The sequence below is a fragment of the Chryseobacterium sp. StRB126 genome, assembly GCF_000829375.1.
Classification (GTDB): Bacteria; Bacteroidota; Bacteroidia; order Flavobacteriales; family Weeksellaceae; genus Chryseobacterium.
This window is the reverse complement of sequence record NZ_AP014624.1, coordinates 4,033,266-4,148,608: the sequence shown is the minus strand read 5'-3', so window position 1 is coordinate 4,148,608 and position 115,343 is coordinate 4,033,266. Positions and strand designations below refer to the sequence as shown.

Below are 115,343 nucleotides of genomic sequence, written 5' to 3'. Positions count from 1 at the left end.
TCTTCGTTTTTTCCTTTAATATATTCCTCATCCCTGTGCTGTGCCAGCAATTGAGGCATTTTTAGGGAATCTGTAGGATCATACTCATAGGAAATGGAGATAGGAACGATCTTTAATGTTTTAAAATACTCAATTAGAGATTGATCTCCGGCTGCCATGGCTAGCATTTTTAAAACCCCTTGCTGAGTAGCATCATTCCCGTCTTTAGCACGGCCTTCCCGCTGGGCAATCCATACGGAGCGATTTTCCTGAAGTAGCTGTTCTTTAATATATTCGGACATCACCTGTGAACTTGTAAGCTGATCACGAAGGGAAAGTCCTCTCTGAACTAAGAAATTGCGGTTTAGTTTGGCCAGTACATTCAGAAAATTTCTTTTGACAAGATTGTCACCAATGGCTGAAGCCGTCATAATATGGCCGCTTTCCAGCAAAACAAGATTAAGGAGTGAAGTATCCAGTACAATATCCCTGTGGTTCGAAATATAAAGGTAAGAAGTGTTTTTATCAAGCTTATCGAAACCTGAAGTGGTTAACCCTTCAGAACTCTTGGCAAGAATCTGGCGAACGGCATAGGCCACAAACTGGTGCTGAAAATCGCTGATGGAATGAACCTCTTTAAACTGTTCCAGCCAAACCTGCTCATCCACACCGGGAAAAGTAAAGGTCATCAGTGCTTTCATCATCGGATCGCGGGCTATGCTCTGCAATCTTTCGTTCACTTCATGATCATGAAAATACCGGATTTCATCAAACTTCGACATGGGCTTATTTAAAAATTAAAACTTTTTGCAAAAGAACGAAAATTTATCTGGGGATAGGGTATAAAGGGTGTTAAAGTATTATGATGGGCGTAGGAATTAGAGAAATCATCTGGTAAGACTATTGAAACGTTATCATTTATTCCGAATAAATTTAATCACAAATCGAATATTTTACAAAGTTAAAAGATACAAAAGATTTTGTTTAATAAAAGGAAGCTTTCATACTCTTACTACAGATCAAATCTTTAGTGTATTATTTTACCTTTTTATGGTTTTCCATATTTAGCAGTAGCCACAAAAGTTGTAAATTGTGCTTTTTAAAATTTTTGAATGAATCACGCTGTACACAACAGACTGGTCTCGTTTATCTGGAGTATTGCAGATGACTGTTTAAGAGACGTTTATGTAAGAGGAAAATATAGAGATGTAATATTGCCAATGGTTGTTCTTAGGAGATTAGATGCTTTACTAGAACCTACCAAGCAGCATGTCCTTGAAGAAGTAGTTTTCCAAAAGGAGACAATGAAGTTTACCGAATGGGATGATAAAGGAATGACAGCTGCTTCTAAATATGTTTTCTATAACACTAGCGAATGGACACTACAAAGTCTGCATTCTTCTGCTACAAATAGTCAACAAATTTTGTTAGGAAATTTTGAAGACTACCTAAATGGTTTTAGTGCTAATGTGCAGGAAATTATTGAGATGTTCAAATTGAGAGCACAAATAAAACATATGGCAAACAAAGATGTTTTGCTGGATGTACTTGAAAAATTCACTTCACCTGATATTAATCTGACTCCTTTTGAAAAACTAGATACTTCCGGAAGAAAAATGCCGGCGCTAACAAATCTTGGAATGGGTTATGTTTTTGAGGAACTAATCAGGAAATTCAATGAAGATAATAATGAAGAGGCTGGTGAACACTATACCCCTCGTGAAGTGATCGACTTGATGACGCATTTGGTTTTTGAGCCCATAAAAGAAAAAATACCTTCAGTAATTACTATCTATGACCCAGCTTGTGGAACGGGTGGAATGCTAACAGAATCTGAACTCTTTATCACAGATGAAGAAGGAGAAATAAAAGCGACAAATACCTCAGTATACATGTTTGGAAAGGAGGTGAATGATGAAACCTACGCTATCTGTAAGTCGGATATGATGATTAAGGGTAAAGATCCTGAACACATTAAAGTAGGTTCTACCTTGTCTACAGATGAGTTTGCCGGAACGAAATTCGATTTCATGCTGTCTAATCCGCCTTACGGAAAAAGCTGGGCAAGTGAACAGAAATACATTAAAGACGGAAAAGATGTTATAGACAACCGATTTCTTATCAAACTAAAAAATTACTGGGGCGAAGAAGAAGTTGTTGATGCTGTACCAAGAAGCAGTGACGGTCAATTGCTTTTCCTGATGGAAATGGTAGATAAAATGAAAGCCGTTACTTCAAAAAATACTATAGGTAGCCGTATTGCTTCAGTCCACAATGGGTCGAGCCTGTTTACAGGAGATGCAGGTGGTGGAGAAAGCAATATTCGAAGATACATTATTGAAAATGATTTGCTGGATGTGATTATTCAGCTTCCCAATAATATTTTTTATAATACAGGAATTACCACTTATGTCTGGATTCTCAGCAACAATAAGCCTGCACAACGTAAAGGTAAGGTTCAGCTGATTGATGCAAGTGAAATGTATCAGAAATTGAGAAAAAATCTTGGTAATAAAAACTGTGAACTTACCAAACAGCATATTCAGGAGATTGTCAAGTGTTATCTTCAACTGGATGAACTTGACAAAAAAGAAACTGGAAATATCGCCAGTAAAGTTTTTGAAAATGCTGACTTTGGATATTATAAAGTCAATATAGAAAGACCCAAACGTTTGAAATCTCAATTTACTTCCGAGAAAATAGAAGCATTGAAGTGGGACAAATCTCAACCCGCATTTTCAAAAGGGCTGTATGATACATATGGAATGGAAGTGTACGAAGGTTTAGAGAAATACAAAAAAGAAGTTGAAAATTACATAGAAAAGCATGACCTGAATATTAATGCTAAGCAACTGGCAGGTTATCTAAAAAAAGAAAGTTGGAACAGACAGGAGCAACTTTATCAAACAGCATTTCGTTTGATGGAAGTATTGGGAACGGAAGTATATACCAATTTTAATGAATTTGTTGCCAAAGTAGATGAAGTTCTGAAGCTGGATAAAACCAAACTTTCTGCTTCTGAAAAGAAACAGATTCTGGATACGGTAAGCTGGTATGATGAAGAAGCTGATAAAGTCATTAAAAAAGTAGAAAAGTTAAACAGTCAAAAACTATCTGATTTACTGGATTATTTAGGTTGTACAGAAAAAGACTTACCTTATTATGGCTACTTCCCAACAACTAAGAAAGGGGAATATACCATATATGAAACCGAAAGCGACCTGCGTGACAGTGAAAGCATTCCTTTAAAAGATAATATACATGGTTATTTTCTGAGAGAAGTAAAACCGTATGCTGAAGAAAGCTGGATTGCATTGGATTCTGTAAAGATCGGTTATGAATTAAGCTTCAATAAATATTTTTATCAACCTGTACCATTACGAAGTTTGGAGGAAGTAACAAAGGATATATTAGCCTTGGAAAAGGAAGGTGATGGATTATTGGCTGAAATCTTAAATTTTTAAGCAATGCAGCAATACGAAAAATATAAAGATAGCGGTGTAGCCTGGATTGGAAAGATTCCTAAACAATGGAATATTTTAAAATTGAAATTTTTGTTTAAAGATGTTTCAATTAAGAATAGACCAGATTTAGATTTACTTTCTGTAACTCAAGATCAAGGAGTTGTACCACGAAGTATGGTTGAAAATAGAATGGTTATGCCAACTGGAAATCTAGAATCTTTCAAAGTTATTTCAAAAGGTGATTTCGCAATTAGCTTAAGATCTTTTGAAGGAGGCTTAGAATATTCTGAATATGAAGGTTTAATAAGTCCTGCTTACACAGTATTAAAATCTCAAAAAGAAATTAATGATAATTATTTTAAGTTTCTTTTTAAAAGTAAGGCATTTATTGCTGAACTTCAATTGAGTATTGTTGGGATTAGAGAAGGTAAAAATATCAGCTATGAAGAATTAAAATATTCTTATACTCCAATTCCTCCACTTATCGAACAACAAGCCGTCGCTACCTTTCTCGATGACAAAACCTCCAAAATAGACCAAACGATTGTCATTAAGCAAAAAGAAATAGAATTGCTGAAAGAACGTCGCCAAATTCTCATCCAAAAAGCCGTTACCAAAGGTTTGGATGATAATGTAAAAATGAAAGACAGTGGTGTGGATTGGATTGGGGAAATTCCTGAGCATTGGGATACTGTAAAATTAAAATTTCTGGGCAATGCAATTATCGGCTTAACTTATTCACCAAATGATTTATGTGACCCAACAGAAGGCAAACTTGTTTTACGATCTTCAAATTTACGTAATGGAAAGTTTGTTTACGGTGAAAAAGAAAATGTTTATGTCAAGGGAAGAATTTCAGATAAATTATTGATAAGAAAGGATGATATTTTAATTTGTTCTCGAAATGGTAGCAGAGACTTAATTGGTAAATGTGCTATTGCAAATACTTATGATATCGGCCATTCTTTTGGAGCTTTTAATACTGTATTTAGATCAAAATATAATAGGTATTTATTCTGCATCTTAAATTCAAATATTTTTAAGTCATTATCTGGTTCGTTTTTAACGTCTACAATAAATCAATTAACAATAGGAAATCTCAATTCCATAAAAGTGCCAATTCCTCCTGAAACTGAAATGGAACAAATTAGATTATATGTTGAAGCCATAGAAGAAAAAATCACCAAAGCTATCTTGCTCAAGCAACAGGAAATAGACAAGCTGAAAGAGTATAAAACGGTGCTGATAGATAATGTGGTGACTGGGAAAGTGAGGGTGAGCTGAAATAAAACAAATAAAAAAAACTAATAACAAGAAAAAACATGACCAATGTATTAGAGCCCAGATCAATAGGCGAATTAACATTAACAAGTAAAAACTATAGGTTTTTTATTCCTTCTTACCAAAGAGGATATCGCTGGGGTAAGGATGAAGTATCAGCTTTATTAAATGATTTATTAGAGTTTTTAATTTTTAGTGAAAATAAAAAGGAAAAATACTGTCTGCAACCGATTGTCGTTAAAGAATTGCCAGACGGCAGATATGAAGTTTTAGATGGACAACAGCGTTTGACCACGCTGTATATTTTGTTATCTTATTTGAGACAATCTGACGATGAAGTGAATTTGTTTAGTCTACAGTATGAAACCAGAACCAACAGTGAGGCTTTTCTTCAAAATTTAACAACAGAAATCAATAGTGATAATCCGGATTACTTCTACATCAGTCAGGCATATGGCATCATATCTAACTGGTTCACCGATAATGGTACGCGAATACCTCGATTAAAAAGAAAAATAACTGATATAGTTCTGGAACAGGTCGACATTATTTGGTATGAGATTAAAGAAGAATCCAATCCAATAGATGTTTTTACACGTATCAATATTGGTAAAATTCCGCTAACCAATTCAGAGTTGGTAAAAGCAATCTTTCTAAGTAAAAACAATTTACAATTAGGCTTGGACGAAGATGATCAAAAGATAGCAGAAACCATTCTTAATAACAAGCAGTCTGTCATTGCTTTGGAATGGGATGCTATGCAAAAACAATTGCAAGACGATAAGTTCTGGGCTTTCATATACAATAAAAAAGAAAATAATTACCAAACCAGAATTGATTATATTTTGGATCTGGTAACTGAGAGTCCAATTAATAAAAAAGATAGTTTAGAATCTTTTAATACTTACTACGACAAAATAAAAGAGGTTAGAAGTAATCCTGAAACGGTAAAAGAATTAGAAATAAGCAATACATCGTTTATTGAAAAAGAATGGTCAGAATTAAAAGCATATTTTGATATTTTGCTGGAATGGTACAATAATAAATGGTACAACCATATTATCGGATTTCTAATTTCCAGAAACGAGAATGTAATTGAATTGTTGAAAAAATACAAAGACCTTAATCGTGATGGTTTTAAATCCAGTTTGCTTAATAAGATAAAAGATAGGTTTCTGGCAAAAAAACTATCGGCACTTAGTTATGAAAGTAATGATAAAAAAACAATAGAGAGTATACTTCTTCTTTATAATGTGGTAAGTTCGCTATTGCAGCCTGATACTTCTATACAATTTCCATTTGATCAAATCAGGACAAATAAATGGTCTTTAGAACACATCTATGCGCAGAATTCTGAGGACTTGAAAGAAAAGGATATTCCACTGTGGATTCATGAGCATCTTCAGTACTTCCAGAGAAATCTGAAAGAAAATGATACTGAGCTTGTTGCAATTATTGAATCTCTTAAAGTACTTTCTCAGTTTGATATAAGTAATGGCTTCTCGGAAGAATACAAAGAACTTTTTACTACTATCTTTAGTGATATTGACCGGTATAATTCTAAAAAAGATGAGCAGGATATGAAAGCAGAAGCATTAATAGAGGAAGCTGATGGTTACCAATGGATAACAGATGATCAGTCTATCGCTAACCTGACACTTCTTGATGTGGGTTCGAATTCATATTTAAGTAATTCAATTTTTGGAGTAAAGAGAGAAAAGATAAAGGAATTAGATAAGATAATGGCATTTATACCAAATGAAACCAGAAAAGTATTCTTCAAGTACTACTCGGATACTGTATGGCACGATGCTTATTGGACACTTGATGACAGAAAGGCTTATGTAAAAGACATAGAAAGCAAAGTATACAATTTGAATAACTTACTAGAAAATTAATAAAATGAAAACTACTTTTTGGAATATTCTTAGTAATACAAGTGAAGCTATATCGGTTCCTAATGGTATCCTGATTCCTAAAATACAGAGGGATTATGCGCAAGGAAGAAAAACGACGAGAGCCATCGAAATTAGAAATGAGTTTCTAAAAAATATTAAAGACGCAGTTATTGAGTTTAAAAATGGATCAAGTAAAGGGCTTGATTTAGATTTTGTTTATGGTACCAGCGAACTGGGTAGTTTTATTCCTTTGGATGGACAACAGAGATTAACGACTTTATTTTTAATACATTGGTATCTGGCATTCAAGGAAAATAAGTTATCAGATTACCTGTCAGTTTTTTCAAAATTTCATTACGAGACAAGACCGTCATCTAACGAGTTTTTGAAATGTTTGTGCAATAAAATAAGTAAGAAAGATTTTGACGATATTTTTAATGAAAATCAGTCCATTGAAGAAGTTATAAAAAATGAAAACTGGTACTATGCAGCTTGGAATTATGACAACACTATTCAAGCAATGATTACAATGCTTGCAAGTATTCATACAGAATTTTCTGGAAATGATATTAGGATCAATGATTTTATATTTTCAGATCAATGTGCAATTACCTTTAACTTTTTGCAGCTAGACACGTTTGGACTATCTGATAGTTTATATATCAAGATGAATGCACGAGGTAAGCAACTAACAAGTTTTGAAAATTTAAAAGCCCAGCTAGCAAAACTAATCAAAGAAAGTGATTTTAACACTCATTACTACTATCATTTAAAAACGCTTACTGGAGCAAGACCTGTGGATGTAGAAACTTACTTTGTGACGCAGGTAGACACAGTATGGTCAGATTATTTTTGGACAAACCGTGATGAAAACAATCATTTTGATGATAAACTGCTCAATCTATTGACTTTTGTTTCTCTAAATGAATTGATCATTAAAGATGTAGCTTTATATAATACTGCAACTAAAAATTTGGAAATAGTTGATTCTATTAGTTATTATGCCTTAAACAAAAATGAATTACTTTTTGAAAATGGACTAATAAGTTACATCAATATATTGGATATTTTATGTTCAAAAGATAAATCAATCATAAAGTTTTTTGAACAAACAAATTTTGTGAAAGATTATGTAAAACCGAGTTTTGACGAAGGTGTAGGAGCTAATTATGAACGTCGTGTAATGTTCTATGGAATATTCAAGTTTTTATTTAAGAATAATGATCATGTAAATTATGACGAATTATTAAGATGGATGAAACTTCTACAAAATCTTACTGTAAATACAATTTATGACAGCTCAGAAGATTTGAAGACAAGTTTAAATGGAATTAATGAATTTTTATATGATTATTCGGGTAATTTATACTCAGATTATATTGGTAAGTCTATGAAAGGCTTTGATTCTGTTCAGACAAAAGAAGAATTTGTAAAATTACAGATGAAACTTAAATCTCCGGAATGGTTTGAGTTAATTGAGTCGATTGAAACTCATGGCTTTTTGAAAGGACAGATTAGCAGCTTGTTAGTTTTTAGCGGCATTATGCAGGTTTCAGATAATATTGGTCTAAGTGCGATTTCGGATGATGAACTGATAAGACTCTATGAAAAATTAAAAGCTACATCAAAAGTGTTTAATTCCATATTTAATGAAGAAGGATTAAAAAGATTTGAACAAGAAGAGTTTAGAAGAGCATTGCTAACATTTGGAGATTATTCAATATACTCAACCAATTGGTTTTTTTATAACGACAGTAATCATCGTGATCTTTCTTGGAGAAGGCTTCTAAAAGAGACAGTAAATTTAGGACAAACCTATAAAACTGGTGCTTCTGCATTAATTAATTTGTTTGATAAATTAATTTCCGAAACTTCAATTAAAGAACAATTACAAGAAGTTATCAAAATTTACTTAAAGAATGAAACTGCAAGAGACTGGAAATATTATTTTATAAAATATCCACTACTTTTCCTTTCCTCAAAAAGGCATTATGTTAAATTTTTTGGAAGCAACGAAGACGAATTTATTTATTGTCTGAATAAAACAAAATACAATTTTGCAGGCGACTATGATTTTATGTCTTTGGTATTGAAGTCTGAATTAAATAAAAAAGGATTTGATACTGCAAGTATTCAATTTGGATTTTCAACAAAATATAATCAATTTGGTATAATTAAAATAAAAGGGAAGTCGATAAAAATTGTTTACAACTCTCCTCTTAGCAGACATAATTTTATTATAAAATCACACGGTACTGAAGAATATCGTGAGAAATCTTTGCAAAAAGTGATCACTTATATTATTGATAATTATTCTTGAATAAATTAATTATGCCATCACAAACTAACGAACTCGCCCTAGAAACTGCCATAGAAAAAGCACTCTGTGGTATTTCAACAGAAGATATAAAAAATGGAATTGTAGCAGATTCAAATGCTCCCTACAACGGTAATGGTTACTATATTGGAAACCCTGGTGACTTCAATGCAAAATATGCTTTGGATGAGGTTCGCTTTTGGGACTTTCTTGAAACCACGCAAAAAGAAGAACTGGAAAAACTAAAACGCCAGTCGGATTGGAAAATCAAAATTCTTGACCGTTTTGATAAGTTGGTAAAAAAGTATGGCATTTTGAGAATGCTTCGTAAAGGTCTGGCAGTTGATGATGCACAGTTTACGTTATTTTATGTAGCACCTTTACAAAATAGTAGTCAATGTATCAAAGACAATTTTGAGAGTAATCAGTTTTCTGTTACCCGACAATTGAGGTACTCAGTTGCCAACCCTCTTGAAGAAATAGATATGGTGATTTTCATTAATGGTATTCCTATTTCTACTATAGAACTTAAAAACCAATGGACAGGCCAGAACGCTAAGGTGCATGGGGTTGATCAGTATAAATATAAGCGTGATACGACACAGCCTTTACTTAATTTTGGAAGATGTATTGTTCACTTTGCTGTAGATACTGATGAGATTTATATGACCACCAAATTGGATGGTGCTAAAACATTTTTTCTTCCTTTCAATCTCGGTAATAATTTTGGAAAAGGAAATCCACCCAATCCTTTTGGTCATAAAACTTCCTATTTCTGGCAGGATGTTTTACGAAGAGAAAGTATTGCCAATATTATCCAGCACTTTGTCAGATTTGACGGTAGTGAAAATGATGCTTTAAATAAAAAGACGTTATTTTTTCCAAGATACCATCAATTGGATGTAGTTAGAAGATTAATGAAAGATACTACCCAAAAAGGAGCTGGAGAAACTTATCTTATTCAGCATAGTGCAGGTTCAGGTAAATCCAACTCTATTACTTGGCTGGCGTACCAACTTATAGAAGCTTATCCTGAAAATGATGTGGTTGCAGGAAACAAAACAATCAATCAGCCCATTTTTGATTCTGTGATTGTGGTAACGGATAGACGGTTGTTAGATAAACAGTTGAGAGATAATATTAAAGAATTTTCTGAAGTTAAAAATATTGTAGCGGCTGCATATAGTTCTGCTGACCTGAAAACAGCTTTGGAAAATGGCAAAAGAATTATAGTTACAACTATACAGAAATTTCCTGTTATTGTAAAAGATATTTCTGACATGAGCAATAAACAATTTGCAGTTATAATTGACGAAGCACATAGCTCACAATCCGGAAGTTCTGCTGATAAATTGAATGAAGCTATTGGAAATAAAGGAGAGGATCAGGACTATGAAGATTATCAGGATAAGATCCTTCAGGCGATGCAGGCTAGGAAAATGACTAAAAATGCCTCTTATTTTGCTTTTACGGCAACACCTAAAAACAATACTTTAGAAAAATTTGGAAAGAAACAGGAGGATGGATCTTTTAAGCCTTTTCATTTGTATTCAATGAAACAGGCCATTGAAGAAGGATTTATTTTAGATGTTTTAGCTAATTATACGACTTACAAAAGTTATTATGAATTAGAAAAATCTATAGAAGACAATCCATTGTTTGATACTTCGAAAGCTCAGAAAAAATTGAAAGCTTATGTGGAAAAGCATAAACAAACCATTGGTACGAAAGCGGAAATAATGCTTGATCATTTTACAAGTTCAGTTGTAAATACGAAAAAGCTTAAGGGAAAGGCAAAAGCAATGGTAGTGACACAAAGTATAGAATCTGCTATTAGATATTATAAGGCACTAGCTGATCTGCTAATGAAGAAAGGAAATCCTTTTAAAATTGTGATCGCATTTTCGGGGGCTAAAACGGTAGATGGTATAGAATACACTGAAGCTCAAATGAATGGCTTTGCAGAAAGTGAAACTAAAGATAAGTTTGATGAAGATGAATACAGAATACTAGTGGTTGCTAATAAATATCTTACAGGATTTGACCAGCCCAAACTTTCTGCTATGTATGTAGATAAAAAACTGCAAGGCGTTTTAGCTGTTCAGACTTTATCAAGATTGAATCGTTCTGCCAATAAATTAGATAAGCGAACAGAAGATCTTTTTGTATTGGATTTCTTTAATTCTGTGGAAGATATTAAAACTTCTTTTGATCCTTTTTATACTTCTACTACATTAAACAGTGCAACTGATATTAATGTATTACACGAATTAAAAGACAGTTTAGATGATTCGGGAATCTATGAACAAGCAGAAGTAGAGGATTTCAATGAAAAATATTTTAATAAAGTTGATGCACAATTTTTAAGTCCTATTATAGATGTGGCGGCTCAAAGATTTATTTCAGATCTGGAATTAGATGATAACCAAAAAGCAGATTATAAAATAAAAGCTAAACAGTTTGTAAAGATTTACGGACAAATTGCAGCTATTCTTCCTTATGAAATGGTTTCTTGGGAAAAACTTTTTTGGTTTTTAAAGTTTCTGATTCCAAAATTAAAAATTGAAGATAAGGAGCAAGATGCTTTAGATCAACTTTTAGAATCTGTAGACTTGTCAACTTATGGTTTGGAAAGAGTAAAATTGAATACTTCTATATCTCTTGACGATTCTGAAACAGAGTTAACTCCTCAGAATCCAAATGTTAGAGGTGCACACGGAGAAGCTGAGAAAGATGAATTAGAAAGTATTATTAATGGGTTTAATGAAAGATGGTTTCAAGGTTGGGAAGCTACTCCTGAAGATCAAAGAGTTAAATTTATTTCTTTAAGCAAATCTGTTCAGGCACATCCTGATTTTAATATGAAAGTTGCCCAAAATACGGATGAACAAAATAGAGATTTGGCATTGAAGAAAATTCTTGATGAAGTAATGTCTCAACAAAGAAAACAAGAACTAGAGCTTTACAAATTATATGCTCAGGATTCTTCTTTTTATCAGGCTTTTTACAATATGATTAAACAGGCAATTAATATTTAATATTCAGAAGTATATAATTAAACTAATAATATGAAAAACAAAATTGATTCACTGAAATTAACAACTGCCAATCCGGGAAAGTTGATTCAAAATTTGTTTGATAAAATAGATCATAAGAAAATTCGTAGTTGGGAATATGACTCTGATGAGCTGCTTTCTCATAAAGGAGGACAATATATTGATCACTTTTATTTCAAATATAGTATAGATCAGAAAAAAGGAGTTCTAATTTTTGATTTATATTCTGATGGAGATAAATTTGCAGAATCCAAAGCCATCCAATTATTAGAAAGAATGCTTAAGGAGCATTTTGGAGATGATTCAGATATAATTTAAAAGGATAATAAAATGTATTTATATAATATAGATCAAAAAAAGCTTAAAAACTTAGCAGAAAAACCATTTAAGCTTGAAAAAGATATTCAAAATGTTTTTGAATCTAATCTCGAAACCTTAACCAATTGGAAATTTATAAAGTCTGAATTTACTATAAAAGCGAACAGAATTGATACTTTAGCTTATGATAGTGAAAACAATTCTTTTGTTATTATAGAATATAAAAGAGATAGACACTTTTCCGTAGTAGACCAAGGAGTTTCGTATTTAAATTTAATGTTGGAATACAAAGCAGATTTCATTGTTGAATATAATGAAAGTCAGAATGAAACCATTAAACGTGCTGATATTGATTGGTCGCAGTCTAAAGTTGTTTTTGTATCTCCCGCTTTTACTTACTTTCAAAAGCAGGCTTCGAACTTTAAAGACTTACCAATAGAGCTTTGGGAAATTAAGCAGTATGAAAATGATATTATACTGATTAATCCTATAAAAAAATCTAAGGCAGCTCCTAATATTAAAGAAGTTAAATCTGAACAAAACTCTGTTATAAGTAAGGTAACTAAACAAGTGACTGTATATACAGAAGAGTTATACCTTTCGGGTAAAAATGATTCTGTAATTGAACTTTACGAAAGTTATAAGCAAGCAATTTTAAACTTATCTTCCGAGTTAGAAGTACATCCAAAAAAATGGTATATCGCATTTAAAACAAAAACAAATGTGATGGATATAGAGGTACAAGCTAATTCATTGAAAATGTGGATTAACCTCAAAAAAGGACAACTTGATGATCCTAAAAATATTATGAGAGATGTTTCTGATCTTAAAGGACATAATGGAAATGGTGACTATGAAATAATTGTTAAGGATACAGAAAACTTAGAATATATTATGAGTCTTGTGAAGCAAGCATTATAATATTGTTGTTGGAAATTAGGTATTTGTTATACTTTGATTTAAGCTTATATTTGAGTAAATATAAAAACTAAATATCATGGAAGAATATGATTACATTATTGTACAAAGTGTATTAACTAATGAAAGAGGCAAGCATGGACCAGTTCACATTAAGCCTCTTCCTGATCAAGATCCCTATTTGGAAACGATGTTTGTACAATGCTCCAAAGTGCTATCTAATGATTTTCCTGTAGGAACAAAATTTAGAATAAAAGCTAAAATAGTTTATCCGGAAGGAAAACGTCCTTTTGCTTCCAGCCATTATACTTGGCCTTTTGAAGTTGTGAAAGATTAAAAAGTTATGAAAGTAAATAAACTCTTCTAATTATTTATCATGAAGAGTTTATTTATTCATATCTAAAGTCATTGTATTTACCCTCCTACACATCCACCTCCTCAGCCTCCACACCGGCAAATACACAAACACTACAGACAAAATTCCAGCCAGTGTTCCCACTACTACAGCCATCGCCGTAGCATCCAGTTTATAATCCTTAGAAAAATTATATTGCCCTAAGAAAAGCATAACTAATACCAAAGAACAGGTAATCACGCCATGCAGGATACTCAGCTTGGTCATTAATTTTTTAATATTCAATTGTTCGTCTACGGTAAACTCAATGGCGCCTTGTCCGGCGGCATCGGTTACTCTTTTGAGGATGTCTATGGTGAGGACAACGGGGAGAAATAAAGCCATGGGTAAGGTAAGGCGGGCCAGGTTCTGCTCACCGGAGAAGAAATGGGTGTAGCCTAATTCTTTGAAGCTGGCATAGGCGATGATGAAATTGAAAAATACATTGGGAAGGACATAATAAATCGTACGCTTGATGAGAAAGCGTTTGAGGGTAGTTTTTTTGAGCTTTTTAGGTGGCTTCGGCTTAAATTTCAATTTCATGAGGCGGTCATTAGCGCTATGGCTTTCTCTTTTATTTTGGCGGCTTCCGCTTTGGGAAGGAAGTCTTCGTTGGACAAAAATATAAAATCCATCTGATGGTTGTACGTGGTAGTCACCAAAGTATTTGAGTTCAGCCATGGGAAGGCTACCGTAGGGCTGAAAATGGTTTCAATGCTGAAGTTTTTATATTCGTTCGGGATGTTGATCCTACCCATATTGGATAGGGTTACATCATGGCCGCCATTGCTTGATTTAAGCATGGAGATCATACGGTCCACAATCGGGTGCATCTGTTCACCCATCCACAGCAGTTCGCGGGCTTCCATTTTTCCTATTTTCTGAGTAAGGTCTTCTTTAATCTGTTTGGCATTGTTCAACAGATCGGAACTTCCTTTTTTAATCGCAAGGTCAACCGTTGGGGCAAAAGCAAATAAATGATCTTCTTTGATCTCCGGAATAAAATGACGCACATCCACCGGACTGATCACTTTTCCTTTGGCTTCTTTCCCTTTTACTTCCTGGAATGCCTGCATGAACGCAGAACAAAGTAAAGCATGTACGGAAATGCCATTGGCTTTACATCTTTCAGTAATTTGAGTCGTGGTTGCCGGATCCAGTTTTTGGTGAAGGACATAGTCTTTTCCAAGGTTTCTCTTTTTACTTTTTTGCTGTAGCATAAAGAAGAACCTGGCAAACGTCAGATAAAGTTTGGCTTTGAATTTCTTACTTTTTACATTAAAGTTAGAGGGTAAAAACTCATCTACAGATTGGAAAGCCTCATAAGGTTCTAATTCCAAAGAAGGATCATCCAAAAGCTGAAGAATTTCCTTCATCAAAGTCACTCCGGTGGTTCCGTCTGAGATGCAATGGGGCATTACCCAAAAGACCTCAGAAACGTTCTGTCCTCTTACCCAAACTAAACGGGCGAGAGGTGTATTTTCTTCCTCAAATAAGATTTTCCATTCTTTCTGGGATTCTGTAAGCCAGTCTTCGTCCGTTTTTCTTTCTACAATGCGGAGTGGGATAGGAGCGATGTCTTTTTTTTCTTTAAAAAAAGGATATTTCTCACTTTTGCTATCTACGACCACTCTCAGCATAGGATGCTTCTGCTGGATTTTTTCCAGAGCAGTTTTAAAATTCTGCTCCGGAATTTCTCCTTTTATTTTAGCTGCAAATACGCAGTTTACGGGCGTTTCGGGATCTACATACATGATCCTCTCCACCATCATTAGTTTTCTTTTGATCATGATACGGCGATATATTCCAGTTGGGTTTTAATGATCTTCATAACTTCATCACGAATCGCCATGGCGTCGGTATAAGGCAGATATCCTTCACTTCCTACAAATGAAAAATCCATTTTCCCACGGTACGTTGAAACTACCATTGTTGTCGTATTCCCTAACGGCCCAATGACCGATGGACTGAAAATAGTATCCACCGAAAATTCTTTATACTCATGCGGGATCTGAATGCGTCCCAGATTGGAAAACATACAGTCGTTAGAGGATTTTCCGTTCTTTAAAAGCTTGGTGAAATTGTTCAGCGCATCATGCCCGGATTCCATCACCATCATGGTGATATAAGGATCGAGCTTAGAGGTTTTACGCTCTACAGAAGCCTGCATGGCATGTAAATTTTCTATAAAGCTCAGCTTTTCATTGGCAGAAACTACGATCATCAATCCAAAAGCAAAAATATGGTCGTTTTTGATCTGGTTAGCAAAACGTCTGATATCTACAGGACAGGATACTTTATTAAAAGCTCCGGTTCCTTTTACTTTTTTGAATGCCTGAAGTAAAGCGGCACTTAAGAACGTGTTCACGGTAGCACCATTGGATTTACAATAGGAAATCAGTTGCTGGCTTACAGTTTCATCCACTTTCCAGTTGATTAAATAATCATTTTGACGATCAATGGATTTTTTACCGGTAGGAATAACCTTAATGGCTGTAGCCGCTAATCTTCCGATGAATTTAGCTTTTAATTTTTGCTTTCGGCTGTTTAAAATATTCGCCGGAACCACATCCTGAATGCCTAAAATAGGACTTTCTATCCCGATATCGGCTTTTGGATTATCCAATACTTTTAAAAATTCATAAAGGAAAGCCATTGCAGAACCACCATCGCATAAACAATGGTGGAACGCAAACAGCATGTCAGAAACGTCTTCCCCCTTGATCCAGACAAACCGGATAAGAGGCAATTTTTTAGGATCGAATAAAGTATTCCATTCCCTTTTGGATTCTTCCTGCCACTGATCTTCTCCTTTTCTGGCGATAATTCGCACCGGAATGGAGATCGGGTTTTCAGGAACATCAAACCACGGGATATTTTGATCATCGTGAGCAATAAGCGCTCTTAACCATGGATGTTTTTGCTGGATCTGAGCCAAAGCCTGCTGGATATCCTTCAGTGTAAAGGTACCTCTGAGCCTGAAAGGGATCACCGCATTGAACGGTTCTGTTCCGTCTCCCAGTAACATTCGCTCACCAAATAATAATCTTCTTTTAATAGGTTGGTTCATAGGCTATACAGACGCTAATGTGGAATGTTCCTGTACAAAGTTTTCTAACAATTCTACCGCTTTATCATTACCTCCGGCAAGATTGAAGGTATTTCGAACTTCCTGAGCGGCAGCTCTGTATTTAGGATTTTCCAGTAATTCAAAAACGGTTTCACGAAGTGCTTCTACACGCAGTCTCTTGTATCGGATGCTGATTCCGCAACCTGCCTGCTCAATTAATTTCGCAATATGGAAATGATCATAAGCAATAGGCGTGATCAACATCGGTAACCCGTTACGGAAAGTATCATTTACGGTATTGAAACCACCGTGGCAGATTACCATATCCATTCTTTGCATTACCGCAGATTGAGGGACAAAGCTGTTGACAATAAAGTTTTCCGGCCATTCTTCAAAGATTTCCGGTGGAGTAGCGGCAATCACCGTTACCGGTTGATCTTTAAATGCTGCAATAATCTTTTCAAAAAATGCTTTTCTGATGTCCACCAATAAAGTTCCCAGCGATACAAAGATCTTTGGAGTGGTGGAAGCATTTAATTTATCCCAGTCAAAAGGAGCGTCGTTCGGACGACCTTTTACAGGGCCTACAAATTTCATGTGAGATGGTACGGTATCAAAACCGGCAAAGGCTTGTGATGTAAATACCATATTCAGTTTATGCGAATGGATATAAATACCTTCTTCATGAATGCCTACTTCTTTTTGCAGGTCTTTGATGAGGTTTTGCTGCCATTCCCAGATTTTAGGGGCACTTTTTTCAGTGTCACCCATAACGTCCGGTGGAACAGGCGTGGTCGTTACACAAGGAATGTTGTGTTTGTGAGCGAAAAGCGCACCGCCAAAAGTAATACAGTCATTTACGATCACATCAGGCATCCAGCTTTCTGTTAATCGGGTTAATCCCGGCATCATCATTTTAGCGAAAGGAACATAGGTTTCTTCCAAAGCAAGTTTCATCACTTCAGGGCCTGAACAAGCCGGACCGTCATCCTGTCTTTTTAAAATGCGGGCGATTTCTTCCTGATACGGAATAAGATCTTCTTCAGGATAAAAATAAGAGCCTCCTTCCGGAATATGTTTGCTGTCTAAAGGCGTAATTCCGAACCATTTTACTTCATGGCCACGGGCAATCAGACTGGCTCCCACACTTAATGTAGGGCTCACATGTCCGAAAAATGGGGGAATAACAAATAAGAATTTAGACGGTTTTTCCGGTTTTGAAGTCTTTGTGATGGCTTCTTCCAATAAATTAGCGGCTGTAGATGCTCCTCCTGCTTCCATAAAAGATTGTCCTACTTTTTGAGCTGCCTCACGATAGCCCGGGTTATTTAATATTTGTTGTACTGCCTCTCTCAGATGATTGGCTTTAAATCTGTTGAAATTAAGTCTTTCACCCGCTTCTGTACGCACAACACGTCCTGCAACGTGCGACTGATCATACGCAATAGGAATTACCACCAAAGGAATTCCGTTGGATAAAGTTTCAGAAACGGTATTGTGACCGCCATGGCAAACCACCCCATCAAGATGAGGTAACAGATCCAACTGAGGAACCTGCTGGTACACCATGAAGTTATCCGGCCATTGCTCGAAAAGTTGTGGGTCAGAAACCACTACAACCGTTAAATCTTCATCTTTAAAAGCATCTACAACCTTTTGGAAGAATGCTTTTTTATGATCGTGATCGAAAGTGGTTCCGATGCTTACTAAAATCTTTTTGTTGGTAGCATTTTTTAATCTTTCCCAATCAAATTCACAAGAGATGCGACGCTCTGTAAGAACTGGTCCCGTGAATTGATATTGAGGAGCTAGATCTTCCATTTCCCCAAAGAAATAATTTGAGGTTAAAACAAGCGTCAACAGGTCTGAAGTTGCCAGAGAACGTTCTTCATGAAAACCAAGCTCTTTCTGTAAATCTAGGATTTGATTCACTTCCCATTCGTGAACTTTAGGCAGTTCATTCATGATTTTAATGGCAGCCGGAGCGGTAACTGAAGTTGCGTAAGGAATACCTAATGCTTTGGCAGCTACCGGAGCAGCAAATAACTGGTGGTCACCGATAATCAAATCGGGTTGGTATGTTTTTAATAAAGCAACAATTCCTTTATAGTAATGTCTGTTCAGTGGAATAAGAACTTCCTCGTAAAGGAACTTCACGCTGTCGATTCCGTAGACCACTTTTTTGGAAATAATATCGAGATACTGTTCGCTTTCTTTCTTTTCTTCGTCGGTCTGATCATATTGGATCAATAATAATTTTCCGCCCTCCGGAAGTTTAGCCCCTAAAGTAGGGTCAAGACTGATCCAGGCTACTTCATGTCCTCTTTCCAACAGCGTAGCACCGATGCTTAGGGTAGGATTGACATGTCCTGTCAAGGGTGGAACTATAAATGCAAATTTAGCCATGGTTCTTCGTTAAGATATTAGATAAAAACTGAGCGATCGTCTCTGCGATCAGCTGAGGTTCCTGGATAGGGATATTGTGATCGCCGGAGATTAATTCAAGTTCGGATGAACCGATTTGAGCCTGCAGCCATTCTCCTGTAGGTCTGCAGTTGGAATCAGCACCGTAAAGCAATAACGTGGAAGCCGTCAATCCATTGAAATCGGCTTCACCAAGGAAATGTTTTTCCTTAATCATATCTGCTTTGATGCTGGTTTGATTAAACAGAAACTCATACATACGATGGTTCTTTTCCATTTGTCTTTTGCCCATCTGCACTTTGGTAGTATCTGTAAAATTGGCTACATAATGCTCAAGGAATTCCTTGCTGTACTCATCAATGATGTTACGGGCTTTTTCGTCCTGAGGATCCGGAGCTTCCATCACCACCAGTTGATTAACGCGTTCAGGGTATTTCAATGCTGTTTTCAAAGCAATAAGACCACCGAAGCTATAGCCTACAAGATGTACTTTTTCCAGTTGAAGGTGATCCATTAAACTCATCAGATCGGATGACATGTTTTCAAGGTCGTACCCATCCAAAAAGCGTTCACTCATCCCGTGACTTTTCAGATCGTACATCACCACATGGAAATGTTTTGCCAGAATAGGGGCAATATTAAAATAATAAATGGACAGGTTACTGAACATCCCGTGGATTAAGACCACGGTTTGTTCGGCACCTTTATTGAGTTCCTGTATATGAACTTGTCTGTTATTGACAGTGATTATTGGCATTCGTAGATATAATTGATGATCATACTAAGGTCAAGATTAATAAGCTGGTCAAGATCCATAGAAGATAACCAACCTGTAAAGTCGATCTGATCGCCAAAATGCGCCTTAATCTTTTCAGAGAAAGAGACAATCTCAATGCTGTCCATTTCAAGATCTTTGGTGAATGAACTTTCCGGAGTAATGTCCATCTCCTCTACAAATTCAGCACCTATCACTTCAGTAATAAAACCTTTTAATAAAGTAAAAAGTTCTTCGTGGTTCATTTTTAATGTTGCGTTTACAGTGTCCATCCGATAATATAATTTTTATGTTTAACAGTTTTGATTTCAATGTTGTTGATCCACAAGTGATCGTCTTTTATTTGTTCTACTTCAAAGGCTTTTGGATTCCCTTTCAGTCCGGTTCCTAAGAATTTTCCGTAGGCTTCCTTCGCTACCCAGAAACGGGTGGTCCATTCTGCCTGATCTTTTCCTTTTAATAAGGCTAATTCATGGTCTGTAAATACCAGATCATAGAATCCTGAGCTGCGTTCTTCCATGAGTTCCATATCGATTCCTACAGATTTGCCATATCTCGCAATCCCCACGGCTTCTTTTCCTTTGTGAGCGAGTGAAATATGAATATCTTCTGTAAAATCACTGATGAGGTAAGGTTTCCCCACTTCATCGGAACGGATCTCAAAGGTGATCGGGAAGCAGGCAAGATTTTTTTCCTGACGAAGAAGGTTTCTCACGGCATCTTTCACCGCCACACGGCTTACCATCCAGTTTTTCTTCTTGTTCGGTAATAATTGTTGATGATGCTGTTTTTCCGTCTGGTTGAAATATCTTTTCAGGATAAAATCCCATGAAGCGACTCTGGTATACGCCTGGTGGAAGAAGAATACTTCAGGAGCAATCTCTTCAGAAAGGCGGTTATGCAATGGTGACATGGAAACATTCCATAAGGCGGCATCAATTTCCAGTCTTCTGTTCTGCCAGCCTGTGATGGCACACCATACTTTTCCGTCTCTTTTAAGAACGATATTAGCAATGGCAAATTCATCATTAAGCTCAGTCTGCATACAGGTACATTCAAAAATACCTTCCTGATCGTGCATGTCTCCGAAGAATTCAATGTCTCTGATCTTCACCGGGAAGGCGATACGGTCTTTCACTAAAGTTAGCTGTAACCAAAGCCCGAATAACTGTCCGGCATTGTCCAGCAGAGACCCTTTTCCGCCATTTCCTTTGATCTTTCCTATAATTCCTTTGGTTCCAACCGCTGAAACTTCAGTAATTCCCTGGTATTTGTCACCATGGAACATGTGCATATCGTAGATTTCTTCAGGGGTTTTTTCAATTGGTAAAAGATCACCAATGGAAAGATTGAAGGTTGGAGTAGGAACAGGACCGGATTTTAAGGTGACTTCTGCATTAGCGAAGTTCTCAATATCCAGATACGCATGATTTTCACCACGCCATTGTCCTTTCACAGTTTTCTCAAAAGGCTGCGCTACGTTCATCCATTGGAATACACTTACGTTCATGATTTTATGAACCTGTGTTCCCGGGATTTCCGCTTCTGCAATTTCTGCCAGCTGCTCAAAGATCATGGTCATCGGGATTACCGGTTCCATATCCGCTACATGAGCCCACCCTTTAGGCTGTCTCAATAAGCTGTGATCGATCAGGTATGGATGACTTTCCAGTGTTACATACAGATCTTTTGAGAAGGTTGTACTTCTTGGTGCTTGTGGAGCAGCGTGCTGTGCTACAGGAGCAACCTGAGCAGGGCGTGGAATCGTAATTTCCGGACGGTTCTGGAATAAAGTCAGGACTTCTTCCTGCATACGGATCATATCATTAACATTGTCCTGGAATGCCTGTACCAGCGGATGCCCACTTTTTGCTGTCATGGCTGAAGCTGAGGCAGTATATTGTTTTGGTGTTTCAAAGGCTTGAGCTAAGGCTTTTACTTCTTTGAAGTTTCGGATAATAGGTGAGCCTAATTCCAGTTTAATGCCTTTTCCTTGTGCTTTTTTTGAATGCTGCTGAACTTCCAGGAAATCAAGAGCAATGGTTTTCCCTTCTACAAATAATGAAGCTACAACACGTTGTAACTGCGCCAATGCGGAACGGGTAGGAACACTGGAAGGAATGGTGCTGAATGCTTTTCCTTTCAAGGTATCATCAATAAATCCGATCAGACCACCGGTACCCACCTGAATGAATACTCTGGCGCCTTCTTCGTATAGTTTATCTGTCAGTTCACGGAAACGAACAGGTTCAACCAAATGCTCAGCACTCAGTTTTCTGATCGCTGCCTGATCTGCAGGATAAGGTTCTAAAGTGGTTGCAGACCATAACGGAATCTTCGTTTTCTGGAACTGTGCTTTTTCCATTCCCGCTAAAATCACATCCAGTTTATCAGCGATAAATGGAGAGTGGAATCCGGATTGGAAAGGCAGTACCTGATGGAAGATCTGTTTTGATTTTAATAAGGGAACCAACTCATCCAATGCAGCATTGCTGCCACAAAGAATGACCTGATTAGGACAGTTATCGTTAGAAATATACAGATCTGAAATTTCAGTGATAAAAGGCTGTACCACATTAATTCCGGCTCCGATGGCAATGAATTTAGAATCTTTTAATTCAAAAGTTTCAGGATTCAGAACATCGATTAAAGCCTTTACTGAATTGGCTTCCGCCAGTTCTGATGAATATCCTGCCAGCCATTCTCCTAAACTGTGTCCTGCATTCATATCCGGGATGATTCCCAGTTTTTTCAATGAATTGTCAAGGATGCTGCAGTTGTTGAAAATATTTAAAGCATCGGTTAAAAGGCCTTCGCCCTCAGTTTCTATAGGCGCTGTTAATCCGAAATAACGGCTAACGCTGTCTACTTCACCTTTTGCCAGACCATCCAAACCAGGGAATACGAAGGCTACTTTTCCGCCATCTTTTAATAATGGGGTAGAAGTGTACCAGATATCCTGCTTGTTTTTCCAGATCAGGTTTTTGGAAACAATTTTAAGGGCTTTTTCTACTCTTGCAGGCGTAGGATCGAATATCGCTATTCTGAAATCTCCTTCTCCTAAAGTGGTATCGTTATTTTGTAATGCAGAAACTAATTCTGCCTGGGTAGGTCTTGCCAATAGCAATACTTTGTCTTTTTTCGGCATGTCATAGCCTTCAAGAACAACGTGAGCATTGATTCCGCCAAATCCGAAAGCATTGACTGCCGCTACTTTGGGCAGTCCTGTTTTTGACCAGTTTTTAGCTTCCTGTACCGGTTCAAATCTTGTATTCTGCATGTCTGCAGTAGGATTCTCACAGTACAATGTTGGTGGTAATGTATCATGGTGTAAGGCAAGACAGGTTTTAATCAATCCTGCGATTCCGGCAGCCGGCATAGCATGTCCGATATTGGACTTTACAGACCCGATTCCTGCTGCCGGAGCAGCTTCTTCTTTTCCGAAGAACTGTGCTAAGGTCTGAAGTTCTGTTTTATCTCCAAGCGGAGTTCCGGTACCATGGGCTTCAAGGTAACCTACTTTATTTTTATCCAGATCAGCATTGATCCAGGCTTGTTCTAAAGCTTTTAACTGACCTTTTACGGATGGGCTCATCACGCTGGTTCCGTTACCATCACTACTTACGCCTACACCTTTAATGACCGCATAGATTTTATCCTGATCGCGAACGGCGTCTTCCAATCGTTTTAACACGACGAAACCACAGCCTTCCCCAATCAGTAATCCATCAGCATCCCTACTGAACGGCTTGATCTGTTCCTGGCGGGACATCGCTCCCAATTGAGCAAAAATACTCCAGAAAGCTGCGTTCTGTCCGGTGTGAACTCCTCCGGCGATCATCATATCGGAACGTCCTCTCTGAAGTTCCTGTACGGCATGGTCTACCGCAATTAAAGCACTGGCACAAGCGGCATCTACCGTAAAAGCAACGCCTCCAAGATCAAAACGGTTGGCTACCAATGAAGCTACCAGGTTAGGAATTAATCCCATGGCAGTATCAGCAGCAAAACGTCCTTTGCGTTCCTGGAAAGCATGTTTTACTTTTTCAATATCAGCGGAAGATACCTGAGGCAGAAGCTCCTGCAATAAGGAAGAAATCTGTTCTCCGGTTCTTACAATTTCAATGGCACGGGTAGCTCCCGGTCCGGTATAATTTCCTTTTCCGATGATAATTCCTGCTTTTTCAAGAGATGTTTTCTTTTGAAATACACCTGCATCTTCTAAAGCTTTCTGAACTAAATCAAGGGTCAGTAAATGATCTGGTTCTGTTCCTTCCACGGCAAGGGGTAAAATCCCAAAGGTGGTAGGGTTAAACTCATAATCAGGAATAAACCCGCCTCGTTTGCAGTAGAAACGATCGACAGGGTTGGTGGCATCGCTAAAATGCACCGGATCTATCCTATCAGCCGGAGCGGATTGGGTAGAGTCTACTTTATTGACAATATTCTGCCAAAAAGTTTGGGCATCCTGCGCCCCGGGAAAGACACAGGATAGTCCAACTACAGCAACATCTGTTTTTTTCATGCTTAGTGTATACAGAGGGTTACCAATTATTTCCTGACATGATAAGCACTTGGCTTTCAGTTCCATATTTTATTTCGTTAAGGAAAATTTCTTTTCCTTCATCCAATGGGATCATAGAAATTCCTCTACGTTCGTATTCTGATTCAAGGGTGGAAGAAACCATTCCTGCTCCTTTCCAAGGTCCCCAGTTGATGGAGATTACTTTTCCTTTTAGTCTTTTATTCAGAGCGTTAGCGTAATCATCCAGTACACTGTTGGCAGCCGCATAATCTGTCTGGCCTTTGTTACCATATACGGATGCAATACTTGAGAATAAAACAACGAACTGACAGTCTGTACGAAGTTGTTCAGCCAATACACGAAGTGGTTTTACTTTGGTATCGAATACACGTCCGAAAGATGAGGTCGTCTTTTGTTTGAATAATTTATCTTCTAAAAGACCTGCTCCGTGGATCACTCCATCTAAGCGGCTGTATTTTTCATAAATACTGCTGATTAGGTTGCTTAATCCTTCTTCGTCACAAAGGTCTAAAGATTGATAAACGATGGTATTTCCAAGCGCTTCCATATCACGGATTGTACGTAGGATCTGATTGTTTTTGTAAACCTTTGTGGTTTCTTTTTCAATCTCAGCAGGGGAAGTGAATTTTCCGGATTTAATCAAATAAGCTCTGATTTCCTCTTTAGTCTTCATTGCTTCCAATTCTTTCGCAGAAACCTCATTTCTTGGGTCTGCCGATCTTCCTACTAAAATATAAGTACATGGATAAGCCTGAGACATGTGTTTTACCAGTTCTGCAGTGATTCCCTGTGCACCTCCCAATACCAATACCACTGATTTCTGATCTAGCTGAATGTGGACTTTATTTAAACTTGTAGACAATGGAGAAGGGATGATATCTACCTTATGTCTTGTTTCGTTTTTATAAATAACTTCAGCAGGTTTATCGTTGGTTAATATTTCCTTTAAAGTGATTTCAGCAATCTGATCTACTTCCTGAGGAGTACTTAAACTGATTAATCTGCAAGTGGTATGATCGAATTCTCTTGCCAAGCTTTTGAAAAGTCCCGGATATCCTTGGTGATGACGTAGAATGCTTGCATCAGAAATATCCTGAAGATGAGCCGGAATATCAGAAATTAAATAGACCCATTTTACTCTATCGAAATCCAGTTTTTTAATTAAATCAACGTGATCGATAATGCTTGGTTTATCAGTTGCTGAGAATAGGTCTAGCATGATTAATCCGTCAACATGTGAAAGGTCTTTGTCTGCATCTACCAATTCTACGATAGCACCATGTTTTTCCAGTTCAGTTTTGATGGCTGAGGTTTGTTGGGTGTCATCCTGAGTAATGGCGAAACGTTTTCCCTGAAGAACTTCTGTATTTTGTATTGAAGAAGCATCTGTAGGCGTGATGTCAAAACGGAGACGAGATAATACATTATTCGTAGCTTCAGGAGTGCTAACTTCCTTTACTTCGTTTTTTATTTCAGTGGTTTCACCGCTCATTTCACTGATCCAGCTTGCCAATCCGCGAAGGGTTTTAATGGCTGCTAATTTTTCCATCACATCATCAGCCTGTTCAAGATTTTCTCCGAAACCGATCTTGTTTTTAAGATCTGCAATGATCTCCATACGCTTGATGGAATCAATACTAAGGTCTGCTTCTAAATCTAAGTCAAGGCCTAGCATTTCTTTCGGATATCCTGTTTTTTCGCTTACGATATTTAAGATAGCATTTTGAAGGTCTTCTAATGATAAAGTAGATTTTGCCTGTGGTTTTGAAACCGCTTCAGCAGTTGTTCCATTTTTTTCAGGAGTTGCTGGAGTGGCATCTGCTCCAGAGAATTCAGTAAGCCATGAAACTAATCCACTTAGAGTTTTGATGGCTGCCAATTGTTCCATTACCATATCTTCGTTGGTATTTCCATTGGCTAATGTTCCCAGCTCGCTGCGAAGTGTTCCGATGATTTCCACTCTTTTAATAGAGTCGATACTTAAATCAGCTTCAAGGTCCATTTCCATGCCCAGCATTTCCTGTGGGTATCCTGTTTTATCGCTTACCACCTGTAGTAATAATGCTTTGATATCTCTTGTTGGAGATGCCTTTACAGCAACGGCAGGAGCAGCCACAGCTCTTTCCTGTTGAACCGGTTGTACCGGAATAGTACGTTCAGGAGCAGGTGCTGGCATTGGAGTATTGTAAGCAGGCATTGGGCTGATCTGAGGATTCTGTCCCATAAAGGAAAGCATCACATCACGTTGTGCCTGTATCATTAGTTTCATACTGTTTAAATATTCCTGCAGCATACGTTCAGCTGTAGATAAGCTTTCCGGAGCAGGAGCTTGCGTATTATGATTGGTAAAATTGTTCATAGGAATAGGGTTTATGATAGGGAGTGCACCATTAGCAGGCAATGAACCTGTTGTCGGATGTGCAGCTTGTCCGTTCACACGCCAGATGGCAGGGCTTTTCTTGTACAATTCAGGCTGATTGATATCCACAAGCTGAACGAAACGGCCATCGAAAAGTTTTTCAATATTGAAGCTGCGCCCTGTTCCTAAATACTGTGCCAACATACAAAGTAAATGAGTGAACTTATTACGGCTGCTGTCTTCAACATATAAAGTCAATTGGTCTTTTTCAAGACATGATTTTGCCAATCCTGTAAGGACTTTTCCTGGTCCTACCTCGATGAAGATTCTTGCTCCATCGTTATACATCGACTGCATCTGCTCTACGAATCTTACGGGCTGTACCAAATGCTCAGTCAGTCTTTCTTTGATGTCTGATGGATTCGATGGGTATACTTCTGCTGTGGTATTAGACCATACAGGGATCTGCATCTCCTGGAAAGGAATGTCTTTTAATACGTCAGCATACAACTCTTTTGATTTTGCCAATAATGGGCTGTGGAATGCACACGCCACTTCTAATTTCTTAGCAGAAATACCTTCCTGTTTAAGGACTTCCAGTAGCTTATTGATGGCTTCCGTACTTCCAGCGATAACACATTGTGTAGGTGCATTGAAATTAACCGGATAACATCCTTCCACTTTCGCAATGATCGGCTGTAAACGTTCATGAGTGGCACTAGCCGCTAACATTGAACCCGGATCTCCGCCTTCTACTGAGTTCAGGATAGACTGTGCTCTCCGGATACTTAAATCAACCAATTGGTCTTCTGCAAATACTCCTGAGAAACATAAAGCCGGTAATTCACCATAGCTGTGGCCAGCCAGCATATCAGGAATAATTCCTAATGATTCTAAGAATTTAGCCAGTGCAAGATCAACAATTCCTAAAAGCGGTTGTGCTAAACGGGTGTCTTTAATGGTTTCTTTCTGTTGCTTTAAATCCGCTTCATTGAATGTTGTAGAAGGAAAAACTACTTTTTCAAGCTCAGGGTAATTGTCGATAATCTTACGCATAGCCGGGAAGACTACGAATAGATCACGAGCCATGTTGATTCTCTGGCTTCCTTGCCCAGGGAATGTAAAGGCTACCTTACCTTCTTTCTTATTAACAGTGAATGTATCTTTAGTTTCAATTCCTAATAATACAAGTTCAAGCTTCATCATTAAGTCCTCAGCGGTATCTGCAACGATACTGAATTGAATTGGTTTTTCTGAAACAATACTTAAACTGTACGCAATATCTTTTAATGGAATTCCATCATTGATATCCAATAAAGCTTTGATCTGACCAGATTGTGCTTTAGCCTCCTCATAATTATCTCCACGGAATACAAATAATTCTGAAGGCCACGACTGCATGGCAATAGAATCATCTTTTTTCGGATGGTTAGCAATTACCGTGTGGAAGTTTGTTCCTCCAAATCCAAAAGCACTGATTCCTGCATAACGATTCTTTTCAGTCCATAATCCTGTTTCTGCATGGAAAGAGAAAGGGCTGGTTTGTGCGTTATAATAAGCATTCGGTTGTTTAAGGTGAAGGGTAGGAGGTTTCACTCCATGATAAACAGAAAGAGAAGCTTTAATTAAACCTGCTAATCCTGCAGCACACTTGGTATGTCCGATTTGGGTCTTCACAGAACCTAAATGCGTCTGTCCCGGTAATGCTCCTGAACGGCTGAATAGATTGGTTAAGGCACTTAATTCTGTTTTGTCTCCAACAACAGTTCCGGTACCGTGAGCTTCTACTAATCCTACAGCTGCAGCACTGATTCCAGCTTGGGTATAAGCACGTTCTAATGCTCTTACCTGACCTACTTTTCTAGGAGCAGTTAAGCCAAGAGCTTTACCATCACTGGATCCGCCCACTCCTTTGATTACAGAGTAGATACGGTCGCCATCGTTGATAGCGTCTTCATATCTTTTCAAAACAAGGATAGCAATTCCTTCTCCTAGGGCGATTCCGTCTGCTTCACTGTCAAATGTAGCACATCTTCCTTTTCTGGAAAGGGCATGAGTACTGGAGAACATCAGGTAATCGTTGATTCCGTTATGTAAATCTGCACCTCCGGCAAGAACCATATCAGATTTTCCTAATACAAGTTCCTGACAAGCTAAATCTAAGGCTGCTAAAGACGAAGCACATGCTGCATCTACGGTAAAGTTTCTTCCTCCTAAATCCAGACGGTTCGTAATCCTACCTGCGATCACATTGGCCAAAATACCCGGGAAAGAATCCTCTGTAGTATGTGGGAAGACCTCTTTTACTTCTTCATGAAGTTCTCCGAAGACCTGCTTATAATATCCTCTGAAACTATAGCTGTTGGCAAGGTCGTTACCACCTTCAGCTCCAATAATGACAGAGATGTTTTCTCTATTAATATGTTTTTCACCATATCCTGCATCTTCCATGGCACGTTTTGCCACCAATAAAGTAAGCAATTGCGTAGGCTCAATAGCGGCTAGAGACTGTGGTGGAATACCAAATGCCAATGGATCAAAATCAATTTTCGGAATGAAGCCTCCCCATTTTGAATGCGATACATCCGCTTCGTCTGAATCCGGTTTGTAATAAAGGTCTTTATTCCATCTTTCGTCCGGAACTTCAGTAACGCTGTCTTTTCCTAAAATGATGTTTCTCCAGAATTCATCCAGATTTTTAGCACCCGGGAAAATACATTCCATTCCAACAATTGCTATATCTAATGGTTTTTCGCTGGATGTAGGTAATTCCGATAATTCTGCTTCCTGGATGTATTCGTAATTCCCAATACTAACGTTTTGGTGAAGCTCTTCAAGGGTAAGGACCTTGTTTTGCATGGTGGCAATCTGTCCGATCATGTACATTCCAAGGTCTAGCTGATCGTCTTTAGGAATATTTACCAATTGGTCTCCCTGGCGTTCAATTCCCTTAGCTGCGATTCTTAAACGGCCTACGTTTAATTTTTCCAATTGCTCCCATACTACTTTTTTGTCTGTTCCGGCTGCCATAAGTTTGGCTTTCTCGGTATTGAAGTGGTTAGCAAATGCTGTATTTAAACAACGGGTTTCATGTCCCGGAGCTGTTTCTAATAAGACTGTATCTTTAGCCTGCATAGCCTGTACCTGGAATTCTTCCTGGATAGCTCCTGTTTGTACAGCTTCCTGAGTGTACAGATAAGCGGTTCCCATCAAAACACCCACTTTCACACCTCTGGCAGCTAATGGAGCAGCCATAATGGAAACGAATGCTGTTGAGAAATCATTATGGACTCCACCCGCGAAAAATACACTGATATTTTCCGGATGGTCTTCTTTTAATATACGTTCGATTTGTTTTTCCCAAAGCACCATACTTGATAGTGGACCAACGTGTCCACCGCATTCACGGCCTTCAAAAATAAAACTCTTAGCTCCTTCTTTAAGGAAAATATCCAATAGGGCAGGAGACGGAACGTGCAGGAATGTCTTTATTCCTGCTTTTTCAAATACTTTAGCCTGTGCGGGTCTTCCGCCTGCAATTAAAACTACAGGCGGCTGGGCTTCTAGGATGTAAGAAGTCTGTTCATCTCTTAGTTCCTGAGGGGCAAAACCTAAAATACCTACTCCCCATGTTTTGTTACCTGCTAGTTCTTTTGTATCCATTACCAAAGACTTCGCTGATTTACCTGTAAGTAATGATAAAGCTACAAAAGGTAAAGCTCCGGCTTCTGCTACTGCATTGGCAAATCCGGGAACATCGCTTACACGGGTCATTGGACCTTGTGCAATTGGATATTTTAAACCAAGTTCCTGTGCTAATGCATTGTTTTGATTGATAACCTGAAGTGCTTTTGCTTGCTTCAGATGACCATGCATAGCTTCTTTAAGTCCGAAAGCCATTTTTTTCAGGGTTCTGAACTCTTCGTACAGATCAGTTGCCAGCGAAATATCCTGGCCCATAGGGATGTAGCTCTTGCTGATATCAAGATCTGTAAAATATTGTTTAAGATCTTCAGCATTGATGTCATCCGGTAATGCAGGAGAATTAGGTCTTACCAATACTCTGTGATTGGCAATGATTTTAGTTTCAGTTCCGTTAAGTTTTGAACATAAATCTTTTATGTCTTTTGGTACAGAACTTTCAGGGAATAAAGCAAGTTGGCTATCCAGAACAACTCCTGTTGCTCCTAAGGCTTTCACAGCTGAGGCAGTATGGAGTCCTATTCCCCCCTGTACCCAAACCGGAATGCTTTTGATTTCATTGATAATTCTTTGGAATAATACAAAGGTAGATTCGTAGCCAATTTGGCCTCCTGCTTCGTTTCCTTTGATGATAATTCCTTTTGCTCCTGATTGTTCAGCTTGTTTAGCTTCTTCCAAACTGGTTACCTGATAAATGATATCCAGATTTGAATTTTGAGAAACTGTCATTCCGAATGGTAAGATCGCAAATCTTACATTTTCGGGAAGTTGAATTGCTGATAGTTTTTCATTGGAAACATAAATACCATAAGAAGGTAAGTTTGTTTCTTCAAGTTGACTAATTGCTGCCTGGGCGGTCGTTAACTCTTGGCCTAAGCTGAGGACAGGAAATATACCCGCCTGATGCAATTTAGGCATAAGGTTGACATCCGGCTTTTCAAAAGGCGTTAGTCCAATAATGGTTACGTTTTTCATGGCGTGATATGTTAGTAAGGATTTTGTAAAAAGGGCATAAATCTTTGAAATAAAGAGATATGGCTTATTACAAAATCATAAAATTGGTTTCTATTAGATTTTTAATGGTAAAGTTTGTTTGTTGATGACTTTTCAACAGCATGTGATTAGCTCTAAAGTAATTAGAGTTAAAGGTTGTGTCCGGCTTTTCAAAAGGCATTAGCCTAATAATGGTCAAGTTTTTCATTGCATTTAGTATTAAAATAATAATATGCGATTTTGCATTTAAACATCAATCTAATGGGGATAAAGATCGATTGTTTATTATGCGTGAATAAAAATAATAAATTTATGATATATTTTCAATCATAAATGAAATTCGATAATAATTTTTCAACAAACATTTGTTAATTATTCAAATGTTATTAAAGTATTCGGTTTATTTTCTTATTCGCTACAAACAAGCCGGCACAATCTGGGTAACCATAAATATAAATAATTATAGTTAAAGAAATGTTAAGCAAAGATAGGAATAAAAAATAAAATATTTCAAAAAGAAGAGATTTGTTTTTGTTATATTACAAAAAGATAACATATGAATTTGGCTGTAAAATAGACAAAATACGGGCTTGAAAATATCGTGAAATTTTAGACTCATTCCTCATGGAACTGAATTGGAATACTATAGAGGAGAAATGATAATCGGGATTTTGTGAATTATTCGTAAAAAATGTTAAAGAAATATTAATTATGTTATTAATAAAATTAATATAACTGTTTTATAGTTTCAATCGTTCCTGTTTTTAATTCAATGAATAGGTAGATAAATCCATCATCCTGAAACAGATCACATTTTTTGATTTCAATTTGTCCTAGAAAGAATAATGGAGAATTGTTTTGAATAGGCCATTCGGGATTTTGTATCCATTTGGGTGGCTTGGTCTGGTATCTGAAAAGTTCAGCATACCGTTGTTTGATGTGTTGTTTTTGTTCCGCTTTTGAAAGGTTTTTATCTTCCGGTAAAATATGTTTTTCTATAAAACCTAAATCTGCATCTATATATTTAGGGCTAGTACTTAGAATCCAATTATAATCATTGGAATATTGAGAGGTTGCAGTCGTCTTTATTCCTATTTTATCTAAAAATAGCTGAACGGTTTGTTGTGCATTTAACCTTCCATTTGGATTTGTATAATTTTGTTCTGCAAGATATAAGAATGGAGTAGTGTCCTGCAGGTAGGTTTTCTGCCAGCTGACGGAAGAGTCTGAAAGTAATTTTTCTAGTTCCGGATTGGTATAAAGCTGTTGTTCGAATTCTTTGCAGGAAATTTTTCCTTGAACAAAGTCCTTTAAAAACTGTATGGCATCTTTCATGAGCTATAGCGGCTTATTGTGGTTTATACCAAGATTAAATATATCATCCAATGACTTTCAGACTCTCTTTAGTGTATTAAAAAATACTTAAGTTATATTGTTTTGCAAGATCTAAAATAATGTGATATCCGGCTAATGAATTTCCATGCTGATCCAAGGCGGGGCTGAATACTCCGATACCCATTTTTCCCGGAACACTTACTGTAATTCCGCCACCTACTCCGGATTTGCTCGGTAATCCTACGGTTCTGGAGTATTCTCCACTGAATTCATACATCCCGGCAGTCAACATTTGAGATTCTATCAGCTTGGCAATATCTCCATTTTTATATTGAGAGTCACCATCAAAACGCACACATTGGTTCGCAAAGAAGTATCCGATTTTGGCAAGATCTTCAGCCCTAAGCTCAATAGAGCATTGTTTGAAATAATTATCCAGCTGATCCTCATCTCCGGAAATCAATCCACTGTTTTTCATGATGTAGAACATTCCGCGGTTACGGTGTCCGGTAGATTTTTCAGACTCGTATACGGATTTGCTGTAATCAATACTCGAATTTTTGGTAATATAGCGAACCATATCCAACACTTTAAGGAATGGTTTCTCTCCGTCACCTGAAATTAAAGATGTGGTAAGGATAGCACCGGCATTCATCATTGGATTAAGCGGTTTTCCTGTTGTTTCAAGATTGGAAAAATGATTAAAGGGTCTGTCTGATCCGAAATAACCCATTTTATCAAAAACGTTCGCTTCACCTCTTTCATTTACAGCCACCATCAAAGCGATGATCTTGGAAATACTCTGCATGGTGAATTTCTTTTGAACATCACCGATGCTGAATACTTTACCGTTTTTATCTACTACAGAAAAGGCAATTGCTTTAGCATCCATTTTACCCAGTTCCGGAATGTAATCAGCTACCTTACCTTGTGTGTAATAATTTCTGTTCTTTTCCAAAATGCTGCTTAAGGTTTTTTCCGAAATGGTAGAAAGATCTGCTGTTTTCTGAGCATACATCACCGTATTTAAGGATAAAAATCCTGCAATAAGAATTCCTTTGGCGGAAAATAAAAAGCTATTTTTTGTCATGAAGAATATTTCGAATAAAAAGTTTATAATGATCCTCGAAAAAACAAAGATAAGATATTTCATTTTTTGTGCAAGGCTGGGTAGGAATGTGAGTAGGAAAGGATGCTTGATCCCCCCGGCAAATCGAAGATTTGCCGGGGGGATTGTTGCTCTTTCGATGGTAATATTGGGTAAAGAAGGAGTGTTTTATACTTTTCTCCTTGTGCGATAGGAATTTATCTCAGTTTTAGTTTTAAAATCATCTTATGAGTTCAAAATCTTCATAAAGGAATGTTCCATATTGATCCAGTATATGGGTTTTGCTGTTTTCTGTCTTTCCATTTTCGGTATTGGAATAGTAGAGTAGGTATTTTTTATTAATAATGTCTTCCCGGTCTTTTGGACTAAGATATTTAACGATTTTTATATTGCTGTTTTTATGAAAGTTTCCAATCAGTGAAACCTGTTCGGAATAATTGCCCACATGGAAAATGGCAGGCTGATTTCCTGAATGTATTTTGATTTCCCGGACGAGCTCGTTGCAATATTTTAGTTGTTGATCTTCATAATTTTCATTAACGAATACTCCTCCCGTAATCCTGATTTTTTTTGTATTTACATGAATTAAAAAAGGAGAGAGAAGTAGTATAAATAATATAGATTTCATCAATTTTTCATTCAAAATATATTGCAGAAGAATAAGAACAAAAGGAACGGAGGGGATTAAATAACCTGCTTCCAATGGATATCTAATAAAGAATATAAGATTGGAAACAATCATTAAAATACTGAATATAGCAAAATGATTTTTGGATAAGTTTTTTACTTTTTGATAACCTCCTCTAAAGAACTGAATGATTAAACCTAATATAATAGCCAGTATTCCTAAAGCTCCATATACGTATAATGTGCTCAGGCTTAGTATACTGCCGAGACTGACTTTTGAGTCACCATAACTCTGCAGAAAGGTAGTGCCATATTTAAAAATAACAGGCGAAAAGAAAATGCATATGGAAAGAAAGGCTAAAACTGAAAATTGTAAAACTTTTTTGAGATCCTTTTCAGAGTAAATGTACAAAAAGAAGGCAAAGGCAGGAAGAAAAATAATATTGTTAAACCTTGTACTTACCATAAGCCCGAATAGTAAAACGGAAAGCCAAAGATTTTTATTGAGGAGATAATAAACACTTCCCAGTAAAAAGAACAAAGACCAGTTGTATTCCATAGCTACCGTACTGTTGAGATAGATGACCGGTACAAATGGAAATACTATGGCGATAAGAAAAGAAAGTTTTATTGCAAGAAAGTTTAGAATCTTGAAGAGATATAAGCAACAACCTATTGTAAATAAAACCGATAGTAAATTGATTGCCCAATAAGGATAATGATACACTAAAGAGTATATAAATTCCGGAAATGGATATCCTGGAAAACGGGAAACATTATAAATATGATCTTCATGTATTATTTTTCCTGTGTATACTTCTCTCCAGGTATCTAAATCAATACCTAGACTGTTAAAAATAAAAGGTAACCGTGATAATAATACAATGATTACTATCATTATTTCCTTAAAGTATTTTTTCATGTTAATTACCCATTGTTTTATGGTGCAAAATAAGTGCTTTTTAGTTAATAAATAAAGGGCTCTTAATTTTTCCATAGAGGAATGGTAAATGCTGTCTTTATTGATACTGTAACAATAAAGTGTTATAAGAGTTTTTTCTGTGTATTTTTTTATCCTATTGTATGGGTTTTTATAATGTATTCTTATTGTTTGTGTCAAAAAAATTAATGTAAGTTTGATTTTTGGTTAATTTTATTCTAAATATTAACGTTTGAATAAGTTAAAATTCATTAGTTTTTGTTTTAAAATGAAGATAAATTGATTTTTTTATAAATAACCATTAAGTGTATAAATTGAGATATAATCAGTGATTGAAGTATATTGTTGATGTTTAAGATGTAGAAATGTTATTTTTTTCACTGATAAATGACTTTAGTATTGAATTTTTCATTAAATTCCGAATGAAAATTAATACATTTTTATTAACCATGAAAAACACTACTTACTTTAGTAGGCAGCACATCTTCAGATGGCTCCTGCTATGTTGGCTCCTTGTACCTTGGGGGCTGCAAGCACAATCATTAACTCATATTACCTGGGATTCCCAGGTCGGATGTCAGATTTATCGGGGTGAAAAGGGAGATAACAATGCGACCGCTGCCTCAGAAGTTGATTCCGGCCAGTGTGTCCGTGTCTGTGAGGGCAGTACTGTAAAGTATACGGCTCACGGATCAAATATCTCTTTTGTCTCCTGGGCACCTACCGGAGGCACCGTACAGGGGACTTCAGGGGGAACTAATCTTGAAGCAACCATTGTATGGGGAAATGCAGGGGCAGGTTCTTTACAGGCAACGGTAACGTTTACTAATGGAACGACTGAAGTTCAAAACATCTGTATTGAGAAAATAAATAAACCTTCTGCATCATTTGAATTGGTGAATCTGAAGGATAGAGCATGTAAAAATACTGAGATTCACTTTAAGAATCTTTCTCATGCAAACGGAGGAACTGATATTGTTAACTATTTCTGGGATTTTGGGGATGGGACAACATCTACAGCTTTTGAACCCTCTCATACCTATACTCAGGCTGGTGGGTTTTCTATTGCTCTTACCGTAACCAATAAATGTGGTTGTTCAGAAACTACATACCATAAAATAGAAATTACAGAAGCACCACCAATCCAGATTAGCTGTGCTTCAGTTGTATGTGAGGGAAGTCTTGCAAAATACAGCGTGAAGAATGGCTGCAAAGGAGAATGGAAAGTGATTGGGGGAACATGGCAAAATACTTCCGAAAACGAAATTGAAGTAAAATGGGATAATGTAGATCCTGAAGATGGTTTCGGATATGTAATGTACAGATCTGAATGTGGCTGTCCAGAGTGGACAACTGTTAAGATTCCTGTGATTTTAAAATTAGCAAAAATTAAAGGAGAACCGGTAGTATGTTTAGGAAAACAATACAATTATTCGATTCCAAAATGGCCGACTACGAATGTAGACAAATGGGATGTAACAGGCCCGGGAGCTGGTCTTCTGACGTACAACCAACAGAGAAATGAAGTTCTTTTCACAGGAACAGCGCCTGGAACTTATACACTGACTGCTGAATACACCAATACTTTATTGGGATGTAAAGGATTTGCAGAGAAAACGATTGTTGTGGAAGAACCTGTAACCATCTCTGGTGGTGCAGAAGAAATCTGTGTAGGAGCTCCTCAGACATTTACCGCTTCTCCTAATGTTCCTGTTATTTGGAATATTACTTTAAACGGAGGGTTAGTATATACTTCGCCACAGCCAACAACGGTACCTCTTAGTTATCCTTTCTTAACAGCAGGAAACTATGGAATCACAGCAATTAAGGCAGGGGGAGCTTGTGAAAGTAATGCTATATTTATTAAGGTATTACCACCTCCAAAACCTCCAAAAAGTATTAGCGGAGAATCGTTAATATGTCCTGGAAAACCTTATGTGTACTCTTTATTGTCAACACTGCCAGGGGTAGTTCCTGTATGGAGTGTTACAAATGGTACGATCCAGGGAAGTAATTCAGGAAACTCTATAACGGTTGTATTTAATCCGGGAGCTTCTTCGTACACCGTATCGGTTGTCAATAAACTGGAAAGCCCGGCAGGATGTGTATCTAAAGCTGTTATAAAGACTGTAAAACCAATAGATCTCAATGTGATTTCTATCAATGCGAACCCTGGACCTTTCTGTCCAAGCAGTAACCAGATGTTTTCAGCAGATTTAGGAGGTATTGTTCCGGATTCTATGGAATGGAGCTTTGAGAACCCTAATTTCGGAAGTTTTATATCCGGACAGGGTAGTCATATCATTAACGTAAATATTAACGAAGTTGCTTCTAATATCAACACAACAAATCTTAAATTAAAGGTTGTAGTATGTGGACAGGAGAAGACAATCAGTATACCGGTAAGTAAGCTAGCTCTTCCGGTAGTAAACTTTACCAATGTTGGAAAGATCTGTTTAGGTTCAAATCTTACTTTCTCTATCAATCAGGGAATAATTACTTCTGCAACAGGTGTTACATTTACTTTTGCAAATGGACAGACTCATAATGCAACATTTGATCAGTATGGAAATTATAGTTTTCCAAATAATGGATATATTCAGAATAATACAGGAGGAAATGTTTCTCAGATAGTTACGGTAACGTATAACGGGACTAATGGGTGTGCTTACAAACCTACAGCAAGTGCAAGTTTCATTATCCTTCCTGAGACTATTATTACTATTTCACCGGTATACAATCTTGAAGTTTGTGGAGATTATCCTATGCAGCCTTATACCCTTACTGCAAATAGTTCTACAGGACTTACGAACACTACAGGCTGGCAGTGGTTCAAAGATGGAGTAGCACAGAACGGATATACAACCAATTCGTATACTTTATCAGGAATGGGGGTTGCCGGTACTTATCAGGTAAGAGCAACTGATCAGAATGGGTGTATTGTATATTCACAGGAGATCCATGTAACGAATGCGTGCCCACCATCAGGAAATTGCCCTGCACCTCCTGCGTTTTCTTTCGTTCCGAAATGGACAGGCTGTAACACAATCAGTGTAAGTAATGTGAATTTTACCACTACACCAGATGAGATTCAATGGGTGTCAAACAGTGTGCTTACCTTAGTGAGCCCTCAGGGACAGCCTTCAGCTACATTCCAGACTAATCTTGCAGGAGCACATATTGTTTCTCTTCGTGTTAGATATGGTACGTGTTGGTATTCTGCAAGTGTAGAAGTTAAAAAACATTATGAGCCTAAGTTTAATGTTGGTCAGACTTGTAATGGTAATGGGTATAATGTTACTTTATACAATACATCTACGGTATTTGATCTTGGATCTAATGCAAATGCTGTTGAATATAGGTTCAGTTTGCCAGGACAGCCAGATCAGGTTGGGCAGACAGCTACTTATAACAATCTAGCGCCAGGTACATATACCTTTACGATGAAGGTATCAGCACCTACATTAGGATATCCTGAATGTACCATCACAAAAACAGTTACATTAGCTCCTGTTCCTAATGTGACTTTTGCCCTTCCAGCGGCGGCATGTAAAGGGGAAATGATTAACCTTTCGCCTGGATCATATACAGCCGGAAATATCTATACATGGTATTTTGACGGAACCTCTTTTGTAACTACACAATCAGCTACTGCTGTTACATTTAATACTGCCGGAATAAAGAATGTGAGTTTCAAAGTGAAAACTCCGCAAGGATGTGAGTATTTCTCTGCTGTTCGTACAATTACGATAAAAGAGGCTGATCTTAAAGGAAATCTTTCACCTCTTAATGCTATTGTATGTGAAGGTGGTTCACCAGTAATTTCATTTACTGCAATTGGAACTGCTCCTTCTGGTTATATTTGGATGAATGGAGCTCAGGAAGTTATAGGAGCGCCAAATTCAATGAACTTTATCCCAACAGAATCTGGGAATTATTGGCCGATACTGGTTTCTGCAGATGGTTGTAAAACTAGTATTATGAGTGTTAAATCGGTAGGAGTAGCATTTAAAAAACCTCCTTATGTGAATATATCAGGACAGTCAAATGCTTGTGCTAATAACCCGATAAGACTTAGAGGAATTGTAGGTGATAATACTTTGGAATACAGATGGCTGAGAAATGGTGTTCCATTGACAACAGGTTGGTCTGCAACCCATCCAATTGTTTACAATACCAGTGGATTACCGGCAGGTACTTATACTTTTAGGTTAGAAGTTCGTGTACCGGGAACTACAGATTGTATAGGCTCTAAAGATTATGTTGTTACCGTAAGTAATCCTCCTGCATCACCTGTAGTGACAGCTACTCAGATAAGCTGCCAGCCATATAGAGTAAAGCTGACTGCATCAGGACCTGCTAATGGAGAATACAACTGGAGTAATGGTATGAGCGGACAATCAATTACTGTAGAAGAAGGAGGTATGTATAAAGTAATCTATACTGCTCCAAGCGGCTGTAAAGTATATAGTCAGAAAGATGTACCATTGAGTATTGAAAGTCTGATGTGGGTATTCCCTACAGGCTGCTATGATTATTGTAGAGATAAAGGCCGTTATATCTTAGGGCCAAAAGGTAATTTTGATTATCATCAATGGGAACTATTTGGGGCCAGTATACAAAATGGAACCAATACTTTCATCAATCAGCTTGATCTTATTTACTCACCGGGAACTTATAGATTAAGAATTGATCAGAATGCTCCAGGACTTCACTGTGAATATTATTCAGGAACAATGAATTACTATCCGGGTAAAAATTGCGGAATAGAAACGCAATGTAACTTTGATGTTAAGATTGAATCCTTCAAATGGGACGGAGATCATTATAATGTTCACGGAACCATATATAACGCAGGAAGCCTACCGGTAATGCTTGATATTTCAAGTCTTAACGGATATGGAACTTACTTCCCATCTATGATTACCATTCCGGCAGGAGGAACATATGATATGAATGTCAATCCATTGATGTTCTATCCAAATGCTAACTTCCCTGGAGGAACGGATGCCATCTTATTCTTTGGACAAGATGATTGTAAGTTTGTAGCTGAACCACAGGTTATAGGTAAGTCTATTTCAGGTAAAACAGGAAGTACGCCAAGTCTTACTACAGCTTCTTCGCTGAAGTTGATGCCGAATCCTGCAAAGGAAATAGTGAAAGTTTCCTATAATACAGGCAATGAGAAATTATTGGCAACACATATCAAGGTTTTTGATACTATGGGTAATATCAAATTCCAGAAAGAACTTAAAGCAGCTTCAGGAGAGGTTAATGTAGATATCTCAAACTGGTTGCAGAGTACTTATATTGTTATTGTACAGGCTGGAGAAAAGTCATTACAAGGCAAGTTGATTAAAAATTAATCCACACTTCATTTTAATAAGCAGTGTTCTCTTCGGAGAACACTGTTTTTTTATATCATAATAATGAGTATGATTTAATAGAATCTGTCGGTGTTAATGATGACAAGGTTTTTAATATTTGAAGAAACGGTAAATTAATACATATCCTCACTGTAGACTTGTTTTCCAAGATAGAAAAGCTCATGTTTTTTTAAATTCATATTATCCTCAAAAATATCATGAACAAAACGGACTAGTTCATTTACTTTTTCCTTTTGGGTAATTCTTATACGAGACTCAAAATTGGAGGTAAATCCGCTCTTTGTGTAGTTCAGTGATCCAAGATAGGCTACTTTTCTATCGATTATGTAAATCTTGGAGTGCAGAAACTTATTGTCATAGCGGTTATTTCTGATGTATTTAAAATTCAAATTTTCAGAGTAGTGATAGGTGTAAATCTCCATTTTTTCAACTTCTGTTTTCTTTTCCCAGCATCTGAAAAATCCATACAGAGAGGCGATAGCAATTAAAAGAGCAACTAAATTATTGGAATTGGTAAGATCATCAACAAGATGAATCCCGAAATAAATGAGGGCAAAAATTCCCAGGCAAAACAGAATAATAGAAGATAAAAAGAAAAGATTTTTCAGACTTTCCCTTTTCTCTTTTTTCTTTACATCGGTGACCCGGTTCTGATGAATCAGTTTTCGTAATATACTTCCGTATTGCTCAGGTCGCAGGTCACTGAATGCCAATCTCACATTGATATTTCTGTTCTTCAGCATCAGAAGATCATCCAGCTTTACTTCATCAATATAGGGGGAAATGATGAGAACTTCTGCCTGCGCATTCAGAATGTCGTTATTCAGTTGATTGCCTGCATTTTGTCCAATAAATACTTCAACTCCTTCACTGTTTTCAGTATCAATTTTAAAATAATATTTTTGCCTTTCCTTATAATACACGTTTGATGTTCTTAGATAATATTGAAAATTATAATGTTTCCTGGGATATCCGTTTCTTTAAAATCAAGATTTGGAATAAACCGGAACTTCCTTAAGTTTGTAATTTAGGCGCCAAATTTACGGTTCTTTTTATTGTTTGTTTTATGGGAAAGCATAAAAAATAATATATTTTCATACTAAATATTCCAGATGTCTTAAGTACTCTTCCGGATGAATAATTTATTCCATAGGCTCAAAAATGACAACCTTTTATGAAAAACAATGAATATCTAAAGCTGTATTTATCCTCTCCATTATCCTTATTTTCCTCATATGAATTAAACCTGTTTTTTATATAATGTCTTACTGACATACCCTTGTCAATTCCATTGATTACCTTTACAATAACAATGGAAATAGACTGTGATGGAAACAACAAATAAAAGAAAAGAAATCCATATAGAAACAAGAATAGAATGGAGGGAATGGTTAGAGAAATTTCATCAGGATGAGCAATCAGTCTGGGTAATTTGCAATACCCAAAAATCCGGCTTACCTGTAGTGGGTTGGAGTGACCTGGTGGATGAGGCTCTTTGCTTCGGTTGGATAGACAGCACAAGAAAGACTATTGATGAAGGTTCTTTCAAACAATTATTCAGCAGACGTAAACCCAATAGTACATGGTCAAGAATCAATAAAGAAAAAGTAGAGAGGCTGATCAATGATGAACTGATGAAAGAAGCAGGCCATGAATGTATAAGAATTGCCAAGGAAAATGGTTCCTGGGTGATCCTTGATAGTGTGGAAGATCTTACAGTACCGGAAGATCTAAGCGAAGCTTTTAAGGCCTATACAGGTTCAGAAGAGTATTTCCAAAGCTTAAGCAAATCCATGAAAAAGATGATGCTTCAGTGGATTGTTCTTGCAAAACGTCCGGAAACCCGGAAGAAACGTATTGATGAAATCGTGGAACATGCTGCGCAGGCAAAGAAACCAAAACATTTTTTGTAATGACTTTGACGCATTTGGAGATTCTGCTTTCTGGATGATGAAGGTAAATAAATGTGATTTCTTATTTTTGCAGAGAATAAATGACCAAGCAGTTTATTCTAAAATATGAACAAGACATTTTCCGATAACCATCAAGTAGAAATAGTTTCTGTATTTTCTGAACTTATACATACCGATTTTCAGGGAGATATAAATGCTATGTGCTGGTACAGGAATTTAGACGGAGATTTTAAAGAAATTGTTTCCAAGCTTCAATTGAAAGAAAGTATTACCGAAATTTCTACTGAAGATCTTCTAGCATTGCGGCTGTCGGAAGAAGGAAATATTGCCAGAGAAATAATTTTAAATGATTTACAATTATTAACGGATTTCGGAGCTTCACCATCGCTCAATCTGCTTAAAAACTATGATCGGGACGAAGAGTTTGATTTTATTTCAACCGATGTCTATTCGTACCATGTAGATCGTTCACCCATTGGAACAGATACTTTTTTATGTACCTATTACGGTGCTGCAAGTGATATATTGCCCAATGACCAGGCTGTACAAAAAATACAGGTTCCTGAGATCCGGGAAAAACTTAAAGAATTACATGACGGACCTGAAGATGAGTTTGAAGATTTCTTGAAAGATTGTTTCTTCGATCTGCATTATCAGGCTAAACCCAATGCAGTGCCTACCAATCTGGGATTAGGACATCTTTGGAGACTGGCAGTAGATCATCCGGCACAAAAAGTTTTGCCTTGTGTGCATAGAGCTCCTGTTGAAAATGAAGGCGAATATCGTCTGCTTTTGATTTGTTAAGTGGTTTTGAATGGTATTGCAGTTTGACTTTTCATTCAAAAGTAGTACCTTTAAAAGAAATTATCCCTATTTTAGGGTCTGTTGACCTGTAAATTGATGCTGTAAACTGTATTGAATTTTGATGACTAATGATTAGATCAATTGTAATTTTAATTTTCTTTTTAAGTGGTTTTTTCTTTTTAAATGCACAGGAAAAGAAAGATTCACTTTATTATAAAATAGAAGAGTTTTCAGATAAAAGAAAAGTCACTAAATTTCTTCATCGTTTCATATTCCGTAGGGAAGCAGATTCAACCTCTGTTAAATCCAGAACAGAAAAACTACCACAGGAAGCTTATAATAAAAGATATATCCGAAATATCAGGATCGAAACTATTGACCCTTTCGGATATGGCTCCAAAGATGAGAAAGAAAAATCAAAATGGTACGATTGGTTTGCAGACCATCTTCATTCCACCACAAGAGCCTCTACCGTTAATAATTACTTACTTTTTAAAGAAGGAGAAGAATATAATGCTCAGAAACTCTATGAGTCTGAACGTCTGATGAGGGCAATGCCTTTTATAAACAGAGTGAATATCAGCGTTTCTGATGATACTTCCAGCAAAGATTCTATTGACGTGGTGGTAAAAGTTCTTGATTCCTGGAGCCTGAAGCCTAGAGTCAGTTATTCAGGCAGTAAAATTGGACTGGGAGTTACCGAAGAGAATGTATTGGGCTTAGGCCACACATTAGATTTCCTTTACAGAAATGATTCCAAAGAAAAACAGGACTATGTTTTAGGAAGTTATACCACCTATAATCTTTTTGGGTCTTATATCAGTGCCCAAATCCTTGGAGAAAGGGACTTTTTGAGAAATGAAAGAATCAATTTTAACGTGAGAAGAGATTTTTTCTCTCCTTTAACCAAATGGGCAGGTGGTTTCACTTTTGAATATTTTATGCGAAATGTTTTATTGCCGGTGGAAACAGATACTGCATTTCCCGAGGTTCAGATTAAAGTATACAGCCAGGATCTATGGGGTGGTTATCAGATCCCGGTTTCGTCAGATCCCGGTGAAAAAGTGACCAGCAATATTGCAGTTATAGGGAGATTTCAGAATTATCAGTATAAAGACAGTCCGGGAATCGATCAATACAAGTATTTCAGTTCTTACAATAGTTTTCTGGTGTCTGTGGGGCTTATTAACAGACGTTTTTCCGTTCAGAAGAATATTTTCCAATATGACTTGCCGGAGGATATTGCTTACGGAAACTCCATAAACCTTATTGCGGGTGGATTATCAAGAAACAAAGAAACGAATCCTTATTTGGGAGTTTCTGCATCTTATGGCAGTTTTACAAAGTTGGGATATTTCACTCTAAAAGCCCAGTTTGGAAGATTTTTTAATGAAGACAGCCAAAATAGGGAGTCTTTTCGTATAGACGGAACGTATTTTACGAATCTTATGGATTGGAAATTTGCCAAAGTAAGACACTTTTTTTCTCCTACTTTAGCATTGGGAAATCCTCAGCATAATTATTCGTATAAAGATAGAATTAACCTTTCTTCGCCGGATGAGTTTCCTGTTTATAATGCAGATTATATTGGAACTAAAAAAATGGTGCTAAGATATCAGCTTCAGATGTTCATCAATAAAACATGGAAGAATTTCCACTTCAGTCCCTATTTAACAATGGCAGTAGGATGGTTAGGTATGCCGGATGAAAAGCTGTTGAATACCCGTGCAAATACTAAAATAGGAGTGGGGGTTCTCATTAATAACCCGTTCCTGGTGTTCAACAGGATTCAGATTTCCTTTACCTATTATCCTCGTGTTCCGTTTGATTATAATTCAGTGTTTGATTTTAACAGTAACCGAAATAACCTTCTGCCAATGAATAGCTTTGCGACGGAAGTGCCTCACTTTGTGAATTTTGGAAATTGATGAGTGAGATTCCTTTATCTTCATGACTTCTCAGGATATAAAAAATTCTGATCATATCAATGTAATTTCTATATTTGTGCGACCTGGAATTTAAATCTAAAAATACCATTTGGATTCCAATAAAAGCTTAAAAATAAAATAACCATAAACAAAGAAGAGTAAAGAATGGATAAAATTAATGTATTAATTATTGTAAATACAACCTCTTTATTCATTTCATTGTTTCTGGCATTTTTTCTGATTACACTCAAAACAAAGCACAAAATAAGTAATGCTCTGTTTGCTGTTTTTCTGGTGTTAAATGCAATAGATATTAGTGAGCCTTTGTTTAATATGATGGTTGATGGCTCATCCAGCCTGGGAATGTTTAGGTCTACCTTTGCTTTCTTGCAAATTCCTGTTTTTTATTTCTATATAATATCAGTGTGCTACTCTGATTTTAAGTTAAAGCCCAAATATTTACTGCATCTGCTCCCATTTTTAATTGTTAATTTGGTTTTACTGCCCCGCTTTTATACTGTAGATGCAGCATCGAAAATGAGTTTTATTCAGAACCGCCAAAATATGATAGAGTTCCAGTTCATTCATATTTTAATACATCTTCAGATTATTAGCTACATTATTGCTGTTTTTAGAGTACTGAGAAAATCTAAGAAACTATATCTTGAAAACTATGCAGGGAAAAGCATCAGTTCCTATCATTGGTTATTCCAGTTTACGGTTGTACTGACTATTTTATATGCGGTAGCTCTTTTAAAAAACATTTTTAAATTTTCAGATTATCCCCATATTTCTGAGGGGTTAAAGATTAGTCTTTGGGTTTCCTCTCTTTTTATTTTTTGCTGGTATTTATTCAAAGCATTAAACAACCCGGATCTTTTCAGAAATGTTGATTCAAAATTAAAACTCGTTTCTGAGATTATTGCAGAAGAAAAGAGCAGTGAGCAGCCCACAATAGATGAAAGAGAATATAATGAAGAGCTTATCAAGTTAAAGAAGTATATGATTGAAGAAAAACCTTTTCTAAATTCTTCGTTAACCATTCAGGATATTTCCAATAACATAGGAATTCCGGTTCGGGATTTGTCACTTCTCATCAACCATCAATTAGGACAGCATTTTTATGATTTTGTAAATACATACCGTATAGAGAATGCTATGGATATTTTAAAAGATACAACAAAAAGTAAGGTAACGATCCTTGAAATTCTATACGAAGTTGGTTTTAATTCAAAATCTTCTTTTAATACAGCCTTTAAAAAACATACAGGCAATACACCAACTAGTTATCGTAAAAATTTATAAATCAGTGATTTGTAATTAATCGTACTCTTTTTTGTAGAGATTCGTACTTATTTTTTACACAAATGAGGCTGAATACTTTTATTCGGTCGCCTAATTCTTCTTTCTCCCACATCTTTGTATCGAAATAATTTTTAAACATAAAAAAAACGATACAATGAAAACTTCATCAAAATTTTTAGCAGTACTATTATTCGCAAGCAGTTTTTCTTTTGGACAAAACATTACCCAAAAAATTGATTCTATCATCAGCGATAATTATAAGAAAAATCCTGAGGTAGGAATTAGTGTTGGCTTTATCAATAACAATGAAGAATACTATACAGCCTATGGTAAGCTGAATGCAGAAAGTCAAACGAAAATTGATAAAAATTCCATCTTCGAAATTGCATCCATCACTAAAATACTGACTTCAAACTTAATTGCCCAGGCAGTTTTGGAGAAGAAAATAAAGTTAGATGATTATATAGACGCATTACTTCCCAAAGAATATGTACTACAGCCGAATCTTAGAAACAAAATTAAAATTTCAGATTTGGCATCACATCAGTCTGGATTACCTGATTTAGATTTTCCAAAATTGATGGAACTGAACCCGCAACAGCCTGTAAGCAGTGTGACCATAGAAACATTAGCGGGAATAATCAATACCTGCAGTGAGCTAAAAGACTATGGTCAATTTCGTTATTCTACCATAGGATATACTTTAATGGGGCAAATACTAGAGAAAGTGTATGGTAAGAGCTATGATGAAATTATCAGAGCTAAAATCATAAAGCCTTTACACATGAACAGTACATTAACTAAGGACTTTAATGTGAAAAATATAACGACGGCTCACAATCCGGACGGAGGCATTCAGGAATTTTTCAAGTGGAATATTACCGCATCTGCAGGATTGGTAAAATCTAATGCTTCTGATATGGTTACCTATTTAAAAGCAGTTTTAAATAATGAAATAACAGTTGGAAAAGCTGCTGTCATTACGGAAAAAATAGTGTATAAAGATGAAAAAAGATACATGGGATTGGGGCTGAACATGATGACGGATGATAAAAATACCATTTATTCGAAATCAGGAGATTCTATGGGACAGTCTTCCATCATCTGCTACAACAGGAATAAAAAATGGGGAATTATCATTCTTCTTGACTATAGAAACTCAAAAATGAGACAGGATCTGTTGAATAAAATCTACGATACAGTCTTGAAATAGATTAAAAACGGTTCGTTAAAGGATAAAAATTGCTACCCTAAAAGAAAATAATACCATGAAAAATACCTTTTATTTACTAGTTGCTGCACTCATTATGTTGAGCTGTCAAACAAGGGATAATGCAGCAACTTCAAAAAGAGATTACAGCTTTCTTACTGACAGTTTGTATATTGATAAGCAATTAGAAAAGTACAAGCTTCCGGGATTTAGTCTTGTTGTTTTTGAAAATTATAAGATTGTTTACTCAAACCAGGTAGGAGTTAAATCAATGGATTCTAAAGCAAAATTAGATGTAAACACTGCTTTTTCTACAGCATCAATCACAAAGCCAATCACAGCACTTCTTTGCCATATCCTTGATGAAAAAAGGTTAATTAACCTGGATGAGCCCATTGATAAATACTTAAAACGCTGGCGTTTACCAAAAAGTAAGTTTACGGAGAATAATAGCCCAACCTGGAAACAGTTTTTAAATCATACGGCTGGCACAAGTCAGGGTGAATTTGAAGACCATTACGAAGGAGATGTTATTCCAACTATAAAACAAAGTCTTTTAGGGCAGCCCCCGAAGATATGCTCAACTTGAAAAAGCAATTGAAAACAAGAGCAAAATATCAGGTAGTCGGCGAAAAATTGGTAGAAATTTTACAAGACCGATTTTATAATCTAAAAATGTCTTAATATAGCATTGGATTATTTTAAAAAATAAGTTCATTTAAAAGCCTACGATTAAATAATGAAAATAGGGTAAGTGGTTATTTTTTTAGATGACTTTATTGTAGGTTCGATTAGAAAAATGCTATGTTCAAAACCCGATAAGTATGAAAAACTCAAAATTAATATTTCTTTTAGGAGTCAGCTTGCTTCCTTTCAAAGGCTTTTCACAAAATAAAGTAATTGAAGGAAATGTAACCACAATGAAGAATAGGACCAGCCTTTCTGATAAGTTGTCACAATATATGAAGGCCCAGGTAGATGTGAATGGATTTAGCGGTACTGTACTGATTGCCAGAAAAGGTTCTGTGCTTCTTCGGGAGGCTTATGGTTATGCAAATTATGAATGGAAAATAAAAACAACTCCCAATACAAAATACAGTTTGGCTTCTGTAAGCAAGCAGTTTACTGCTGCAGCTATTCTTCAACTGGCGGAACGTAAACTTTTATCAGTGGACGATAAGCTGAATACATATTTTCCAGACATTCCAAAAGGAGACCAGATCACCCTTCATATGATGCTCTCTCATATGTCCGGACTTTCGATGGATTTTGATGAACTCTATCTGAATCAGGTTTCCTTAACCCAGAATGACGTATTAAATCATATTGTACAAAAAAAACCCTTATTTACCCCCGGAGAGCAGACGGCATATAGTAATATTGGGTATTATTTGCTGGCTCGTATTATAGAAAAGGTAAGTGGTAAAAGCTATTCGGAGTATTTAAGAGAAAACATTTTTGTTCCATTGAAAATGAATGAAACTGGAGTGATGACCAATGATGAAGTAGTCGTCAATATGGCTGACAGATATACCAGAAAAGAAAAAAATTATAATAAAAATCCTTACATCAACTGGGCATTCAATATTGGGCATGATGGTATCTATTCAACAGCAGATGACCTTTTAAAATGGGATAGAGCTTTATATGGCACAACCGTTTTAAGTGAAAAGATGAAACAACTGATGTTTACCTCTTATAACGATCAAAATTTTGGATATGGCTTTGTGGTCAATCCTTTCTATAATCAGGGGCATCAATTAATTGCTCATGATGGAGGTTTCTTTGGGGCAATGACTTCCTTAAACCGCTATGTAAATGATGATTTGTTCATTGTTATTCTTTCTAATAACCAGTCTCCGGCATATATGTTGGCATATGGATTGGCTGCAATATGTTTTGATAAAGATGTAGAACTTCCTTATCATCATCAGAAGGTTAAAAACAATGGAGGACTTTACCCACTTTTTACAGGAAATTATGAGGGTATTAATATTCTTGAAAATAATGGAAAGCTCTATTATAAAGATCTTGATATTGAGCTGTTTCCGGAATCTGGTACTAAATTTTTTAGGTCAGATGATGATAACAGAACAGTGGAATTTATTAAAGATCCTAAGGGGGAATATTCAACGATTAAGCTGACTAAGGCAGGAGTAGGGGAGATACGAAAGAAAAAAGATTAAGAGTGGTCAGTGAACGGGATTAGCTTAGGTTACGCCCGGCACCTTTACCACCATCAACATTAATGATTAAACCCGTAATAAAGCTGCTTTTTGCAACTGTGTACACCATTTCTGCAATGTCATCAATTTCCCCGACTCTGTTCAGTAAGTGTAAACCGGTACTCTGAATGAATAGAATATAGATAATTTATATTCACAAATTACCACTACATTAGTGCTTTAAAAAAGCAACTCATTATTTTGAAAAAAAATAATGAAACTGTTTTCTGGTATGTATAAGTAAACGTAACATAAACTTCCCAGTTTCTCAAATAAACTAACAATAACTAATGAAACCATTTTTGAATTTCATCATTCTATTTCTGGCATTTTTCACCGTTTCAGCACAACAAACTCGAAAAATAAAGTTAGAGGATTTAAAAAGCATCTATAACATCCAGGATAGTGTTTTAGTAAAAACGAGAGACGGAGCAACATTATCTTTAATGATTGTGAGAAAAAAGGGAGATGAGAATCCTAAACCTGTAATCCTTCAATCCACTATTTATGTTAGAGATAAAGGCAGAGATATGATATCATTAAAGAGATCCGTAGACAATGGCTACGTGGGTGTTATTGCTTATGCAAGAGGAAAGAGATTTAGCCCTGACGAGATATTTCCATATGAAAATGACGGCAATGATACTTACGATGTTATCGACTGGATCAGCAAGCAAAAGTGGTGTAATGGAAGTGTTGGTATGTATGGTGGAAGTTATAATGGCTTTACTCAATGGGCAGCATGTAAAACCCTGCATCCAGCCCTTAAAACAATTGTACCATCAGTTGCTGCACGACCAGGTCAGGGGTTACCTGTAGAAAATAATATTTTCGTCAACCCAAATTACGAATGGTCATTTTATGTTGGAAATAATAAATATCTGGATACTATAGCCGGAAATGACAGAAAACGTTTTCGTGAAATGCAGAATAAATGGTGGGAAACTGGAGTTGCCTATAAAAAATTAGACAGTATAGATGGTGTTCCTAATAAATGGTTTCAACGATGGATAAGTCACCCATCTTTTGATAGTTATTGGCAAAAAATGACACCTTATAAAGAAGATTTTGCACAAATAAAAATTCCGGTTTTAGCTTTTGATGGATATTACAATGATGGACAAAGCTCCGGATTGTATTATCTGAGAGAATTTCAAAAATATAGCCCGCAAACACCTGCATATCTTATCATCGGACCTTACGGGCATTTTGGTACACAGAGCGGCGGAGAAAGTGTTCTGTACGAATACAAGGTTGATCCCGTTGCATTGTTTGACATTAATAAAATTACTTATCAATGGTTTGATTACATTTTAAAAAATGGAACTAAACCGGAAATTCTAAAGGATAAAATTAACTATGAGGTAATGGGTGCCAATGAATGGCGGAGCGCCCCATCAATTGATAAAATGTATAATGGTTTTTTAACACTTTACTTAACCCATGACAAGGCTGGTAAGTATTATGCTTTGAACTCAAAGAAACCTGTTAAAAGTAGTTTTTTATCGCAAGAGGTTGATTTTGCTGATAGAGGAAAAACAAATAATGATTATTATCCGGAACCCCTTATTCGGAAAGAAATAGATACAGCCAATGGATTTAATTTTATGAGTGAACCTTTAAAAGAATCCATATTAATAAATGGTTCATTTCTAGGAGCTATCAAGGCAAGCATCAACAAGCTGGATATGGATATTGGTGTAACATTATATGAAGTAATGCCCAATGGAGAGTATTTTCACCTATCTTATTTTATAGGACGGGCCAGTTATGCAAATGATATCACCCACAGAAAGTTATTAAAACCAAATGTTATTGAAACCATTCCATTCTCTAATACACACTTAGTAAGCAAACGACTAAGCAAAGGAAGCAGATTATTAGTGTATCTCAATGTAAATAAGAATCCATTTTCTGAATTAAATTACGGAACAGGCAAAACAGTAACGGAAGAAACCATTAAAGATGCCAAAGAACCATTAAAAGTGAAATGGTACAACGATAGTTTTGTTAAAATTCCCATATTAAAAGACTAATTTGGAACGAGATTTTATGGAAAGGAATTCATTACTGTGCTAATATTTAGCTGAATATGTATACATTTACTACTGGAGACTGTGGTTTTTCTTTTAGAAAGAAATCACTTTATTTAACTAACCTTTTGGACAGTAATGAAGACCTATCAATTCCATTTTAATAATAACAAGAAGACCGCAGCTATTCTGCTTTGGTTTTTTTCGACATTACTGACTATTACGCTAACAACAACCATCTTAGTAGTACCTGTGGAAGACTATTTTCCGAACTGGCTCTTGCTGTTCACCTTTCCTTTAATGTTACTATCCATTTATAAGCTGTATAAAGTAGCATCCAGAAGACAGTCGATAGAGATCATTACGGTAAATAAAGAAGGGTTTACCAGTTCCTGTTTCGGAGCTGTTTTATTTTCTGAAATAACCTCTATCAAAATTCCTGCCCGGGAAATATCATTGCTGGGTGGAGTAAACTATGATTATTATAAACGAACTGAAGCGGATATTCCTCATCTCGTCACTTCAATTACGGCTAACGATGGCAAAACGTTATGTTGGGTTCTGGACGAGTGGGGTGGACTTTATAACTCAAAGGAAGATTTTTCTGTTTTCTTTGACTTTCTTACAGCGCTAACCGATCAGATGTATCCACTGTACCATGATAACGAAACTGCTTCCACTTATTTAAAAATTCTCGATGAAACTGGTTCCTGGGAAAAGAGTCGAGAGCAGAATCTAATAGGGTGAATTCATAGTTGATAACATGATTTTAAAAATTAGTAAGCTCCCGATTTGAGCAAATTATTTCGATACTAAAATCTAAATCAAATCCAAATTCTTAGAGTTTTCCTAATGCAAAAATGAAAGCCTTTATTATTAAGCATTTTTTACTTGAATACTATTCGTCATAGTATATACATCTCTGATTTTATATAACCACATTTGTATGGCCTCAGGAGTTGCACGGTCTGCCTTATCAAAAAAGAAATGTTCTTTAATCTGGAAACCACAATAGGTATAGATCCCTTTATCAGAAGTCAGTAATAATGCTTTATCCATGCCGATAGCTGAATATTCTTCATGAGATTTTCCATGAGTGTTAAGAATTATAGCCTGTTTCCCCGTTAATAATCCCTTTTGTATTCCCTGGTCATAACGATAGGCAAATCCATAACTAAATACCCTGTCAATGTATCCTTTCATGATTGCAGGCATACCAGTCCACCAGATTGGATAGATAAAAGTTACTACATCTGCCCACGAAATATATTCTTGTTCTTTTTTGACGAGTTCATTAACGATACCTTTTCGTTGTTGTGCCATATCATCCAGAGACAGTACAGGATCAAACCCAAGACTGTAAAGATCTCTGATGATTACTTCCTGTTCCTGCTGTTCTAAAATTTTTTCAATAGATTGTTTAATCTGACCATTCAGGCTCTCCTGATTTGGATGTGCATAGATAATAAGGTGTTTCATATTGTTACTTTTAATTGATTGAACAGTACAAAAGTAAAATAGGGGACACTGGAAAAATTGTAAGAAAACGAAATTGGTTATTCGCTGGTTGCTTGGCAGATATCCTGTTGGAACTTTAGATAATTTTTAGGAGATAAATTGAGGAAATGCTTAAAATCATGAATAAGTTGGCTTTGATCGTAATAGCCACACTGATTAATAATGTCAAACCAGTTTACTTTTTCTTTAGTAAAATCTATCTGTTGAATCAATTCAATAGCTTTTAAAAAGCGATGATACCTGTTGATTTCTTTTGCACTGAAGCCAAAGTGTTTTTTATGTATCAGTTGAATGTTTCTTTCACTTTGCTTAACTTGTTCAGCAATGGATTTGATTGGATTCATCGTATCCGATTTAAAATTAGCCAATAGGCTGGAGGTGGTATCTTGCTGGTTGAGGTATGGCTTACAGAAATTGAGAATATGATTTACTTTTTCTTCTGCTGTATCAATATTATTTAACTGCAATGCTAAGCGGTTAAAACAATTCTCTTCCATCGCTTCGTCGGGGTGGATTGGAAAATGATCAGATAGAATTGCCTTTCCAAAAAAACGGTAAAATGCATCATTCTTGAAATTAGCAACCAATATGCTGGAGTTGGGAGGGTGACAATATTCAAATGAAGACTTAATAGGCCCCAAAACAATACATTTACCAACTTCGATTTTCGTTTTTTGTTTGGAAATCAAGAAGGCATGAGCCCCAAAATTAAAAACCATGATGGTTTGGAAGGAAGGGAGCAGGGTTTTGGTGACTGCTATTTCAGAATTATTTTCAGCAAAATAGAAATGAGAGAATGCCGCTTCAAACTCCTCTGGGACAGGAATTCTGTAACTATCATATATTAATTTGTTTTGTCTCATTTTATAGTCTGTAATTTAGGAAAAAACAAATGGATTTATTGATGATATTTTACTCAAAACATAGATGTGGCTTGTTAAGATCTATTGAAAATAAAAACCCCTTAAACATTAAATTTAAAGGGTTGTATTATTGTAATCTATATACAATCTAAAAAACGGTCTATTTCCTGATACAAGTATCTGAATTTTCTTTTATTGTCCCGTCCTGAAATAGCGATACAGAATTAACGGGTCAATTTGAACGGATTACTATGGAGCAGGTTTTCCAGATTCTACAGTCAAATTATAGTTTTCTTCAATCGCTACTAATTTTCTGTTTGTCTTTTCTATGTCTTTTCCTTCTTTAGTCCACAAAAATGGCACAAATGAATACACTTGATTTCCGTTTGCTTTTTTTATGTCATTTTGCCAATTTTTCCATCTGAAAATCTCATAAAACGTATCGATATCGCCAGCCAGAGCCCAATAAAGAAATTCAGAATAGTTGATGTCTAAACATTCCCATTCAAGGGTGTCTTGTGGTAGATAATAAACTTTCCCCATTTCGCTTCCAATTCCGCCAGCATTTAGGGCAAAATATCCACCGATTATATCGTCTGCAATTAAAAAATGTGAAGGTTGATCACCATAATTTTTAAAAGTTTTTCCTTTATTCCATTCAGCCAAACCTCTGTCAAGTTTTTCACTTCCTGAGCCTAAAATTCTTAGCCAGCCATTGTCAATTAATATACCTCCCGTTTCATAGATTACAGCACCCATTGGCGATCGTGTTGTGACTTGAGCATTCACAAGTTCTTTTTCCGCTCTTCTCTCGTCTTTTGGTAAAATTTCATATTCATTTTTGGCTTCATTTAACCATTCTGTTACTAATTCCCAGCCTGGTTCTTCCAAGTTTATGAGTTCTTCAAGTTTCTTCATATTTTGTTAATTTTTGTTGGTGTAGGGTGAAGTTTGCAACTAACGGCTTGGTTCTTTTTACGAGCGGGATTTCAAAGCCAGAACGTTCTACTAAAGTACAGATTTTTTCAGTAAGTCTATTTTTTAGCTTATTCAAAGTCATCTTGAAAAATAAATATAAGGGGTAAAGTCAAATGATATGATTACATTAAGTTGTTTGGAAAACAAAGAAGTTTACCATATGCTTAAAGATCGAATTGTATCCCCAGACTTGCCGTTGTTCCTGATCCTTTGATATAATAGCGACCTTCATTGGTTGCACCTCTTACTTCAGCATGAATAGGATAATAATCAGCATTGAATAGATTATTAATGGAGAATGAAAAAGTAAATTGCTGATATTTGTATTTCGTTTGTAAATCTACAAGATTATAACCTGAAATCGGATATTTCCCATAGTTGTATTCTTCAGGAGAAAACACATTTCTTCCTCCTAAATGAAGGTATTGTAGGTATACATTCCATTGCTGGGATAACTTAACATCAACATTCAAATTAATTTTGAAAGGTGAGATAATGGAATTGTCCAGCTTGTCCTTGAAAGTCCCCTCATTTTTCAAATCCTGACGGCCATCCATATAACCCAGCACAGTTCCAACGGTCAACCATTGAACAGGTTTTACATTGGCAACAAATTCTACTCCATAAATACGTTGCGGTACCTGACTCAGTTCGTAATTACCCGGTACAGAAGTTTCAGCGAAAGTAGTTCCTTTCTTAGAGGTACTATAATAGCCTATCAACTGGTAATCCCAGAAATCTATCTTACCATTTACTCCTAATTCGAAGTTATTAACGACAACAGGCTTAGGATCAATCTTGCTTAATGGGACTCCGTTGCGTAGGATAAGCCCCACATCACCAATAGAATATCCTTGTGAAAAGGAAGCAAAAGGCTGTAGGTAGCTATATTTATTATACCGTGTTGCCAGATTAAATACAAAAGCATCCGAATGATTATTTTCACCAGCGGTCAGTTTACCATTTTTGATCAGATCGCCAACCTTAAAACGAATATTTTCATAACGTATTCCCCCTTTTAAAATCCAGTTGTTACCTATATTTACTTTACCCTGTGCATAAAAGGCGAGATTATTCATGTTCATATCCGGTGTCACCAATTCGTCTTTCAAAGTTTTCTGCACCGTATGATCCTTCAGGAGGTCCATACCGTAAATAAGGGAGATTTTGGAAGTGGCACCAAGTTGAAATGGAGTATTGAAATTAAGTCTGGCTCCTTTATGATCTGAATAGTTTTGATTGTAAGTTTCAAAGACTGTATTCATATCTTCATAATACAGGCTCAGATTGGCCTCAGTTTTTCCATACTGACCAGCATATTTTAAATGTAAGGCCTTGTTATAGGGGGTACCACCATTAATAATCACATCAGCAGGAATACCAACTGCCGGGGATTCACCAAACCTGCCGGTCGTACCTGCATATTTACTATCCTGTAAGCTGCGATAGTAGTTTCCCATTACTTCTACATGATGATTGGGAGCAATCTGATAACCGATTTTAGCAAGTGTATTATAAGAATTAGTCTCCCCTAATCCATAAAAAGGGCTTACTACTGTGCCATCGGAACTTCGGACAACACCAGTACGACCCATTTTGCCTTGAAGGACATAATCCCATTTACCAATCTGTCCGGAAAAAACTTGTGCAATATTGTAGCCATAGGTTTCGTTTGGTCTTACCAAACTTAGCGAATTATTGAGATAAGTAGATGAACTCAGTTTTTTACCTTTTTTGGGCTTTTTAGTAATGTAGTTTATCACACCGCCAGCGGCTCCGTTACCATACATTGCCGTTGCACCATTGATCACTTCGATATGATCTATTGCACTGGCATCAATAGTACGTAGATCACGTCCACCATTACGCAAAGGTGTGGATTGTGGGATGCCATCAATCAGCACCAGGAAATTACGTCCACGGATCTTGGCAATAAAGTTATTTTGGCTTTCTTCGCTGGGCGATATACTGGGAACCTTTTGCATTAAGATAGATGGCAGATTATCGTTGATCTGTCGCTGTTGGTCCAGTGTTTTACCTCCAATATAGGTTATCGATGACGGAACCTCATCAATGTGTTCGGCTAATCTGCTCGCAGTAACAACAATCTCATCCAAATTATGTCGTGCAACCTGCATAACAAGTGGCTCGACAAATTGATGATTCTCTTCGTTCACTTCAATAGTTTGGGTGATATTTTCATAACCTTCTAAGCTAATTATCAGCTCATACTTCCCATCCATCACCCCTTCAAATTTGAAATAACCTCCTTTGTCAGATAAAGTATTCCCCACTCCGATTAATTGAACATGCACATTGGCTAAAGGTTTGCCCTCTGCGTTAACTATACGGCCACTTACATTGCCTCCTTTTTGTTGTGTATGCAGCGAATAGACCTGCAAAGGACTTTTGGCAATAAAGGGGATTTCTGCATAGACTTTCGGAGATAAAGAATAAGAAAAGTATAAAAGTGCGGCTGTAATTTTAGCCGTTTTGTATTGGTTAACTTTCATTGCTAGTAATGCTAGAGTAGAAGATTCTTGACTATATATTTATTAAAATAGGATAGGTGCAAAGATATATTATTTTGATTTATTCTAAATAATAAGAATTTGATTTTTTATTATTTAGAATATCCTATGTCACATACGACCTTTATCTGCCATTACTGTAGCTGTGACTAATCATGAAGATAATAAATTTGAAAGTAGCTCAGAGCCTTCCTTGGATTGGAGAGTTTGCATCGAAAAAACCTCATATTGACAGCAAAACCACCTAGCTGATAGCTTTGTCACTAACCTTATTTTGTTAAATTGATCTTTATTTTGACTAACTGCATAGTCAGTTATCTCTAGTCCATACTATATTTTCACAAAAGTTTTTAAATCACAAGTATTTCATTACTGATTTATAACTATTTTAATCAATATTCTGGAAATGAAATGTTAACTAGAAAAAAATAGACTAAATTTATCATATGATTTTTAAAAAGCTAGCATCAAATATTGATGTGGATGATGATACCTTTAATAAATTATATCCTTATCACATAAAAGAACTATCTGCGCGCCATTGGACTCCCGTTGATGTTGCCAAGATGGCTGCGGATTATCTGGTTGAGAAGCCGGATAGCAAAGTATTGGATATTGGTTCTGGGGTCGGAAAGTTCTGTTTAGTGGGGGCAGCTTCTACAAAGGGTCGATTTTACGGTGTTGAACAAAGGGAATCTCTCACAAAACTATCAAAAAAAATAGCAGATAGGTATAAAATTGAGAATGTGGAATTTATAAATTCTAATATTGATGAAATTTCTTTTTTGAATTATGAAGCATTCTATTTTTTTAATTCTTTTTATGAGAATATTGATACTTCATGTTCAATAGATGATACCATGTTTCCAGATAAGGACCTGTACTATGCCTATTCAGAGTATGTAAAAAAACAGCTTGACAAAACTCCTGTTGGGACACGACTGGTTACCTATTGGAGTAATTGGGATGAAATTCCATGTAATTTTGATTTAATTGATACCGCTTGTAATGGATTTTTGAATTTTTGGAGAAAGATGTCTTAGTTTATTAGCAAAGGAGCTCCAATGATATAAGGCTGTTCTGGTTACCAATTCTGGCATGGTCAATTTCAATGGAGGGCAAGACTGGTCATTATTTTATTTGCTTAACCATATATAAAATTAGGATCTGCTTCTAATGAATCAAAAATCTGAATGATACGATCTTATTCAAAAGAACTACAAGAGATTTGAAGTCGATTCACCATGGACTTATAGCCGTTTTTATGTTTATGAAACTGACACAATTCTGCCGTATTCCTTGTATAGACATGCTTAAATCGATTATCACGGAAGGCTTGAACGCATTGACAGCTACAACAAAAAGAATGATGTTTTCGTAACACTTCAAATTCTTCCGAGAAGAACTTGGGGCAGCGAAGCTCAGGAGATTTTTGGTTTTAACCAATTTCTAAAGAGTAGGAGAGATGAATCAAAGAGTCAGGTTCTTAAACTAGAAAGATAATTATAACATCGTTAAAGGGAAGATTCTACAGGATGAAGACCTGACTCTTATTTGTTGTCGATACTTTTCTGTAAATCACTCCACGCACCGCCGTTGTAAACTTTTTTGAAGCCTTTTTCCTTTAATATTAATTCGGCTTTTACACTGCGCAGTCCGTGGGAGCAAACGGTAATATAGGTTTTTGTAGGATCGAGTTCAGTATATCGTTCCCTGATTGTTCCCAAGGAAATATTCTGAGAGTCCGGAATATGTCCTGTGGCAAATTCTTTCTCGGTTCGTACATCAAGTATAATGGCTCCTTTTTCAATTACTGTACTGAGTCCATCGTCCAAAGTTTGATATTTGTAAACTCTGTAAATGACATAAATGAATATAATTACTCCTATACAAATAAAAATGTTTTTCATAGTTTGCTCAGTATTTTTTTATCAACGTAAAATGTGCCGAAAGGAATAATGCAGGCCAGTAAAACTTTCCATGTAGTCTCTTTGAATTTCCAATTCTGTTCGACTCCCACACTCAGTGTGTTGAAGAGAAATAGAAGAAACAATGATCCGTGAATGGGTCCCATCATTTTAACCAGCGAAGGGTTATCAAATCCATACTTCAAAGGTACCGCAATGAATACAAGTGTTAGCAATGAAATTCCTTCAAGAATAGCAATAATTCTCAAACGTCCGACTTTTGTTTTTAATAGATTTATCATAATTATCTTAAATAGGGTCTGTTGGCAAAGGGTGAAAATGGCCATGGTATAGCCGAGAAAATAATGATTAATGCAATAACGTAGTAAATCAATAGGGTTTTAAACTTATCGCGATCTGTTGTTTTTCGTTTTGAAATTGAGGATCCGATTGTAATTAAAATGATTGCAAGAAGCATTAAGGAGATGTGGATCATTCCGAAAAATACTACATCAAATGATTCTTTAGCTTCATCGAAATTGTTCCAGAAGTATTTAATAATTGGACTTTGAGAGTACAGAATGATTCCGAAAACCAACTGAATATGAGCAATTGTGGCTGTCCAGTGTCTTGCCGCATTATCTACTTTTAAAAACTCTCCGGAAGAAAAGTAACCTTTATAAGCTCTGAAAACTGAGTAGAATAAACTCAATAAAACCAACCATCGAAAGATGGAGTGTAGAAATGTAAGCGTTTGATACATTGTTTAAAATTTCAATGACGCAAAGATAAAATAAAAACATACTAATTAGAATGTTTTTGAGGAAAAAAATTATTTTAGAGTGAGAAAATATGTTTTAACGGCATTCAAAAAGGTAATGTACACTGATTTTGAGTTCTTCACCTTTCCAAGATTTCTCACTCCCCAGTACCCGGAAAGGACAAAAACGGCAACCTCGTTTCCTTTGACTGATTGATTGATGTACCCTTTTTCCTTCCCTTTTTCGATGGAATTGACAATTGTTTTTTCCCACTGCGAGGAAAGCTGATTTAAAGCTTTTGTAAATTCAACATTCCATGGAGCCATTTCCTGTGTGAAATTTGACGCCGGGCAACCGTATTCGACCTTTAGCTCAGTACTTTCCATCAAAAGATAATGCAGTAAATTGTAAATGGTATCCAGCGGATTTTCGTCTCTATTAAAAGGATCGAGAAAAGTTTTTTTAAAACCCGGAATCATCAATTCATTAACAATCGCAAGTCCCATTTCGTCCTTTGTTTTGAAATGATAGTAAAAAGCTCCTTTGGTAACCTGTGTTGTCGCTATAATTTCATCCACACTCGTTGTTTGATAACCGTGCATGTAGATGAGGTCAAATGCTTTTTGAAGAATATTGTGACGGGTTGCTTCTGATTTTTTCATATAAAAAGTCGTACAGCAAAGGAACAAATTTTTTGTAATTTTTACAATGCTTTAAATTGATAATCATTTTTAATATTTTTATTTGACAGGAGGCTGAAAAAGATTTGATGAAAAAAGGAAAGAATAATCTGTAACATAAACAATATCTATCAAGAGAAAATTCCTTGAATAATTATTCTACATGCAGCATTTCGGATGGAGAATAGCGATCTCCGAGATTTTAGGAAGTCTATTCCGCACGGATAAAGTAACCGGTTTGGTGATTGTATTTCTATGATTGATGTTTTCGATGTGCCTCAGCATTGACAATCATTAAAGCAAATCGCCATCTAGATATTCTAAATGACGATTTTTGAAAATGAATGTATGTATTTTTGAGCAGTATTGTAAATAATACTGTACTGCTGAGCAATGATTAGATATTTATTGTAAAATTCAATTAACACCTCCTCCCAAACTCCTGTAAAGTTCGGATATTGCGATAAGTTCCGATCTTCGTATCAAAGCCAATTCCAGTTCGCTTTGCAGCACATTGCCCTGTGCAATAATAACTTCCAGATATGTGGCCATCCCATTGTTGAACAAATCATTGGCTCTCGTTGTTGATTGTTTGAGTTTATTTACTCGTTTTTCGGCTAATGTTTCCTGTGTTTTTAATTTTTCAATTTTGACCAGTGCATCTGAAACTTCACCTACGGCATTCACCACAGATTGCCTGAATTTCAATACTGACTTTTCACGCTCGACCAAATCAACTTTATATTGAGTGCTCAATTCTTTATGTTGCAAAAGAGGTTGTACAACGCTTGCACCGACGATACCGAAAAGCGCAGAAGGAATATTGAACCAGTCGCTCGCCTTGAGAGAGTTTACACCTCCGCTTGCTGTAATTCTTAATGAAGGGTACATGTCAGCTTTGCTTACACCTACTTTGGCATTGGACAATGCCAGTTCGAATTCCTTTCTCTTGATGTCGGGTCTCAGTCTCAGTAATGTCGAAGGCAGTCCCGCGGAAATTGTTTCCGGAAGTATTACTTGTTCTGACAAAAAGCTACGGTTAATGCTTGCGGGCAGATCACCGCTCAAAACACGCAGTGCATTTTCCTGCTGAATGGTAGCCTGTTCCAATTCCGGAATTAATTTTTGTGTTGCCAGAAGCTGGGCCTGAGCCTGTTCGACCGCAAGTGAAGTAACCTGACCTGATTCATATTGTATTGTCATCATCCTTACAGTACTCTCATTCAATGCGATGTTTCTTTGCGCGATTTTCAATTGTTCGTCAAGCATTATCAAATTATAATAGCCTTCAGTTACATTTGCAATCAATTCAGTCTGTATTGCTTTCCGTGCTTCATTGGTTAATAAATAAGAAGTAAGAGCAATTTTATTTTTGCTGCGGATCTTGCCCCAAATATCTGCTTCCCAAGACAAACTTACATTTGTTGTATAATCTTCCAGGTGATTGGTTCCAAGAAACTGCGAAGTTGACATTCCATTTAGGCTGTTGTTCGAAGGATTGTTTGTTGAAGAAGCAATATTTAGTCCTACAATCGGTACATTGTTCCATTGTGACTGTTTCAATCTTAACCGGGATTCTTCAACATTTTTCAGTGCGATTTGCATATCAAAATTCCTGATAATGGAACTGTCAATCAACTTCTGAAGCATAGTATCTCTGTAAAATTCTTTCCACGGAAGAGAAGCGATCGACATCGTATCCTCAGTCACCACATTACGAAATGTCGAAGGCAGTTCGGGTGCAGGTGTCTTGAAGTCTTTGGAGACTGTGCAACCGATAATGATGAAAAGGATATTTGCTGTGACAGTTATTTTAAAGTATTTTTTCATTTCTTAAAGATGAATTTTGTTAAAAGGTTCTATCTGTTATTGTAAAACAGGCTCCGGAGTAGTATTTGCTGGTTTTCCTGATACTTTCTCATGCAGCGCCTGAAACACGATAAACAAAACAGGTATAAAAAACAGTCCCAGAACAACGCCGCCAATCATTCCTCCGGCCGCACCAATACTGATGGAGTGATTGCCCATTGCAGAAGGTCCTGTTGCTCTCATCATCGGCGCAATTCCGGCAACAAATGCAATCGACGTCATAATAATTGGACGTATTCTCAGTTTGGCAGCTTCCAGTGCGGATTCTACCAGTGAGTGTCCGGCATTTCTTCGTTGAGATGCAAATTCCACGATCAGAATTGCATTTTTAGCAAGTAATCCAATCAGCATAATCAAAGCAACCTGAATGTAAATATTGTTATCGATTCCTGCCAGACGTATTGCCACGAATACTCCGATAATACCGGTAGGTACTGACAGAACGACGGCCAAAGGAAGGATGTAACTGTTGTATTGAGCACATAACAAGAAATATACAAACAGAAGGGACAGTATAAATATTAATACAGATTGTCCACCGGATAAAATTTCTTCCCTTGTCATTCCTGAAAATTCAAATGAATAACCTGTAGGCAATTCTTTTTCCGCAACTTCGCGAATGGCCTGAATTGCATCGCCTGTACTGTAACCAGGTTTGGGTAAAGCATTAACTCCGATGGAGTTGTAAAGATTGTATCTGGTTATCACTTCAGGACCAAATACCCTTTTCAGACTTACTATAGTGTTAACGGGTACCATGCTTCCCATTTTGTTTTTGACATAAATTTCATTCATTGAAGCAAGATCGGCGCGTTCTTCTTTTTCCGCCTGAATCATCACCCGATAATATTTACCGAACCGGTTGAAATCCGATACCTGAGCACTTCCAAAATATGCCTGCATACTGTTTAAGACATCTTTTTCATCAATACCGAGCTGTTCGATTTTTTCATGATCCAATATCATCTCAAACTGTGGGTAATCCGCACGAAATGTCGTAAAGGCCACTGCGATCTCAGGTCTTTTCATCAGTTCCGCAATAAAACGATTTGCAATACCTCCAAATTTATCAAGTTTTCCGCCTGCCTTATCTTCAAGAACTATATCCAGTGCATCTACATTACTGAATCCCGGTACTGTCGGGAATGAAAAGACAAAAAATTGCGCACCTTTTATCGTGTTCATACGTTTCTGAAGTTCTGCAATATTTGCGGATACGTCGTTCATATCACCGCGTTCTCCGTCTTTCTTCATCCTGAAAAATGCAACACCGGAAGATGGACTTGTAGAACTTGTCAATATGTTAAATCCCGCTACCTGGTTGAAAGCGAACTTTGCAGGCATATCTCTAACTTTGTCAGCAGCTTCATCAAGAATTGCCTGCGTTCTCTTCATCGATGAACCGGGAGGAAGATTAACTGAGATGGCAATAAAGCCCAAATCCTCGGAAGGAATAAATCCTGTAGGAGTTTTTCGTATTAATATTCCTGTTACAAGCATGATTACTACAAGTGCTCCAAGGCTTATCCATTTAAATTTTATCATTTTCTTTACGCTCCCAACATATCGTGAGGTTACATTTTCAAAACCTTTGTTAAATGCGAAGAAAAATCTTTGTTTTAAATTTTTCGGCTTTTCGTGGTGGTCATGATTGACATCTTTCAAAAGCAAAGCGCACAAAGCGGGGCTTAAGGTCAATGCATTTACAGCCGAAATAGAAATAGCGATTGCCAGAGTAAAGGCAAATTGGCGATAAAAGACCCCGGCTGAACCGTCCATAAATCCAACAGGTAGAAAAACCGCAGCCATTACCAGAGTAATGGAGATGATTGCGCCGGTTATTTCGTGCATAGCGGACATGGTAGCTTTTCTCGGTGTGATGTTTTTATGTTCCAGTTTTGAATGAACAGCTTCCACAACAACAATTGCATCATCCACAACGATTCCGATAGCAAGAACAAGTGCAAATAAGGTTAGAAGATTTATTGAAAATCCGAAAATCGACATGAAAAAGAATGTTCCGATAATTGCTACGGGTACAGCAATGGCGGGAATCAATGTGGATCTGAAATCCTGTAAGAATATGTAAACAACAATAAATACAAGGATAAAGGCTTCCAGTAAAGTTTGTTGAACCTGTTCAATGGATTGATCCAACATATCTTTGGTGTTGTACAGAATTTGCTGCTTGATTCCGGGAGGGAAATCTTTCTCAGCTTTTTTCAGATATTCACCTACTTTGGTTTGTATTTCCCTTGAATTTGACCCCGGCAGTTGAACTACCTCAAACAAAATACTTTGTTTGTCATGTACTGTGTTCAAAGAATTGTACGTATAACTTCCCAATTCAACTTTAGCAACATCTCTCAATTTCAAGATAGTTCCATCTGAGTTAGATCTAATGATTATGTTTCCATATTCTTCAGGTTTGGTATATTTTCCTGAATACTTAAGAACATACTCAAAAGATCGGTTACTTGATTGTCCTAATCTTCCGGGTGCCGCCTCTTGGTTCTTACTTTTGACAGCTGCCATGACCTCGTTAGGAGTAATACTATATGCGGTCATCTGTGCCGGATTTAGCCAAATACGCATGGAGTAATCTTTATTGCTTCCTAAAAATCTTACCTGCCCAACTCCTTGTATACGCTTCAGCTCAGGTATTACGTTTATTTGAGCATAATTTGTTAAATATGTTGCATCATATAGTTTTGGATTTTCACTCATTAGATTGATTGCCATGACCAGTGAGTTTTGAACTTTTTGCGTGGTTATACCTGCCTGAACCACTTCGGTCGGCAACAATCCTGTTGCAGATGAAACACGATTTTGAACATTCACCGCAGCCTGATCGGGGTCTGTACCTAATTTAAAATAGACCGATATGGTGAGGGTTCCGTCATTGCTCGATGTCGAACTCATGTAAGTCATGTTTTCAACTCCATTGATTGATTCTTCGAGAGCGGGTGCAACGGCACGAACCATTGTTTCGGCATTGGCACCGGGATAGTTTGCGGAAACCTGAACGACAGGAGGTGCAATGTCCGGAAATTGTTGAATGGGAAGATCCATGAGACCTACGGCTCCCAAAATTACCAGCATGATGGAAACTACTGTCGCAATAACCGGTTTGTCTATAAAAACTTTTAACATAATCTTTAGTTGATATTTATTTTAGCTATTTTTTCTGTTGACTTTTCAGGTTTCACCACAATGCCTTCTTTTAAAGATTCCATCCCTTTTAATACAAGTTGATCACCTGCTTTCAGTCCTTCAGATATATAGTAGGTTGTGTCCGATGTTCCTGATATAGTTAAGGCTACCTGTCGGACTTTGTTATTTCGATCGACCACAAAAGCGAATAGTTTATCCTGCATTTCAAAAGTTGCGGATTGTGGAATTCCGATAACGTTCGATTGCTGCAGTCCCAATTTTATTCGCCCTGAATTTCCGGAACGCAGTAAGCCTTGCTCATTGGGAAATGTTGCACGTAAGGTTATTGCTCCTGTTGTTTTGTCGAAAATAGCATCGACCATATCCAGTTTGCCGGCCTGAGGATATATTTGTCCTCCTGAAAGAATGATACTCACTGCAGGAGCATTTTTTATTTTCTCTGCAATTGATGCCCCTTGGAGTCCATCCTTAAAGGTTACAAAATCTGATTCAGATATCGAAAAATAGGCGTGAATTTCTCTGTTATCAGATAAGTAAGACAGGGGCTGAACATCAGAAGGGGAGATGATACTGCCGGTTTTCTTAAACAATCTCCCGACGAAACCGCTAACCGGCGCTTTAACGGTAGCGAAACCCAATGTTATTTTGGCATTGCCCGCTTTCGCTTTTGCCTGTTTGAGTCTTGCCAGTGATGCCTGATAGGAGGCTTGAGCAGTCTTTAACTGGTAGGGTGAAACAACTTTGTTTTGAACTAAAGGTGTAAGTTTATCAACTTCCAACTTTGCTGTCATGAGATCTGCCTTTGCAACAAGCAACTCACCTTGAGCAAAATTGGAATCTTCTGTGAAAGGTCTGTGATCAATTTGAAACAGAGGTGTCCCTTTTTTTACGTAAGATCCCTCCGTGATATAGATTTTTTCGAGAATTCCAGACACTTGAGCTCGTAATTCAACATCAGTTTGTCCCTCCATTTTGGCAGGATATTCCAGATAGACCATTGCATTGCCTGGATTAACGGTTGCGACCGGAACCGAGGGTATATTTGCTGACTCTGTTTTGTCATCACTGGATTTACAACCTATTAATACAGCGTAGGCGAATAAGCCATATATTACAGTTTTTTTCATGAAATTATTTATTAGAATATTTGAAATTGTATAAATTTTTGACAATTAAAATCTGATTTATGGTTCATAATCGACATTTGTAATTGTTATTTTTGAGTTGTATATAATTTTTTCTGTTGTGGTTTGAACACCCATATTGAATACCCATTATTTTGAATTAGACAGTATCTAAAAAAGATTACTTCGTTAAAATCAAACATACTAATTGGTATGTTTTTGTTGCAAAAAAAATCTTTATGTTGGAGTATTAATTTTTCGATCTAAGAAAATGTTTAGGAATGAAGAAATCTTGTGCATAATTATAAATTTAGTCTAATGAATCTATATAAATTTTAAACTCTTTGAGAAATGTATAATAGTACTTCTTTCCCAATATCTTTCCCATATTTCTTACACCATGATATTGAGTCAGAATATGAATTGCAATCTTTTTTGCATCATGATCCAAACGTAGCTGACCGGCCGTTTGACATCTTATTATCTCGTCTTCAATTGCCTTTCGCCATTTATTTAATGACTTTAGGAGAGCCTTGTGAAATGCATCCGACAGAGGTGCCATTTCCTGAATTAGATTAACGGTCGGACATCCATTTGCGGCATTCATGAATGGATGTTCTAATAGTAAACTATGCATCATCTGATACATGTTTTTCTTAAAGTCCGTTCCTTTGGAAAGTGATTTTTCTATGAAAGGTAATATCTCATTGTTTAAGGCCTCACTGATAAGTGCCATACCCATTTCATTTTTGTTACGAAAATGATAATAGAAAGCGCCTTTGGTAACTTGAGTTTTTTCCAAGATCTCATCGATGCTTGTTGCTTGATACCCCTGCCTGTAGGTGAGCATCAAAGCACTCTTTAAAATATTAGATCTCGTAATTTCTGCTCTGGTCATAAAACATACTAGTTAGTATGTTGCAAAGATATATACCTTTGTTTGGATACGCAAACAAAAGTGCACAAAAAATTATGACGTTAGCCTTATACGTTAAATGATAACTTAAAGATTCTTACAATATGGCCAATCTATGATGGCTCAATAAATTAAATACACTGAAAAAATATTTTTATGGATGATATCGCTGCAAATTGACAACACCCGAATAAAATGAATTACTTTTTAAATATTATTTAAAAATTGTCTAAATTTCGATATCTAATTGAGGTATTATCTCAGCTGCTTCTTTCATTTTCTGATCAACGATTTTAGCATAAATGGCAGTGGTTCTGATCTCTCTATGACCAAGTCTTTTAGAAACAGTATATATATCCGCTCCGTTCTCCAATAGCAATTCAGCATTGGTATGTCTAGCACTGTGAAAAGTGATATGTTTAGATATTTCTGCTCTATTGCACCATCGGACGATTTCATTGTTAAATACAACACCATATTTTAATCCTTTAAAAACTCGTTCCTGTGGTGACTTTCTCTCACCTAAGATTTGCCTTGCCTGCTTAGAGATGTAAAGATATTCAACTCTGTCCGTCTTCTTTTGGTGAAAGTTGATTCTGCTCACACCATCTTCATCACGAATTTCAGACCATACCAGCATATTGATATCAGACCATCTCAAGCCGTTGAGGCATGAAAAAATAAAGGCTTTTTTCAAAACTTCATATTTGCAAACAGTATTTGCAAGTTTTTGTAATTCGCTATGTGTAAGATACTCGCGCTGACTTTCCGACTGTTCAAAGGATTTTATTGTGGCTGCTTTTGGATAAATAACCTTCATCAAATGCCCTTCTTAAAGATGCCTTGAATTTATTGAAATAAGAATATTTGAGTTAAGAGATAATGGTAGATCGCTTTTAGTTTTGGCTTCATTATCAATATAGTTCTTTACTTTTTTAATAAAGTTTTCGTCAATTTCTTCAAAAAGTAAATTTTGAGGAATTACCTTTTTTAGATGTACTAGGGTAGAAGTCCAGTTCCCATAATTATTCACAGAATTTACTTTTTCTTATGTTTTTTCAGAAAAGTAATCCAAAAATTTTTTCTTGTCTTTAGCAGCATTCCTAATTTTAAATTTACCTTGAACAAATTCAGCTTTCCGAATTGCTAAAATGTTTTACGCCAGTTTTTGGTTTTCTTTATTCTCTTTTTTTTCGACGGGAGTTTTAGGGTTTTGATGAAGATATATTTTTAAATACTCAAAGTCTCTTACATGAAGACGTTTTCCATTATCATCAATATTAGAACCTTTGTAATATTCTACATAAAGGCTTAATCTTCCGTTACTCAATTTTCTCTGCTTTAGCGTAATTAACATATCGGTTTATTTAGTAGTTGTATACCTTGCCTCTTTTGAGGTGTACAAAGGTGTATAAATATAGAAAATAGAGCTTAATAAGAAAAAAACAAAATTTACGTAAGTTGCTGTAAATCAAATAAAAGAATGAATATGAAAGTAAAAGAAAGTGTATTTATTTCCCTGTGAAAAATAACTCTAAAATTTAGTTTTTTAGCTCATCCGGATGAAATTGGAAGTTTTTAAATTGATTACAATTTTTAAAAATAGTCAAGCGATGGAGTTTATAAAACAATAATTTCTCCAAATTAAGGGTATATAGAATCCACTAGTCCTCTTTAAGGATCACTTAATAACCATTGGATTATTTTAGGGCAAGGAATTCTATAGCCATTCCATTTTCTTTTGCTCAAATTTTGTGCTTTAATGTCAAAGGGACAAGAAAAGGGACAAAAATTTGAGCATTAAAAACTCCAAAATCACATAAGTTGCATTAAATCAATACGTTATATAAATAACGTTAAAATATGCAACTTGTTGTTTATCAGGTTTTTGTGTATTCTATTTGCCGATACAAAACTTAGAGAAAATATTCCCCAGCACTTCATCATTCGTAACCTCACCGGAAATCTCACCAAGGTGCTCTAACGCATTTCTTAACTCATAAGCCAGTAATTCTGTAGAAATCTGGATAGAAATAGCTTCTTTTACCTTGTTTACGGCATCTAAAGATTTTTGTAAAGCTTCGAAATGACGTTGATTGGTGATAACCACGTTATTTTCTTCCGATTTTAATTGCTCTACATAAGAAGATAATTCATTCTTAAGATCCTGGATATTCTGGTTTTCAACAGCAGAAATTTTGATGAAATCAAATTCGTGCGAAATAGCCTTTCTGAAAATATTTTCTACCGTTTCGTATTTTGTAGGAGTAACCTCGTCAATTTTAGTAGCACATATAATTAATTTCAAATCTGCTCTTAGCAAAGACTGAATCATTTCAATGTCCTCAGAGAAATCTTCAGTAGCAGCATCAGCCAGATAGACTAAAATATTGGCATTTTCTACCTTTTCCTTAGCTTTTTTCACCCCAATGGCCTCAATTTCATCTACTGTTTCACGCAAACCGGCAGTATCAATCAGACGGAAAGCATGTCCTTTAATATGAAGGATTTCCTCAATAGTGTCCCTTGTTGTTCCGGCAATATTACTTACAATAGCTCTTTCCTCTTTCAATAAAGCATTAAGAAGCGTAGATTTTCCTGCATTAGGTTTCCCGATGATCGCAACAGCAGTACCATTTTTAATGGCATTTCCATATTGAAAACTCTCAATAAGAGACTTTAATTTTACATCGATCTTATCCAATAGCCCACTTAAAGCAGTTCTGTCAGCAAATTCTACATCTTCCTCTGCGAAATCCAATTCTAATTCAATAAGAGAAACAAAATTCAAAAGATCAGTTCTTAATAACGATATTTCATTAGTAATTCCACCTTTTAATTGGTTAATGGCTACTTTTCTGGAAGCTTCATTTTCAGATGCAATTACATCAGCAATAGCTTCTGCCTGCGAAAGGTCAATTCTTCCATTGATAAAAGCACGAAGGGTAAATTCTCCAGCTTTAGCCATTCTTGCTCCGTTTTTAATAAGCGTTTCAAGAATGCGTTTTCCGATATGTGGTGAACCGTGAAAAGCAATTTCAACAGAATTTTCTGTAGTGAAACTTTTTGGTGCAAGGAAAATGGAAAGCATGATTTCATCAATAGCTTCTTCACCATCCATAAAATAACCGTAGTGGATGGTATGTGATTTTTGTTTTTCAAGCTTTTTTGCCGGAAAACTTTTCTGAACTATGGGTAAAACATCATTTCCGGAAACCCGGATAATGCCTAAAGCACCTATTCCATTGGCTGTAGCCAGCGCACAAATAGTATCGTTATTCATGGTGCAAATTTACGCTTTTTAATACAAATTGTATAGAGCAGACTATATGTATTGTCTATACTTCTTATCAGGAAAGGCTGTTCAGAATTATTTTTCCAATGAAATGATCTTTTGAATAGGCAAAGGGATTTAAAACCATCAATATTCTTTAGGATTTTTCCCGTGGATCAACACTATTGTTAAATGTATTTAATTTATTTAAACAAATGGTTATCAATGAATTGTTTTTTTTTTTTGTTACGAAATCTAATGCTGTAATAAAAAAAGTAACAAAAATGAATTTCGGTACAGTACTATATTGTTGTTTAAAAGAGTAGTGAAGTTTGGTATATTAATTGTAGGGTAGGGGGTTCGATGATGCGAAAAAAATACATATTTATCATTAAAATATGAATAATTCGTTAATTAAGCTTAAATATATATGAATAATTTAAATTTTTTCAATTTTAATAAAAAGATATTTTTTTTGTTAATGATTGCTTTTTATGGTGTTGCCCATGCCCAGACATGTACCCCCTACACGGGGCAGCCGATGATAAGTGGAATAACCTATTGTCTTAATGGGAATCTTGCTGTAGGGACTAATATTAACATTCCAAATGGTGCAATACTCATTATTCAGTCTGGTCAATTACAATCCGTCAGTATTCAGGTTAATGGTATTCTGGAGATTGGTGATGGTGCAAGTGTAAAATCTACAGGTACTGTTACAGTAGGAGCATTTAATTCTCAAAAGGATTCAAAAATTAAATTAGGAACTAAATCATTTTTGTCTCTTGTAGGTTCGGTGGTTCAGGAAGATCCTACTTTTTTTGGTGCCTTCCCAGGGTCAACTTCTACCATAGAAATGGGAACCAACAGTGTTGTAGAAATTTGTGGAACATTTACCCAACAGTCTACAACGTATCCATCTGTCAAATATATCGGGATTCCTACCGGCAAAGCTTATTGTATTGCGAAAGCTGATGTAAGTGGTGGAGGTGGTGTAATCGGTAATGACAGCCAAATTGTAGCTATTGCTATGGGAAATGTGTTAGGACTTGGTATGGGAAATACAAGTTTCTGTGGTCCTAATGCAACATCTGCAACATGTCCATCTCTTTGGCCAAATGGATTGTCTGATGATAAATTAACCTGTGGTAATGCACCAACAATTATTGATAATGTAGATTCATTCTGTACAAAGCCAGGGGCTACAGGAACTCCTAACGGATTTACCAAATTCGGAATTACCATTCAGCAGAAAAATAACACTTGGCCTGAAAATGTTCCAAACGGTTTCGTTACTCTGGAAGCTAAAGATAAGGGTTTTGTAGTTACAAGAGTTCAGCACGTAAGCCAGACTCCCCAGCCAGGAGATGCAATTGCTAACCCAAAAGAAGGAATGCTCTTGTATGATCTTCAGGATAGATGTGTGAAGCTTTACAACGGTATTGAGTGGAAGTGTGTAGAGAGAAGCTGTAATGATTAATCTAAAAATTAATAAAAGGATGAAAAATATAAAAAATATAGGCATAGCCGTTGCCTTAGTTATTTTTAACTTTTCTATTGCGCAGGTAGCAATTGGTAAACAAACGGTAGATGGTAACAGTACAGTTCTGGATTTTAATAATGTATCAGGAAATACAAAAGGATTAATCCTTCCTGCAACCTTTGGTGTTCCAACCGGCTCTCTGGTGAACGGAACATTTGTTTTTGATGTAACTGACAATAAAATAAAAGTGTACGAGAATGATGCATGGAGGCTTTTATCTGATACCGGCAGCTCAAGCGCTATTATTACGAACAATTCTGCAGTACAAGGTAAAGGAGTAGTTATCGGTGCATCATCCAGTACTGCAGATGGAGTATTGGTATTGGAATCTCCGGATAAGGCAATGATTCTTCCTCAGATTGCAACACCTCATCTCAATGTAAAGAATCCCTATCCTGGAATGATGTGTTATGATACAACTAGTAAAGCATTAGCAGTATTTGATGGATCAGTCTGGAGTTACTGGAAATAACCTAGAATGAAATAATTTCCGGGAAACCGGTGTATATAAGTTTATAATGTGTGTTGAAACAGTAGTATATGAATATGTACTGCTGTTTTTTATAGTTATTATTATAAAAAGAGAGATTACAACTTCTCAAATGTAATCTCTCAGTTAAACAAATAATATAAATTGTAATATTCTCAGTTTTCTATGAAAAGATGTATTATGATAATTCTGAGATTATTTTTCATCGTAGAATGTTGTGTTAAATAGGCCTCTTTTTTATTTGTGTTTTTAGTTAATATTATTTGTTTAGTTTGTAAAATAAATCTCACCCCTTCTGGATTTTTCATCATTTGTGTTCTTAATACCTTTGTTAGATTATAATTAAATTAGTTGCAAAGGGGGAGATTGTATATATATGTTTTTTGGTGGTGTTTTTAATATTGTAAGGAGTTTATCTTTTTAACATTACAAACATATTCAATAATGATAAGTATCTCCAAAAAACAACATACGACATAGCTACACTACAGCTACGACTTTTTATGTATTTAATTGATTTTCATTGTATTATGTTTTGTTTTTGTGGAAATGTAAAAACTATTTTTGCAAAATAAAAATTGAAAACCCTTCAATGAAGGATCACTTTTTTATCTTAATATCAGTTTTTTTTTTTTATAAAAAAATTCTTACAGAGTTAACATCATGTAATGGATATTATTAATAGGATAAAGTTTTAATGAATTATCAACCTTTTTAAGGGTTAGTTAGGTTGGTAAAATTTCAAAAAAGCTAGAGGGAAGTTAAAAAGCTGTACAGATCCGTTTCTGAAGAAATATTAAGTTTTTTTCTGAGTCGGCCTTTTTTGGTTTGTACAGATCTGTGCTGTATAAAAGTAAAGTCAGCAATATCTTTCGATGAAAAACCAATCCAGATCATCGCACATAAAGCCAACTCAGATTTTGTTAGCTGCGGATTGATTTTTAAAATATTCTGAAATAAACTGGGATTAATCTCTTCAAATCTCTTAATGAACTTAAGATCATTACTCTTGGCAAGCTCTAATAACTCTGTGAAATCTTCCTTAGAGATCCTTTCTTTTGAAGGAAAAGTTGCAGTATTCGGTTTTCTAGAGTTTTTGTCTTCTTTTTTATATTTTCTGGTTCTGATAATTAAAAATAAAACAGCTCCAACAATGAGAACAAAGACTCCAATGAAAATGAAAATAAGGTTAATATTATCCTTGTTTTTTTGTTCAATGATTTCACTCAGGGAAAGATCAATGGCTTCATTTCCTGATACTTTTAGTTTCTGATCCAATTCCTCGGACTTGGAAGTATAGGTGGCTTCCATTTTCTCGTTGTTGAGACTTTCGTAAACAAAAGCTATCCGTCTGTAAAGATCTGGTAATTTGTTGATCCTTTTTGTTTTAACTAAAATATCTGCTGCTTTTTTATAAAAATCCAATGCTTTTTCAAACTCCTTTTTTTCAGAAAGAAGGTCAGCATAAAAATAGTAAATGATGCCTTGTCTTACCGTTCCATATTCAGTATCTTTAAGAAGTAATAGTGCTTTATTATTGTAGAAAGTGGCGGAATCAAGATTTTTGGTTTGTTGTAAATGATAATTCCCGATCAAAGAAGCATTGATGGCAGAAGGGTCCAGACTGAATCCTCTGTGACAGTAAATTAATGCAGAGTCTTTATAAGTAGAAGAAATAAAATCAGCTCTCTGCTCATACATATTGCCCAATAACCATCCTTTTTCATCCAGTTTTTTTCCATAACGAATGGCTTTTGCATTGTAACTTAATGCTGTATTAACGAGTCCTGTAACATAATTGACTTGGCCATATTCATGATAAAGCTTAGCGTAAAGAAAATTATCATTAAGCCGGATGACGATTTTTTCTGCCGATTTCAGATATTCATGGCTGGTTTTATACTTTCCCATCATACCATAAGTATTGGCAAGATTGATGTATCCTAAGGCTTCTCCTCTTGAATATCCTCCTTCTTTTGACTGTCTGATGATTTCGGTATTCAAAGCGATGAGCTCTGTCTCTTTTCCTTCCAGCCTTAGCTTTTCATTTTTTGTAAGTAAGGCATTATCGATTTTCCGGATATCGATTTTTTTCTCACAATTACTTAAGGAAATTGCAATAAATAGATATATAAATATTCTGTGATTTTTTAAAAAGATATCCCTGATGAAGTTCATGAGTTCTATAATTTTATATCATTTATATAATGACGAAAATAGTCTCGATACTGTTGTCTGAAAAAAAGACATAGCCAACTCTTGAGAAGTTTGTCGTTTTCAGTTTTAATGGAGGATAAAACTGTACAGGATTTCTTTATTTTAAGGAGTCCTGATTGGTAATGCAGTACAGGACAGCTTATTATGGTTGTCTGGATTAATAAATTTAGCGCTCATCATCTTTTTTGTTTAGTGAAATCTGCCTATTCCAAAAGCAGATTTAAGTTACTAAGTTAGTGAAAAATAAATACAGATCCAATACCTGCTTGGTTTAAAGAAAATTGTAGGGTTGAAATGTAAATATTTACCTGATTGACTTATATGTATTTGATTTTGTTTATACAATTTGAGCACTTTCTTTAATACTGCTCATCACAAAAATACTTTTGGTTTGGCCAATTCCTTCAATTTCCGATAATTTATTGATGAAAAACTCATGAAACTCATCCATATTGGGAGCCAGAATCTTGAGCATAAAATCAAAATCACCACTAATATTGTAAAACTCAACCACTTCTTTCAATCTGCTCACTTCTTCAATGAATTTTCCTGCAGTTTTCTTATTGTGAACATTCAGAGCGATCATACAGATAACCATCATGCCTTTATTCACTTTCTTGCGGTCTACTACAGCGGTATATTCTTTAATGATTCCCTGTTTTTCCATACGCTTAATACGTTCATGGGTAGGTGTGGGGCTCAGATTAATTCTTGCCGAAATATCACGGACACTCATTTTTGCATCTTTCTGAAGAAGTCTCAGGATAGAAAGATCTTTTTCGTCTGGAGTATAATTTTCTGTTGGCATTTGTTCTGTTTTTATAGGGTTAATTTTGATGTTTCAGTTAATTTGTTCTTTTTATTATGTTTATTTAGTTTTATTGTTCCAAATTTAATGTAAAATTTTTACTTACGTTCTGTTAATTTTAATTTTGCAGGAAATTTGAATATATGGATACAAGGAAGAATTTAATATTAATTTTAGCATCGGTAGGAACTTTTGTAGAGGCTTTGGATATTGCCATTATTAATTTAACCATTCCTTCTATTCAGGAGCAGTTTCATATTGGAGCGGGAACCGTGCAGTGGTTGCAGACACTTTATGTATTGTTCTTTGGTGGTTTCCTAATTATTGGTGGAAAGCTTTCCGATCAGATCGGAAGAAAGAAAATGTTCTTGTTAGGAGCTCTGATTTTTATGTTGACATCATTAGGAGCTGGGCTTTCTGAAAGTTTCAATATGCTGGCCATATTCCGTGCTTTGCAAGGATTGGGAGCAGCGTTTGTAATGCCGGCAGCCTTATCTATTGTAACCAATACTTTCAGAGAAGAACAGGAAAGAAACCGTGCAATTGGAATTTTTAGTTCTTTTGCCGCTATTGGTTCGGGAAGTGGACTTTCTGTAGGAGGAATTATCAGTACATATCTAAGCTGGCACTGGGTTTTTCTTATTAATGTTCCGATACTTTTAATCACATTAATTTTATCTTATTATTATTTACCAACAGATGAGAAAAATGGAAAGGCACAAAAAACAGATGTTATTTCAGGAATATTAATGGTAGTTGGGCTTTTAAGTTTAACCTATGGAACCCACGAATTGGTTCATATTAAAGAGCAGCCTTTTCTGGTAATAGGTTCATTGGTCGTAGCTGTATTGCTTTTAATGATGGTATTCTTTAGATTGAGAACTGTTGCAGAGCCATTATTTGATCTAAAATTATTCAGATATGGTTCATTAGTAATTTCTAACGCTGCTTTCTTTACTTTGGGAGCATTTTTCATCGGGTTCTTATTCCTGATCTCCTTAATGCTTCAGAAAGATATGGGCTATAATGCTGCTGCTTCAGGATTAATGCTTGTTCCATTCAGTGTACTGTCTGCTTTAACGGCTAAATTTATCTTACCTCACATTTCAAAACGATTGAGCTCTTCTCAAATGGGGGTATTAGGCTGGTCTTTTATGCTGGCGGGAGGGGTGTTATTGTTAATCTCAGTATTTACGGGCCATCCGTTAGCAGTGGTTTTATTAGGAGCTGCATGTATCTCCGGAATAGGAATGACTTTCTGCTTTACGGCACTTTCCGTGATGGGAATTCAGGATGTTGAGCCTTCCAATTACGGATTGGCATCAAGTTTGAGTTCTACAAGTTACTTCCTGGGAGCGGGGATTGGATTGTCATTCATGACATTAATGAGCCAGGTTTTTCCTTCAGAATTTGCAGTCGGAAGCTTGAATTTAATCGTTTTGATTAGCTATGCTCTTTTAGCTCTTGGAATGTTATTCTATTTTATATTGAAAAGCTTAAAAGTGAAGCAGGCAGAAGTTGCTGTTTCCTAATAAGCGGCCTTAAAATTACACAAACTATATGAGCAGGGAATCGGTGTTTAGACATCGGTTTCTTTTTTTATTTTCATTCGTCTTCATTACTTTTGCAGCATGAGAATACAAATCATTAGTGATCTTCATCAGGAATTTGGACGAACTGAATTATGTTTTGATAATGCGGACGTTGTTGTTTTGGCTGGTGATATCAATTTGGGAACCAAAGGAATTGAATGGATTAAAGAAGCAATTTGGGATAAGCCCGTCATTTATGTGCTGGGAAATCATGAATATTATAAAGGCTCTTATCCGAAGACATTACATAAAATTAAAAATGCTGCTGAAGATTCCAATGTTTTTGTACTCGAAAATTCTTTCATAGATATTGAAGGTGTGCGTTTTCATGGAACTACTTTATGGACTGATTTTTCAATTTTTGGAAACCCTGTGAAATATGGAATGATATGCCAACCCAAGATAAATGATTATAAAAAGATCACCCGTGATCCTTCTTATTCTAAATTGAGAACAATAGATACTTTTAAGATTCATCAGCTTTCAAAAGTATGGCTGGAGGAGAGTCTTGAAGTTTCGAAAGGATTTAAAAATATAGTGGTTACCCATCATGCCCCCAGTATTCAATCCGTACCGGAACATTATAAAGAAGATCCGTTGACTTCAGCGTACGTCTCCAATTTGGAGGATATGATTCTGGAGCACCAGCCCATGTATTGGGTTCATGGTCATATTCATACCCCATCCAGATATAAAATTGGAAAAACTGAGGTCATTTGTAATCCTCATGGTTATATTGATGAAAAATATAATGGATATGAAAGGGAATTGATTGTTGAAGTATAAAACTTGAAAAAGTAAAAAAAGAATAGAAAATAGATGCTGTTACCTAAAAGTAGTCACTATTATTAATAACACAAGACTTCAGTCATTCCCCTTCGCTGGAGGGGTGGCGAAAATGCAAAGAATTTTTGACAGGGTGGTTATGTATATTCTACCTTTTTTGAACTGCTTCACAATGGTTCCCTTCTTTTCACAATTTCGCCTTTTTCACTACCTTCGTACCTCATACCCCATTTCCCATGGCTAAAAAATCCCGCAAAGAACTCCCCAAAGAACCTGATTTTGTTTCACGGCTGGCTTTTGATGAAGTTTTGCAGCAAGTAGGATTCGATCTTAGAATCAAGGAGTTTGTGGTAATGGATATCGATAGGGAAAACTATATCATCAAGCCGAACATACCTTACCGTTCGGATTATTTCTGTATTTTCCTCGTGCAGGAAGGAAGCGTTGGTTTTAAGCTTGATGACAAAAGCTATGAAGTTTTTAAAGGAGATGCGGTTTTCGGCCCTATGTCGGAAACCTTTTGGGTGGAAAATATTGCAGAAGATTATAAGGCTACTTATATTTTCTTTTCTGTTGATTTTATTTCTCAGGCTGGTTTTAATTATAAATCCAATAATGTCCTGAAGAGCCTTTCATCAGATCCTACCCATATTATCAGGAATGAACCGGATTTGTTCAGAAAGCTTAATTTTCACCTTGATGAATTGAAACAGTTGAATAACAAGGAGAAAGATAACTACTATTTTAATGAAATGATCTGGCATCACTTCTCGCTGGTGATTTATGAAATAGACAATTACTTCAAGAAAATTGAAAAACCTCATGTGGTTACCCATCGTGAAGACGAGCTTACCACAAGTTTTTTTAAATTGGTTCAGGAACATTTCAAAGAAGAGCATAATGTTCAGTTCTACGCAGACAAGCTGTTTATCAGTCGGAAATATCTTACAAAGGTTATTAATAAAACCATGTTTAAAACGCCAAGAGATATTATCCATCATATATTGGCGGTAGAAGCAAGATTGCTGCTTAAAAACCCTAATCTAAATGTGAATGAGGTGGCAGTACAGCTTAAATTCTCTGATCAGGCCTCCTTCAGTAAATTTTTTAAAAAACACACCGGTAGAGCTCCTTTAGAATACAGAAAAGATGATTTGTATTGATAATGAGCGAGTTGTATTCATGGTGTCTTTTTGATAAAACTAACGCTTATTTTTGATTTAAAATTTAGAAATATCTCATTTAAATTATCTATGAATGATATTTCTCATGTTTTTAAAAATAAGGAGTCTTTTTGACAAAACAAGGGGTTTTTTGAATAATTCGATTGAATTTTTTTCGTTCGATTTTTGTACGGAAAATTTAAATGACTAGAGTTATGCAAAGATTTTTTGTTCAAAAATCAACCCTATTTTTTCTTTCGCTCATTGCTTTAACGGGGTGTAAGAAAAATAATCAAAATCAAGCTTATCAACAACAGGCACCAGAACTTCCTGTAGAAATAGTAAAACAAGGAGACGCTTCTGTTTCCCGAGAGTATGCAGCATCTATTGAGGGGATTTCCAATGTCGAAATCAGACCTCAGGTAACCGGATATCTAAGCAAAATTTTTGTGGATGAAGGAGATTATGTAAAAGCCGGGCAGCCACTTTTTAAAATTGAAGACAGGATATTTGCTGAGCAGTTAAAAAGTGCGCAGGCGGCACTCATTACAGCACAGGCTAATCTTTCCACTTCAAAAATTGATCTGGAAAGGAAAAAGGAGCTTTTCAGAAATAAAATGGTTTCCGAAATTCAGGTGAAAGAAGCTGAAGCAGCTTATAATGCAGCAAGGGGAGCCGTAAGCCAGTCCACATCTTCTATTGAATCCGCAAAAATTAATCTTAATTTTTCAACCATTAAAGCTCCGGTAAGTGGATTTATCGGGAGATTCAACTACCGTTTGGGAAGTTTGATGACACCGGGTAATCAGGAGCCGATTACCCTGTTGTCAGATATTCATCAGGTATATACCTATTTCAGCTTAAGTGAAAATGACTTTAATAATTTCCAGAAGCAGTATGTAGGAAGCAGCATTGATGAGGTTATTAAAAACACTCCGGCTGTATCTCTATTGCTTTCAGGAGGTGAAAAGTATGCTGAAACGGGAAGAATTGATGCTGTTGAAGGTCAGTTTAACAAAACTACAGGTTCTATTACTTTAAGAGCAAAATTCAACAATCCCAATAATGTTCTTAGAAGTGGAAACACTGGGAAAATCTTATTAGACCAGTTCTACAGCAATGTGGTTTTACTTCCGATAGCATCTACCAGAACCATTCAGGACAAAGTTTTTGTATTTACCATCAAAAATGGAAAAGCAGAAATGCTTCCTGTAGAAGTAAATGGAAAAGCTGGGGATAATTTCATTGTTTCCAAAGGGCTTAGAGCTGGAGATCAGTATATCGTTTCCGGTTTCGACAGACTACAGCCGGGAACTCCCGTAGTAGCACAAAAGAAAAATGCTCAACAGAAAAAATTGTAAGAAGAAATCATGTTAAAGAAAATTATAAAAAGACCCGTACTGGCAACGGTTATTTCCGTATTGCTTGTCATTCTCGGGATTGTCGGTATGGTCAGCCTGCCGATTACAAAATTCCCGGATATTGCACCGCCTACTGTTATGGTAACTGCTGCTTATCCCGGAGCAAATGCTGAAACGATTGCAAGATCTGTGGCTCCGCCGTTGGAAAATGCCATCAATGGAGTGGAAAATATGGATTACATTACTTCTACAGCGAGTAATGACGGTACTTTGAGTATCACGGTAATCTTTAAATTGGGAACAGATCCGGATCAGGCAGCCATTAACGTTCAGAACAGGGTAGCGCAGGTAACCAACCAGCTTCCTGCTGAGGTTATTCAGGCGGGGATTACCACTGTAAAGAGACAGAACAGTATGATTGCGATGGTTTCTCTAACCAGTAAAGATGGTTCAATGAGTGATCTTTTCCTTGAGAACTACGCAAAAATCAATATTGTACCTGAATTAAAAAGAGTAAAAGGAGTAGGAGATGCGATGGTGTATGGTAACAAAGATTACTCTATGCGTGTATGGCTTGATCCGAACAAGTTGGCTTCTTACAATCTTACGCCATCAGAGGTTTCCCGTGCGATTCAGACCCAAAACCTGGAGGCGGCACCTGGAAGGCTAGGGGAAAGAAGTAAGGAAGTGATGGAATATGTCCTTAGATACAAAGGAAAATTCACGGAGCCTGAGCAGTATGAAAATATTACGATTAAAGCATTGAGTGATGGTTCTGTTTTAAAGTTGAAAGATGTTGCGAAGGTTGAATTCGGAGCGTACAGTTATACAGTTTCGTCCAACTTTAATAAGAAGGCTTCAGTAACAATGGCGATTTTTCAGATGGCAGGATCCAATGCCAATGAAGTGCAGATTGCTCTTCAGAACAGAATGAAGGAGTTAGAGAAATCTTTCCCGGCAGGAATGGATTATGAAATACCGTACGCCACTAAAGAAGCATTAGATCAGTCTATTGAACAGGTAATTCATACTCTGATTGAAGCATTTATCCTTGTATTCATTGTGGTGTATATATTCTTACAGGATTTCAGATCAACGTTAATTCCGGCAATTGCAGTTCCGGTTTCGATTGTGGGAACGTTCTTCTTCATGAAAGTTTTTGGTTTCTCCATCAATATTTTGACGTTGTTTGCTTTGGTGCTCGCCATTGGGATTGTAGTGGATGATGCCATTGTAGTGGTGGAAGCGGTTCATGCTAAAATGGAACATAAAAAACTGAATCCAAGAGCGGCAACCATGTCTGCGATGAGTGAGATTACAGGAGCTATTGTGTCTATTACCTTAATTATGTCTGCGGTTTTCGTTCCGGTGGCATTTATGAGTGGCTCCACGGGATTATTCTATCAGCAGTTTGCTTTAACATTGGCGATTGCAATTGTGATTTCAGCCATCAATGCATTGACGCTGAGTCCTGCTTTATGTGCTTTATTCCTTAAACAACATCATGGAGGAGCTCATGAAAAAATGAATTTTAAAGACCGCTTCTTTGCCGGATTTAATGCAAGTTTCAATAAACTGACGTTCCGTTATGGAAAAGCTGTATTATTCCTTTTGAAGAAAAAATGGATTGCATTGGCGATCATTGTAGCATTCGGAGGATTGTTTGCCTGGATGTCTATGACGACTCCAAAAGGATTTATTCCGGATGAAGATCAGAGTTTTATCATCGTAACAGCTAATCTGGCTCCGGGAGCATCTAAAGACAGAACATCCAAAGTAGTTTCTGATACGGAAGATCTTTTGATGAAAAATCCGGCAGTAGACAAGGTAATTTCAGTAGATGGACTAAACTTATTCAGTGGATCCATGTCTTCTTCTGCAGCCTCTATCTTCGTGAAATTAAAAAATGGTGGCAAAAGAGGGCCTGTCAATAATATCAATGCGATTATTGGTCAGGTACAGGGGGCTCTTTCACAGGATAAAAGAGCTAATTTCCTTGTGTTGAATACACCAACAGTGGACGGTTTCGGGAATACGAGCGGGATGGAGCTTGTGCTTCAGGACCGTACGAATGGAGAACTTCAGAACCTTGGGAATATTTCCTATGGAATGATGGGTGCTTTGATGCAGAGACCTGAAGTAGCGGTGGCATTTACCACATTTGATGTTACCTATCCGCAGTTTGAAGTGTTGGTAGATGAAGTGAAATCGGCCCAGCTTGGAGTGAATGTTTCTGATGTTTTAGGCGTTATGCAAGGATATTACGGAAGTATTCAGGCTTCGGATTTCAACAGATTTGGAAAATATTATAGAGTTTTGGTACAGTCCACTCCGGAAACAAGACAGGATAAAGAATCCCTGAATGGGCTTTTTGTTAAGAATAATCTGGGACAAATGGTTCCTATCACTACTTTGGTAAGTTTAAAACAGACCACCGGCGCGGAAGTGGTAGACCGTTTCAATCTTTTCAATTCATCCAATTTAACAGTAATGGCTGCGCCGGGTTACAGTACTGGTCAGGCAATGGCTGCTGTAGAAGAAGTAAGCAAGCAGGTGCTTCCTCCGGGATATACTTATGATTATAAAGGGATGAGCCGTGAAGAAGCCGGCTCCAGTTCACAATCAGTGATGATTTTCGGATTGTGTATTGTATTTGTATTCTTCCTGTTATCGGCGCAATATGAAAGTTATATCCTTCCATTTGCGGTATTGATTGCTATTCCGGTAGGGTTGTCAGGCGTTTTTGTGGGAATTACTTTCGCAGAATTATCCAATAATATTTATGTTCAGATTGCTCTGGTCATGTTGATCGGGCTTCTGGCGAAGAATGGTATTTTGATTGTGGAATTTGCTATTCAGAGACGAAGAGCCGGAAAAAGTCTTATTGCTTCAGCGGTGGAAGGAGCTAAAGCTCGTTTACGCCCTATTTTGATGACCTCTCTGGCATTTATTACCGGATTGCTTCCATTGATTTTTGTGGTAGGTCCGTCTGCAATGGGGAACCATTCTATTGGATATGCCGCAATTTCAGGGATGCTTTTCGGGACCATCTTAGGAATTTTTGTAGTTCCGGTACTTTTTGTGATGTTCCAGGCTCTGCATGAGAAAATCAACGGAAAAGTAGTAACGGATGCGGATTGGGAATATTAATTCAAATGATTATAACAATGAAAATTAAGAATATAGCATATATCGCATTCATGTCGGGAACAGCTGTTTCGTGTGGCGTTCAGAAATATGAACAGCCTGAAGTGAAGATGCCTGAAACTTTCAGAAGTGACAGTATTGTGGTGGAGCAGAATGAAAATATCGCGAAGATCGGTTACAAAGACTTTTTCAAAGATCCGGTTTTGGTAGGATTAATTGATAAGGCGATGGTGCAGAATAATGATCTGCAAGTCGCTTTAAAACAAATCGAATTTGCTTCACTGGCTTATACTCAAAGTAAATGGGGAAATGTTCCCACTATCAATGCTACTGCAAATGCTAATATCAGCCGACCTTCTGACAACAGTATGAACGGAATGATGGCAGGAAAAAGATATACGGAATCCTATACAGCAGCACTCAATTTTTCATGGGAAGCTGACATCTGGGGAAAGATTAAAGGAAGAAAGGAGCAGGCATTAGCAGACTATCTTAAAACCCAGGAAGCAGCAAAGGCGGTAAAGACCCAATTGGTGGCTGCTGTAGTTCAGGGGTATTATAATCTTTTGATGCTGGATACTCAGTTGGAGATTACAAAATCCAATCTGACGTATGCTGATAATACCCTTAAATTTTTAGTGAAGCAACAGGAGCTGGGATTAACAACAGCTTTGGCGGTGCAGCAACAGGAAATTGTAAAAGATCAGATCCTGAAAACGATTCCTGCCATTGAAAGTTCTGTCGCTACGCAGGAAAATGCTTTAAGCTTGTTAACCGGTTCCATGCCGGGGAAAATTGAAAGAAAGGCAAGCCTGAATACTATTCAGTCTCCGGATCATATTTCAGCAGGAGTTCCGTCAGAGTTATTAAGTTACAGACCTGATGTGAAAACGGCTGAGCTAGAGGTGAGAAAAAGCGCTGCAGCAATCCATGTTGCTAAAATGAGTATGTATCCATCATTGAATATTACAGCTCAGGGTGGGGTAAATGCTTTCCAGATCAGCAAATGGTTCAGTATTCCGGGATCCCTTTTTGGAATGGCTGCCGGAGCTATTGCTCAACCTATTTTGAATGGAAAACAACTGAAAACTCAGTATGAACAGTCTAAAGTATTGGCCGATCAGGCTGAAATAGGATTTAAGCAATCTGTTTTAAAAGCGGTAGGAGAAGTTTCTGATGCGTTGGTGCAGATCCAGAAGCTGGAAGAGCAGCAGAAAATTGCTGAAGGATTGGTAGTGAAATCCGGTGAAGCGGTGAAGAAAGCAGATCTGTTGTTTAAATATAACTCAGCAACATATGTAGAGGTTATCATGGCTCAAACCAATAAGCTTAATGCTGAATTGGAGCTGGCTTCTCTGAAAGCTCAACGATTGAATGCAATAACTGCACTGTACCGTTCTGTAGGTGGCGGATGGCAATAAAGTAAAATTAAACCTGCTTCGTCTTTAGGTGCAGCAGGTTTTTAATCCAAAATCATTATGAAGAATACAGATATACAAGAGGGAATCATTTTAATTCCGGATTTCAGCGGATTTACCGAATTTGTGTTCAATACCAAACTTTATACGGGAGAATATATTGTAAGACAACTATTATCTACGCTGATTGATGTGAACGATCAGTATTTTGAGATTTCTGAAATTGAAGGTGATGCTATTTTATTTTATCGCTATGATGAAAATCCTTCCTATCAGAATATTTCAGGAATGCTTTGGAAAATGCGTAACGCATTCAACAGAAAAATAAAAGAATTGAGTAAAAGTTTAAGCACCACTATAGATTTGTCTCTGAAGTTTATCGTTCATTATGGAGCATTTTCGCAATATAATATCGGAAGCTTCAGAAAACTGTATGGGAAAACGATTGTTGAGGCGCATCAGCTTTTGAAAAATGGCTTGGCACAGCAGCCTTCGTATGCTTTATTCAGTAATTCTTTTTTAGAAAATACAAATAATCAGGAAGCTGATTTCAATATAGATCAGCATCACCTACCTGAAGTGGGCATGATCCATTATTTTGAAAATGTATACTAGCATATTCTTTATTTTTTAATCCTTGTAAATTTGCTATTGCTAGCGGCCCGGGTGAGATCCGGGCTTTTTTTACGGGTAAAATGAAAATAGATATGTTAAAGTTTGGTTAATGGAAATTATTGCTGTTATTAATTTATTGTATATGTAGTAGAAATAAGAATGTTTAGTTGTTTATCATGTCTTAATAAATGTTATTTCTTTGAATTATTCCTAAATTTTAAATTTGTAAACTGTTAAAACATAGAGGTTTATTTCCATTCTTTAATTTTTTTGATGTAACAAATATTAGGGCATAGTGGTCTTATAGATAAAACTAAGATTTCACATGAAAGTAATATTATTTCCTATCGCCTTATTAACGGGCTCTCTGACCCTGGCGCAGACGCAGACTCCGATTGCTAAGGATACCGTAAAGAGCAATGCAAAGGAGATTGAGGCAGTAACCATTGTAGCAAGAAAACCTACAGTAGAGTCTAAAGTAGACCGAACTGTTTTTAATGTGGCCAACAGCGCCATTGTAGCTGGAAATACAACATGGGATGTTCTGAGAATGACTCCTCTGGTAAGCATTGATAACAGTGATGCTATAAAGGCGGAAGGACAGTCGGTAACCGTATATATCAATGACAGAAAATCAGTTTTTACAGGAAAAGAACTAAAGGAATATCTTAAAACAATTCCGGCAGATAATCTTTTAAAAATTGAAGTTATTACAAGTCCGTCTTCAAGATATGAAGCTACCGGTTCCGTTATTAATATTGTTTTGAAGAAACGCGATGATGAAGGATTAAAAGGAAGTATTTCGCTAAGCAACAGACACAGTACAAAAAATACACAGTATTCTAACTTTAACCTGAATTATCATAAGAAGAAATTTACCCAGACGCTGGTTGGAAGTTATGCCAATAATAATTACGTACAAAAAGGTTCCAGTAACCTTATGTTTTATGCTGACAATACGCTGAACAGGGATTTAAGTTATGAAACCATTTCCAAAAGCGAAACCCCATCACTTTCCTCAACTTCTGAATTTGAGCTTAATGACAAAAATAATATCGGGTTTGTTTTGGAATATTATCAAAGCCGAAATTTATCATGGTCAAATACTGATGGAAGAGAATACGATGATGATAAAAAAGACTTTATAGATTACCATCAGGCTCAAACTGCTAATGGCTTTTATCGTAATCTGGGTACCAATGCTTTTTATAAGTATTATGATAAAGAAAAAAACAGAATTCTGGATATTAATCTAGGTACCAATTATTCTGGAAATGATAATAATGACCTCATCAATAAAACAATAGTAAACGATCCTAAGGTTAAGGAAATAGGATCCATAAACAATGGCCAGATGCGTAATTATTATCTGAAAGTGGATTATACTCAGCCATTAGGTGCATCGTGGGGAACTATTGAAGTAGGAGCGAAAACAGAACTCAACAACCATGTTATTCCCAATAATCTGTATGGATACAGTCTGGGAACTTCCGAGTATGCAGGCCTTTCTACAAGGGATAAGTTCCATTATGAGGATAATCTAACTTCTGTATATGCCAACTATAGTAAAACGTTTTTTAAAAAGCTGGAGACCCGTATTGGTCTTCGATATGAATATATTGATTTTAAGGTAAGACAGGATGTAGCAGGAACTGAAAGAAAAAATGGTTATGGTACTTTTCTCCCTAACTTATTGATAAAATATAGTTTTTCAGATAAATATGATCTGAGCCTTACTTACGACCGCAAAATCTGGAGACCCTGGTATTCGGAATTCAATCCTTTTTTAACGCCCTCCATTGACGGAACGTATTCCAGAGGAAATATGAACCTGAATCCCAACCCTAATGACAGGCTTTACCTGAAGTTTGGAATCCTGAAAAAGTATTTTATTTCTGCAAGATACATGTATACCAATCAGGATTACTGGACCACTTACTCCAGTGAAGGGGGAAGAAATGTGTCTTATCCCGGAAACTTTAATGGAAGAGTTGAGAAATATTACCTTTTTGCCAATACCAACCAGAATTTTCTTAAAAATAAACTGAATGTGAATGTTGGGTTTGGTTGGTACTATATTGATAATCATGATTTCAATTTAAAGAATGATATTGGAGGAAAAGCTTATATCAACTATTGGAGCGGTTCAGCTAATCTTTCTTATACGAATCTTTTCAATAAGAATATCAACCTGAGTGCCTGGATGGAAATTTCCAATCAGAACAATGGAAATACACAAGCTAATAACACCAATGTTTTTCATAATATTTCGATCACCAAAATATTTCCTAAAACACAAATGGAAGCCAGTATTCAGCTGATGAATATCTTTAAACGACCTTATTCTGATGACATCACTTACAATCAGGGCGGAACAGTGAGAAGATATGAATTGTGGGATTGGTATGGAGTGAATGTTACTTTTGTAAAACGTTTCGGAAACCAGAAAGTGAAAGAAAATACCAAAACGGATGTTGAAAAAAATCCTGGAGGGGCAAAATAAAAAAGTTAGTTCAATATAAAAGCAGATTTTGGTTTGAAATCTGCTTTTTATTTATTACAGAGTATGATTTTTCTTGGCTATATGATTACATATACTTAAGTTTGTAAAAAATAACCATGAAAAAAACAACATTAAGCTTTATTGTTGCGGCTGGATTAATTTTAGGGACAGCTGCTCTATTTGGTCAGAAACCATCTGACGTAATTACAGAAAACTCCATTCATTTGACTGAAAATAATACAGGTAGCGGTATTGAAGGTACTTGGAAAATCCATAAAATAGATGGTCAGATAGTTGAGAATGATTTAACAAAGACATTTGCTCCTGGTGGTGTAATGATTAGCAAACAAGGGCGTGCTTCTAAAAAAACGAAATGGAAAATGGAAAACGGAAAACTTTGTGTGAATGAAGTAGGAGACGATTTTTCTTGTTGTGAATATAAAGTCACAAAAACTACTTTGACTTATAAGATTATGGGGAGTGAATTAAGTTTTATCCGTAAATAGTTTCAAGCAAATACATTAAAATTTGATATAAAAAATGCCCGAGTTTAGTCGGGCATTCGATTTAGAAATATATAAGTAAGGTTACTTCAACGTAAACTTCACCTTCGTTTTAATAGCATCAGAAGAATTTCCTATTTGAGCTTCAAAATCTCCAGGTTCAGCTACCCAGTCATGCTTCTGAGCATCAAAGAAACTTAAAGCAGATTTGTCAATAGTGAAAGTCACTTCTTTTTGTTCGCCAGGATTTAAATATACTTTTTCGAAACCTTTTAACTCTTTAGCTGGACGTGGAACTGATGATTTTAAATCGCTGATATAAAGCTGGGCAACTTCGGCTCCTGCTTTCTTTCCTGTATTTTTAACCGTTACCGTAAAAGTTATAGTATCGTTTGGTGATAAGGCGGTTTTATCTGCTTTTGCTTTTCCGAACTCAAAAGTCGTATAGCTTAATCCATGTCCGAAGCTGAAAAGAGGTTTGATATTTTTGGTATCATGCCAACGGTATCCTACAAATACCCCTTCATTATAAGTTATATTAATAGGATTTTTCTGATCTTTTCCTTTTCCGGCAGCCAATTCATCTTTCTGACCAGGGTATTCTCCAAGCTGATGCGCTGAATTGTCTTCAAGCTTTACAGGAAATGTAAAAGGAAGTTTTCCTGATGGGTTAGCATCACCTGCTAAAACAGAAGCGATAGAATTTCCAGCTTCAGAACCCAGATACCATGACTGTAAAACGGTTGGAACTTCTTTAATCCAAGGCATAGCTACAGCATTTCCTGAAACTAATACTACCGCTAAGTTTTTGTTGGCCTTGGCAAGTGCTGTAATAACATTATCCTGATTGTATGGCAATCCATAGCTTTTTCTGTCATTTCCTTCACTGTCCTGGAAGTCTGCTTTATTCAATCCGCCAACAAAAATTACGTAGTCAGATTTTTTGGCTAATTCAACGGCTTCGTTTAATAATTCAATTTCAGAACGGGTATCTTTTAAATCCTGTCCAGATTTTACCCCATTATATTCTCCACCAATGTCTCCTACATAGCCTCTGGCATATTGAACCTCTGATTGTTTGCCAAATCTGGATTTAATTCCATCCAAAGGAAGAGTCTCATATTTTACTTTTAATGATGAAGAACCTCCACCCACAGTCATAATCTTAATGGCATTTTCACCAATAACAGCAATTTTTTTAGCCTTATTAATATCAATAGGAAGAATATTTCCTTGGTTTTTTAGCAGAACAATTCCTTCTTCTCCGATTTCTTTAGCGATAGCTTTGTGTTCTTCAGAAGCGATATTCCCGAAAGGTTTGTTTCTGTTCATGGTGGTTTTATAAGCAAGGCGAAGAAGTCTGGTTACTTTGTCATCAAGTTCTTCGGTACCTACTTTTCCTGCTTTAACCAGATCAAGATAAGGCTTTGCCAGATAGTAATTGTCGTAAGCATTTTTAGTTCCGGCAGAAAGACCGTTAGTCCATGAACCAAATTCAAGATCCAGTCCATTATGAATTGCCTGTTCAGTATTGTTTACTGCCCCCCAGTCAGATACAACTACCCCTTTGTAATTCCATTCTTTTTTTAGAATATCGTTCAAAAGGTATTGATTTTGGCTGGCATATTGACCTTTATACATGTCATAAGCTCCCATGATTGTCCAGGAATCTCCTTCTGTAACAGCCGCTTTAAAAGGTGGTAAGTAAATTTCATACAATGTTCTGTCATCCACATTCACATTACTGGTATGACGGAACATTTCCTGATTGTTCAGGGCAAAATGTTTCACAGAAGTGGCTACTCCGTTAGATTGTACTCCCTTGATATAAGGTACCACCATTTTTGAGGTCAGATAAGGATCTTCACCCATGTATTCAAAATTTCTTCCATTCAATGGAGTTCTGTAGATATTCACTCCTGGTCCTAAAAGAATATCTTTTTTTCTGTATCGGGCTTCTTCTCCTAATGCTTTACCGTAGTTCCATGACATTTTTTTATTCCAGGTTGCCGATAGAGCGGTTAGGGCAGGGTAGGCGATAATAGAATCGTTGGTCCATCCGGCCTGATCCCATTCGTCCCACATTACTTCAGGGCGTACCCCGTGAGGTCCGTCGGTTGTCCAGAATTCAGGAATTCCCAATCTTGGAACACCAGGTGAGCTAAATTTCGACTGTGCATGAAGCATAGCCACTTTTTCTTCCAGCGTCATTTTAGAAAGAGCATCCTTGATACGTTCTTCTACAGGTTTTGATTCATCTAAATAAACGGGAGTATTAGTCTGAGCCATATAAGAAACAGAAATAAAGGTGAATAAACTTACAATGGCGGTTTTCTTTAACATATTGCCTTTTTATTGGATTGAAACAAAAATAAGCAAAATTTTTATATTATCTCAAATTGAGAAAATAAATTTTTAACCCTAAAAAAGCTGTCTGCAAAATTGCTGACAGCTTGTTATTTATCATAAGGTAAAAATGTGATGGGTGAGATAGAGAGGTAAAGAGAACAGCCGAAGAGATAATAGACTGAGAAACGTGAGACAGGAGATATTGAACCCTATATATCAATAGTCAATTTTGCTTCACAAGCGAATTGCCAATGGTTGCTGAAGGAATAATAGCCTTGCCCCTCGTATCCCATACCTCGAAACCCTCAAACACCTAATCCCATCCTTTCACTGCCCCTCCTTTAAACACTTCCAGAGCTTTCTTTTCCACTTCATCAGATTGATAAGCTTTCACAAAGTTTTTTACTTTTTGGCTGTTTTTATTATCCTGTCTTGTCACAACAAGGTTAACATAAGGGGAGTCTTTATCTTCTTTAAATATTCCCTGCTTTTCTGAATCTAATCCGGCTTGTGCAGCAAAGTTATTATTGATAATTCCTACCACAACATCTCTGTCATCCAAAACCCTTGGGATTTGTGCCCCTTCAATTTCCATAATATTCAGTTGTTTTGGATTTTCTGTAATATCTGTGACTTTTGGGAGCAATCCGACTCCTGCTTTTAATTTCAATAAACCGTTTTTCTGTAACAGAAGTAAAGAACGCCCGCCATTGGTAGGGTCGTTGGGAATAACAATCGTGCTCCCATTTTGCAGCTCACTAAGGTTTTTAATCTTTTTAGAATACGCAACGATAGGGTAGACAAAGGTATTTCCCACAATAGCAAGATTATATCCTCTTTGTTTTGATTGCTCGGTTAAATAAGGAGCATGCTGAAAAGCGTTAGCATCAATATCTCCATTTACTAGAGCTTCATTGGGAACTACATAATCGTTGAAAGGGATTAACTCCACTTCAAGATTATACTTTTCCTTCGCTACCTTTTTAGCTACTTCAGCCACTTCCTGCTCCGGTCCGTAAGTAATTCCGACCCTGATAAAATTCGGATCATCTTTTCTTCCTGAACAGGCACTGAAAAGCAGTACGCCAGCAGCGATTAAACCTAAAATATTTATTTTTTTCATTCTATTCTTTTTAATATATATAAGCGGGTGAAGGAATTTAAAAAGTAAGAATATTTAGAAAATTCGTTCACCCACATCTCTCAAACGCTCAAGCTCTCCAACAAGAATCCCGTGCCCCGAAACTCGTTAACCCCCAAACTCACCTATGGTCAAACTTCTTAGACAATCGATCTCCCATAAACTGGATGATAAATACCAGAAGAACAAGCAATATGAGAACGGTGTTCATGATCACAATATCATAGCCGATATATCCATACTGATATCCAACCTGTCCCAATCCGCCGGCACCTACGGCACCTCCCATAGCGGAATATCCTACTAAAGTGATTAAAGTAATGGTAGCGTTATTAATTAAGGAAGGAAGTGCTTCCGGAAGTAGAACTTTTCTGATAATTTGGAAAGGCGATGCTCCCAGTGCTCTTGCGGTTTCCATTAATCCGTGGGGGACTTCAATAAGGCTGTTTTCCACCAATCTTGCAATAAAAGGAGCTGCTCCTACACTTAATGGAACCAATGCAGCATTCACTCCAATAGATGTTCCTGCCAAAATCCTTGTGAAAGGAATCATCCACACAATTAAAATAATGAAAGGGATAGCACGGAATACATTCACGATAATGGATAATGCTCTGTAATAGGCAACATTTTCCAACAGTTGTCCTTTTCTTGTTAAAAATAACAGAATTCCAACCGGAAGGCCTAGTACAAATCCAAAAAATCCGGACACAAATGTCATATAAACCGTTTCCCAGGTTCCTTTTGCCAAAAGGGCAAGTACTGCATCACTAAGCATATCCTTTTACTGTATTTTGAATTTTATTTTGATTAAAATAATAGATGGCTTTTTGGTTTTCTTCAGCTTCACCTTGAAGTTGCAAAAGTAGTTTACCAAAATTAGAATTCCCAAAATATTCTACATCTGCTTTCAAAAGTTGGTATGGGATTTTATGTTCATTATATAACGCTGAAAGAATTTGCTCAACGCTTATTTTTTCGCTAAGTTCTATTTCGACCAATGGAAATAAACCATCCTGTGGCTCTTTCTGTAGTCTGATATTGAGTTCCTGTGGCAGGGTCATGACGTCTGAATTTATAAATTGTTGGATCACCGGATTTTCCCGGTTTGAAATGATCTCACTTAAAGTTCCTTTGGCTAATAGTTTTCCTTTGTCGATTACAGCAACATGGTTACAAACAGATTTGATAACTTCCATTTCATGGGTAATCAGAAGAATGGTAATCCCTAATCTCAGGTTAATATCCCTTAAAAGTTGTAAAATAGATTGAGTGGTCACCGGATCCAGGGCACTGGTAGCTTCATCACAAAGCAGGAGATGAGGATCATTGGCTAACGCTCTTGCAATGGCTACTCTTTGTTTCTGACCACCTGAAAGACTCTTGGGATAATCATTGGCTTTATCTTCAAGGCCTACAATTTTTAGTAGTTCGTTGACCTTTTTATGGATCTGATCCTTGCTGTTATGATCCAGCTCCAAAGGAAGGGCTACATTGTCAAAAACAGTTCTCGAAGAAAGTAGGTTAAAGTGCTGGAAGATCATTCCTATTTTTTTACGTTCTTCAGCAAGCTGCTTTGAACTCAATTGAGTGAAATCTTTTCCATTAATAATGATCTGTCCTTCATCCGGTCTTTCCAACAGATTAACGGTACGGATCAAGGTGCTTTTTCCTGCACCGGAAAATCCAATAATTCCTACGATATCTCCTTTATCTATATTGAGACTCACCTGATCCAATGCCTTAAAGGCTTGTTTCTTTTGATGGAATGTTTTTGATATGTTTTTGATTTCTATCATTCTGATGTTTTATACTGTTTAAATAGGCTGATATCTTTTGCCTGCCTTGTTAAAAAATCTTCTAACTCTTCTGATTTTGACCTTAGACCGTTTTGAAAGCTTGAAATACTTGGTGACATTGGTCAGCAATACTCCCAGCAATATGATTGCCAAACCATATAACTGGCCCCCATTGATACTTTGATTGGCCACAATCCAACCTGCAATAACCGTAACAATAGGGTTAATGTAAGTATGGGTGCTCACTAATGCAGCGGGTTTCACGGACAACAGCCAAATGTACGACAAATAAGCGACTATCGATCCAAAGAAGATCAAAAACAGAACGCCTGCCCAGGCTGAGACCGGTACTGTAGACACCGAAAAATCAGTCCATTCCCCTCTGAATAAGGCAATAAGAAAAGCGGCTGTTCCTGCCACAATAAGCTGTTGGGCTATATTCATAAAAGTAGACTGCGAAGCCGGATTTTTCTTAGAATATAAAGAGCCCAAAACCCATGCAATAGAACTGAGTCCCAATACCACAAAAGCAGTAATGCGGAGCTGAGGGTCTGCAGAAGCGTGGGCCGCAGTTGAATTTACACTTCCTTTTAAGAAAAAGACCAACCCTACAAAACCAATCGCTAATCCTATCGGAATAAACTTATCCGAAAAATAATATTTCCAGTTTTTTCTATCAATAGCAATGAACCAGAATGGCCCGGTTGCTATGGAGATCGCCGCCTCAGAAGCGGTTACATATTGCTCGCCCCAGGCTACAAGTCCTGTTCCCCCGGTAAGAATAAGAACTCCGGTAATTGCGTTTTTCTTCCAGTTGATGAGAGAATTTGCTTTTTCCCCTTTAGCCATGAGATATCCAATCATCAGAATTCCTGCTACCAAAAATCTTAATCCCGAAAGAATGAACGGTGGAAAGCCTTTCAAGCCAAATGAAATAGCTAAAAACGTAATCCCCCATATTACATAAATGTTTGTAAATGCCAATGGAACCAGCCATTTATTTTTAGAATTTTTCATTGTTATTTTTTTAATGTTTTGGTTTAAATAAAAAAGGCCCTACAACTCGGTAGGGCCTTTAAAAAGTATGTCATATTAAAAGTAAGGTCACCCACAGTATTCTTGATGCACAGGCATACAGATATCCTTCATCATGTTTTTTATGATGTGTTTTATGGTTGCGTTATTCTTTGTTTCTGTGCTCATTTTGTTTTATTTCCTGAATACGTTTGCAAATATATAATATAATTTTTATTAGTCCACTAAAAAAGTAGGGTTTTTAAATATTAAATTATTATTAATAACTTATACTTTTGTTTATCAGTTATTTAATTGTTTTGTTTTTTTCTGTTTTAATGTCTTTAAAATGTGTTTTTTCATTTTTTAATTCATTTTCAATTCAAACGATAGGTTTTTGATGTTGTGAAAAAGGTAAAATAATTTGAAAATTTTGAGGATTGTGTAATAGGTGTTTTAATGCTTTTTTAATACTTTAAAGAAATCTTTTTCAGGTTGTATTTATTAAACTAGTTAAATGTGCAGGATTCTCAGACGGTGTAATTTAGCATTAAAATTAAAGACATGGACAATAGAATATTAGGGCTGCATCATATCACTGCCATTGCAGACAACGCGAAAAGAAATTTAGATTTTTATACTCAGGTTTTAGGAGTAAGAATGGTAAAGAAAACCGTTAATTTTGATGATCCGGGAACCTATCATTTCTATTTTGGAAACGAAACCGGAACTCCGGGAACTATTCTTACTTTCTTCCCTTGGGAAGGAATAGGGCGGGGTACTAACGGAAGCGGAATGGCTACTCACATAGGGTATTCAGTGCCTAAAGGAAGCCTGGAATTCTGGAGAAACCGTTTAAAAAACTTCAATGTGAATGTAGAGGAAGGTGAGCTCTTTGGCGAGAAAATGATTTCTTTTAAAGATCCGGACGGGCTTCAGTTACAATTTATAGAACCATCCGGAGATGATAACCGAAGAGTATGGACAACCGATGATATCAAGGATGAATATGCCTTAAAAGGATTCCATAATGTCACTTTAACCTTAAAAAGAGCAGAACCTACCATCAAAGTTTTAACGGATCTTCTGGGATATGATCTTCAAAAACAGGAAGGTGAAAGATACAGGTTTGCTACAGATGCAATTGATACAGCGAATCTTATTGATATTATTGAGAATGATGCAATTCCAAGTGGAAGAAATGCTGCCGGAACCAATCATCACATTGCTTTCAGAGTGAAAGATGATACTATTTTGATGGAATACCGTGAGAAAGCTTTATCTGCAGGATTAAGTATTACGCCTAAAATCAACAGAGATTATTTCTATTCACTGTATTTCCGTGAACCCGGAGGTGTTTTGTTTGAAATTGCAACAGATAATCCCGGATTTACAATAGATGAACCTTTGGATGAATTAGGGAAAAACTTAAAACTTCCTGCTCAGTATGAAGGAATGCGTAGTAAAATAGAAGGGGTATTACCGAAGTTATCATAGATCATCATCTGCCTTGTATAAAGGAATTAACTTTGAATAAAAATAAAAGACATGGAAAGAACAGAAATAGTTTTGGAAGGAAGAAAAGGAGAAATCCAGCTTTTCTCAGACGACAAGAAAGCCGGTAAAATGGATATTTCAGTTATTGGAAAGAAACTGACCGTATACCATACCGAAGTTGATCCTCAATTTGAAGGAAAAGGTTTTGCCAAAATTTTATTGGAAAGACTGGTTTCCTATGCAAGAGAAAATGATTTGAAAATACTACCGCTATGTCCGTTTGTACATGCACAGTTCAAGCGCCATCCGGAAGAATATAATGATGTTTGGTTAAAGGAAGAAGCGTAAAAGCTCATAGAGTTTGTGTGGAAAAACAGATCATTGTATTCCCACTTTTACCTTCCCTTTCTTCTTAGTCAATTAGAACAACCCATTAACAACAACCCACATTATGAACCTTATCACAGGATTGCACCACGTAACAGCAATTACGGGTAATGCACAAGAAAATATAGACTTTTATACCGGAGTTTTAGGGCTTCGTCTGGTTAAAAAAACAGTAAACTTTGATTATTCAGATGTATATCACTTTTATTTTGGGGACGAATACGGAACTCCGGGAACCATTATGACTACCTTTCCCTATGGTAAAGATCTGATTAATGGAAGACATGGTAAAGGAATGCTGAATACCACTGCTTTTTCAGTGTCTCTGGATGCATTGGATTATTGGATGAACCGTTTGGATCAGTTTAATATTGCTTATAAACAGCCGCAGCAAAGACTGTCTGGTGAAGTTTTTATTTATCTTGAAGATTTTGACGGGTTAGGACTTGAGTTGGTTTTTAATGATAAAGATGAAAGAAAAGGATATTACAATGGATATATTCCTAAAGACTATACCTTAAAAGGAATTCACCATGTTGAAATCTGGCAGGATGCTTATGAAAGAACAGCCGCTCTGTTAACTACTCAGATGGATCATAAAATTATTTCAGAAAGCCCTGACCGATTGAGATTAGGTACAGAAGATCTTCCGGGAAAATATGTAGACCTTCTTTCTACTCCTAATGCATTAAAAGGATTAGCGGGAAGAGGTACCGTTCACCATGTGGCTTTTGCAACTCCGGATGCGCAGACTCAGCTTGAAATGGTTGAAAGACTCAATGCTTTCGGACTGGAACATACTGAAGTAAAAGACAGAAAATACTTCACATCAGTTTATTTTAAAGAACCGGGAGGTGTGTTGTTTGAAATTGCCACTTCAGGTCCGGGATTCGATGTTGATGAGGAAGCAGCATCTTTGGGAGAAGATTTGCAGTTACCCCAACAGTTTGAAAAAAGAAGAGGACGCTTGCTGGATGTTCTTCCTACAATCAATTATCCAACAGAAAAATTCAGATAGAAAAATAATGAGTCATATTTTAAATATAAAAACAGCAGGAATACCATTAAGACAAGCCAAAAAAGCTTTGATCATGGTACATGGAAGAGGCGGAAGTGCTCAGGATATTCTGAGCCTTTCACAACATTTGAATGTAAAAGAGTATGCTATATTGGCTCCCCAAGCTCTGAATCACACGTGGTACCCATTGTCATTTATGGCACCTGTAGATCAGAATGAACCATGGCTTTCATCAGCTTTGGAAATGGTTGAAGAAACAGTACAGGCGGTTACAGATGCAGGCATTGCCCCTGAAAATATTTACTTTTTCGGGTTTTCTCAGGGAGCGTGTCTCACATTAGAATTTTTAGCCAGAAATGCCCAGAAGTTTGGTGGTGCAGTTGCTATTATTGGCGGAGTGATTGGTGATAAGATCAATCGTGAAAATTACAAAGGTGATTTTGCAGGAACCCCAGTTGTACTGGGAACCAGCAATCCGGATTTTCATGTTCCGGTAGAAAGAGTATATGCTACAGCCAATATTTTAAGAGAAATGAATGCTGAGGTAACGGAAAAAATATATGCTAATTTCGGACACTCTATTAATCAGGAGGAAATTGAACTGGCCAATTCAATCATTTTTAAATAGTTAAATTTATTAGGGTTCTATATTAGCTTTATGATTATTTTATTCAAGGGTGTCATTCTGAATACAGACTGAAGGTCTGCGAAAGTAGTCCGAACGTGTAATGAAGAACCTCAGTAATAAATCTCTCGTAGGTTTCACAGATAACGCAGATCTTTATGCATAATCATCTGTGAAAATCTGTGTTATCTGTGGGAAAAAATCTGCGAGATATAAGAAAAATACGCAGTCTATTTGATGAATATTAATCTTTACAATAAAAACAATGAATATCACAAGAATCTTCAGCAATGAAAAAGGAGAAACTCATTTTTGAAAACATCGGAATTCCTCTTGTTGATCAGGGAAATATCGGTTTTCTTTCTGAAACGCTAGAGGTTAAAAAATTACAGTTTAGACAGGTTTCTGCAGACTATGATTACGATTTTCATTGTGCCCCGCAAAAACAATATATCGTACTTTTGGATGGCGGAGTGGAAATAGAAACATCACTGGGCGAAAAAAGGAAATTTCAGACAGGTGAAATTCTTCTGGTAGAAGATGTTACCGGAAAAGGACATAAAACGAAAAATTTGGAGTCTAAAGTCAGAAAATCATTGTTTCTTTATATTTAAACTTAGAACTTTAAACTTGGTTATGAAAACATTACATTTTTTAGTCATAGGAAAGAATCAGGAAATTCTGGATGTATTAAAAAGAATTATTGAAAATAATGAAGGCTGGACCACCGAAATTCAAAGTGATGAAACCTTCTGTTATGAGTATATCAGGGAAAATCATGTGGATATTGTATTATTGAGCTCGGGATTAGAAGACCAGTTTGAAAAAGATATTAAAGTATTTTGTGCTGATTTAGAAAAAGATGTGAAGATAATAGATCATTACGGAGGCGGAAGTGGGCTTTTAAAGAATGAAGTTTACAGTCTTTTTCCTAATTTGCAGGAGTAAACCTTACTCCATGTTTGAAAACATCATCAAAAACATTACAAGATTCATCACGCTCACACCGGAAGAAGAGATAATTTTTACAGATTTACTGGTGTGTCAGAAATTTCCCAAGAAGACCATTTTACTAAGAGAAGGAGAAATCTGTCAGTTTGAAGGCTATATTCACAAAGGCTGCCTGCGGATGTACTGCTTGGATGATAGTGGAACTGAAGTCACATTGCTGTTTGCTATTGAAGACTGGTGGATCAGTGACATTGCCTCATTTCAGGAGCAGAAACCTTCCAAAGTTTATATTGAAACGCTGGAGGATTCAGAAATTTATATGCTGAATCCGGCAACAAAAGAAAGACTGTTAAACAAAGTTCCTAAGTTTGAAAGGGTTTTCAGAATGTTGGTACAAAGAAATCTCACAACACTTCAAAGCCGCCTTGTAGACACGATTTCAAAATCTGCCTCAGACCGATATATTGAATTCGTTAAAGTATATCCTTCCATTCCGCAGAGAGTCGCACAATATTATATCGCTTCTTATCTCGGGGTTTCAAAAGAATTTGTAAGTACCATCAGAAAACGTCTGGCTTCAAAAGAAAAGTAGAAATGCTAACCCTTGTTCAGGTTTTAAACCTGGACAAGGGTTAGACCTTATTTATTTTTATTCAGCCAGTCCAGCCTTCTCTGATCAGGAAGATGTTTGATCTGAAAGTGTTCGAATTTTGCATTGAAACCGTTTCCATCCGGACAGGCGGCCATTAAGCCTACCATAACGGGAGTATTGTCCTGCAGATGAGCATTTCTCATCATAATATAATTCTTGTCATCAAAAGAATAGAAGATTTCAACTGCATCCAAACGTCTGATTGCTTTAATCCATACAGCCTGTGGCTTTTCTTTAAGTTCTATTACGCTCCAGTCACTTGTGGTGTGGGTAACTACAGTACTTAAGTTATATTTTCCATCTACATATTCAATTCCAAATTTGATATAATTTTGATGATCTGTACGAAGCATCAGACCCATCTGATCAAACCGGGCTTTATAATCACCTGTAATTTTGACTTTAACTTCAAATTCCCCACCATAGGTAGAATAATAAAACGGAGCATCATCCACTGTAAATCCATAATGAGAAATCCGCCAATAGTCACTTTGCGGAGTAACGAACATCGATAATGAATTGTCTTTTATTTCCCATTTTTCAGGCTCATTGAACCAATTCATTTTTTCTAAACGCTGTGCTCTGACATAGTGCAGGAACCCTGTCATGAAAGACAGAGAGGCCGCTAGTAATAATTTTTTCATTAAAAAAGTATAATAAAGTTTAGTATAAAACAGAAGGTTATTGCTTGAAAGTGATATCCTGTTTCATTGAATGACCATTAAAAAATCTATATTTACAAAGGTAATTTCCCCAAAGGCAGAATTCAATAGTTAGAAATAACCATACCATGAATATTAAAGCTAAGCTTGATAAAGCGTTATTAAACCAGTCTTTTGAAAATGAAGAGGTCTCCGGAATCTGGTTAAAGTACCGGTCCATTGCAAAAATGTATTCTGAAATTGAAAAGGCAATCTGTGTTTTGACAGACCTTAAAACCAGAAGAAGTGTGATTCACTATGGCGGTATGAGTTCGATGATCGGGGATGATCGTAGTGGGGAAGAAACAGAGATCTCTTCTATCTGGGAGGATGAGATCCTTAATAAAGTACACCCTGAAGATGTCAGAAAAAAGCTGGTTCTGGAACATTATTTTTTTCATTTTTTGAAAGAGATTCCAATGGCTGAATGGATGGATTATTATATGGTTGTTAACCTCAGGATGCGCAGCCATTCAGCGGAATATCTCACGGTATTGCACAGGATGTTCTATGCTGTAGAGGAAGATAATGCGAGACTGGCACTTTGTATTTATAGTATATCCGGAAACAATGTGAATGCCCTGCTTCACGAGAATGGGGTCATTGTTAATTCTATGAATGGTACTACGCTGTATTACAATGAATTTAAATATAGAGATGTATTATCGGCGAGGGAGAAGGAGGTGTTGTTGCTGATCGCCCATGGAAAAATGAGTAAAGAAATCGCAGAGTCACTTGAAATCAGCTTAAACACGGTCAACAGACATCGGCAAAATATTCTTCAGAAGCTGCAGGTAAAGAATTCAATTGAAGCGTACAGACTGGCCAAAGCAATGGAATTGGTTTAAATAAAAATAGAATGGCATCAGGAAAAATATTTTTTTTCAGGTCATTTATTAAACTAGTTAAATGTATAGCTCCTTTCATTGATCTAAATTTGTCATACCAAAACAAACAAATAACAGTTGAGATATGGACAGAAAAGATTTTTTAAAAAAAGGGTTACTTGGAACAGGAATGTTTGTGGCATCTGCTTCTCTGGGAAATACGATGGAAAACGAAATTGATGAGATTGAGCCTCTGGAGCCCATAGGATATAATCATCTACCCAATACAGATTCAAAAATTAAAGAAAATTCTGTCATTCATAAAGCAGATTCACGAGGAAAGGCAGATCACGGCTGGCTATTGAGCCAACATACTTTCAGTTTTGCTAATTACTATAATCCGGAAAGAATGCATTTCGGGGTATTAAGAGTTTTGAATGATGACAGAGTAGAAGCAGGGCGAGGTTTCGGAACCCATCCGCATGATAATATGGAAATCATCAGTATTCCTTTAGAAGGTGATTTGGAGCATAAAGACAGTATGGGAAATACGGCCATCATCAAAAGTGGAGATATCCAGGTGATGAGTGCCGGAACAGGAATCATGCATAGCGAGTTCAATAAAAACAGTGATCAACTGGTGAAGTTTCTTCAGATCTGGGTATATCCGAAAAAAAGAAATGTGACCCCAAGATATGATCAGATTACTTTAGATAAAGCAAAAAGCCATAATACATTTCAGCAGATCCTTTCACCTAATGCAGATGATGAAGGAGTGTGGATTAATCAGGATGCATGGTTTCATCTGGGAACTTTTAATCAAGGGAAGGAAGTGAATTATCAGATCCGAAAAAAAGGAAATGGGATTTATGCTTTCATCATAAAAGGAAGTGCTGAAATTGAAGGCCAGAAAGTAGAAGAAAGAGATGGTTTCGGAGTATGGGATATCAATAATCTGAATATAAAAACGATACAAGAAAATACTGAAATTCTTCTTATGGATGTCCCTATGACGATGTAAAATAACAATACTATGAAAAATACCGTAAACAAATTGATAATAGCTGTCGTATTAGTGTTTTCAAACCTGATATTTGCGCAGACAGTTGCCATAGGAACATCCAAAAACTGGGGTTCTGTAGATGGAATTTCCATGATAGGATTGGTACAAGGCCCTTCTTCAGCGGATACCCAGCTTCAGGTAGCCTGTGTTTTTGAATATAAAGAGAATGATATCTTCAGTGCTCCGGCTTTACCAGCTAATCTGAATGGATTGGTACATTTAGATGAAGCTTTAAAAGGAGAATTGACCAATATCAGAAAATCAGGGCAGTTTTTGGGGCATTCTTTGGAGACGATCTTAATTACATCTCCCAAAGGTTCTATGCCTGCAAAAAAACTCTTATTGATAGGTTTAGGCGATCGTACTAAATTTACCCCTGAGCTGATGATATCAGTAGGAGAGGTTGCTGCCCGTGAAGCCATGAGGCTAGGTGTTTCAAATTTTGCTTTTGCCAGCGATTTAAAAGACGCCGGAATAGACTCCCCAACAGCTTTAGTTGCCGGAAATGTAGTGAGAGGCATTGTACAGGCCAACCGTTCCGAGAATTATCTGAAAGAGCATAATCTTTCCACAACAAAAAAATTAGAAAAAGTATATCTGTTGGCTGGTCCTTCCTTCTTTGAAACAGCTGGAGGAGGAATTTCTGAAGCCATTACAGAAGCTCAAAAGAAATAATGAACTAGTTTCATTAATATTGTTGATTCGGCCCCCTTTTTTTAAGGGGGTTTTTACATGAAAACATCTTAGGAATGATGAAAATAGGGAAAAATAGTTACTATTTATGAACTTCATAACTTTCTTCTTTCATCTTCCGGCTTTAAACTAAATTAGCTAAATCCAAAAAAAATCCCGATTTTTGCACTCCTTCATTAAACCCGAGTTCATGAAATTATGTATTGCCGAAAAACCAAGTGTTGCCAGAGATATCGCCAAAGTATTAGGTGCTACCACATCTAAACAGGGCTATATGGAAGGGAACGGCTATTGCGTAACATGGACGTTCGGACATCTTTGTACCCTAAAGGAACCTCACGATTACAGCCCACAATTCAAATCCTGGAATTTATTTTCGTTACCCATTATTCCCAGCAGTTTTGGTATCAAGCTGATTCCGAATAAAGGGGTTGAAAATCAGTTTAAAGTGATTGAAAGATTAGTAGAAGAATGTGATGAGGTCATTAACTGTGGGGATGCCGGGCAAGAGGGAGAACTAATCCAGCGTTGGGTACTACAGAAAGCAAAATGCAATAAACCCGTTCAGCGTTTATGGATTTCCTCATTAACGGAAGATGCCATCAAAGAAGGTTTTGAAAGCCTTAAACCAGCCGAAGATTATAAAAATCTATATCTGGCCGGAAATGCCAGAGCCATTGGGGATTGGCTATTGGGAATTAATGCCACAAGGCTTTTTACCAAGAAATTTGGAGGAAATAAAGCCGTTCTTTCCATTGGAAGGGTACAGACTCCTACATTGGCTATGCTGGTACAGCGTCAGAAAGAAATTGATGCCTTTACCACAGAAGAATATTGGGAGCTGAAAACCAAATACCGTGATGTAATTTTCAATGCTGCGATTGATCGCCTGAAAACGTTAGAAAGAGCAGAAAAAGGACTGGAATACCTTAAAGTAAATCCATTCGAAATCGTTTCTTTCGAAATTAAAGAAGGAAAAGAAAAGAACCCAAGACTTTTCGATTTGACCGGATTACAGGTAGAAGCCAATAAAAAATACGGATATTCGGCAGAAAATACACTGAATTACGTGCAAAGTCTTTATGAAAAGAAGCACGTAACCTATCCGCGTGTTGATACCACCTACTTATCAGACAGTTTATATCCGAAAATAGAAGGGATTCTGAAAAAAATGTATCCGTATCAGGAATTAATTGCTCCTTTACTGGAAGCTCCGATTCCAAAATCAAAAGCAGTATTTGATGATACCAAAGTAACCGATCACCATGCGATCATTCCTACGGAAATTCCACCTTCTCAAAATCTGAGCAGGGAAGAAAAACTGATCTATGATCTGATTGCCAAACGTTTCATTGCTGTTTTTTATCCTGAATGTAAAATTTCAAATACTTTGGTGGAAGGTAAAGTAGGAACCATTCCTTTCAAAACCAGCGGTAGACAAGTCCTGGAACCAGGATGGAGAGCTGTTTATGCCAAAGAACCTAAGGATGAAACCACAGATAAAGATAAGGAGAAAGAAAAAGAGGAGGAACAAACCATTCCTGAATTTATTGTAGGAGAAACCGGACCACACGATCCAATGATTCATCAGGGGAAAACCACTCCGCCAAAACCTTACACAGAAGCAACCTTACTGAGAGCAATGGAAACGGCCGGAAAACAGGTTGAAGATGAAGAATTACGCGAAATGCTGAAAAATAACGGGATTGGAAGACCATCTACCCGTGCGAATATCATCGAAACCCTTTTCAAAAGAAAATATATTGAGAAGAAGCGGAAAAACCTGATTGCTACCCAAACAGGAATTCAGCTTATTGATACCATTGAAGACGAACTTCTGAAAAGCCCAGAACTGACCGGTGAATGGGAATCTAAACTTCGTAAAATTGAAAAAGGCGAATATGAAGCCAACCTTTTCAAAGAAGAACTAATTCAAATGGTCACAGAGCTTACCGATAAAGTAGTGTATGGAAAAGGAAAAGTGATTACCCTGCAGGGCGAAGAGAAAGAAGAAGTAAAGGAAAAGAAAAAAAGAGAACCGGCACAGAAAAAAGAACTTCAGTCCTGGGAAGAAACAAAATGCCCGAAATGCAACGAACACAACCTCATCAAAGGAAAAACTGCTGTCGGATGCTCTGATTTTAAAAACTGTGGATTTAAAATTACTTTTGAAATCTTCGGAAAAAAATTGTCTGATAAACAGCTTTTAGATCTTGTTTTAAAAGGAAAAACATCAAAGCTGAAAGGATTTAGCGCTCATCCGGAAGGGTTAACAGAAGGAATACTTTCTTTAACGGAAGATTTCCAGGTTCAGCTTGCCTAATCATTCAGAAAATTCAAAAGAGCTTTAATATTGACGGGCTATTACATGTTTCTATTTTACTGATTATAATAGTAGGTATGATATTGCTATTTGTTTGGGCTAATTCAAAAAACAAAATAAATGCATCTATAACGACTACGCTAAAAGATAATCAACTGTCATACAGCCAAAGGGAGGCAAGATTAAAGAAACTTTGATTGAATCAGCAAAACGGACTTTAGTTTTAGATTTAAGAGAAATGGAAATTAAAGGAATTTTAGATGATCGGGAGATAGCTACTAATACTTTATTAAGAGTTTATGAAGAAATTTCTTTGGATCAAATAGATGACCATTCCAAATTAAGTAATATTCTCAAAACTGAAGTAGAAAAAATCATAAAAAATATTTATCAAATATTAAGAGCTCAATACTGTAGGATATAAACATCATACGTTGTAAAGTTATATCTTAATTTTATTCCCCCTTTATCTGATCGTAGTTCTACTACAATTTTTAAAATCATGTCAAATAATATATAGTTTGGCATTGTTTTTATCTACATTTCGTGATATAATTAAAAACACACATACACGAATGAAAAAAAATATCTCAAATTCAGAGAAGATTTCCGAGAACCATATTTCGGGGATCAATCGAGTAATTAAACTTGATATAATAGCTGGTGGAAAACTCATTAATCATTTTAAACATTTCCGTTTACAGCAGAGTGCTAAAACACATCATCGTTTTGAGCTTATCCTTGCTCATGATTCTTTGAATGAAATCCAAAACTACAATGTTGAACAGGCACAACAGTTTATGGGAAAACGATTGACTGTAACCTTCAAATACAAAGATCCGGAGCATGAAAATCCAGAGAGAACATTCGTAGGAATTATTACAAATGTATCATTCAGCAAGGAAAAAATGAGTTTGGGAAATATTGTACTTAAAGGTTACAGTCCAACCATTCTGATGGATTCTGCACCACATACTCAAAGTTTTGGAGGAGATCAATCTGTAAATACTTCCATTATTGCAGATAGGATTATAAAGGAAGCATTGGGGACGAATGATTTTGATTTCAGGGTAGATGCTCAAAATAACAGTTATATCAATTACAGTGCACAATATTGTGAGACCCATTATAACTACCTTGCAAGAATTGCAGAAGCTTACGGAGAACAATTTTATTATGATGGAGAAGTGCTACATTTTGGAAAACTTCCACCTAATGAAAAATCTATTAAACTTATTGATGGGAGTAACGTAAATGATGTTACTATTGAACTGAAAGCAGTCCACACAAAACCTGAATATTTTGGTTACAATAGTAGTAGCCATACAAAAATGTTGGGTGTTGACAATCGTATTAAGCATTTAGGAGAGTTATCATCCAAAGCTTATGAATTGAATGATACTATCTTTAAAACCCGTTCATTAACCCCTACTCCCATTAATGCCAATATGTTTCGTGATGTAGATGATTCCCAAAAGAGTGCAAGAGGGAGTAAAGCAGTAGATGTTTTTACAGTTTCAGGAGAAACAACAGTTCCTTTTCTTTATATTGGTTGTGTAGCTGATTTAGCCATGAGAAAGCCAGACAGCAATAAAACCTCCCATTTTACTACTTTAATGATTACAGAAGTAAGTCATGAAGTTGATGCAAGAGGATATTATACAGGAAGCTTTGAAGCGATTGCCGAAGGAACAGGTTTTATGCCGAAGCCTAATTTTGAAATGCCTAAAGCTGAACCACAAGTAGCAACCGTTATCTCCAATGTTGATCCTTTAAACCAAGGAAGAATACAAGTACAATTTGATTGGCAATTGAATGATACAACAAGCTTTATCAGGATGATGAGTCCTGATGCAGGAGGAACAGATGCAATAAGTCAGAACAGAGGATTTGTAGCAATTCCTGAAATTGGAGATCAAGTGATGGTAGGTTTTGAATATCACAATCCAGATTTCCCTTTTGCCATGGGCGGAATGTTCCATGGAAATGTTGCATTAGGAGGTGGAGTCAATAATCACCTTAAATCTATTCAAACCAGAAGCGGAATCCGTATTTTGATGAATGATGCTGAAGGTAGTGTAAATATTATTGATCCAAGTGGTAATACTTATTTTATGGATGGGCAGGGAAATATTTCAGTGACTGCACCTAAGAATATGACTTTTAATGCTGGAGAAAATGTAAGCATTAATGCAGGACAAAACGTAAGTGTAATAGCAGGTACTAATATTATGACCTCTGCCACATTGAACTATACTCAAACAGTAGGCATCAATTATACAAGCTCGATAGCAGGAAATGCAAGCCATTTCATAACAGGCAAATTGATGGAAATGATTGATGGAGATGTAATATCTGAATCAAAAAAAGACAGAAAGGAATACAGTACTCAAGATATGGAAGTTCAGTCAGAAGGTAATATTAAAAAGTATTCTCAAAAGACAGTATATAATAATGGAGGTGAAAAATCTAATTCCCATTAAACATGAGCAGGATAAGAATTGTAAAGGGAAAATATACCAAGATAACAGGTGGAGACCATCTGATGTTTTCTGATGGTAATATTATTTCGTCTGCAGGTGAAAAGTACCAAGAATTGGGTGAAGAAGGAGGAATTGTTTTTGATGATCCCAAAGTCTACGAACCATGGAAATCTCACCCTAGGTATGATTGGTATCATTGTGTATTTGCACATACAACCAATAAAAAAATGCCAATTACTGATTTAGGTGTTAGTAATTTCAATGTAGAAATGTGTCTTACAGGAATCACCTCTATCATTCGTTTTGAAGCCTATGACTTAAATTCCACGGATGAGTATAAGTTTCATAATTGGGTGTATTTGCTGAATATTTACATTAATAATCGTGGAGAACTTGTAGAGGGAGGAATGGATCTAATAACTTATAAAACGGATAGAAAGATTGGTTCTCAGGAAAGGAATATTGAAAAATCTGGCAATAGTGACAAGGCTATATTTCAGAGAACCCGATATGATTTGAAATCAAAAGGGAAAGACCTTCATGATGAAATTATTTTGGATCATAAATTAATATTTTCCAATGGAATGGAGAGAAATATCAACTTTGGAACTAAGACAACAGAGTCACACATGTTTTATGATATTTTAGGAGATTTTGTAAAAGAAGCGAGTCGTCTCAATCGTCGAGCTGATATTTCCTACGTATTTGCAGGAACAGAAAGCGCAGAAAGTTTCCTAAGCAAAATAAATGAAACAGCTGATAAAATTGCACTTGAAGTCGACAGCCCTCTTCTAGCTAACTCTTTTGATAAATACAGAGGTACATCTATTTTTAAGGAGATATTCGGAGTGGTAAGTTATTTAACGGGTGTTATTGATGATGGACAGGTATTAGCAGATAGAGTACGAAAAATCAGAGGGCCAATACAGCTTACAAATGTACAATGTGCCAGAATGAATGAAAGCAAAGAATTTGTAAAATTTACAGATGATAAAATCTATTTTGTAACCAGCGAATTTGAGTTATTAGGGGAAACACTGCAAAAGACAAGAAAGAAAAAAACACAAGGCGATGAGTAGTAAAATATATTTACCTGAAAAATTGGTTTTAGGACAAGAAGAAAAAGATTTATATCCTTATCATAGAAGGGTTAGCAATTCATTTTGTGTTGCTTTTACATTAAATGAATCTATTCAAATGTATACCGGGAACAAGTATACAGATAGTTTAGACGCTTGTCTTACAGCGGTAAGTTGGGTGGAAGATAATTATTGTATTTATGATAGAATAGGCATTGGAATTAATGAACCCAATCATGATCGCATAGTTAAAACTTGTACAATATATATGGACAGAGGTGGGTATATTGTTTCTGGGCATTTTCAGGAAATGAAATACAATTCTCATTCAGTTGATAGTTCGCCCAAGAAAATTATATTGAAACATAATTTTAATCGCAAATTTATTAGTGGTACTAAGGATAATTTGTTACATAAAGAGATATTTATAAATAAGGTGCTCAATATAGAAAGCTTTTCGGAATTTAAAATTAATCCCGAATCTGAGTTTTTTAAGCTCTTACAGAAAGTTTCTATCTACAACCGAAGTATGGAGATGTCATTTGTTTACTCTGTTGCTCAAGAGAAAAAAATACAGTTAGATAATTTTAAAAAAATTGTAGGATTTGTATCAATTCCAATTACAATTGAAGCATACGCATGGGTTAAAGCATTACAAGGTGGTATCTCACTAATTAATTATCTTTGTACAACAGATGATGTAATGAAGCTATCTGATAAGTTATTTGAATTTAGAGGCCCCATTGTTATTTCGGATGTTTTTATTGACAATTATATTAATAAGGGTTTTGATCCTATACAGAATATTATTACTAAACCTGAAAAAGAGGATATGGGTACAGATTTGCGAAATGATATTATAAAAAAACAAGGAGCGTTAAATGATTTTCTAGAAATACAAACGTTGCTTGGTACACAAATAAAAAATATAAAAGAGCCAAATACTGAAATAAAATGAAAACAAGAATTGTAGTTTTTTTATTTTTATGCTTATTAATTATATCTTGTAAAACTAATACTAATATTGGACAAGATTCGATTGTAGAAATAAAACCTTTTTTTGAGAAAAATTATTATAAATATACAAGTAAATCAGATTACCATATAGCTAATGATAGCTTTAAGGTTGTTTTACTTTCAAATGTAAAACCTTTAGACGAAAATAAAGAAAGTCCACAAAAAATATTTACATTCCAAAGCTATTATAAAAATAGTAAAACTTATTTTTATAAGGAACTTAATGGGAAAAGCATTTCATATTTAAAAAAAAATAATAAAATAATTTACAGACACTATTTTCAGGACTACAAAGATGTTAATTCAAATGAAAGTACTCCAAAAAATAAAGAGGATGTTATAAAATATTTGGATAAAAATAAAATACAATATACTTTAATTAAGTCTTATAAAGAATCTGGTTCAGATGTTTTGGACTTTAAAATAGATAATAAGTTTTTAAAAATTGTTGCAACTCCTAATTTTTGTGAAAGCTATATGTGCTATGATTTAAAAGACTCAATTAATGTTGAAAACTATCGAACAATAGTGGCTAATTTTTATAGATAAAGCATTTAAAATATAATAATTCCTATCACAAAATAGATTAATGAGAAAAGCTTCAATTTGTACATTATTACTATTACTAACAATTTTATCTTGTGAGTCAAAAAATAAAATACTAGTTAGTGAAGGGATTATTGCTCCAATCAAATTTGAAAAGGCTAAATATTATAAATATCCTTATAATTATAGCATTCCTTATATTGATAGCATTCATAATAAAAACTCTATCAAACCAACAGTATATTCTAATGTAAAATCGTTAGACTCTAACAATAACATTCCACAGAAAATTTATGCTTTTGATAAAGAGACTTGGAAAAAATCAATTGAATACTTTGATACATCTTTAAATAAAAAAAGTGTTACATATCTTTTAGATGGAGATCAAAAAATCTTTAGAGATTATTATCAGGCATATAATGGATCTGATTTCTATAAATACGACATTAATAAACCTCGAAACAAAGCGGATCTAATCAATTATCTGAATGTGAACAAATTAAAATATAAAGTTGTTAAATTCTATAAATCTGAAAATGCAGATGTTTTAGATATTTTGGTAAATAATGACCAATATAAAATTGTATTAGATTCTATGTTTTGTAAAAGCTATTTGTTTTACAATAAGAGAGATACTATAAATCTAATAAATCTCTCAAATGTTTCTTCAGTTATTTACAGATAGATGAAAAATAAAACTGTCTTTACATTCATATTCTGTCTTTTGATTCTTTTTTCGTGTAAAACGAATAGAAAGGTAGTAAATGAGGAAATATTGGCTAGTAATTCATTTGATAAAACTAATTATTACCAATACATTAGTAATGATATTTTTCATTATACCAATAGTAAGCAACAAGTTAAAAGCTTCAAGCCAATTTTATTTACCAATGTTAAACCCGTAGGTAACTCTCAGAATATTCCTGAAAAAATTTTCGCTGTAAGATTAAATAACGATTCTAAACGAGCTAGAAATTATTTTTATAATGATTTAAATGGAAGAGCTGTTTCGTACATAAAAAACAATAATGAACTTATATTCAGAGATTATTACCAAGATTATACAGCAGACAATACATCTGAAAAAAACATTAATAAGCCTAGAAATATTGCTGAATTGATAGACTATTTTAAATCAAAAAATTTAAAATATAGAGTAGTTAGAAACGTTGATCCATTAGCAAATATTCCCGATAGTATTGATGACCAGAAAAAAGCATTAATAAAATCCACAATAACATCAAAAACCTATGATGTTTTGATAAATGAAAAGCAACTGTATAGGATTACTTTAGATTTAAATTTTTGCAAAAGCCAACTTTATTATAGACAAAGTGATACTATAAATGACTTATCTCGAATTGTCACAGGTTTTTTCAGATAGAAAATGTTATTGAACCTTATAGCATAATCGACTCAAAACTTTCCAGAATAACTTTTTAACTTACACAGTTAGTGAAACACTACCCTTTTTTTTGTTAAACTTCTTAAGAGCAATTATCATAAAAGCAAGATAATTAAATCCTATCCAACTGCTGAGAGTGTAATCTTTGCTAACACTCTTGTTTTGAATCCTTCAAAGGTTTTTACATAATTCCTTCTTATCATAAATTGGTCACATAGCTGAGAAAATAATGTTTCAATTCTTTTTCTGTGCTTTTTAAACAAGTAAAACTGTGGTTTGAAGGCTTTTTGGTTGATTATTTTCGGAGTTTCCAAGGTAATATTAGCGTAATTAAACAAATCTACCTGTACCTCTGATGAGAGATCACCTTTATCACCAAGCAAAATACAATCAGCAACTGTTCTTTAGGGGACATATAGTCCAAGCTGCCCGTCATTATCATAAATATCAATTTCAACAGGATTGATGCTTCCTTTATTTTCTATGCTGGATATAGTATATCGATTTTAATTGAAATCAACATACCTTAAATCTATTATTTTGAGAGGATGTAAGTTTGTGTTGATAAGATTACAAATGTATCTTTGCAAAAAATTAAGAAAACAAATTTCTATGTCCCAACCATAATACTGTAATCCCTGATTATAACTAGTATATTTTTTATTACAATAAAGAAGGTTCCTGCAATAAATCTCAAAATATTATTGGGAGATAGTAAAAAAGGTTAAAAATACCTGACTAATTAAGTTCTGTTTATATAAGTAGAAAACCTATTCAAAGAAAGTTTATACTATAAAATAAACAAGGGTCCATAATGTATTACAAAAGCATATATATCAGGGAGAATTTAATTATTAATGTGCTTTTTCAATTGGGCAAATGACATTTATTTTGTTTTTTGTCATTATTAAGATAATTATTTATGAACTTTTACTTTTATTTCAATAGACTATTTTCTTTTTTATTTTTCATATTCTTTTCATACTCATTTGCACAAGTAGGGAATAAAATAGGTTTTATTGACAGTATGCAGTTAAAAGAATATGCAAGATTGCAGGACATTGGGGACTATAAAAGTATTATTTTAAATGAACAAAAGCTTATTAAAGAATCAGAAGAACTGGATTATACTAAGGGAATAATTATGGGCTACTTAAATATAGTAAATTCATTATTTGTTCTCAACAAAAATAAGGAAAGTTTGCATTTTCTTGATATTGCAAAGCGAAAATTAGAAAACGATAAAGATCCGGCATTGAATGCAAGATTATATTTTTTCTATGCTAGAAATTATTCAGTATTAGGTTTATATGATCAATCAAATAAAAATCTTAATAAAGCACTGCATTTTTCTGGTAACATGTCCAATATAGAGGAAAGAAAAAAGCGTGAGTATCTTATTTATACCTGGAAAAGAAAGAACTTTATGCAATTGCAATTAATAGATTCTGTTTTTAAGATGGAACGTAAAAGTCTTGCTTTAGGGGCTGAAGTTGAACTGTATGTAGCAATTGCAGAGAGGAATTTAGATAGTAAAAAAATAGATTCAACAGAATATTACCTTAATAAAGCATTACAATTATATCAAAAAAGTACTGCAAGACAGCAGGCCGTTGTTTTAAGATCTTTTGGGAAAATGTATGTAGAAAAAAAGGATAATAAAAAAGGGTTGGACTATTTTTTTCGATCATTAGAAATTTCTCAGAAACTAGGTTTAAAAAAA

Annotated in this window: 87 protein-coding genes and 1 pseudogene (2 of these 88 cut by a window edge); 49 read left to right on the top strand and 39 right to left on the bottom strand. The window is 36.0% G+C overall.

The window, feature by feature from the left end:
- Window positions 1-761: the 5' portion of a 1-acyl-sn-glycerol-3-phosphate acyltransferase gene (locus tag CHSO_RS18665; RefSeq protein ID WP_045499342.1), read on the bottom strand. The gene continues 373 nt to the left of window position 1, outside the view; only the first 761 of its 1,134 coding nucleotides appear in the window; it begins with the start codon at window positions 759-761; its stop codon lies off the left edge, out of view.
- A 330-nt stretch (window positions 762-1,091) separates the two neighbouring features.
- Here CHSO_RS18665 and CHSO_RS18660 point away from each other — a divergent pair, with 330 nt between their 5' ends.
- The 8 genes from CHSO_RS18660 (at window position 1,092) to CHSO_RS18625 (ending at window position 13,568) form a co-directional block, all read left to right on the top strand.
- Entirely contained in the window at window positions 1,092-3,443 is a 2,352-nt protein-coding gene (locus CHSO_RS18660; protein WP_045499339.1) for a class I SAM-dependent DNA methyltransferase, read from the top strand.
- Window positions 3,444-3,446: 3 nt separating this feature from the next.
- Window positions 3,447-4,727: a restriction endonuclease subunit S gene (locus tag CHSO_RS18655; protein ID WP_045499336.1), complete on the top strand. Its 1,281-nt coding sequence runs from the start codon at window positions 3,447-3,449 to the stop codon at window positions 4,725-4,727.
- A gap of 38 nt (window positions 4,728-4,765) precedes the next feature.
- Entirely contained in the window at window positions 4,766-6,622 is a 1,857-nt protein-coding gene (locus tag CHSO_RS18650) for a DUF262 domain-containing protein (protein WP_045499333.1), read from the top strand.
- Between the two features lie 4 nt (window positions 6,623-6,626).
- Complete coding sequence (locus CHSO_RS18645; protein ID WP_045499330.1) at window positions 6,627-8,942, top strand: DUF262 domain-containing protein; 2,316 nt, start codon at window positions 6,627-6,629, stop codon at window positions 8,940-8,942.
- 11 nt (window positions 8,943-8,953) lie between these two features.
- Complete coding sequence (locus CHSO_RS18640) at window positions 8,954-11,977, top strand: type I restriction endonuclease subunit R (protein ID WP_045502953.1); 3,024 nt, start codon at window positions 8,954-8,956, stop codon at window positions 11,975-11,977.
- A gap of 30 nt (window positions 11,978-12,007) precedes the next feature.
- Window positions 12,008-12,313 carry a hypothetical protein gene (locus CHSO_RS18635; protein ID WP_045499325.1) on the top strand — a complete coding sequence of 102 codons (306 nt, stop codon included), beginning with the start codon at window positions 12,008-12,010 and terminating at the stop codon, window positions 12,311-12,313.
- 12 nt (window positions 12,314-12,325) lie between these two features.
- Window positions 12,326-13,234, top strand: a complete 909-nt coding sequence (locus tag CHSO_RS18630) for a DUF5655 domain-containing protein (RefSeq protein WP_045499322.1) — start codon at window positions 12,326-12,328, stop codon at window positions 13,232-13,234.
- A gap of 76 nt (window positions 13,235-13,310) precedes the next feature.
- Window positions 13,311-13,568 carry a hypothetical protein gene (locus tag CHSO_RS18625; protein ID WP_045499319.1) on the top strand — a complete coding sequence of 86 codons (258 nt, stop codon included), beginning with the start codon at window positions 13,311-13,313 and terminating at the stop codon, window positions 13,566-13,568.
- A 48-nt stretch (window positions 13,569-13,616) separates the two neighbouring features.
- On the opposite strand, the gene CHSO_RS18620 is transcribed toward CHSO_RS18625, so the two are convergent.
- The 11 genes from CHSO_RS18620 to CHSO_RS18565 form a co-directional block, all read right to left on the bottom strand.
- Window positions 13,617-14,168, bottom strand: a complete 552-nt coding sequence (locus CHSO_RS18620) for a hypothetical protein (protein ID WP_045499316.1) — start codon at window positions 14,166-14,168, stop codon at window positions 13,617-13,619.
- Window positions 14,165-15,415, bottom strand: a complete 1,251-nt coding sequence (locus CHSO_RS18615; RefSeq protein ID WP_045499313.1) for a condensation domain-containing protein — start codon at window positions 15,413-15,415, stop codon at window positions 14,165-14,167. Before CHSO_RS18615 ends, CHSO_RS18620 begins: the two co-directional genes overlap by 4 nt.
- On the bottom strand, window positions 15,412-16,695 hold the full coding sequence (locus CHSO_RS18610) for a condensation domain-containing protein (RefSeq protein ID WP_045499310.1): 1,284 nt from the start codon (window positions 16,693-16,695) through the stop codon (window positions 15,412-15,414). The genes CHSO_RS18615 and CHSO_RS18610 overlap by 4 nt, the downstream gene beginning before the upstream one ends.
- 3 nt (window positions 16,696-16,698) lie before the next feature.
- On the bottom strand, window positions 16,699-19,101 hold the full coding sequence (locus CHSO_RS18605; RefSeq protein WP_045499307.1) for a glycosyltransferase: 2,403 nt from the start codon (window positions 19,099-19,101) through the stop codon (window positions 16,699-16,701).
- Window positions 19,094-19,876 (bottom strand): alpha/beta fold hydrolase, encoded by a 783-nt coding sequence (locus CHSO_RS18600; protein WP_045499304.1) that lies wholly within the window; start codon window positions 19,874-19,876, stop codon window positions 19,094-19,096. Before CHSO_RS18600 ends, CHSO_RS18605 begins: the two co-directional genes overlap by 8 nt.
- Window positions 19,867-20,166, bottom strand: a complete 300-nt coding sequence (locus CHSO_RS18595; RefSeq protein ID WP_002977699.1) for an acyl carrier protein — start codon at window positions 20,164-20,166, stop codon at window positions 19,867-19,869. The genes CHSO_RS18600 and CHSO_RS18595 overlap by 10 nt, the downstream gene beginning before the upstream one ends.
- A complete protein-coding gene (locus tag CHSO_RS18590; protein WP_045502950.1) occupies window positions 20,154-24,419 on the bottom strand; it encodes a type I polyketide synthase in 4,266 nt (1,421 codons plus the stop codon). The genes CHSO_RS18595 and CHSO_RS18590 overlap by 13 nt, the downstream gene beginning before the upstream one ends.
- 19 nt (window positions 24,420-24,438) lie before the next feature.
- Window positions 24,439-31,476 (bottom strand): type I polyketide synthase, encoded by a 7,038-nt coding sequence (locus tag CHSO_RS18585; protein WP_045499301.1) that lies wholly within the window; start codon window positions 31,474-31,476, stop codon window positions 24,439-24,441.
- Between the two features lie 744 nt (window positions 31,477-32,220).
- Window positions 32,221-32,829, bottom strand: a complete 609-nt coding sequence (locus CHSO_RS18580; RefSeq protein WP_045499298.1) for a hypothetical protein — start codon at window positions 32,827-32,829, stop codon at window positions 32,221-32,223.
- 76 nt (window positions 32,830-32,905) lie between these two features.
- The gene (gene glsA / locus CHSO_RS18575; RefSeq protein WP_045499295.1) at window positions 32,906-33,919 is read right to left on the bottom strand and encodes a glutaminase A; all 1,014 of its coding nucleotides are present in this window, start codon (window positions 33,917-33,919) and stop codon (window positions 32,906-32,908) included.
- A gap of 238 nt (window positions 33,920-34,157) precedes the next feature.
- Window positions 34,158-35,486 carry an ArnT family glycosyltransferase gene (locus CHSO_RS18565; RefSeq protein ID WP_045499289.1) on the bottom strand — a complete coding sequence of 443 codons (1,329 nt, stop codon included), beginning with the start codon at window positions 35,484-35,486 and terminating at the stop codon, window positions 34,158-34,160.
- Between the two features lie 440 nt (window positions 35,487-35,926).
- On the opposite strand from CHSO_RS18565, the gene CHSO_RS18560 reads away from it, so the two are divergent.
- Window positions 35,927-40,870, top strand: a complete 4,944-nt coding sequence (locus CHSO_RS18560; RefSeq protein WP_045499286.1) for a PKD domain-containing protein — start codon at window positions 35,927-35,929, stop codon at window positions 40,868-40,870.
- A gap of 134 nt (window positions 40,871-41,004) precedes the next feature.
- Here the strand turns inward: CHSO_RS18560 and CHSO_RS25470 are convergent, their stop codons facing one another.
- A complete protein-coding gene (locus CHSO_RS25470; protein ID WP_144428980.1) occupies window positions 41,005-41,814 on the bottom strand; it encodes a phospholipase D-like domain-containing protein in 810 nt (269 codons plus the stop codon).
- Between the two features lie 405 nt (window positions 41,815-42,219).
- Here CHSO_RS25470 and CHSO_RS18545 point away from each other — a divergent pair, with 405 nt between their 5' ends.
- The 9 genes from CHSO_RS18545 (at window position 42,220) to CHSO_RS18505 (ending at window position 53,056) form a co-directional block, all read left to right on the top strand.
- Window positions 42,220-42,804 (top strand): YdeI/OmpD-associated family protein, encoded by a 585-nt coding sequence (locus CHSO_RS18545; RefSeq protein WP_045499283.1) that lies wholly within the window; start codon window positions 42,220-42,222, stop codon window positions 42,802-42,804.
- 105 nt (window positions 42,805-42,909) lie between these two features.
- Window positions 42,910-43,608, top strand: a complete 699-nt coding sequence (locus CHSO_RS18540) for a hypothetical protein (protein WP_045499279.1) — start codon at window positions 42,910-42,912, stop codon at window positions 43,606-43,608.
- A gap of 128 nt (window positions 43,609-43,736) precedes the next feature.
- The gene (locus tag CHSO_RS18535) at window positions 43,737-45,536 is read left to right on the top strand and encodes a hypothetical protein (protein ID WP_045499276.1); all 1,800 of its coding nucleotides are present in this window, start codon (window positions 43,737-43,739) and stop codon (window positions 45,534-45,536) included.
- A gap of 165 nt (window positions 45,537-45,701) precedes the next feature.
- Entirely contained in the window at window positions 45,702-46,841 is a 1,140-nt protein-coding gene (locus CHSO_RS18530; RefSeq protein ID WP_045499272.1) for a helix-turn-helix domain-containing protein, read from the top strand.
- Between the two features lie 154 nt (window positions 46,842-46,995).
- Window positions 46,996-48,054 (top strand): serine hydrolase domain-containing protein, encoded by a 1,059-nt coding sequence (locus tag CHSO_RS18525; protein WP_045499269.1) that lies wholly within the window; start codon window positions 46,996-46,998, stop codon window positions 48,052-48,054.
- Between the two features lie 55 nt (window positions 48,055-48,109).
- Window positions 48,110-48,640: a serine hydrolase domain-containing protein gene (locus CHSO_RS18520; RefSeq protein WP_045499266.1), complete on the top strand. Its 531-nt coding sequence runs from the start codon at window positions 48,110-48,112 to the stop codon at window positions 48,638-48,640.
- Between the two features lie 235 nt (window positions 48,641-48,875).
- On the top strand, window positions 48,876-50,237 hold the full coding sequence (locus tag CHSO_RS18515) for a serine hydrolase domain-containing protein (protein WP_084221029.1): 1,362 nt from the start codon (window positions 48,876-48,878) through the stop codon (window positions 50,235-50,237).
- Between the two features lie 329 nt (window positions 50,238-50,566).
- Window positions 50,567-52,312: a CocE/NonD family hydrolase gene (locus tag CHSO_RS18510; protein WP_045499263.1), complete on the top strand. Its 1,746-nt coding sequence runs from the start codon at window positions 50,567-50,569 to the stop codon at window positions 52,310-52,312.
- A gap of 135 nt (window positions 52,313-52,447) precedes the next feature.
- Window positions 52,448-53,056, top strand: a complete 609-nt coding sequence (locus tag CHSO_RS18505; protein WP_045499259.1) for a hypothetical protein — start codon at window positions 52,448-52,450, stop codon at window positions 53,054-53,056.
- 129 nt (window positions 53,057-53,185) lie between these two features.
- Here the strand turns inward: CHSO_RS18505 and CHSO_RS18500 are convergent, their stop codons facing one another.
- From CHSO_RS18500 to CHSO_RS26450, 4 genes are all read right to left on the bottom strand, one after another.
- Window positions 53,186-53,788: an NAD(P)H-dependent oxidoreductase gene (locus CHSO_RS18500; RefSeq protein WP_045499256.1), complete on the bottom strand. Its 603-nt coding sequence runs from the start codon at window positions 53,786-53,788 to the stop codon at window positions 53,186-53,188.
- Between the two features lie 77 nt (window positions 53,789-53,865).
- The gene (locus CHSO_RS18495) at window positions 53,866-54,690 is read right to left on the bottom strand and encodes a helix-turn-helix domain-containing protein (RefSeq protein ID WP_045499254.1); all 825 of its coding nucleotides are present in this window, start codon (window positions 54,688-54,690) and stop codon (window positions 53,866-53,868) included.
- Between the two features lie 249 nt (window positions 54,691-54,939).
- Window positions 54,940-55,608: a DUF2625 domain-containing protein gene (locus CHSO_RS18490; protein ID WP_045499251.1), complete on the bottom strand. Its 669-nt coding sequence runs from the start codon at window positions 55,606-55,608 to the stop codon at window positions 54,940-54,942.
- A 224-nt stretch (window positions 55,609-55,832) separates the two neighbouring features.
- A complete protein-coding gene (locus tag CHSO_RS26450) occupies window positions 55,833-58,181 on the bottom strand; it encodes a TonB-dependent receptor (protein ID WP_045499248.1) in 2,349 nt (782 codons plus the stop codon).
- Window positions 58,182-58,645: 464 nt separating this feature from the next.
- On the opposite strand from CHSO_RS26450, the gene CHSO_RS18480 reads away from it, so the two are divergent.
- A complete protein-coding gene (locus CHSO_RS18480; RefSeq protein ID WP_045499245.1) occupies window positions 58,646-59,242 on the top strand; it encodes a class I SAM-dependent methyltransferase in 597 nt (198 codons plus the stop codon).
- A gap of 507 nt (window positions 59,243-59,749) precedes the next feature.
- Here CHSO_RS18480 and CHSO_RS18475 read toward each other — a convergent pair.
- The 12 genes from CHSO_RS18475 to mnmE form a co-directional block, all read right to left on the bottom strand.
- Window positions 59,750-60,109, bottom strand: a complete 360-nt coding sequence (locus CHSO_RS18475; RefSeq protein WP_045499242.1) for a rhodanese-like domain-containing protein — start codon at window positions 60,107-60,109, stop codon at window positions 59,750-59,752.
- The gene (locus tag CHSO_RS18470) at window positions 60,106-60,408 is read right to left on the bottom strand and encodes a DUF3817 domain-containing protein (protein WP_045499238.1); all 303 of its coding nucleotides are present in this window, start codon (window positions 60,406-60,408) and stop codon (window positions 60,106-60,108) included. The genes CHSO_RS18475 and CHSO_RS18470 overlap by 4 nt, the downstream gene beginning before the upstream one ends.
- Before the next feature lie 2 nt (window positions 60,409-60,410).
- Entirely contained in the window at window positions 60,411-60,869 is a 459-nt protein-coding gene (locus tag CHSO_RS18465; protein ID WP_045499236.1) for a hypothetical protein, read from the bottom strand.
- Between the two features lie 69 nt (window positions 60,870-60,938).
- Window positions 60,939-61,529, bottom strand: a complete 591-nt coding sequence (locus CHSO_RS18460; RefSeq protein ID WP_045499233.1) for a TetR/AcrR family transcriptional regulator — start codon at window positions 61,527-61,529, stop codon at window positions 60,939-60,941.
- Window positions 61,530-61,964: 435 nt separating this feature from the next.
- The gene (locus tag CHSO_RS18455; protein ID WP_045499231.1) at window positions 61,965-63,377 is read right to left on the bottom strand and encodes a TolC family protein; all 1,413 of its coding nucleotides are present in this window, start codon (window positions 63,375-63,377) and stop codon (window positions 61,965-61,967) included.
- Between the two features lie 36 nt (window positions 63,378-63,413).
- Window positions 63,414-66,569, bottom strand: a complete 3,156-nt coding sequence (locus tag CHSO_RS18450; protein WP_045499228.1) for an efflux RND transporter permease subunit — start codon at window positions 66,567-66,569, stop codon at window positions 63,414-63,416.
- Window positions 66,570-66,574: 5 nt separating this feature from the next.
- Window positions 66,575-67,717, bottom strand: a complete 1,143-nt coding sequence (locus CHSO_RS18445; RefSeq protein WP_045499226.1) for an efflux RND transporter periplasmic adaptor subunit — start codon at window positions 67,715-67,717, stop codon at window positions 66,575-66,577.
- Between the two features lie 307 nt (window positions 67,718-68,024).
- Window positions 68,025-68,612, bottom strand: coding sequence for a TetR/AcrR family transcriptional regulator (locus CHSO_RS18440; protein WP_045499223.1), 588 nt, complete (start codon window positions 68,610-68,612; stop codon window positions 68,025-68,027).
- Window positions 68,613-68,859: 247 nt separating this feature from the next.
- A complete protein-coding gene (locus tag CHSO_RS26340; RefSeq protein ID WP_262483779.1) occupies window positions 68,860-69,450 on the bottom strand; it encodes a site-specific integrase in 591 nt (196 codons plus the stop codon).
- Window positions 69,451-69,462: 12 nt separating this feature from the next.
- Window positions 69,463-69,663, bottom strand: a complete 201-nt coding sequence (locus CHSO_RS26335; RefSeq protein ID WP_232509096.1) for a phage integrase SAM-like domain-containing protein — start codon at window positions 69,661-69,663, stop codon at window positions 69,463-69,465.
- Window positions 69,664-69,786: 123 nt separating this feature from the next.
- Entirely contained in the window at window positions 69,787-69,987 is a 201-nt protein-coding gene (locus tag CHSO_RS26330) for a hypothetical protein (protein ID WP_232509095.1), read from the bottom strand.
- A gap of 540 nt (window positions 69,988-70,527) precedes the next feature.
- Entirely contained in the window at window positions 70,528-71,913 is a 1,386-nt protein-coding gene (gene mnmE / locus CHSO_RS18430; RefSeq protein ID WP_045499220.1) for a tRNA uridine-5-carboxymethylaminomethyl(34) synthesis GTPase MnmE, read from the bottom strand.
- Window positions 71,914-72,385: 472 nt separating this feature from the next.
- Here mnmE and CHSO_RS18425 point away from each other — a divergent pair, with 472 nt between their 5' ends.
- Together CHSO_RS18425 and CHSO_RS18420 are read left to right on the top strand one after the other, a co-directional pair.
- Complete coding sequence (locus tag CHSO_RS18425; protein ID WP_045499217.1) at window positions 72,386-73,384, top strand: hypothetical protein; 999 nt, start codon at window positions 72,386-72,388, stop codon at window positions 73,382-73,384.
- Window positions 73,385-73,403: 19 nt separating this feature from the next.
- Window positions 73,404-73,919, top strand: coding sequence for a hypothetical protein (locus tag CHSO_RS18420; protein WP_045502938.1), 516 nt, complete (start codon window positions 73,404-73,406; stop codon window positions 73,917-73,919).
- A 768-nt stretch (window positions 73,920-74,687) separates the two neighbouring features.
- Here the strand turns inward: CHSO_RS18420 and CHSO_RS18415 are convergent.
- Both CHSO_RS18415 and CHSO_RS18410 read right to left on the bottom strand, forming a co-directional pair.
- Window positions 74,688-76,115 carry a LuxR C-terminal-related transcriptional regulator gene (locus CHSO_RS18415; protein ID WP_045499214.1) on the bottom strand — a complete coding sequence of 476 codons (1,428 nt, stop codon included), beginning with the start codon at window positions 76,113-76,115 and terminating at the stop codon, window positions 74,688-74,690.
- Between the two features lie 376 nt (window positions 76,116-76,491).
- Window positions 76,492-76,962, bottom strand: coding sequence for an Lrp/AsnC family transcriptional regulator (locus tag CHSO_RS18410; protein WP_045499211.1), 471 nt, complete (start codon window positions 76,960-76,962; stop codon window positions 76,492-76,494).
- 143 nt (window positions 76,963-77,105) lie between these two features.
- Between CHSO_RS18410 and CHSO_RS18405 the strand changes: the two genes are divergently transcribed.
- The 9 genes from CHSO_RS18405 to CHSO_RS18365 all read left to right on the top strand — a co-directional run bounded on the left by CHSO_RS18405 (window position 77,106) and on the right by CHSO_RS18365 (window position 90,053).
- Window positions 77,106-78,494, top strand: a complete 1,389-nt coding sequence (locus tag CHSO_RS18405; RefSeq protein WP_045499208.1) for an MFS transporter — start codon at window positions 77,106-77,108, stop codon at window positions 78,492-78,494.
- A gap of 99 nt (window positions 78,495-78,593) precedes the next feature.
- Window positions 78,594-79,340, top strand: a complete 747-nt coding sequence (locus CHSO_RS18400) for a metallophosphoesterase (protein ID WP_045499205.1) — start codon at window positions 78,594-78,596, stop codon at window positions 79,338-79,340.
- A gap of 236 nt (window positions 79,341-79,576) precedes the next feature.
- Complete coding sequence (locus tag CHSO_RS18395; RefSeq protein ID WP_052480658.1) at window positions 79,577-80,503, top strand: helix-turn-helix domain-containing protein; 927 nt, start codon at window positions 79,577-79,579, stop codon at window positions 80,501-80,503.
- A gap of 215 nt (window positions 80,504-80,718) precedes the next feature.
- Complete coding sequence (locus tag CHSO_RS18390; RefSeq protein ID WP_045499203.1) at window positions 80,719-81,864, top strand: efflux RND transporter periplasmic adaptor subunit; 1,146 nt, start codon at window positions 80,719-80,721, stop codon at window positions 81,862-81,864.
- Window positions 81,865-81,873: 9 nt separating this feature from the next.
- Window positions 81,874-85,014: an efflux RND transporter permease subunit gene (locus CHSO_RS18385; protein ID WP_045499193.1), complete on the top strand. Its 3,141-nt coding sequence runs from the start codon at window positions 81,874-81,876 to the stop codon at window positions 85,012-85,014.
- Between the two features lie 17 nt (window positions 85,015-85,031).
- Window positions 85,032-86,432, top strand: a complete 1,401-nt coding sequence (locus CHSO_RS18380; protein WP_045499190.1) for an efflux transporter outer membrane subunit — start codon at window positions 85,032-85,034, stop codon at window positions 86,430-86,432.
- A gap of 57 nt (window positions 86,433-86,489) precedes the next feature.
- Window positions 86,490-87,044 carry a DUF2652 domain-containing protein gene (locus tag CHSO_RS18375; protein ID WP_045499187.1) on the top strand — a complete coding sequence of 185 codons (555 nt, stop codon included), beginning with the start codon at window positions 86,490-86,492 and terminating at the stop codon, window positions 87,042-87,044.
- A 325-nt stretch (window positions 87,045-87,369) separates the two neighbouring features.
- The gene (locus CHSO_RS18370) at window positions 87,370-89,547 is read left to right on the top strand and encodes an outer membrane beta-barrel family protein (RefSeq protein WP_045499184.1); all 2,178 of its coding nucleotides are present in this window, start codon (window positions 87,370-87,372) and stop codon (window positions 89,545-89,547) included.
- Between the two features lie 116 nt (window positions 89,548-89,663).
- Entirely contained in the window at window positions 89,664-90,053 is a 390-nt protein-coding gene (locus CHSO_RS18365) for a hypothetical protein (protein WP_045499175.1), read from the top strand.
- Between the two features lie 81 nt (window positions 90,054-90,134).
- On the opposite strand, the gene CHSO_RS18360 is transcribed toward CHSO_RS18365, so the two are convergent.
- The 5 genes from CHSO_RS18360 to CHSO_RS18340 all read right to left on the bottom strand — a co-directional run bounded on the left by CHSO_RS18360 (window position 90,135) and on the right by CHSO_RS18340 (window position 96,356).
- On the bottom strand, window positions 90,135-92,393 hold the full coding sequence (locus CHSO_RS18360; RefSeq protein WP_045499172.1) for a glycoside hydrolase family 3 C-terminal domain-containing protein: 2,259 nt from the start codon (window positions 92,391-92,393) through the stop codon (window positions 90,135-90,137).
- A gap of 319 nt (window positions 92,394-92,712) precedes the next feature.
- On the bottom strand, window positions 92,713-93,522 hold the full coding sequence (metQ, locus tag CHSO_RS18355) for a methionine ABC transporter substrate-binding lipoprotein MetQ (RefSeq protein WP_084221027.1): 810 nt from the start codon (window positions 93,520-93,522) through the stop codon (window positions 92,713-92,715).
- 139 nt (window positions 93,523-93,661) lie between these two features.
- Window positions 93,662-94,318 carry a methionine ABC transporter permease MetI gene (metI, locus tag CHSO_RS18350; RefSeq protein WP_045499169.1) on the bottom strand — a complete coding sequence of 219 codons (657 nt, stop codon included), beginning with the start codon at window positions 94,316-94,318 and terminating at the stop codon, window positions 93,662-93,664.
- Complete coding sequence (locus CHSO_RS18345) at window positions 94,311-95,339, bottom strand: methionine ABC transporter ATP-binding protein (RefSeq protein WP_045499167.1); 1,029 nt, start codon at window positions 95,337-95,339, stop codon at window positions 94,311-94,313. Before CHSO_RS18345 ends, metI begins: the two co-directional genes overlap by 8 nt.
- Window positions 95,340-95,357: 18 nt before the next feature.
- Window positions 95,358-96,356 carry an EamA family transporter gene (locus CHSO_RS18340; RefSeq protein ID WP_052480657.1) on the bottom strand — a complete coding sequence of 333 codons (999 nt, stop codon included), beginning with the start codon at window positions 96,354-96,356 and terminating at the stop codon, window positions 95,358-95,360.
- Between the two features lie 561 nt (window positions 96,357-96,917).
- On the opposite strand from CHSO_RS18340, the gene CHSO_RS18335 reads away from it, so the two are divergent.
- The 7 genes from CHSO_RS18335 to CHSO_RS18305 all read left to right on the top strand — a co-directional run bounded on the left by CHSO_RS18335 (window position 96,918) and on the right by CHSO_RS18305 (window position 101,423).
- Window positions 96,918-97,850 carry a ring-cleaving dioxygenase gene (locus CHSO_RS18335; RefSeq protein WP_045499166.1) on the top strand — a complete coding sequence of 311 codons (933 nt, stop codon included), beginning with the start codon at window positions 96,918-96,920 and terminating at the stop codon, window positions 97,848-97,850.
- 51 nt (window positions 97,851-97,901) lie between these two features.
- Window positions 97,902-98,198, top strand: a complete 297-nt coding sequence (locus CHSO_RS18330) for a GNAT family N-acetyltransferase (RefSeq protein WP_045499163.1) — start codon at window positions 97,902-97,904, stop codon at window positions 98,196-98,198.
- Between the two features lie 103 nt (window positions 98,199-98,301).
- Window positions 98,302-99,255: a ring-cleaving dioxygenase gene (locus CHSO_RS18325; protein WP_045499161.1), complete on the top strand. Its 954-nt coding sequence runs from the start codon at window positions 98,302-98,304 to the stop codon at window positions 99,253-99,255.
- Window positions 99,256-99,262: 7 nt separating this feature from the next.
- Window positions 99,263-99,883 carry an alpha/beta hydrolase gene (locus tag CHSO_RS18320; protein ID WP_045502926.1) on the top strand — a complete coding sequence of 207 codons (621 nt, stop codon included), beginning with the start codon at window positions 99,263-99,265 and terminating at the stop codon, window positions 99,881-99,883.
- 287 nt (window positions 99,884-100,170) lie between these two features.
- Entirely contained in the window at window positions 100,171-100,494 is a 324-nt protein-coding gene (locus tag CHSO_RS18315; protein ID WP_232509094.1) for a hypothetical protein, read from the top strand.
- Between the two features lie 22 nt (window positions 100,495-100,516).
- Window positions 100,517-100,828, top strand: coding sequence for a hypothetical protein (locus CHSO_RS18310; RefSeq protein WP_045499159.1), 312 nt, complete (start codon window positions 100,517-100,519; stop codon window positions 100,826-100,828).
- A gap of 10 nt (window positions 100,829-100,838) precedes the next feature.
- Window positions 100,839-101,423: a Crp/Fnr family transcriptional regulator gene (locus CHSO_RS18305; RefSeq protein WP_045499157.1), complete on the top strand. Its 585-nt coding sequence runs from the start codon at window positions 100,839-100,841 to the stop codon at window positions 101,421-101,423.
- Between the two features lie 47 nt (window positions 101,424-101,470).
- On the opposite strand, the gene CHSO_RS18300 is transcribed toward CHSO_RS18305, so the two are convergent.
- Entirely contained in the window at window positions 101,471-102,127 is a 657-nt protein-coding gene (locus tag CHSO_RS18300; protein ID WP_045499155.1) for a DUF1349 domain-containing protein, read from the bottom strand.
- A 146-nt stretch (window positions 102,128-102,273) separates the two neighbouring features.
- Between CHSO_RS18300 and CHSO_RS18295 the strand changes: the two genes are divergently transcribed.
- The 11 genes from CHSO_RS18295 (at window position 102,274) to CHSO_RS18245 (ending at window position 113,599) form a co-directional block, all read left to right on the top strand.
- Entirely contained in the window at window positions 102,274-103,032 is a 759-nt protein-coding gene (locus CHSO_RS18295) for a response regulator transcription factor (protein WP_045499154.1), read from the top strand.
- 124 nt (window positions 103,033-103,156) lie between these two features.
- Entirely contained in the window at window positions 103,157-104,032 is an 876-nt protein-coding gene (locus tag CHSO_RS18290; RefSeq protein ID WP_045499152.1) for a pirin family protein, read from the top strand.
- 12 nt (window positions 104,033-104,044) lie between these two features.
- Window positions 104,045-104,749 carry a M17 family peptidase N-terminal domain-containing protein gene (locus CHSO_RS18285; protein WP_052480656.1) on the top strand — a complete coding sequence of 235 codons (705 nt, stop codon included), beginning with the start codon at window positions 104,045-104,047 and terminating at the stop codon, window positions 104,747-104,749.
- Between the two features lie 208 nt (window positions 104,750-104,957).
- Complete coding sequence (locus CHSO_RS18280; protein WP_045499150.1) at window positions 104,958-107,090, top strand: type IA DNA topoisomerase; 2,133 nt, start codon at window positions 104,958-104,960, stop codon at window positions 107,088-107,090.
- A gap of 193 nt (window positions 107,091-107,283) precedes the next feature.
- The gene (locus tag CHSO_RS18275; RefSeq protein WP_144428978.1) at window positions 107,284-107,514 is read left to right on the top strand and encodes a hypothetical protein; all 231 of its coding nucleotides are present in this window, start codon (window positions 107,284-107,286) and stop codon (window positions 107,512-107,514) included.
- A gap of 151 nt (window positions 107,515-107,665) precedes the next feature.
- On the top strand, window positions 107,666-109,573 hold the full coding sequence (locus CHSO_RS18270; protein WP_045499146.1) for a type VI secretion system Vgr family protein: 1,908 nt from the start codon (window positions 107,666-107,668) through the stop codon (window positions 109,571-109,573).
- 2 nt (window positions 109,574-109,575) lie between these two features.
- On the top strand, window positions 109,576-110,652 hold the full coding sequence (locus tag CHSO_RS18265) for a hypothetical protein (RefSeq protein ID WP_045499145.1): 1,077 nt from the start codon (window positions 109,576-109,578) through the stop codon (window positions 110,650-110,652).
- Window positions 110,645-111,610 (top strand): hypothetical protein, encoded by a 966-nt coding sequence (locus CHSO_RS18260; RefSeq protein ID WP_045499142.1) that lies wholly within the window; start codon window positions 110,645-110,647, stop codon window positions 111,608-111,610. The genes CHSO_RS18265 and CHSO_RS18260 overlap by 8 nt, the downstream gene beginning before the upstream one ends.
- A complete protein-coding gene (locus CHSO_RS18255) occupies window positions 111,607-112,218 on the top strand; it encodes a hypothetical protein (protein WP_045499139.1) in 612 nt (203 codons plus the stop codon). The genes CHSO_RS18260 and CHSO_RS18255 overlap by 4 nt, the downstream gene beginning before the upstream one ends.
- 40 nt (window positions 112,219-112,258) lie before the next feature.
- Complete coding sequence (locus tag CHSO_RS18250; RefSeq protein ID WP_045499136.1) at window positions 112,259-112,900, top strand: hypothetical protein; 642 nt, start codon at window positions 112,259-112,261, stop codon at window positions 112,898-112,900.
- 90 nt (window positions 112,901-112,990) lie between these two features.
- Window positions 112,991-113,599 (top strand): hypothetical protein, encoded by a 609-nt coding sequence (locus CHSO_RS18245; RefSeq protein ID WP_144428977.1) that lies wholly within the window; start codon window positions 112,991-112,993, stop codon window positions 113,597-113,599.
- Window positions 113,600-113,757: 158 nt separating this feature from the next.
- Here CHSO_RS18245 and CHSO_RS18240 read toward each other — a convergent pair.
- Together CHSO_RS18240 and traM are read right to left on the bottom strand one after the other, a co-directional pair.
- Window positions 113,758-114,018, bottom strand: a pseudogene (locus CHSO_RS18240) (transposase); the annotation flags it as partial.
- A gap of 6 nt (window positions 114,019-114,024) precedes the next feature.
- Window positions 114,025-114,114, bottom strand: a complete 90-nt coding sequence (gene traM, locus CHSO_RS25460; RefSeq protein WP_084221092.1) for a conjugative transposon protein TraM — start codon at window positions 114,112-114,114, stop codon at window positions 114,025-114,027.
- A gap of 533 nt (window positions 114,115-114,647) precedes the next feature.
- Here traM and CHSO_RS18235 point away from each other — a divergent pair.
- On the top strand, window positions 114,648-115,343 hold the 5' portion of the coding sequence (locus tag CHSO_RS18235) for a helix-turn-helix transcriptional regulator (protein WP_045499127.1). Its footprint extends 624 nt past the window's final position; only the first 696 of its 1,320 coding nucleotides appear in the window; the start codon lies at window positions 114,648-114,650; the stop codon falls past the right edge of the window.

What these genes read in the sequence shown, in the direction of transcription:
- CHSO_RS18660 (WP_045499339.1), top strand. Translation starts at nt 1,092, where the DNA reads ATGAATCACGCTGTACACAACAGACTGGTCTCGTTTATCTGGAGTATT.
- CHSO_RS18655 (WP_045499336.1), top strand. Translation starts at nt 3,447, where the DNA reads ATGCAGCAATACGAAAAATATAAAGATAGCGGTGTAGCCTGGATTGGA.
- CHSO_RS18650 (WP_045499333.1), top strand. Translation starts at nt 4,766, where the DNA reads ATGACCAATGTATTAGAGCCCAGATCAATAGGCGAATTAACATTAACA.
- CHSO_RS18645 (WP_045499330.1), top strand. Translation starts at nt 6,627, where the DNA reads ATGAAAACTACTTTTTGGAATATTCTTAGTAATACAAGTGAAGCTATA.
- CHSO_RS18640 (WP_045502953.1), top strand. Translation starts at nt 8,954, where the DNA reads ATGCCATCACAAACTAACGAACTCGCCCTAGAAACTGCCATAGAAAAA.
- CHSO_RS18635 (WP_045499325.1), top strand. Translation starts at nt 12,008, where the DNA reads ATGAAAAACAAAATTGATTCACTGAAATTAACAACTGCCAATCCGGGA.
- CHSO_RS18630 (WP_045499322.1), top strand. Translation starts at nt 12,326, where the DNA reads ATGTATTTATATAATATAGATCAAAAAAAGCTTAAAAACTTAGCAGAA.
- CHSO_RS18625 (WP_045499319.1), top strand. Translation starts at nt 13,311, where the DNA reads ATGGAAGAATATGATTACATTATTGTACAAAGTGTATTAACTAATGAA.
- CHSO_RS18620 (WP_045499316.1), bottom strand. Translation starts at nt 14,168, where the DNA reads ATGAAATTGAAATTTAAGCCGAAGCCACCTAAAAAGCTCAAAAAAACT.
- CHSO_RS18615 (WP_045499313.1), bottom strand. Translation starts at nt 15,415, where the DNA reads ATGATCAAAAGAAAACTAATGATGGTGGAGAGGATCATGTATGTAGAT.
- CHSO_RS18610 (WP_045499310.1), bottom strand. Translation starts at nt 16,695, where the DNA reads ATGAACCAACCTATTAAAAGAAGATTATTATTTGGTGAGCGAATGTTA.
- CHSO_RS18605 (WP_045499307.1), bottom strand. Translation starts at nt 19,101, where the DNA reads ATGGCTAAATTTGCATTTATAGTTCCACCCTTGACAGGACATGTCAAT.
- CHSO_RS18600 (WP_045499304.1), bottom strand. Translation starts at nt 19,876, where the DNA reads ATGCCAATAATCACTGTCAATAACAGACAAGTTCATATACAGGAACTC.
- CHSO_RS18595 (WP_002977699.1), bottom strand. Translation starts at nt 20,166, where the DNA reads ATGGACACTGTAAACGCAACATTAAAAATGAACCACGAAGAACTTTTT.
- CHSO_RS18590 (WP_045502950.1), bottom strand. Translation starts at nt 24,419, where the DNA reads ATGAAAAAAACAGATGTTGCTGTAGTTGGACTATCCTGTGTCTTTCCC.
- CHSO_RS18585 (WP_045499301.1), bottom strand. Translation starts at nt 31,476, where the DNA reads ATGAAAAACGTAACCATTATTGGACTAACGCCTTTTGAAAAGCCGGAT.
- CHSO_RS18580 (WP_045499298.1), bottom strand. Translation starts at nt 32,829, where the DNA reads ATGAAAGATGCCATACAGTTTTTAAAGGACTTTGTTCAAGGAAAAATT.
- glsA (WP_045499295.1), bottom strand. Translation starts at nt 33,919, where the DNA reads ATGACAAAAAATAGCTTTTTATTTTCCGCCAAAGGAATTCTTATTGCA.
- CHSO_RS18565 (WP_045499289.1), bottom strand. Translation starts at nt 35,486, where the DNA reads ATGAAAAAATACTTTAAGGAAATAATGATAGTAATCATTGTATTATTA.
- CHSO_RS18560 (WP_045499286.1), top strand. Translation starts at nt 35,927, where the DNA reads ATGAAAATTAATACATTTTTATTAACCATGAAAAACACTACTTACTTT.
- CHSO_RS18545 (WP_045499283.1), top strand. Translation starts at nt 42,220, where the DNA reads ATGGAAACAACAAATAAAAGAAAAGAAATCCATATAGAAACAAGAATA.
- CHSO_RS18540 (WP_045499279.1), top strand. Translation starts at nt 42,910, where the DNA reads ATGAACAAGACATTTTCCGATAACCATCAAGTAGAAATAGTTTCTGTA.
- CHSO_RS18535 (WP_045499276.1), top strand. Translation starts at nt 43,737, where the DNA reads ATGATTAGATCAATTGTAATTTTAATTTTCTTTTTAAGTGGTTTTTTC.
- CHSO_RS18530 (WP_045499272.1), top strand. Translation starts at nt 45,702, where the DNA reads ATGGATAAAATTAATGTATTAATTATTGTAAATACAACCTCTTTATTC.
- CHSO_RS18525 (WP_045499269.1), top strand. Translation starts at nt 46,996, where the DNA reads ATGAAAACTTCATCAAAATTTTTAGCAGTACTATTATTCGCAAGCAGT.
- CHSO_RS18520 (WP_045499266.1), top strand. Translation starts at nt 48,110, where the DNA reads ATGAAAAATACCTTTTATTTACTAGTTGCTGCACTCATTATGTTGAGC.
- CHSO_RS18515 (WP_084221029.1), top strand. Translation starts at nt 48,876, where the DNA reads ATGAAAAACTCAAAATTAATATTTCTTTTAGGAGTCAGCTTGCTTCCT.
- CHSO_RS18510 (WP_045499263.1), top strand. Translation starts at nt 50,567, where the DNA reads ATGAAACCATTTTTGAATTTCATCATTCTATTTCTGGCATTTTTCACC.
- CHSO_RS18505 (WP_045499259.1), top strand. Translation starts at nt 52,448, where the DNA reads ATGAAGACCTATCAATTCCATTTTAATAATAACAAGAAGACCGCAGCT.
- CHSO_RS18500 (WP_045499256.1), bottom strand. Translation starts at nt 53,788, where the DNA reads ATGAAACACCTTATTATCTATGCACATCCAAATCAGGAGAGCCTGAAT.
- CHSO_RS18495 (WP_045499254.1), bottom strand. Translation starts at nt 54,690, where the DNA reads ATGAGACAAAACAAATTAATATATGATAGTTACAGAATTCCTGTCCCA.
- CHSO_RS18490 (WP_045499251.1), bottom strand. Translation starts at nt 55,608, where the DNA reads ATGAAGAAACTTGAAGAACTCATAAACTTGGAAGAACCAGGCTGGGAA.
- CHSO_RS26450 (WP_045499248.1), bottom strand. Translation starts at nt 58,181, where the DNA reads ATGAAAGTTAACCAATACAAAACGGCTAAAATTACAGCCGCACTTTTA.
- CHSO_RS18480 (WP_045499245.1), top strand. Translation starts at nt 58,646, where the DNA reads ATGATTTTTAAAAAGCTAGCATCAAATATTGATGTGGATGATGATACC.
- CHSO_RS18475 (WP_045499242.1), bottom strand. Translation starts at nt 60,109, where the DNA reads ATGAAAAACATTTTTATTTGTATAGGAGTAATTATATTCATTTATGTC.
- CHSO_RS18470 (WP_045499238.1), bottom strand. Translation starts at nt 60,408, where the DNA reads ATGATAAATCTATTAAAAACAAAAGTCGGACGTTTGAGAATTATTGCT.
- CHSO_RS18465 (WP_045499236.1), bottom strand. Translation starts at nt 60,869, where the DNA reads ATGTATCAAACGCTTACATTTCTACACTCCATCTTTCGATGGTTGGTT.
- CHSO_RS18460 (WP_045499233.1), bottom strand. Translation starts at nt 61,529, where the DNA reads ATGAAAAAATCAGAAGCAACCCGTCACAATATTCTTCAAAAAGCATTT.
- CHSO_RS18455 (WP_045499231.1), bottom strand. Translation starts at nt 63,377, where the DNA reads ATGAAAAAATACTTTAAAATAACTGTCACAGCAAATATCCTTTTCATC.
- CHSO_RS18450 (WP_045499228.1), bottom strand. Translation starts at nt 66,569, where the DNA reads ATGTTAAAAGTTTTTATAGACAAACCGGTTATTGCGACAGTAGTTTCC.
- CHSO_RS18445 (WP_045499226.1), bottom strand. Translation starts at nt 67,717, where the DNA reads ATGAAAAAAACTGTAATATATGGCTTATTCGCCTACGCTGTATTAATA.
- CHSO_RS18440 (WP_045499223.1), bottom strand. Translation starts at nt 68,612, where the DNA reads ATGACCAGAGCAGAAATTACGAGATCTAATATTTTAAAGAGTGCTTTG.
- CHSO_RS26340 (WP_262483779.1), bottom strand. Translation starts at nt 69,450, where the DNA reads ATGAAGGTTATTTATCCAAAAGCAGCCACAATAAAATCCTTTGAACAG.
- CHSO_RS26330 (WP_232509095.1), bottom strand. Translation starts at nt 69,987, where the DNA reads ATGTTAATTACGCTAAAGCAGAGAAAATTGAGTAACGGAAGATTAAGC.
- mnmE (WP_045499220.1), bottom strand. Translation starts at nt 71,913, where the DNA reads ATGAATAACGATACTATTTGTGCGCTGGCTACAGCCAATGGAATAGGT.
- CHSO_RS18425 (WP_045499217.1), top strand. Translation starts at nt 72,386, where the DNA reads ATGATTGCTTTTTATGGTGTTGCCCATGCCCAGACATGTACCCCCTAC.
- CHSO_RS18420 (WP_045502938.1), top strand. Translation starts at nt 73,404, where the DNA reads ATGAAAAATATAAAAAATATAGGCATAGCCGTTGCCTTAGTTATTTTT.
- CHSO_RS18415 (WP_045499214.1), bottom strand. Translation starts at nt 76,115, where the DNA reads ATGAACTTCATCAGGGATATCTTTTTAAAAAATCACAGAATATTTATA.
- CHSO_RS18410 (WP_045499211.1), bottom strand. Translation starts at nt 76,962, where the DNA reads ATGCCAACAGAAAATTATACTCCAGACGAAAAAGATCTTTCTATCCTG.
- CHSO_RS18405 (WP_045499208.1), top strand. Translation starts at nt 77,106, where the DNA reads ATGGATACAAGGAAGAATTTAATATTAATTTTAGCATCGGTAGGAACT.
- CHSO_RS18400 (WP_045499205.1), top strand. Translation starts at nt 78,594, where the DNA reads ATGAGAATACAAATCATTAGTGATCTTCATCAGGAATTTGGACGAACT.
- CHSO_RS18395 (WP_052480658.1), top strand. Translation starts at nt 79,577, where the DNA reads ATGGCTAAAAAATCCCGCAAAGAACTCCCCAAAGAACCTGATTTTGTT.
- CHSO_RS18390 (WP_045499203.1), top strand. Translation starts at nt 80,719, where the DNA reads ATGCAAAGATTTTTTGTTCAAAAATCAACCCTATTTTTTCTTTCGCTC.
- CHSO_RS18385 (WP_045499193.1), top strand. Translation starts at nt 81,874, where the DNA reads ATGTTAAAGAAAATTATAAAAAGACCCGTACTGGCAACGGTTATTTCC.
- CHSO_RS18380 (WP_045499190.1), top strand. Translation starts at nt 85,032, where the DNA reads ATGAAAATTAAGAATATAGCATATATCGCATTCATGTCGGGAACAGCT.
- CHSO_RS18375 (WP_045499187.1), top strand. Translation starts at nt 86,490, where the DNA reads ATGAAGAATACAGATATACAAGAGGGAATCATTTTAATTCCGGATTTC.
- CHSO_RS18370 (WP_045499184.1), top strand. Translation starts at nt 87,370, where the DNA reads ATGAAAGTAATATTATTTCCTATCGCCTTATTAACGGGCTCTCTGACC.
- CHSO_RS18365 (WP_045499175.1), top strand. Translation starts at nt 89,664, where the DNA reads ATGAAAAAAACAACATTAAGCTTTATTGTTGCGGCTGGATTAATTTTA.
- CHSO_RS18360 (WP_045499172.1), bottom strand. Translation starts at nt 92,393, where the DNA reads ATGTTAAAGAAAACCGCCATTGTAAGTTTATTCACCTTTATTTCTGTT.
- metQ (WP_084221027.1), bottom strand. Translation starts at nt 93,522, where the DNA reads ATGAAAAAAATAAATATTTTAGGTTTAATCGCTGCTGGCGTACTGCTT.
- metI (WP_045499169.1), bottom strand. Translation starts at nt 94,318, where the DNA reads ATGCTTAGTGATGCAGTACTTGCCCTTTTGGCAAAAGGAACCTGGGAA.
- CHSO_RS18345 (WP_045499167.1), bottom strand. Translation starts at nt 95,339, where the DNA reads ATGATAGAAATCAAAAACATATCAAAAACATTCCATCAAAAGAAACAA.
- CHSO_RS18340 (WP_052480657.1), bottom strand. Translation starts at nt 96,356, where the DNA reads ATGAAAAATTCTAAAAATAAATGGCTGGTTCCATTGGCATTTACAAAC.
- CHSO_RS18335 (WP_045499166.1), top strand. Translation starts at nt 96,918, where the DNA reads ATGGACAATAGAATATTAGGGCTGCATCATATCACTGCCATTGCAGAC.
- CHSO_RS18330 (WP_045499163.1), top strand. Translation starts at nt 97,902, where the DNA reads ATGGAAAGAACAGAAATAGTTTTGGAAGGAAGAAAAGGAGAAATCCAG.
- CHSO_RS18325 (WP_045499161.1), top strand. Translation starts at nt 98,302, where the DNA reads ATGAACCTTATCACAGGATTGCACCACGTAACAGCAATTACGGGTAAT.
- CHSO_RS18320 (WP_045502926.1), top strand. Translation starts at nt 99,263, where the DNA reads ATGAGTCATATTTTAAATATAAAAACAGCAGGAATACCATTAAGACAA.
- CHSO_RS18315 (WP_232509094.1), top strand. Translation starts at nt 100,171, where the DNA reads ATGAAAAAGGAGAAACTCATTTTTGAAAACATCGGAATTCCTCTTGTT.
- CHSO_RS18310 (WP_045499159.1), top strand. Translation starts at nt 100,517, where the DNA reads ATGAAAACATTACATTTTTTAGTCATAGGAAAGAATCAGGAAATTCTG.
- CHSO_RS18305 (WP_045499157.1), top strand. Translation starts at nt 100,839, where the DNA reads ATGTTTGAAAACATCATCAAAAACATTACAAGATTCATCACGCTCACA.
- CHSO_RS18300 (WP_045499155.1), bottom strand. Translation starts at nt 102,127, where the DNA reads ATGAAAAAATTATTACTAGCGGCCTCTCTGTCTTTCATGACAGGGTTC.
- CHSO_RS18295 (WP_045499154.1), top strand. Translation starts at nt 102,274, where the DNA reads ATGAATATTAAAGCTAAGCTTGATAAAGCGTTATTAAACCAGTCTTTT.
- CHSO_RS18290 (WP_045499152.1), top strand. Translation starts at nt 103,157, where the DNA reads ATGGACAGAAAAGATTTTTTAAAAAAAGGGTTACTTGGAACAGGAATG.
- CHSO_RS18285 (WP_052480656.1), top strand. Translation starts at nt 104,045, where the DNA reads ATGAAAAATACCGTAAACAAATTGATAATAGCTGTCGTATTAGTGTTT.
- CHSO_RS18280 (WP_045499150.1), top strand. Translation starts at nt 104,958, where the DNA reads ATGAAATTATGTATTGCCGAAAAACCAAGTGTTGCCAGAGATATCGCC.
- CHSO_RS18270 (WP_045499146.1), top strand. Translation starts at nt 107,666, where the DNA reads ATGAAAAAAAATATCTCAAATTCAGAGAAGATTTCCGAGAACCATATT.
- CHSO_RS18265 (WP_045499145.1), top strand. Translation starts at nt 109,576, where the DNA reads ATGAGCAGGATAAGAATTGTAAAGGGAAAATATACCAAGATAACAGGT.
- CHSO_RS18260 (WP_045499142.1), top strand. Translation starts at nt 110,645, where the DNA reads ATGAGTAGTAAAATATATTTACCTGAAAAATTGGTTTTAGGACAAGAA.
- CHSO_RS18255 (WP_045499139.1), top strand. Translation starts at nt 111,607, where the DNA reads ATGAAAACAAGAATTGTAGTTTTTTTATTTTTATGCTTATTAATTATA.
- CHSO_RS18250 (WP_045499136.1), top strand. Translation starts at nt 112,259, where the DNA reads ATGAGAAAAGCTTCAATTTGTACATTATTACTATTACTAACAATTTTA.